This is a genomic window from Shouchella miscanthi, from assembly GCF_007725405.1.
Classification (GTDB): Bacteria; Bacillota; Bacilli; order Bacillales; family Bacillaceae_D; genus Shouchella; species Shouchella hunanensis.
The window spans coordinates 3,853,279-3,968,621 of sequence record NZ_CP042163.1; the positions used below are offsets into that span (position 1 = coordinate 3,853,279).

120 protein-coding genes (2 of these 120 only partly in view) are annotated in these 115,343 nt (G+C 40.7%); 32 read left to right on the forward strand and 88 right to left on the reverse strand.

All coding sequences use genetic code 11. The annotated features are described in order from the left end of the window. From FPV17_RS19675 to FPV17_RS19695, 5 genes are all read right to left on the reverse strand, one after another. On the reverse strand, positions 1-279 hold the 5' end (the start) of the coding sequence (locus FPV17_RS19675; RefSeq protein ID WP_144560176.1) for a tripartite tricarboxylate transporter permease. It extends 1,230 nt beyond the left edge of the window; 279 of the gene's 1,509 nt are visible here — the first part of the coding sequence; the start codon lies at positions 277-279; its stop codon lies beyond the left edge, outside the window. Positions 280-291: 12 nt separating this feature from the next. After that, positions 292-750: a tripartite tricarboxylate transporter TctB family protein gene (locus FPV17_RS19680; RefSeq protein WP_035393687.1), complete on the reverse strand. Its 459-nt coding sequence runs from the start codon at positions 748-750 to the stop codon at positions 292-294. 11 nt (positions 751-761) lie between these two features. Then, positions 762-1,760, reverse strand: coding sequence for a tripartite tricarboxylate transporter substrate binding protein (locus tag FPV17_RS19685; protein WP_144560177.1), 999 nt, complete (start codon positions 1,758-1,760; stop codon positions 762-764). A gap of 104 nt (positions 1,761-1,864) precedes the next feature. Next, entirely contained in the window at positions 1,865-3,496 is a 1,632-nt protein-coding gene (locus FPV17_RS19690) for an AMP-binding protein (protein WP_144560543.1), read from the reverse strand. A gap of 325 nt (positions 3,497-3,821) precedes the next feature. Next, the gene (locus FPV17_RS19695; RefSeq protein WP_144560178.1) at positions 3,822-4,430 is read right to left on the reverse strand and encodes a TetR/AcrR family transcriptional regulator C-terminal domain-containing protein; all 609 of its coding nucleotides are present in this window, start codon (positions 4,428-4,430) and stop codon (positions 3,822-3,824) included. 160 nt (positions 4,431-4,590) lie between these two features. Between FPV17_RS19695 and FPV17_RS19700 the strand changes: the two genes are divergently transcribed. After that, entirely contained in the window at positions 4,591-5,373 is a 783-nt protein-coding gene (locus FPV17_RS19700; RefSeq protein ID WP_035393692.1) for an SDR family oxidoreductase, read from the forward strand. A 129-nt stretch (positions 5,374-5,502) separates the two neighbouring features. Here FPV17_RS19700 and FPV17_RS19705 read toward each other — a convergent pair whose 3' ends face one another. From FPV17_RS19705 to FPV17_RS19750, 10 genes are all read right to left on the reverse strand, one after another. Next, positions 5,503-6,165, reverse strand: a complete 663-nt coding sequence (locus FPV17_RS19705; RefSeq protein ID WP_349775502.1) for a response regulator — start codon at positions 6,163-6,165, stop codon at positions 5,503-5,505. Beyond that, the gene (locus tag FPV17_RS19710) at positions 6,149-7,765 is read right to left on the reverse strand and encodes an ATP-binding protein (protein ID WP_144560180.1); all 1,617 of its coding nucleotides are present in this window, start codon (positions 7,763-7,765) and stop codon (positions 6,149-6,151) included. The genes FPV17_RS19705 and FPV17_RS19710 overlap by 17 nt, the downstream gene beginning before the upstream one ends. A gap of 138 nt (positions 7,766-7,903) precedes the next feature. Further along, complete coding sequence (locus FPV17_RS19715) at positions 7,904-8,740, reverse strand: sugar phosphate isomerase/epimerase family protein (protein ID WP_035393700.1); 837 nt, start codon at positions 8,738-8,740, stop codon at positions 7,904-7,906. After that, on the reverse strand, positions 8,737-9,729 hold the full coding sequence (locus tag FPV17_RS19720) for a Gfo/Idh/MocA family protein (RefSeq protein WP_060704522.1): 993 nt from the start codon (positions 9,727-9,729) through the stop codon (positions 8,737-8,739). Before FPV17_RS19720 ends, FPV17_RS19715 begins: the two co-directional genes overlap by 4 nt. 18 nt (positions 9,730-9,747) lie before the next feature. Next, on the reverse strand, positions 9,748-10,764 hold the full coding sequence (locus FPV17_RS19725) for a Gfo/Idh/MocA family protein (RefSeq protein WP_144560181.1): 1,017 nt from the start codon (positions 10,762-10,764) through the stop codon (positions 9,748-9,750). Between the two features lie 29 nt (positions 10,765-10,793). Next, positions 10,794-11,603 carry a carbohydrate ABC transporter permease gene (locus FPV17_RS19730; RefSeq protein ID WP_144560182.1) on the reverse strand — a complete coding sequence of 270 codons (810 nt, stop codon included), beginning with the start codon at positions 11,601-11,603 and terminating at the stop codon, positions 10,794-10,796. Positions 11,604-11,624: 21 nt separating this feature from the next. Further along, entirely contained in the window at positions 11,625-12,554 is a 930-nt protein-coding gene (locus tag FPV17_RS19735) for a carbohydrate ABC transporter permease (protein WP_144560183.1), read from the reverse strand. An 18-nt stretch (positions 12,555-12,572) separates the two neighbouring features. After that, positions 12,573-13,829, reverse strand: a complete 1,257-nt coding sequence (locus FPV17_RS19740; protein ID WP_246117076.1) for an ABC transporter substrate-binding protein — start codon at positions 13,827-13,829, stop codon at positions 12,573-12,575. Positions 13,830-13,841: 12 nt separating this feature from the next. Next, positions 13,842-15,032 carry an ROK family transcriptional regulator gene (locus FPV17_RS19745; RefSeq protein ID WP_144560184.1) on the reverse strand — a complete coding sequence of 397 codons (1,191 nt, stop codon included), beginning with the start codon at positions 15,030-15,032 and terminating at the stop codon, positions 13,842-13,844. A 295-nt stretch (positions 15,033-15,327) separates the two neighbouring features. Beyond that, positions 15,328-15,873, reverse strand: a complete 546-nt coding sequence (locus FPV17_RS19750) for a phosphatase PAP2 family protein (RefSeq protein ID WP_052007618.1) — start codon at positions 15,871-15,873, stop codon at positions 15,328-15,330. 430 nt (positions 15,874-16,303) lie between these two features. Here FPV17_RS19750 and FPV17_RS19755 point away from each other — a divergent pair, with 430 nt between their 5' ends. Beyond that, positions 16,304-16,930, forward strand: coding sequence for an alpha/beta fold hydrolase (locus FPV17_RS19755; RefSeq protein WP_144560185.1), 627 nt, complete (start codon positions 16,304-16,306; stop codon positions 16,928-16,930). A 121-nt stretch (positions 16,931-17,051) separates the two neighbouring features. Here FPV17_RS19755 and FPV17_RS19760 read toward each other — a convergent pair whose 3' ends face one another. The 3 genes from FPV17_RS19760 to FPV17_RS19770 form a co-directional block, all read right to left on the reverse strand. Beyond that, positions 17,052-17,870, reverse strand: coding sequence for an STAS domain-containing protein (locus FPV17_RS19760; RefSeq protein WP_060704518.1), 819 nt, complete (start codon positions 17,868-17,870; stop codon positions 17,052-17,054). Positions 17,871-17,996: 126 nt separating this feature from the next. Beyond that, complete coding sequence (locus FPV17_RS19765) at positions 17,997-18,464, reverse strand: helix-turn-helix transcriptional regulator (RefSeq protein ID WP_035393716.1); 468 nt, start codon at positions 18,462-18,464, stop codon at positions 17,997-17,999. 292 nt (positions 18,465-18,756) lie between these two features. Beyond that, positions 18,757-19,623, reverse strand: coding sequence for a helix-turn-helix domain-containing protein (locus tag FPV17_RS19770; RefSeq protein ID WP_144560186.1), 867 nt, complete (start codon positions 19,621-19,623; stop codon positions 18,757-18,759). 144 nt (positions 19,624-19,767) lie between these two features. Between FPV17_RS19770 and FPV17_RS19775 the strand changes: the two genes are divergently transcribed. After that, positions 19,768-20,376: a DUF1541 domain-containing protein gene (locus FPV17_RS19775; RefSeq protein ID WP_144560187.1), complete on the forward strand. Its 609-nt coding sequence runs from the start codon at positions 19,768-19,770 to the stop codon at positions 20,374-20,376. 214 nt (positions 20,377-20,590) lie between these two features. Here the strand turns inward: FPV17_RS19775 and FPV17_RS19780 are convergent, their stop codons facing one another. The 8 genes from FPV17_RS19780 to FPV17_RS19810 all read right to left on the reverse strand — a co-directional run bounded on the left by FPV17_RS19780 (position 20,591) and on the right by FPV17_RS19810 (position 25,250). Next, positions 20,591-21,982, reverse strand: a complete 1,392-nt coding sequence (locus tag FPV17_RS19780) for a catalase (protein ID WP_144560188.1) — start codon at positions 21,980-21,982, stop codon at positions 20,591-20,593. Positions 21,983-22,067: 85 nt separating this feature from the next. Continuing rightward, the gene (locus tag FPV17_RS19785; protein WP_144560189.1) at positions 22,068-22,541 is read right to left on the reverse strand and encodes a GNAT family N-acetyltransferase; all 474 of its coding nucleotides are present in this window, start codon (positions 22,539-22,541) and stop codon (positions 22,068-22,070) included. 34 nt (positions 22,542-22,575) lie between these two features. Beyond that, positions 22,576-23,313, reverse strand: coding sequence for a nucleotidyltransferase domain-containing protein (locus tag FPV17_RS19790; protein WP_144560190.1), 738 nt, complete (start codon positions 23,311-23,313; stop codon positions 22,576-22,578). Positions 23,314-23,371: 58 nt separating this feature from the next. Next, the gene (locus tag FPV17_RS22110; protein ID WP_186370671.1) at positions 23,372-23,521 is read right to left on the reverse strand and encodes a hypothetical protein; all 150 of its coding nucleotides are present in this window, start codon (positions 23,519-23,521) and stop codon (positions 23,372-23,374) included. Between the two features lie 194 nt (positions 23,522-23,715). Then, positions 23,716-23,901, reverse strand: a complete 186-nt coding sequence (locus FPV17_RS22455; RefSeq protein WP_144560545.1) for a ZinT/AdcA family metal-binding protein — start codon at positions 23,899-23,901, stop codon at positions 23,716-23,718. Between the two features lie 226 nt (positions 23,902-24,127). Next, positions 24,128-24,703: a zinc metalloprotease gene (locus FPV17_RS19800; protein WP_144560191.1), complete on the reverse strand. Its 576-nt coding sequence runs from the start codon at positions 24,701-24,703 to the stop codon at positions 24,128-24,130. Next, on the reverse strand, positions 24,700-25,011 hold the full coding sequence (locus FPV17_RS19805) for a hypothetical protein (RefSeq protein ID WP_144560192.1): 312 nt from the start codon (positions 25,009-25,011) through the stop codon (positions 24,700-24,702). Before FPV17_RS19805 ends, FPV17_RS19800 begins: the two co-directional genes overlap by 4 nt. Then, the gene (locus FPV17_RS19810) at positions 25,008-25,250 is read right to left on the reverse strand and encodes a hypothetical protein (protein ID WP_144560193.1); all 243 of its coding nucleotides are present in this window, start codon (positions 25,248-25,250) and stop codon (positions 25,008-25,010) included. The genes FPV17_RS19805 and FPV17_RS19810 overlap by 4 nt, the downstream gene beginning before the upstream one ends. Before the next feature lie 540 nt (positions 25,251-25,790). Here FPV17_RS19810 and FPV17_RS19815 point away from each other — a divergent pair. The 4 genes from FPV17_RS19815 (at position 25,791) to FPV17_RS19830 (ending at position 28,959) form a co-directional block, all read left to right on the forward strand. Further along, positions 25,791-26,564, forward strand: a complete 774-nt coding sequence (locus FPV17_RS19815) for a S8 family serine peptidase (protein ID WP_186370672.1) — start codon at positions 25,791-25,793, stop codon at positions 26,562-26,564. A gap of 1 nt (position 26,565) precedes the next feature. Then, positions 26,566-27,189 carry a hypothetical protein gene (locus FPV17_RS19820; protein WP_144560195.1) on the forward strand — a complete coding sequence of 208 codons (624 nt, stop codon included), beginning with the start codon at positions 26,566-26,568 and terminating at the stop codon, positions 27,187-27,189. A gap of 260 nt (positions 27,190-27,449) precedes the next feature. Then, entirely contained in the window at positions 27,450-27,974 is a 525-nt protein-coding gene (locus FPV17_RS19825; protein ID WP_144560196.1) for a hypothetical protein, read from the forward strand. Between the two features lie 346 nt (positions 27,975-28,320). Then, entirely contained in the window at positions 28,321-28,959 is a 639-nt protein-coding gene (locus tag FPV17_RS19830) for an SGNH/GDSL hydrolase family protein (protein WP_144560197.1), read from the forward strand. Positions 28,960-28,982: 23 nt separating this feature from the next. Here the strand turns inward: FPV17_RS19830 and FPV17_RS19835 are convergent, their stop codons facing one another. Next, positions 28,983-30,215 (reverse strand): acyl-CoA thioesterase/bile acid-CoA:amino acid N-acyltransferase family protein, encoded by a 1,233-nt coding sequence (locus FPV17_RS19835; protein WP_144560198.1) that lies wholly within the window; start codon positions 30,213-30,215, stop codon positions 28,983-28,985. Between the two features lie 52 nt (positions 30,216-30,267). Beyond that, entirely contained in the window at positions 30,268-31,452 is a 1,185-nt protein-coding gene (locus tag FPV17_RS19840) for an MFS transporter (RefSeq protein WP_144560199.1), read from the reverse strand. Between the two features lie 277 nt (positions 31,453-31,729). On the opposite strand from FPV17_RS19840, the gene FPV17_RS19845 reads away from it, so the two are divergent. The 4 genes from FPV17_RS19845 to FPV17_RS19860 all read left to right on the forward strand — a co-directional run bounded on the left by FPV17_RS19845 (position 31,730) and on the right by FPV17_RS19860 (position 33,783). Further along, on the forward strand, positions 31,730-31,924 hold the full coding sequence (locus tag FPV17_RS19845) for a hypothetical protein (RefSeq protein ID WP_035393735.1): 195 nt from the start codon (positions 31,730-31,732) through the stop codon (positions 31,922-31,924). Positions 31,925-32,049: 125 nt separating this feature from the next. Beyond that, positions 32,050-32,538: a ferritin gene (locus FPV17_RS19850; protein ID WP_035393737.1), complete on the forward strand. Its 489-nt coding sequence runs from the start codon at positions 32,050-32,052 to the stop codon at positions 32,536-32,538. A gap of 149 nt (positions 32,539-32,687) precedes the next feature. Then, entirely contained in the window at positions 32,688-33,122 is a 435-nt protein-coding gene (locus FPV17_RS19855) for a MarR family winged helix-turn-helix transcriptional regulator (protein WP_035393741.1), read from the forward strand. A gap of 13 nt (positions 33,123-33,135) precedes the next feature. Next, positions 33,136-33,783 (forward strand): YczE/YyaS/YitT family protein, encoded by a 648-nt coding sequence (locus FPV17_RS19860; RefSeq protein ID WP_246117077.1) that lies wholly within the window; start codon positions 33,136-33,138, stop codon positions 33,781-33,783. 90 nt (positions 33,784-33,873) lie between these two features. Here the strand turns inward: FPV17_RS19860 and FPV17_RS19865 are convergent, their stop codons facing one another. Then, entirely contained in the window at positions 33,874-34,455 is a 582-nt protein-coding gene (locus FPV17_RS19865) for a TetR/AcrR family transcriptional regulator (protein WP_035393745.1), read from the reverse strand. 201 nt (positions 34,456-34,656) lie between these two features. Between FPV17_RS19865 and FPV17_RS19870 the strand changes: the two genes are divergently transcribed. The 5 genes from FPV17_RS19870 to FPV17_RS19890 all read left to right on the forward strand — a co-directional run bounded on the left by FPV17_RS19870 (position 34,657) and on the right by FPV17_RS19890 (position 40,238). Further along, complete coding sequence (locus FPV17_RS19870; RefSeq protein ID WP_035393748.1) at positions 34,657-35,862, forward strand: MFS transporter; 1,206 nt, start codon at positions 34,657-34,659, stop codon at positions 35,860-35,862. A gap of 274 nt (positions 35,863-36,136) precedes the next feature. Then, positions 36,137-37,453: a sugar ABC transporter substrate-binding protein gene (locus FPV17_RS19875; RefSeq protein ID WP_186370673.1), complete on the forward strand. Its 1,317-nt coding sequence runs from the start codon at positions 36,137-36,139 to the stop codon at positions 37,451-37,453. A gap of 66 nt (positions 37,454-37,519) precedes the next feature. Then, the gene (locus FPV17_RS19880) at positions 37,520-38,821 is read left to right on the forward strand and encodes a carbohydrate ABC transporter permease (RefSeq protein ID WP_035393750.1); all 1,302 of its coding nucleotides are present in this window, start codon (positions 37,520-37,522) and stop codon (positions 38,819-38,821) included. Then, positions 38,818-39,726 (forward strand): sugar ABC transporter permease, encoded by a 909-nt coding sequence (locus FPV17_RS19885; RefSeq protein ID WP_144560201.1) that lies wholly within the window; start codon positions 38,818-38,820, stop codon positions 39,724-39,726. The genes FPV17_RS19880 and FPV17_RS19885 overlap by 4 nt, the downstream gene beginning before the upstream one ends. Before the next feature lie 71 nt (positions 39,727-39,797). After that, entirely contained in the window at positions 39,798-40,238 is a 441-nt protein-coding gene (locus tag FPV17_RS19890) for a ferritin-like domain-containing protein (protein ID WP_246117078.1), read from the forward strand. Between the two features lie 32 nt (positions 40,239-40,270). On the opposite strand, the gene FPV17_RS19895 is transcribed toward FPV17_RS19890, so the two are convergent. After that, the gene (locus FPV17_RS19895; RefSeq protein ID WP_144560202.1) at positions 40,271-41,824 is read right to left on the reverse strand and encodes an alpha-amylase family glycosyl hydrolase; all 1,554 of its coding nucleotides are present in this window, start codon (positions 41,822-41,824) and stop codon (positions 40,271-40,273) included. A 232-nt stretch (positions 41,825-42,056) separates the two neighbouring features. Here FPV17_RS19895 and FPV17_RS19900 point away from each other — a divergent pair, with 232 nt between their 5' ends. Further along, complete coding sequence (locus FPV17_RS19900) at positions 42,057-43,220, forward strand: MFS transporter (protein WP_060704640.1); 1,164 nt, start codon at positions 42,057-42,059, stop codon at positions 43,218-43,220. 102 nt (positions 43,221-43,322) lie between these two features. Here FPV17_RS19900 and FPV17_RS19905 read toward each other — a convergent pair whose 3' ends face one another. Genes FPV17_RS19905 through FPV17_RS19920 form a run of 4 tightly spaced genes read right to left on the reverse strand, consistent with a single transcriptional unit; the run spans position 43,323 to position 48,158 of the window. Continuing rightward, entirely contained in the window at positions 43,323-45,200 is a 1,878-nt protein-coding gene (locus FPV17_RS19905) for a TRAP transporter permease (protein ID WP_144560203.1), read from the reverse strand. A gap of 34 nt (positions 45,201-45,234) precedes the next feature. Next, positions 45,235-46,188 carry a TAXI family TRAP transporter solute-binding subunit gene (locus FPV17_RS19910; protein WP_186370674.1) on the reverse strand — a complete coding sequence of 318 codons (954 nt, stop codon included), beginning with the start codon at positions 46,186-46,188 and terminating at the stop codon, positions 45,235-45,237. A 25-nt stretch (positions 46,189-46,213) separates the two neighbouring features. Next, positions 46,214-47,212 (reverse strand): LacI family DNA-binding transcriptional regulator, encoded by a 999-nt coding sequence (locus tag FPV17_RS19915; protein ID WP_186370675.1) that lies wholly within the window; start codon positions 47,210-47,212, stop codon positions 46,214-46,216. Positions 47,213-47,231: 19 nt separating this feature from the next. Next, positions 47,232-48,158, reverse strand: a complete 927-nt coding sequence (locus tag FPV17_RS19920) for a dihydrodipicolinate synthase family protein (protein ID WP_144560206.1) — start codon at positions 48,156-48,158, stop codon at positions 47,232-47,234. Between the two features lie 283 nt (positions 48,159-48,441). Between FPV17_RS19920 and FPV17_RS19925 the strand changes: the two genes are divergently transcribed. Continuing rightward, complete coding sequence (locus FPV17_RS19925) at positions 48,442-49,065, forward strand: NDxxF motif lipoprotein (RefSeq protein WP_144560207.1); 624 nt, start codon at positions 48,442-48,444, stop codon at positions 49,063-49,065. 29 nt (positions 49,066-49,094) lie between these two features. Here FPV17_RS19925 and FPV17_RS19930 read toward each other — a convergent pair whose 3' ends face one another. Next, positions 49,095-49,490, reverse strand: coding sequence for an HIT family protein (locus FPV17_RS19930; protein WP_052007631.1), 396 nt, complete (start codon positions 49,488-49,490; stop codon positions 49,095-49,097). Between the two features lie 112 nt (positions 49,491-49,602). Here FPV17_RS19930 and FPV17_RS19935 point away from each other — a divergent pair, with 112 nt between their 5' ends. Further along, entirely contained in the window at positions 49,603-50,091 is a 489-nt protein-coding gene (locus FPV17_RS19935) for an ASCH domain-containing protein (protein ID WP_035393762.1), read from the forward strand. A 3-nt stretch (positions 50,092-50,094) separates the two neighbouring features. Further along, positions 50,095-50,535, forward strand: coding sequence for a GNAT family N-acetyltransferase (locus FPV17_RS19940; RefSeq protein WP_144560208.1), 441 nt, complete (start codon positions 50,095-50,097; stop codon positions 50,533-50,535). Positions 50,536-50,559: 24 nt separating this feature from the next. On the opposite strand, the gene FPV17_RS19945 is transcribed toward FPV17_RS19940, so the two are convergent. The 3 genes from FPV17_RS19945 to FPV17_RS19955 all read right to left on the reverse strand — a co-directional run bounded on the left by FPV17_RS19945 (position 50,560) and on the right by FPV17_RS19955 (position 54,073). Further along, a complete protein-coding gene (locus FPV17_RS19945) occupies positions 50,560-51,708 on the reverse strand; it encodes an oxidoreductase (RefSeq protein ID WP_144560209.1) in 1,149 nt (382 codons plus the stop codon). Positions 51,709-51,777: 69 nt separating this feature from the next. Further along, the gene (locus tag FPV17_RS19950; RefSeq protein ID WP_035393768.1) at positions 51,778-52,239 is read right to left on the reverse strand and encodes a hypothetical protein; all 462 of its coding nucleotides are present in this window, start codon (positions 52,237-52,239) and stop codon (positions 51,778-51,780) included. A gap of 88 nt (positions 52,240-52,327) precedes the next feature. Continuing rightward, positions 52,328-54,073: a glycoside hydrolase family 2 protein gene (locus FPV17_RS19955; protein ID WP_144560210.1), complete on the reverse strand. Its 1,746-nt coding sequence runs from the start codon at positions 54,071-54,073 to the stop codon at positions 52,328-52,330. 141 nt (positions 54,074-54,214) lie between these two features. Between FPV17_RS19955 and FPV17_RS19960 the strand changes: the two genes are divergently transcribed. The 5 genes from FPV17_RS19960 to shc all read left to right on the forward strand — a co-directional run bounded on the left by FPV17_RS19960 (position 54,215) and on the right by shc (position 60,210). After that, positions 54,215-54,739: a tubby C-terminal domain-like protein gene (locus FPV17_RS19960; RefSeq protein WP_144560211.1), complete on the forward strand. Its 525-nt coding sequence runs from the start codon at positions 54,215-54,217 to the stop codon at positions 54,737-54,739. 306 nt (positions 54,740-55,045) lie between these two features. Further along, on the forward strand, positions 55,046-56,374 hold the full coding sequence (locus tag FPV17_RS19965) for an ABC transporter substrate-binding protein (RefSeq protein WP_144560212.1): 1,329 nt from the start codon (positions 55,046-55,048) through the stop codon (positions 56,372-56,374). A 20-nt stretch (positions 56,375-56,394) separates the two neighbouring features. Next, positions 56,395-57,330: a carbohydrate ABC transporter permease gene (locus tag FPV17_RS19970; RefSeq protein WP_052007637.1), complete on the forward strand. Its 936-nt coding sequence runs from the start codon at positions 56,395-56,397 to the stop codon at positions 57,328-57,330. A gap of 17 nt (positions 57,331-57,347) precedes the next feature. Further along, positions 57,348-58,214 carry a carbohydrate ABC transporter permease gene (locus FPV17_RS19975; protein WP_144560213.1) on the forward strand — a complete coding sequence of 289 codons (867 nt, stop codon included), beginning with the start codon at positions 57,348-57,350 and terminating at the stop codon, positions 58,212-58,214. A 112-nt stretch (positions 58,215-58,326) separates the two neighbouring features. Then, positions 58,327-60,210 (forward strand): squalene--hopene cyclase, encoded by a 1,884-nt coding sequence (gene shc / locus FPV17_RS19980; protein WP_144560214.1) that lies wholly within the window; start codon positions 58,327-58,329, stop codon positions 60,208-60,210. A gap of 105 nt (positions 60,211-60,315) precedes the next feature. Here shc and FPV17_RS19985 read toward each other — a convergent pair whose 3' ends face one another. The 10 genes from FPV17_RS19985 to FPV17_RS20030 all read right to left on the reverse strand — a co-directional run bounded on the left by FPV17_RS19985 (position 60,316) and on the right by FPV17_RS20030 (position 70,382). Beyond that, positions 60,316-60,717: a gamma-glutamylcyclotransferase family protein gene (locus FPV17_RS19985; RefSeq protein ID WP_035393773.1), complete on the reverse strand. Its 402-nt coding sequence runs from the start codon at positions 60,715-60,717 to the stop codon at positions 60,316-60,318. 76 nt (positions 60,718-60,793) lie between these two features. Then, on the reverse strand, positions 60,794-62,305 hold the full coding sequence (locus tag FPV17_RS19990; RefSeq protein ID WP_144560215.1) for a tripartite tricarboxylate transporter permease: 1,512 nt from the start codon (positions 62,303-62,305) through the stop codon (positions 60,794-60,796). A 4-nt stretch (positions 62,306-62,309) separates the two neighbouring features. Next, positions 62,310-62,774 carry a tripartite tricarboxylate transporter TctB family protein gene (locus FPV17_RS19995; RefSeq protein WP_186370676.1) on the reverse strand — a complete coding sequence of 155 codons (465 nt, stop codon included), beginning with the start codon at positions 62,772-62,774 and terminating at the stop codon, positions 62,310-62,312. A gap of 16 nt (positions 62,775-62,790) precedes the next feature. Beyond that, positions 62,791-63,759, reverse strand: coding sequence for a tripartite tricarboxylate transporter substrate binding protein (locus FPV17_RS20000; RefSeq protein ID WP_144560217.1), 969 nt, complete (start codon positions 63,757-63,759; stop codon positions 62,791-62,793). 257 nt (positions 63,760-64,016) lie between these two features. Beyond that, positions 64,017-64,709: a response regulator gene (locus FPV17_RS20005; RefSeq protein ID WP_144560218.1), complete on the reverse strand. Its 693-nt coding sequence runs from the start codon at positions 64,707-64,709 to the stop codon at positions 64,017-64,019. Beyond that, entirely contained in the window at positions 64,706-66,256 is a 1,551-nt protein-coding gene (locus tag FPV17_RS20010) for a sensor histidine kinase (RefSeq protein WP_186370677.1), read from the reverse strand. The genes FPV17_RS20005 and FPV17_RS20010 overlap by 4 nt, the downstream gene beginning before the upstream one ends. A gap of 152 nt (positions 66,257-66,408) precedes the next feature. After that, positions 66,409-68,019 (reverse strand): long-chain fatty acid--CoA ligase, encoded by a 1,611-nt coding sequence (locus tag FPV17_RS20015; protein WP_144560220.1) that lies wholly within the window; start codon positions 68,017-68,019, stop codon positions 66,409-66,411. A gap of 154 nt (positions 68,020-68,173) precedes the next feature. Further along, positions 68,174-68,947 carry a tyrosine-protein phosphatase gene (locus FPV17_RS20020; RefSeq protein ID WP_144560221.1) on the reverse strand — a complete coding sequence of 258 codons (774 nt, stop codon included), beginning with the start codon at positions 68,945-68,947 and terminating at the stop codon, positions 68,174-68,176. Positions 68,948-68,967: 20 nt separating this feature from the next. Next, complete coding sequence (locus FPV17_RS20025; RefSeq protein ID WP_144560222.1) at positions 68,968-69,663, reverse strand: CpsD/CapB family tyrosine-protein kinase; 696 nt, start codon at positions 69,661-69,663, stop codon at positions 68,968-68,970. Between the two features lie 20 nt (positions 69,664-69,683). After that, a complete protein-coding gene (locus FPV17_RS20030; protein WP_035394321.1) occupies positions 69,684-70,382 on the reverse strand; it encodes a YveK family protein in 699 nt (232 codons plus the stop codon). A 282-nt stretch (positions 70,383-70,664) separates the two neighbouring features. Between FPV17_RS20030 and FPV17_RS20035 the strand changes: the two genes are divergently transcribed. Continuing rightward, complete coding sequence (locus FPV17_RS20035; protein WP_035394320.1) at positions 70,665-71,585, forward strand: LCP family glycopolymer transferase; 921 nt, start codon at positions 70,665-70,667, stop codon at positions 71,583-71,585. A 42-nt stretch (positions 71,586-71,627) separates the two neighbouring features. Here the strand turns inward: FPV17_RS20035 and FPV17_RS20040 are convergent, their stop codons facing one another. After that, positions 71,628-71,942: a DMT family transporter gene (locus tag FPV17_RS20040; protein ID WP_144560223.1), complete on the reverse strand. Its 315-nt coding sequence runs from the start codon at positions 71,940-71,942 to the stop codon at positions 71,628-71,630. Then, a complete protein-coding gene (locus tag FPV17_RS20045) occupies positions 71,939-72,274 on the reverse strand; it encodes a DMT family transporter (RefSeq protein WP_035394319.1) in 336 nt (111 codons plus the stop codon). Before FPV17_RS20045 ends, FPV17_RS20040 begins: the two co-directional genes overlap by 4 nt. Positions 72,275-72,375: 101 nt before the next feature. Between FPV17_RS20045 and FPV17_RS20050 the strand changes: the two genes are divergently transcribed. Both FPV17_RS20050 and FPV17_RS20055 read left to right on the forward strand, forming a co-directional pair. Next, the gene (locus FPV17_RS20050; protein ID WP_060704478.1) at positions 72,376-72,963 is read left to right on the forward strand and encodes a TetR/AcrR family transcriptional regulator; all 588 of its coding nucleotides are present in this window, start codon (positions 72,376-72,378) and stop codon (positions 72,961-72,963) included. A gap of 75 nt (positions 72,964-73,038) precedes the next feature. Then, a complete protein-coding gene (locus tag FPV17_RS20055) occupies positions 73,039-73,686 on the forward strand; it encodes an SDR family oxidoreductase (RefSeq protein WP_144560224.1) in 648 nt (215 codons plus the stop codon). A gap of 45 nt (positions 73,687-73,731) precedes the next feature. Here the strand turns inward: FPV17_RS20055 and FPV17_RS20060 are convergent, their stop codons facing one another. Next, on the reverse strand, positions 73,732-74,955 hold the full coding sequence (locus tag FPV17_RS20060; RefSeq protein ID WP_144560225.1) for an FtsW/RodA/SpoVE family cell cycle protein: 1,224 nt from the start codon (positions 74,953-74,955) through the stop codon (positions 73,732-73,734). A 144-nt stretch (positions 74,956-75,099) separates the two neighbouring features. Between FPV17_RS20060 and galE the strand changes: the two genes are divergently transcribed. The 3 genes from galE (at position 75,100) to FPV17_RS20075 (ending at position 77,928) form a co-directional block, all read left to right on the forward strand. Further along, positions 75,100-76,113, forward strand: a complete 1,014-nt coding sequence (gene galE / locus FPV17_RS20065; RefSeq protein WP_144560226.1) for a UDP-glucose 4-epimerase GalE — start codon at positions 75,100-75,102, stop codon at positions 76,111-76,113. Between the two features lie 189 nt (positions 76,114-76,302). After that, positions 76,303-76,572, forward strand: coding sequence for a GNAT family N-acetyltransferase (locus tag FPV17_RS20070; RefSeq protein ID WP_144560227.1), 270 nt, complete (start codon positions 76,303-76,305; stop codon positions 76,570-76,572). Between the two features lie 96 nt (positions 76,573-76,668). Continuing rightward, positions 76,669-77,928, forward strand: a complete 1,260-nt coding sequence (locus tag FPV17_RS20075; RefSeq protein ID WP_035394314.1) for a hypothetical protein — start codon at positions 76,669-76,671, stop codon at positions 77,926-77,928. A gap of 14 nt (positions 77,929-77,942) precedes the next feature. On the opposite strand, the gene FPV17_RS20080 is transcribed toward FPV17_RS20075, so the two are convergent. From FPV17_RS20080 to fabZ, 5 genes are all read right to left on the reverse strand, one after another. After that, a complete protein-coding gene (locus tag FPV17_RS20080; protein WP_144560228.1) occupies positions 77,943-79,187 on the reverse strand; it encodes a DNA polymerase IV in 1,245 nt (414 codons plus the stop codon). A 236-nt stretch (positions 79,188-79,423) separates the two neighbouring features. After that, positions 79,424-80,917, reverse strand: coding sequence for a peptidoglycan-binding protein (locus FPV17_RS20085; protein ID WP_144560229.1), 1,494 nt, complete (start codon positions 80,915-80,917; stop codon positions 79,424-79,426). 288 nt (positions 80,918-81,205) lie between these two features. Continuing rightward, positions 81,206-82,156 (reverse strand): agmatinase family protein, encoded by a 951-nt coding sequence (locus tag FPV17_RS20090; RefSeq protein ID WP_144560230.1) that lies wholly within the window; start codon positions 82,154-82,156, stop codon positions 81,206-81,208. Positions 82,157-82,250: 94 nt separating this feature from the next. Further along, a complete protein-coding gene (locus FPV17_RS20095) occupies positions 82,251-84,929 on the reverse strand; it encodes a YhgE/Pip domain-containing protein (protein ID WP_186370678.1) in 2,679 nt (892 codons plus the stop codon). Between the two features lie 259 nt (positions 84,930-85,188). Then, complete coding sequence (fabZ, locus tag FPV17_RS20100; protein WP_035394312.1) at positions 85,189-85,611, reverse strand: 3-hydroxyacyl-ACP dehydratase FabZ; 423 nt, start codon at positions 85,609-85,611, stop codon at positions 85,189-85,191. A gap of 134 nt (positions 85,612-85,745) precedes the next feature. Here fabZ and FPV17_RS20105 point away from each other — a divergent pair, with 134 nt between their 5' ends. Beyond that, entirely contained in the window at positions 85,746-86,510 is a 765-nt protein-coding gene (locus FPV17_RS20105) for an alpha/beta hydrolase (protein WP_035394310.1), read from the forward strand. A gap of 49 nt (positions 86,511-86,559) precedes the next feature. Here the strand turns inward: FPV17_RS20105 and FPV17_RS20110 are convergent, their stop codons facing one another. The 32 genes from FPV17_RS20110 to FPV17_RS20265 all read right to left on the reverse strand — a co-directional run. Next, entirely contained in the window at positions 86,560-87,186 is a 627-nt protein-coding gene (locus FPV17_RS20110; protein ID WP_035394309.1) for an FMN-dependent NADH-azoreductase, read from the reverse strand. A gap of 105 nt (positions 87,187-87,291) precedes the next feature. Continuing rightward, a complete protein-coding gene (locus tag FPV17_RS20115) occupies positions 87,292-88,368 on the reverse strand; it encodes a Ger(x)C family spore germination protein (RefSeq protein WP_144560232.1) in 1,077 nt (358 codons plus the stop codon). Next, positions 88,365-89,462: a GerAB/ArcD/ProY family transporter gene (locus FPV17_RS20120; protein ID WP_035394307.1), complete on the reverse strand. Its 1,098-nt coding sequence runs from the start codon at positions 89,460-89,462 to the stop codon at positions 88,365-88,367. Before FPV17_RS20120 ends, FPV17_RS20115 begins: the two co-directional genes overlap by 4 nt. Before the next feature lie 16 nt (positions 89,463-89,478). Further along, a complete protein-coding gene (locus tag FPV17_RS20125) occupies positions 89,479-90,993 on the reverse strand; it encodes a spore germination protein (RefSeq protein ID WP_052007780.1) in 1,515 nt (504 codons plus the stop codon). Positions 90,994-91,154: 161 nt separating this feature from the next. After that, positions 91,155-91,760 (reverse strand): DNA-directed RNA polymerase subunit beta, encoded by a 606-nt coding sequence (locus FPV17_RS20130; RefSeq protein WP_144560233.1) that lies wholly within the window; start codon positions 91,758-91,760, stop codon positions 91,155-91,157. A 20-nt stretch (positions 91,761-91,780) separates the two neighbouring features. Then, positions 91,781-92,560 carry a flagellar hook-basal body protein gene (locus tag FPV17_RS20135; RefSeq protein WP_035394305.1) on the reverse strand — a complete coding sequence of 260 codons (780 nt, stop codon included), beginning with the start codon at positions 92,558-92,560 and terminating at the stop codon, positions 91,781-91,783. Between the two features lie 14 nt (positions 92,561-92,574). Next, positions 92,575-93,366, reverse strand: coding sequence for a flagellar hook-basal body protein (locus FPV17_RS20140; protein WP_035394304.1), 792 nt, complete (start codon positions 93,364-93,366; stop codon positions 92,575-92,577). Between the two features lie 11 nt (positions 93,367-93,377). Further along, complete coding sequence (locus tag FPV17_RS20145) at positions 93,378-94,382, reverse strand: rod shape-determining protein (protein WP_035394303.1); 1,005 nt, start codon at positions 94,380-94,382, stop codon at positions 93,378-93,380. A 163-nt stretch (positions 94,383-94,545) separates the two neighbouring features. Next, complete coding sequence (spoIIID, locus tag FPV17_RS20150; protein ID WP_035394300.1) at positions 94,546-94,821, reverse strand: sporulation transcriptional regulator SpoIIID; 276 nt, start codon at positions 94,819-94,821, stop codon at positions 94,546-94,548. 188 nt (positions 94,822-95,009) lie between these two features. Beyond that, on the reverse strand, positions 95,010-95,828 hold the full coding sequence (gene spoIIQ / locus FPV17_RS20155; RefSeq protein WP_052007777.1) for a stage II sporulation protein SpoIIQ: 819 nt from the start codon (positions 95,826-95,828) through the stop codon (positions 95,010-95,012). Positions 95,829-96,005: 177 nt separating this feature from the next. Further along, positions 96,006-97,025: a stage II sporulation protein D gene (gene spoIID / locus FPV17_RS20160; protein WP_144560234.1), complete on the reverse strand. Its 1,020-nt coding sequence runs from the start codon at positions 97,023-97,025 to the stop codon at positions 96,006-96,008. Positions 97,026-97,189: 164 nt separating this feature from the next. Next, positions 97,190-98,488 carry a UDP-N-acetylglucosamine 1-carboxyvinyltransferase gene (gene murA, locus FPV17_RS20165; RefSeq protein WP_060704462.1) on the reverse strand — a complete coding sequence of 433 codons (1,299 nt, stop codon included), beginning with the start codon at positions 98,486-98,488 and terminating at the stop codon, positions 97,190-97,192. Positions 98,489-98,529: 41 nt separating this feature from the next. Then, positions 98,530-99,285, reverse strand: coding sequence for a YwmB family TATA-box binding protein (locus tag FPV17_RS20170; RefSeq protein WP_144560235.1), 756 nt, complete (start codon positions 99,283-99,285; stop codon positions 98,530-98,532). A gap of 102 nt (positions 99,286-99,387) precedes the next feature. Continuing rightward, positions 99,388-99,621, reverse strand: a complete 234-nt coding sequence (locus FPV17_RS20175; protein WP_144560236.1) for a DUF1146 family protein — start codon at positions 99,619-99,621, stop codon at positions 99,388-99,390. 381 nt (positions 99,622-100,002) lie between these two features. Next, a complete protein-coding gene (locus FPV17_RS20180) occupies positions 100,003-100,404 on the reverse strand; it encodes a F0F1 ATP synthase subunit epsilon (RefSeq protein ID WP_035394294.1) in 402 nt (133 codons plus the stop codon). A 63-nt stretch (positions 100,405-100,467) separates the two neighbouring features. Further along, complete coding sequence (gene atpD, locus FPV17_RS20185; RefSeq protein WP_060704458.1) at positions 100,468-101,883, reverse strand: F0F1 ATP synthase subunit beta; 1,416 nt, start codon at positions 101,881-101,883, stop codon at positions 100,468-100,470. A gap of 27 nt (positions 101,884-101,910) precedes the next feature. Next, entirely contained in the window at positions 101,911-102,774 is an 864-nt protein-coding gene (atpG, locus tag FPV17_RS20190; RefSeq protein ID WP_060704457.1) for an ATP synthase F1 subunit gamma, read from the reverse strand. Positions 102,775-102,813: 39 nt separating this feature from the next. Beyond that, a complete protein-coding gene (gene atpA, locus FPV17_RS20195; RefSeq protein ID WP_144560237.1) occupies positions 102,814-104,328 on the reverse strand; it encodes a F0F1 ATP synthase subunit alpha in 1,515 nt (504 codons plus the stop codon). A gap of 27 nt (positions 104,329-104,355) precedes the next feature. Beyond that, positions 104,356-104,901 carry a F0F1 ATP synthase subunit delta gene (locus FPV17_RS20200; protein ID WP_144560238.1) on the reverse strand — a complete coding sequence of 182 codons (546 nt, stop codon included), beginning with the start codon at positions 104,899-104,901 and terminating at the stop codon, positions 104,356-104,358. Then, positions 104,898-105,392, reverse strand: coding sequence for a F0F1 ATP synthase subunit B (gene atpF / locus FPV17_RS20205; RefSeq protein ID WP_038484063.1), 495 nt, complete (start codon positions 105,390-105,392; stop codon positions 104,898-104,900). The genes FPV17_RS20200 and atpF overlap by 4 nt, the downstream gene beginning before the upstream one ends. 105 nt (positions 105,393-105,497) lie before the next feature. After that, positions 105,498-105,728: a F0F1 ATP synthase subunit C gene (gene atpE / locus FPV17_RS20210; protein ID WP_274273190.1), complete on the reverse strand. Its 231-nt coding sequence runs from the start codon at positions 105,726-105,728 to the stop codon at positions 105,498-105,500. A gap of 71 nt (positions 105,729-105,799) precedes the next feature. Beyond that, on the reverse strand, positions 105,800-106,546 hold the full coding sequence (gene atpB, locus FPV17_RS20215) for a F0F1 ATP synthase subunit A (protein ID WP_060704455.1): 747 nt from the start codon (positions 106,544-106,546) through the stop codon (positions 105,800-105,802). After that, positions 106,543-106,959, reverse strand: coding sequence for an ATP synthase subunit I (locus FPV17_RS20220; protein WP_051667681.1), 417 nt, complete (start codon positions 106,957-106,959; stop codon positions 106,543-106,545). Before FPV17_RS20220 ends, atpB begins: the two co-directional genes overlap by 4 nt. Beyond that, the gene (locus tag FPV17_RS20225) at positions 106,949-107,185 is read right to left on the reverse strand and encodes an AtpZ/AtpI family protein (protein ID WP_051667682.1); all 237 of its coding nucleotides are present in this window, start codon (positions 107,183-107,185) and stop codon (positions 106,949-106,951) included. Before FPV17_RS20225 ends, FPV17_RS20220 begins: the two co-directional genes overlap by 11 nt. A 443-nt stretch (positions 107,186-107,628) precedes the next feature. Continuing rightward, positions 107,629-109,902, reverse strand: coding sequence for a S8 family serine peptidase (locus FPV17_RS20230; RefSeq protein ID WP_281284315.1), 2,274 nt, complete (start codon positions 109,900-109,902; stop codon positions 107,629-107,631). Between the two features lie 112 nt (positions 109,903-110,014). Continuing rightward, a complete protein-coding gene (gene upp, locus FPV17_RS20235) occupies positions 110,015-110,644 on the reverse strand; it encodes a uracil phosphoribosyltransferase (RefSeq protein ID WP_144560239.1) in 630 nt (209 codons plus the stop codon). 177 nt (positions 110,645-110,821) lie between these two features. Further along, positions 110,822-112,075 carry a serine hydroxymethyltransferase gene (gene glyA / locus FPV17_RS20240; RefSeq protein ID WP_060704449.1) on the reverse strand — a complete coding sequence of 418 codons (1,254 nt, stop codon included), beginning with the start codon at positions 112,073-112,075 and terminating at the stop codon, positions 110,822-110,824. Between the two features lie 107 nt (positions 112,076-112,182). Continuing rightward, positions 112,183-112,725, reverse strand: a complete 543-nt coding sequence (locus tag FPV17_RS20245; protein WP_144560240.1) for a TIGR01440 family protein — start codon at positions 112,723-112,725, stop codon at positions 112,183-112,185. Then, positions 112,725-113,171: a ribose 5-phosphate isomerase B gene (rpiB, locus tag FPV17_RS20250; RefSeq protein WP_035394289.1), complete on the reverse strand. Its 447-nt coding sequence runs from the start codon at positions 113,169-113,171 to the stop codon at positions 112,725-112,727. The genes FPV17_RS20245 and rpiB overlap by 1 nt, the downstream gene beginning before the upstream one ends. 53 nt (positions 113,172-113,224) lie before the next feature. Further along, entirely contained in the window at positions 113,225-114,544 is a 1,320-nt protein-coding gene (locus tag FPV17_RS20255) for a methyl-accepting chemotaxis protein (protein WP_144560241.1), read from the reverse strand. A gap of 21 nt (positions 114,545-114,565) precedes the next feature. Further along, the gene (locus FPV17_RS20260) at positions 114,566-115,000 is read right to left on the reverse strand and encodes a low molecular weight protein arginine phosphatase (RefSeq protein WP_035394288.1); all 435 of its coding nucleotides are present in this window, start codon (positions 114,998-115,000) and stop codon (positions 114,566-114,568) included. A 64-nt stretch (positions 115,001-115,064) separates the two neighbouring features. Then, a protein-coding gene (locus FPV17_RS20265; protein ID WP_144560242.1) for a manganese efflux pump MntP crosses the window boundary here: on the reverse strand, positions 115,065-115,343 show its 3' portion. The gene runs 264 nt beyond the window's last position; only the last 279 of its 543 coding nucleotides appear in the window; its start codon lies off the right edge, out of view — the gene reads right to left on this strand; the stop codon is at positions 115,065-115,067.

Here is a 115,343-nt window from a genome sequence, read left to right on the forward strand (position 1 = left end):
CGCAGCGACTGTCCCCGCTACCCCAGGAGCGTTTAACAAAATGGAAGAAGTCGATCCTCCATACATCGACCCGTAATACACACCTGCCATCATCACAAGCGCTATAGTAGGGTCCATTCCGTACGTGATCGGAATCATAATGGCAATGGCACTAATAGGGCCAAGTCCCGGTATCATTCCGATAATGGTTCCAAGCAACACACCAATAAAAACAAACAAAATGCCTTCCCAACTAAAAGCAGCTGAGAACCCTTGCATTAACCCATCAAATGAACCCATTACACGTCCCCCTTAAAACGGCAGGATTCCAGCCGGTAGGCGGATCGCTAAGCCATAATTAAACAAACTGTAGACACCCACTGAGAAAATGAGTGCGGTTAACATATTCACGATCCATTTTTTGTAGCCGAGGATACGTGAAGAGATAAGAATAAATAAAGCCGTCATGATAACAAATCCAACTACTTCTAAAACGGTAATATAGATAAGGACAAGCCCCATCATTCCAAAAAGCATATACGCCTCTTTTTTTGGGATCGTCCGCTTCTTTTTCTGTTCCTCCGTATCTACGTCTTTTGCAAAGAAGAAACAAATGCCGAGCACCAGTAAACAAGCCCCGAGTAATTTTGGAATTAAGTCCGAATCAACAGGCACAAAAGCATACTCAGGTAGTTGAAAGGCCATGATTAAATACGAAGCCGCAATAAAAATTAATACAAGTGAAATTCCACGGTTTACTGTTAGTTTCATCAGTGATCCTCCTATCCACCAAATCCAAGTTCATCTAATGCTGCTTGCAAGTCAACAGACTGCTCATCTAAAAATTCCGTAAATTCTTCATGCCCCATATACAGTTCATCCCATCCGTATGCTTCTCGAACTTCGGCAAATGAATCCGAAAGAGATGCTTGTTTAAATACATCCTCGTAGTAGGCAAGTTGTTCATCGGTCATGTCGGGCGGACCAAACACACCTCGCCACACAACAAATTCAGCGTCGATCCCTTGCTCGATAGCTGTTGGTAGTGTTGATAGATAGTCACCCTCTAAACGTTCAGGTGCTGTAATGCCTAGTATTTTCATTTTACCTGCTCGCGCTTGTTCAGCAGCCTCTGAGACACCTGTTGACACAATATCAACGCTTCCGTTTAAAACTGACGTCATCGCACCGCCATCTTGATCAGAAACGTAGCGAATTTTTGTAATATCCACACCAGCAGCTTGCGCAAACAATATAAACTGCATGTGATCCATACTGCCTGGAGAAGATACACCAATCGTTGTCACTTGCGATGGGTCTTCTCGCATATCAGCAAACAGTTCGTCTAACGTATCCCATTTTGCGTCGTCTCGAACGGCAAACGCACCGTAGTCCGCTATTAAATTAGCAATTGGTGTAAAATCTTTGTAGCCATATTGTGACTGCCCAGCTAACTCAACAAAGTGAAGTGGAGGCGATCCAATAAAGATATTGTGCGGGTCATTTCGCTTATGAATGTATGCCCAGGCAACAGCCCCTCCACCTCCTGGCTTATTCACCACACCAAAACTTTGATTCGCGAGATTGTTTTCATCAATCGTCTTTGAAAGCATTCGAGCCGTCGTGTCCCATCCGCCTCCTGCTGCAGCCGGAGCAATGAATTCAATGGAACGATCAGGCTTCCAATTCCCACTTGCATCGACTGATCCATGTTGAACAGGCATGGAGCAAGCACCTAGAAGCACCGTACACGCAAGCGGAAGTAGCCATGATTTCTTCATACGAAACACCCTTTCTAGGATATAATAGGTCTATAATAACGATAATAAAAGTAGAACGATTATTGAATGGGTAGCTGCTTTGTCAAAAACAGCTACCTTTATTTTTAAAGCGTTTTCATTTTGTTGATCGCTTGTTCTTTAAGCTTGAATTTTTGAATCTTTCCTGACGCTGTCATCGGAAATTCCTCGCACACCTCGATATAGCGGGGAATTTTATAATGAGCAATCTTGCCTTTACAATAAGCGATTAATTCTGATTTTTCTATTTCCATTCCTTCTTTTACCCGAATCCAAGCCATCACTTCTTCCCCGTATTTCGCATCTGGAACGCCGATAACTTGCACATCTAGAAGAGCAGGATGAGTGTAAAGAAACTCCTCGACTTCACGGGGATAAATATTCTCTCCTCCACGGATAATCATATCTTTTAGGCGTCCTGTAATCGTGCAATTCCCAGCTTCGTCCATAACTGCTAGATCACCTGTATAGAGCCAACCGTCTTCGTCGATTGTGTTATCCGTTGCTTCTTGATTTTTGTAGTAGCCTTTCATGACATTATAGCCACGACAACAAATCTCTCCTTGTACACCTAGTGGTACCTCTTGTCGAGTCGAAGGATCAACAATTTTCACCTCGATATGTGGCATGGCTCGACCAACTGTCTGCACACGTACGTCTAGCGAATCACCTGTACGTGTTTGCGTAATACCAGGAGATGTTTCTGTTTGGCCGTAAACAATCGTTAATTCGTTTGCTCCCATATCGTCTGATACTTTTTTCATCACTTCGATTGGACATGTTGAGCCTGCCATTATCCCTGTTCGTAATGAAGATAAATCGTATGACTTGTAAGCAGGATCATTTAACTCAGCGATGAACATCGTCGGTACTCCGTGAACAGCTGTACAGCGCTCCTTCTCAATCGAGGTGAGGACATCAGCTACATTGAACTCTTGAACGGGCACCATCGTTGCTCCACTTGTGACACAAACCAACGTCCCTAACACACAACCGAAACAGTGAAAGAATGGAACTGGTATACACAAGCGGTCTTTATAGGTGAAATTCATCCCTTCTCCAGCATGCTTTCCTGTATTAATAAGGTTATGGTGCGTAAGCATGACACCTTTCGGAAAACCGGTTGTGCCTGACGTATATTGCATGTTAATGACATCACTAGGATCAAGCTGTTCAAGACGTTCGTCAAGTGCTGCATGCGTCACTTGATCTGCAAAAGCAAGGAAATCTCGCCAATTAAACATACCAGGGTAACGTTCTTCACTTAGCACAATAACATTTTTTAGGTAAGGCAACGTGTTCGATTGAAGCTGTCCTGGAGTCGCTGTTTTTAATTCAGGAAGAATCTCATAGATGATATCTAAGTAGGAGACACCTTTAAACGATTCCATTAAAATAAGCGTTTTTGAATCCGACTGCTTGAGGAGATACTCTAGCTCTCTTGCTTGATAATTCGTATTGACCGTAACAAGTACCGCACCCATTTTCCCCGTCGCAAATTGTGTAGTCACCCATTCCGGCGTATTTGACGCCCAAATAGCTACGTGGTCCCCTTGTTTCATTCCGAGATCTATGAACGCTTTCGCCACATGTCTACACGCTTCATTAAACTGGTTATAAGACAGACGTAACCCGCGATCCACATAGACAAGCGCATCATTGTTTGGCACTTCTCTTGCTTTCGTCTCAAGCAACTTTCCGATGGTCGTATTCATCAATTTGCTCATGCGTTCCATTCCACCTCTTTTTTTGAAAGACTAAAAAAGACAGCTTCTAACTGAAAAGTCCGAAAACAAAAGACCTTACTACATTTAAAGCTGCTCTTTTACCTTTTACAGTTCTCCCCTTACCCTTCAACTCCTTCTAGAAATAAGAAGCAAGGGCATTAAGACGTTGAATTCACTTCAATCGCATCACTGAGTTTTATTTATCTTACACAAACAACGCACAAATGTAACCGTTTTCAATTTATTGTTCATTTTGTTCATAAAGTTTATATAGGTTGTATTTGAAAACGATGTAGAGGCGCAGGAAATACATGCATTAGCCTCTACTCGTTACTTTAAACTCTTTTGCAAATGATTCAAGAATATGTATAAGGCGCTCAGACATATCATTTGGACTAATGGGATACCCTTTTTCAATCCAATCGACTAGTAAGCCTGCTGTACCGTGAGCCATATATAACTTATGTGCATCATAGTTAATATCTCGGTCTTGATTTACAGATACCAGCTGGAAGTGTTCTTTTAACACCTCATAGATCGCTTGCGGTAAGTCACGATGCAGACTCGGAATCGTATCTTCTATGATGTATAAATTAAAAAAAGGCTGGTTGGCATAAATGAAATGGGTCAATTCAAATGATCCAGAATTCATTGTACCCGTTGTAACGCTTTTTCCTTTTTCGTATTTATTCATGCTCGTATCTTTAATCTGTTGATACATCTGTGCTTTCAATTCATCTGAAAGACAATACTTGTCCTGATAATAAAGATAAAAAGTGGTTCGATTATAATCTGCTTTTTTCACAATATCTGTAACAGACACATGGCTAAACCCTTTTGCATGAACGAGGCTAATAAACGCTTGTTTAAAATTGTTTTTTGTTCGTTCACTTTGTTTTGACGAACGTTTTTCACTTGAAGTCATGTATGATTCCTCCAAAATTCAACATAATAACCAAAGGTGTAGATTCTATCGACACATCCGTTCTGATTAACGATTGTTCTACACAATGAATCCGTTTACACTCGAAGTAGAAATTCCTTACCTTGTTTTTATTATAGCATCGCTGGAAGGAGACGTTTTTATGAATCGTTTTGAAGAAAAAGTTATTATTATTACTGGTGGTGGCTCTGGATTAGGAAGAGCAGCTGCAAAGCAAATGGCGTCTGAAGGAGCAACATTAGTCCTTGTTGATTTAAATATGGCAGGTCTTGAGGAAACAAAACAAGTCATTATAGACGAGAATCCAAACGCCACTGTAGAATTAGTGGAAGCGAACGTTGCAAATGAGGAAGACGTCCAGAAATATGTACAGTATACAAAAGACACGTTTGGCAAGATTGATGGGTTCTTTAATAATGCTGGCGTTGAAGGAAAACAAAACCTTACAGAGGACTACGGCATTGAAGAATTTCAAAAGGTTGTCGACATCAACTTAAATGGTGTATTTTACGGAATGAAGCACGTCTTAAAGATTATGAAAGAACAAGGCTTTGGTTCGATTGTGAACACGGCATCTGTTGGAGGCATTCGCGGTGTCGGTAACCAATCCGGATACGCAGCAAGTAAACATGGTGTTGTCGGTTTAACCAAAAACTCAGGCATTGAATATGGCCAGTTCGGTGTCAGCATTAAAGCCATTGCCCCAGGTGCCATTATGACCGCTATGGTAGAAGGCTCTTTACGTCAAATTGGGGGAGATAACTGGGAAGAAGCAGGGAAAGAATTCGTTAAAGCGAACCCGATGCTCCGCTTTGGTAAACCTGAAGAAGTTGGCTACCTCGTTGCTTTCCTATTGTCGCACCAAGCAGACTTTATTAATGCAACCGTTATTCCGATTGATGGTGGTCAGTCCTATAAGTATTAACGATGAGAATTATTAAAAAACGAACCCACACACATGTTCATGGGTTCGTTTTTCTTTTTGTAGCCGGCTCAGTCACTCGCGTTTCATTATTATAAAACACTGATTGCCACGCCTGTGCCATTTATAGCGCTACAGCTTCCAATATTTCCGCTCTGGTCTTCCGACTATGCCGTATTCTAATTCTGCTTTCGCTTCATCTATTGAAATCAAATATTCTAAATAGCGGCGGGAAGTTGTTCGTGATGCACCAAATTGCTTACCAAGAGCCTCTGCTGTTATCCCGTCTTGCTGTTCTTGAAGAAGATGACGAACCTTTTCTAATGTAAGCCGATCAATTCCTTTAGGCAATTCATCTTCTTTATCGCTATTGTCTTTTACACGGAGAAAAAAAGAATCCGCGAGAGCTTGGGTTATACGGGGAGACTGTCTTAATTGGTTACTTTGCGCCTGGGCCTTCTCAATGGCTTCCTTCAATCGTTCAAAGGCAATGGGTTTAATGAGGTAATCGATAACGCCAAGGTGAAGAGCTTCTGTAAATATCTCTTTTTCTGTAGCAGCTGTGATAAGAATAATTTGCACATGAGGGGCGACTTCATATAACTGCTCGACGACATCGACTCCTAATTGATCTGGTAAATAAACATCCAGTAAAACTAAATCCGGTTGATGTTGATCAACGAGCTGAATGGTTTCACTCGCTGTCTGGGCTTTAGCAATGACGTGTATGTCTTGAAGTTGTTTCAAAAATTTCTCATGAATACCAGCTACATGATAATCATCTTCTGCTATCATTACGTTCACTTCGTTCTCCCACCTGTTCTTTTGGAATGTATAAGCTCATAATGGTCCCTGATGGTTGATTGTGTTCGATTTCTAGTGTTCCGTTTAATTCCTTAAGCGCCGCTTTCACTAGTGCTAGACCATACCCTCTTTGTCCACTTTTTGTTGTCGTTCCTTGCTCAAATAATTGCGCTTGTATCGATTCAGCGATCCCTGATCCGTTATCTGCCACTTCAACAATTAGTTCTTTTCCAAGATCGGTTAAAAACACTTCCACTGTCGGTTTGTCACGTCCTATTACCGCATCAAATGCATTGTCTACAACATTTCCAATAATGGTTACGAGAGGGGCAGCTGCTTCTGCTGGCCACTGCCATTCAACCGTGCTCGCTGGATCAAGAGTGAAGCAGATTTTCTTCTCAGAGGCTTTTGAACGCTTACCAATGAGAATGGCTTGAATCGTAGGGTCCTGAATTTGTTCGAAAACAATCCGGTCATCACGAGATTGCGTACCTGTTTCTTCTTCAATAAAATCAATTGCTTCATCATAATAGCCTAACTGAAGATAGCCAGATATGGCGTACAATTTATTTTTATATTCATGAGTCTGCGCACGAAGATCCTTTGAATACTGTTGAATTTCCGATAAAGCGTTCACTAACTCCTGTAATTCTGTCCGATTTTGAAAGCGAGCGACTTTCCCTGCATAGTGCCCATCTTCATTGATTATTTGATAGTAAATAATTAGACGGTCTTCATTAACGATCACTTCATTTTGGCCTGTCGCTTCTTCCGTTTGTAAGACTGCTGCAATCTCTGAATCTGGTAACACCTGATCAATCTTCTGCCCAATGGCCTGCTCATCTATCTGAAGCATCTCTTTGGCAAGTGCATTTAGAAGTGTGACTCTTCCATCCTGATCCGTCGCTAGTAGCCCTTCACTCACTGCTTCAATGACGGCATGTCGCTCTTTATACAATCGTGCAATTTGATACGGTTCCAACCCGAATGTATCGCGGCGAATACTTCGAGCAAGAGCATTACTACCTACCATACCTATCAAGAAGATGACGAGAATGGCGGAGGCAAATACGGTAAAGCCTTTTAAAAACGTTGCGTTTATGTATTCAATCATATACCCAACCGAGACTACACCAATAATCGAGCCGTCTTCCGCACGAATTGGTGTTTTTCCTCGTACAGCTTCACCGAGTGATCCTTGGGCGAGAGACGTATAGCTTCGTCCATAAAGGAGTGCATCATCATTATCACCACCTACCATCTCTTGACCAATTTGTTCACGGTTTGGATGGGTCAAGCGAACACCGTCACCATCACCAATGACAATATATTCTGCGCCTGCATTACGTTGGATTTGATCAATCATCTCTCTTACCTTATCGACATCTCCTGTACCAATCAATGCTTGTTTCACTTCTGGTATTTCTGCAACTGTCAAAGCGGTTGTTAGCGCTTGCTCGCCGATTAAGTTTCGTGCTTGCTCTCGTTCTAAATAGATATAAACGAATGTTATGAGTAGCATAATAAGGGCAATTAGCGCAGTGACGTATCTTCTAAACTTTTTTTCAAGGGTTCTTTTAGTCGTCGTCATACCTTCACCTATTATCTTAAAAGTGATCCTATTCCGTTTAGTTTACTATAGATTGGAACGGAGTGACTCTATTTTAAAACGCTTTTTTTGGAAAAACCAAATAAAAAAACGACCGAAGCGGCCGTTTTTTCTCAACGTCTAGTATGGCGTTAGATGCGGTGCCAATAAAAGGTCCATCTGTCTAGACGTATCATATGCAAGCGCTGCTGGATCATAGGTATACGGTGTTAATTCGGCTGTTAATGCTCCTCTATAGCCAATCTGCTGAAGTTCCTCCATTACAGCTTGCCAGTTTACGTCTCCTGCTAATAAATTCGTAAAACCAGTAATCGTACCGACGCTCGTTTTAAAATCCTTTACATGGACTTTTAAAATGCGCTCTCCTAATATCCGAATCCACTGCTCTGGATAGCCAAATTGAAGAACATTTCCAACATCAAAGTACGCACCTACGTGAGTAGAGTTCACCTCATCAATATAACGAACCATTTCAAGAGGTGATAGCAAAAAGCGGTTCCAGACGTTTTCAATTCCTATTTTAACATTTAACTCTTCCGCTACTGAGGCAAGCTCTTTCACTGCCGCAATGCTGCGCTCATAACATTCATCGTACCGCACATCTTCCGTCACGATTCCTGGAACAACAAGGACCGTACTAACGTCTAATTCATGTGCTAGTTCAAGCATTTTCCTTACAACGTATTTCCCTTGCTCTTGCATTTTTTCTTCAGCAGAAGAAAGGGGTGTTTGCCATAATAATGCGGTTGATAGGCTATCCATTTCAAGCCCGGCCGCTTTTATTTGCGCCTTTATCTTTTTCCCTTCTTCTACCGTTGTATCAAGGGTTAGTCCCACTTCTCCTGGCTTCCCTACATTTAATTCGATTGATGAGAATCCGGCCTGTTTTGTCCATTCTAGCACGCGATCAAGAGGTGTTCCTGCTGGATAGCACCATTGGTTTATCCCTTTTTTCATCGAGGTACCTGCTCTCCCTCACCTAATGCAACAACGTCACCTTTAGCTGCAGAAGCGTAAGCACCAATCGCCACTTCTAACGCTTTCAATCCATCAATACCTGTCACTGACGGATTGCGCTTTTTTCGAACACTTTCAATAAAATCTCGAACAAGGCTATCATCCATGTTGTCGCCCCAGAAATTGTATTGAAGACCACCGCTATGGTAAAGATCCAATTTCTGCGCTTGGGCATCGACTTTCAAAGTTCCTTTTGTACCGATAAATTCTAATGTCACGTCTCCCCAAATAGGGAAGTTCGGATTTCTAGACCAACTACAGTCTAGTGTAGCAAAGACACCGTTTTGAAACGTTAGCGATAAAATCCCCGCATCATCAATGGCTTCAGCCGAAAAATGTTGATCGATTTCAGCGTAAACATCGGCTACGTCTTCTTGTAAAATCCAGCGCATAACATCCACCACATGGACGGTATGGTCAATAACAGCCCCACCACCTGCGAGCTGCTTATCATTAAACCATCCTCCAGGATTCTTGCCTCGGTTCGTCCCTTTCATTGCTAAGATAGCGCCAAATTCACCTGCGTCAATACGGGCCTTTGCCCGTTTAATGGCTTCATTAAAGCGGACTGGAAAAGCGGTTTGCAGGAGAACGCCAGCTTCTTCGCATGCAGCAATGATGGCCTGTGCGTCTTCAACCGTATGGGCAAGCGGTTTTTCACATAATACCGCAGCTCCTGCTTTTGCTGCAGCGACTGCATGCTCTTTATGGCGTGCATTTTCAGATGTCACAACCACTGCATCAAGTCCTTGAGCCAACAATTCATGATACGATCTATAGTAGTCCGTTTTATAGTGTTGAGCCGCTTCTTGGCCACGCTTTTCATTATCATCGGCTATTCCTACTACTGTCACCCCATCAATGGTCACTAAACTAGATGCATAGGCATGGGCATGACCATGGGCAAAACTAATTATTCCTACTTTCATAACGTCTCCTCCTTCAAATTAGTGAGCTACTGTCTGAGAATGAATGGTGATCGGCTTCTTTTCCTTAATTGACTGTAAAGCAGCCATTCCAATCTCCACTGCTTTGAGCGCATCCTCCGCTGTCACGATCGGCTCTTTCCCTGATTGGATACACTGGATAAAATGACTCAATTCCGTATAGTAAGGGGAGTGCTGTAAAGGACTTTCAGGAACCGCTACACCTGGTTTCCCATCCGGGCTTGCTTTTTCCGCTACGAGCGCTTGGTTTTTTTGACTATCGTAGTGGAGGATGCCCTCTTTACCAGCAAGTTCAAATGATGTACGGAAGCCTTCATGCGCCCACGTACCTTCTAGGTGGGCAATGACACCGTTTGCAAAACGAAGGGTCACTAGAGCGTAATCCTTTCGCTCTTCATTTATACCTGCGACGCCTGCCAGATTCCTTGCATATACCCGTTCCACCTCACCAAAGCACCACCGTAAGAAGTCGAAATCATGAACCATTAAGTCGAGAACGAGTCCACCACTCCGATCTGTGTTTGCGTACCAATCTTCCGTCGCAATAGGATAAGAACCTCCTCTTGTTGTTCGAACAACACCAACTTTTCCAACTGCTCCTTCATCAAGTGCTTGCTTTGCTTTTTGATATTCTGGAAAAAAGCGGACAACGTGACCAACGAAAAGGGCAACACCTTGTTTTCGGCAATAAGCAACCATCTCTTCTGCAGCTTCAAGCGAACGAGCTAATGGCTTCTCACAAATAATAGATACCTTTACATCAGCCGCTTTTTTCACTAATGCTGGATGAAGATCAGTAGGAACACAAATTGAAATGACGTCAATTTCCTCTCCTATTTCTCTAATTGCTTCATCAAACGAATAGAAAGACTTGGCGCCTGATTTCTCCCCCCATTCGTTTGCTCGTTCTTCCTTCACATCAACCACTGCTGTTAGCTTCGTATCGTTCATTTTCATAAAGCTAGAGGCGTGCACTGCCCCCATCGTCCCAAGACCAACCACCATGACTCGTAACATTTGTCCCATCTCCTTTTTTTCATCTCTTATTATCTTCGCACTCCACCTAGGGCAATTCCTGCTATTAAATACTTTTGTAAGAAAAGAAACATAAGTAACATTGGTATAGTTGACATGAGTGCAGCTGCCATAAGTAATGGGTATTCTGTTGAATATTGCCCTTCAAAATTTGCAATCCCAACAGAAAGGACGCGCATATCGGCAGAGTTAGTCATGACAAGTGGCCACATAAAATCATTCCATGAAGCTAAGACGGTAAAAATTCCAAGAGCCACAAGTGCTGGCTTTGCATTTGGTAAAATCACACGCCAATAGACACCCCATTTAGAACACCCATCCATTATTGCCGCTTCATCCAGTTCTTTTGGTATCCCCATAAAAAACTGACGTAATAAAAACACCCCAAATGCACTGAATATACCAGGAACAATTAAAGCATAGAACGTATTAATCCAGCCAAACTGTGAGAGCAATGCATAATTCGGGATAAGTATGACTTGGATTGGCACCATTAAAACCGATAAGATCACAAGAAACAATGTATTCTTAAAAGGAAAATCCAATCGGGCGAAGGCATATGCTGCCATCGAGCAAAGAAATAACTGTGAGGCTGTTCGTACAACCGTCACAAAAATAGTGTTGGCGTAATACGTTAGAAAATCTGCACTCTCAAATACCCGCGCATAATTATCAAAGCGAAACTGCTTCGGAAAGACTGTGGGTGGGATTTGCATCGACTCTAAATACGACTTAAATGAGGTCGAAACCATCCAAAAGAAAGGAATAACCATGACAATTGCGCCAACTAGCAACAAGATATGAATCCAGCTTTTTTTCATACAACGCCACCCTTTCTGGCATTACCCATCATAATGCACCCATTTTTTCTGACCAGCGAACTGTAAAATCGTCATCCCAAGAATAAGTAAAAACAACACAAATGCCTGGGCTGAGGCGTAACCCATCTGGGAAAACATAAAGCCTGACTCATAGACACCATATACGATCGTTCTTAACGGTCCTACAAGGGCAGTTGTATCACCAATCATGACAAACAATAAATCAAATACTTGCAGAGAGCTAATCATTGCCGTGACCATAACAAAAAATAATGTAGGCGTAATGAGCGGTAACGTAATGGAAAAAAACTGCCTTATTTTTGAAGCACCATCGATTTCTGCCGCTTCGTAGTACCCTGTATCCACATTCTGAAGCCCGGCTAAAATGAGAATGACATTATTTCCTATTGTCATCCAAACGTAGACAGCAACGACGGATAGAAGTGCAATAGAAGGGTTAAACAACCACTCCGGTTGTGGTAAGCCTACCGCGCCAAGAATATAGTTGAACAGCCCATATTCGGTATTGTATAGCCATTTCCATACCATCCCTACCGCAATTGGCATTGTGACGACAGGGAGAAAATACAGAGCTCGATACACGATCATTCCTTTAATGCGTTGGTTGAGCAAGACAGCAATCAGTGTCGCTATTGCAATTGAAGCAGGGACAGCAACCAGCATAAAGACCAACGTGTTTAAAAGCGACCGCAAAAAGATAGGACTAGTAAAGAGTGCGATAAGATTATCCATTCCAGCAAATGAAGGGGCTGTTAGTCCATCCCAATGTGTAAATGATAAGGCAAAGGAAGCCATCGCAGGTCCAATGTAAAATGTCATTAACCCTAATACCGTCGGTCCAATAAACAAAAGTGCCCACCACGCATCTTTTGACCATTTCTTCTTTTTCGTTGAAGGTGTAGACCTTACCGTTACCGAAGCGCGCGCCATTTACTTTCCCCCTTCTTCTTACTCATCTAATCCTTGATTTAACATTCGCTCCATTTCAAGACCCACTCGTTCGAGCACGTCTTCCATTGGTTCACCTGATAAAAACGCTCCTTGAATTTCAGTTGTCTCCATTCGCTGCCATTCCATTGTGTTTCGTGATAGCGGATAGGGAGAACCCGTTTCCTGAGCGTCAATGAAGACTTGTAAGTTCATGTCCGGTAAAGATTCCAACCATAAATCTGCTGCTGTTCGAGCCGCTGGTGTCGAAAAGCCAGTTTCTGCAATAATGGTGTTCCCTGTCTCACCTGTCAGTTCCTTCATCAGTTCCCACGCAAGCTCTGGGTGTTCTGCTCCTCTATTCATCGCCCAGCTAATGCCATGCAATATCGCTGTATCTTCTTTATAGCTTGGAAGTGGTGCAACATCTACCTTATCTCCAAGTTCTTCTCGATACATCACTGCCATAACGGATATAGCCGGCATCATCGCTAATTGGTTGGACATAAATAACTGATTATTGTCGTTTTGAATTTGTGATTTAATGTCTGGTGAAATTCCTTGATCGATTAACCGCTCTACAAACTGGAACGCTTCTACTGCTGCATCTGATCGAAAGCCTGACTGGGTTTGATCCTCGCTAACAATGGCCCCTCCAGCTTGATGAATATAATTGTAGTAACCCGATTGATTGTGAACGATTGGGGCCAAATAGCCATAGATACCTTCTTCTTTATTCGTCAACTCGGCTCCGACCCGCTCAATGTCTTCCCATGTCCACGATTCATCTGGATAATCCACACCCGCTTGATCAAAAATGTCTTTGTTGTAGTAAAGCCCAACAGCATCCACGAAGTAAGGAGCGCCATAAAGATTGTCGTCGTAACTATATAAATCGATCATACTTTCGTAATAATCACTTTTTTCAAAGTCTGCATCACCCTCTATAAAAGGCTCTAAATTTTGGATTAATCCAGGCTGCGCATATTGATAAAAGTTAACCGCGTTCATCCAAAAGAGATCCGGACCCGCCCCACCTCCAATACTTGTCCTTAAGGTTGTCCAATACTGTGAAAACGGGCTGTACGTAACTGTTACCTCAACACCTGGATGTTTTTCTTTAAATGATGCAATGGCGCCATCTATGGCGTCACTTGCTTTTTCATCCCATAGCGCAATACTAATCGACTGATTTCCAGTATCGTCATTACCATTGCTACACCCGATTAGCCCTAACGCAAGAACAGAAAGACTTAACCATTTCGCCACCCTTTTCACTACTTCTCCTCCTTACCCATTTTGCTGTCGTAAAAATACATTGTATTTTCCAACCTGCATTTCATCTTGAAGCAAAACTGCCAGCGCTCCTAACAAGTTCATATCGTTACCTAACGCCGTTTGCCTCATCTCGAAATCCTTCTGGACGATGTTCATGGCTCTCTTTTCAATTTTCTCTCGCAGTATCGCTAAAAGTGGTTCGTTATTGACCACATGTGCACCATTCAAGATAACCGCCTGAGGATTCATAAAGTGAAGCACATTCGTAATCGCAACAGCAATGTACTCCGCCATCTCTTCAACAATTTTTAATGCAAAAGGATCGCCTTCACATGCTGCCTCCACAAAATGAATAGCCGTTACTTTTTCAGGATTAAAGTCCGCTCTCGCAACAATGGCGCCTCCCTCTTGTTGGGTAAACCATCCTGATAGAATACGTGCATAAATGGCCGGCCAGCTTACATAATTCTCTAAACAGCCCTGATTGCCACACGAACAACCTATTCCTCCTGGAACAACAGACATATGCCCAATTTCCCCTGCACTTCCGCTATAACCTCGAAAGATATGATCATGGACAACAAGTCCTGCACCTACTCCTTCATCAATGGAAAGATACAGCATTTCCTGATACGGCGCATCACCAAACAGTTTCTCCGCAACCACCAGTGCATTTAGATCATTTTCAACGAAGACTTGAAGTCCAAATGCTTCTTCCACACGTTGTTTAAGCTCAATTTGATACAAATCGAGTTTCGCATTATAGAGAATGACGCCATTTTTCGCATCAACAACGCCAGGACAAACGATGGAGATCCCAACGAACTTTGAGTGACTCTCAAGAATAGGATGAACAAACAGAGAAAGGGATTTTAAAAGGTGCTCGACATAGGCATCGCCTTTTACATTTTGAACTTGGTATACCATTTCGTTCTTTCGTTCACCCGATAAATTAAGAACCGCCATTTGAATAGAAGAATTACGTAACGATACCGCAATAATAAATGCCTTATTGGGATTAAACCGATAAAGCACAGGCTTTCTCCCACCAGTCGAGTCACCTGTCCCCTCCTCCATAACATAATCTTCTTTCATCAGTTTCGCTAAAATGGTCGAAACCGTCGTTTGACTCACCTGCACTTTTTCAGCCAGCTCTGCCTTTGACAAAGGACCTTGCGCACGAATAAGATTTAATACATTCACGCGGTTGACTTCATGTAATTTAGTTTTAATGTATCATCCCTCACTTCAAAAAGTATTTTTAAAAAGTTAGACGTTAAAAGCAGTTATTCTAACGCACACTAGCAAAATAATCGACTAATCCTTCGAAGTTCTTCCAATTGCTTTTAAATCTAGTTTACAATAGAAAGAAACAATAAGTAAATGAATTTTCTAATAATTATTTAGCGTCCATGCAAAAAAGCCTGTTGGGTAAGGGTGTCCCAACAAGCCCTTTCATCTAGCTTACCCTAATGATTTACTTAACGTACGTTTACACTTATGAAACCCGTTTGGTTACATGACGACGAGTCCCTCTTTCTAATTTGTTTAAGCTTTTCTTAAGAAGAAATACAACAAGAAGGGCGATGCTAACCCCTGCAAAGACATCCAGCGGATAATGATGACCAAGGTAAACGCGTGAAAGACCGATAAGCCCAGCACACAGAAGAAGTAAGCTACCCACTTTTTTATGAAAGACGGCGATTCCAAGCGCAATCGCAAAAGCAGCAAGCGTATGGTTGGAAGGAAAGCTGGACGCGGTATTATGTAAAACGAGTAGGTTCACATCATGCTCGATAAAAGGTCTCGGTCGATAAAACAGCCCTTTTACCACATACCCTATACCCATTGAAACAACAAGAGCCGCTCCTGTAAACAATGCGGTTTTCATATATATTTTTTTCTTTAAACCAACTATAAAAAAACCAAACAACGCGAATGCCAACAAAATCGTGACATATTCAGAACTCCATAACATGATCCTATCAAGCATCTTGTATTGGCCAGATAAGTCGTTTATTAAACGGAATAGATGATAATCCATGGTGCACTCCTTTACCTAGTAAACTTGCATATTACAAGAGAGTAGCACCTTTCATTTGATAGTGGAAGGGAAAAGATGCGGAAATGGTGTGTAAAAACATTGTTTTCACTAGAAACGTATAATGGAGGATGGCCAAGACACCTTTACCGCCAAATGAATATGTCATGAGTAGCAACCTCTTGTTATACTTATAGAAACATATAAAAAGGTGTGTTCATTATTGGTACCCTCTTTTTACTGACCGCTATAGCCATTAGCGGTATACTTTTTTTAATTTATTCTTTTACATCAAATCCAGATTCAGATCACCAAGTGGAAGTAGCCGAATTGGTGTATTTACTTCCTTTAGTTCCGGTTCTCATTTATCTTGTTTTCATTTATATGAAGTATAACAAAGGAGAGAAATAGCTCTAAAAGGAGAGAAAAGCGAGTGAACATATTTATTCATGGTCTTGGGCAAAAGCCTTCGAGCTGGAATCGCACCATTCAAGGATTATCGGTTGCTGAGACAGTCGAGTGTCCTACTATCGTTTCTTTGCTTAACGGGACAGAAGCTACTTATGAAAACGTCTATCAACGTTTTGTCGAATGGTGCAATCATTCAGATGAACCCCTTCACCTAACAGGTTTATCACTAGGTGGAATCCTTTCCCTTCATTACGCAAAGGATCACCCTGAAAAAGTGGCTTCACTCTGTTTGATTGGCACTCAATGCGTCATGCCCAAACGGTTGTTACAGGTGCAATCTGTTATTTTTCGTCTATTACCAAGTCGTCTCTTTCACCAAGAAGGGCTTCAGAAGCGAGACTTTATTTCGCTAACTCGCTCAATGGAAGATCTGGATTTTCGCGCTTCATTGGCTGGGATTACTTGTCCTACTCTCATTCTCTACGGTGGAAGAGATTATTTAAATAAACGAGCGTCGTTTCAATTGGCCAAGTCTATACCTAACAGTAAGCTCCTTTGCATTCCTGATGCCGGTCATGAAGTGAATGAAGATCAACCATTCCCCCTTGCAAATGCCCTCCAATCTTTTTACAAAAACCTCTCCTCTTAACGAACACAGGCTACTGATCTGTTACAAATTTAGTGGAAGGAAAAAAATAAAAGCAGTGCCATTTGGCACTGCTTTTATCCACTCTTCAAAGAGGGGCGCTTTCCCCTCAGCCTCAAGAACATTATTGGTCAATCGAAATCTTTCCAAATGCTTGCCTTAATGAACTATAAATTTTCAAGTCTACTTTAATACCTAATGAAACCATTGTTTGAGCAATTTCAGGACGAACCCCACTAATCATTGTTTCGATTCCAATCAATTTTAGTGCATCGACAACTTTAAAGATTTGGGCAGCGACCATCGTATCAATGACACTTACACCTGACAAATCAAGAATAATGTATTTTAAACCAAGCTGAGAGCCTTTGTCTAATGCATTCGTCATCAAATATTGCGCTCGCTTTGTATCAATTTCACCGATAATCGGAATAATTCCCACTTCATCGGTTAACTGCACAAGAGGAACAGAGAGTTCGTCAATGGCATATTTCGCCACTTCAATATTGTTTGCATAATCTCTCATATAGGTTTGGCTCACCTTTTGGATCGCCAAGTCTACAATTTGATTAAATTTTGAAATGACGTCATACAAATGATTAAAGGAAAAGCCCCCTTCTTCTGCTTGATCTTTAATAATGACACCAATTCGATCACGGTAATACGTAATTTCTTTTAACGCTACATCCAATTTTAAATCAAGAGATACTAACAAGCCTGCAACAGCTTCTCCCCAGTTATCCATTGCTTCTTCAGATTCTTCTTTATCCTTTAAAAATGAATGTGCATAGACTTCAATAAGCTCGTGTCGCCACGGTTTTAGCCTTGAAACGAGTGTCGCTTCGTCTATATGATCATGCGACGGAGGCATGTTCGCTAATGCCATTTTCTCAGCTAAAATGGTTTCTGTAATGGGCTTTAAATAGTCTTTGGATTTGATCATATCTCTATCTTCTCCTGCATCTACATTCTATTATTCGCTTGATACTTTCTATTCTATAGAGTAACACAAAGTAAGCAGTAATACCTTATACCACCGAATTTCCTATCTATTTCCTTTTTCATTCCCCTATCGCTTTTCATATCGTCCTTTAGCAAGATGTTCCAATGTTTGAAGAGCTGTTTCGTAGCTGAATGTACTTTCTATTCTGTAATCTAAATCATCAATAATCCGATAATGTTGGCTTATAATATTCTGTTGAAGCCTGTAGCTCCCCAATGTTTTAACACTTTTCCACCAAATTTTTCCACCTTTTGTTTTTTGACGCACAATCGTTTCACGATCATCACTCAATAGCTTAATCACTTCTAATGGGTCGCCACCAAATAACCGTTCAAGAATCTCACTTTCTTGAAAAATGGCACAAATGGCACAAACGAGTGTCCACCCTGCCCGGAGGTGACCTGACTCTAACTGAACGATGGTTTTCTTTGTGATACCTAACGCATTTGCCATTTGCGTTTCAGTAAGATGACTTTCTTTTCTTAAAGCACCCACATTTCGAGATACGACAATAATGACATAGTTACGATCCATCTTTGACACTCCACTTTTTTCTCATTATCTTACTCTACTTTCAATTATCTGACTATAGAAGCTTCTGTCCAATAGCCAAACAACGATCTTATCCTATAGTTCTTTTCGAATTTATGCGTCATTTACCATGATGACTGTTTTATGTAACTTCCTTACAAACCCTTCCCTAGACGCACCAAATCTACATACTATTTCCATTTTATCTTTCTTGCGTTCAATATGCGAAAGATTTTCGTCTTATTTTTATGATGTTAACTAAAAAGAAACCCTCCCTATGCAAGGGAAGGTCTCGTTAGTCATCAAAAGTGAGGTTCTGTGGCGCATCATCCATTTCAAATTGCCAATCAACATTTGTTGTAGGAACGGTCTTCTTTACTTCTTGAAAGATTAAACTGTCTAACCATACTTGTCCGGGGCCCGATACATTTAGACCAAAAGCAATTAAGTCACTCTCTTCCGGTATATCTAGAACGATACTATAGATATTCCAATCGGTATCTCCTACAATTTTACGGTTATACATATTATCAAATTGGAGAACATCTTGTTGCTTATTATCCACTCTCATCCATAATCCACAATATTCCTGAATGCCATTCGTTTTCACAAAGCCAGAAAGCTTCATGCGCTTTCCTACGTATTTATCTGCTTTGAATTGTTGCATAAGTGTAACAAATCCGCCAATTGGTTTTTCCATAATTCCCTTTATATAAGCAGACTGCTTTCCTTGATGGACAACTTTAGTATCAAGCCCGACCTCATAATGCTGTGGTTTGTCCCCTGCTAACATCCATCCTTTTATCGGTGTCACATCCATCGTTTGATCCCCTTCCTTTAATTCCTTTAATAGTGAACGATATCTTCCTGGTGGGAGCCCATACTCTTTTTGGAATGCTCGTGTAAACGACTCCTGACTCTCAAAGCCAACACTTAATGCAATTTCAATAATTCGTACTTTTGTATGGATTAATAAAGATGAAGCATACGCCAGTCGTCTTTTTCGTACATACTCAACTAAACTCAACTTAAACTCAGCAATAAATTTACGATGAAAATGAGAGGGTGAATACCCCATCCTTCTCGCAACCGTTTTAAGTTGAATCCGTTCAAATAGTATCTGTTCGATCTCTTGCATACACTTTTGCGAGAATGTAGACATTTAATCACCTCCACTTCTTACGCACAGTATACGCTATACTACATTGACAACATTTGATCTATTTTGCTTTCTTTTTTAAAGTCGAGCATGCTTTTGAGTAGATTGGAGAATCTAATGACACGACCTTAAAAAGGAGTGTCATCGATGCAATTGAACACATTTATTAAGCATACAGGCATATGCTGTACGCTGATTATGCTTGTAACTGGTTGTGGCGTCCACCAAAATGGCGGTCAACCACACCCTTTAAAGGAACACACTGACCATTTTCAAACATTACATGAATCAAAAAATCGTCAGGACATTGGGACAATTCAACAGCACTATTCTGATGAGGTTCCACCTCACCTGGAAGCAGTGGAAAACCCAACGTATCCAGTCGGTTCTAAAGCAATCATTCTGTATGATGCCATTCCTGGAATGGCGTATGCCGTCGCAACGATTAAAGGAGCTTATGAAACAACGGCATACGAAGTTCAGTATGAAGCAGCTAGTCATTCTGAGCCTTTACATTATAAGTGGATCATACACGAAGATATTAACTCTGACGGGGAAACTTCTATCGAAAATGAGGCGTTTGTCCAGCTCAATACATCTATTCCTCCATTAAATGGAGAGAGGGTAAAAATTGTGGATCAACGGGAGACAACCGTTTATATGATTGATTTTATCTCTAATTCCAAAGAAGACGTTCAAAATTTCAAATGGGTAACAGAAGAGGACTTAAAACCAATTAAACAGAAGAGTCGTTAAACTCTTCTGTTTCCTTTTACTTACGATTTAAAAAACGAATGCCGTAACTAGCAGATAGCTAACGAAGCCACCTTTACTGAACAGGATGGCGACATGGCTAATTGAAAAATTGCTGTTCCCCAACTAATTATTTCTAGCGACAAAAGCACCACCCCCATTTATTTACAGTGTAACACCATGTTGCTTGCTAGATGTACATAATCGAGGAAACGCCTTATCTCTCGTTGTTCATATTCTGTTTAATTCTTGTGGAAAGTTCTGGTGATACATTGTTTAACTCAGCTAACACATTTTGTTGTAAATCCTGTTCTACATCCTTTAACTGGCTACCAATGTTTAGAATTAAATCCTCTTGTTCTTTTTCTGGTAACGCTTCAAAGAATAGTCGTGGTTGAGTGTAATCATTTTGTTTCTCAATGTCCGATCGTTGCATAATTCCTTCTATATACCGGCCATCTCCACTCGTCACTAAATCTCCTGGCGTCCAGTTCGATTGCTGATTAACAGGTACTTTCCGAAACTCTGAACCAATTCGATGACGCTGTGAATCCCAATAAATATTGGCACGTCCTTGAAGCATTTTGTCATCTGAAAGCTCTACACCTTCTAACAAATGACTAGGAGAAAAAGCGGCTTTTTCCACTTGCTCTTCAAAATCATCAGGGTTCTTATTAAGGGTCATTTTCCCAATTGGAAGAAACGGGAACTGTTGTTCATCCCAAACTTTCGTATCATCCAGAGGATCATACGGTAAGTCTTTTGCAATCTCCATATCCATTATTTGTGCGTATAAGCCATATTCTACTTTTCCACCAGCTTTAATGGTGTCATACAGATCCTGACCTGCCACATCAGGATTTTCACCCGCTAACCGAACAGCCTCACTGTTTCGAATGTAGCGTTCCCCTGCAAGTGGAAACCACGCCAGCTTCACATAACGGCGCTCTCCGTTCGTATTTTTCCAGACGTAGGTATTCACGCTATGGCCGGGAATATGGCGGAAGCTTTTGACAGTCCCCATATTCGAATATAATCGAAGGACAAAATGCAAGGATTCTGGAGTACGTGCAACAAATCGCCAAAAACGATTCGGGTCAATTAGGTTATTTTCTGGTGATGGTAGAAAGGCTTTAATGGCTTCTGGAAAGCGAATCGTATCACGAACAGAGAATACCGGTATATGGTTACACACTAGATCATAAATTCCGTCTTGCGCGTAGAATTTCGTCGAGAACCCTCGCACATTTCTAGAAGTATCAGGGGTTCCTTTTGTGCTTACAGCAAGGGAAAACCGCACAAAGACCGGAAGCTGTGTCCCAGCTTGTTGCATAAAGGATAATGACGTATACAGAGACATCGAATAATACGTTTCAAAGTATCCGAACGCTCCAAATCCTTTTACATGAACAGGTCGCTCTCTTATCTTTTCGTGAATAAACGTTTGTAACGTTTCATGTTCAATATTATCCTGTTTTATAATCGGTCCACGCTTGCCAATGGTTTGTGAATGAAGTCTTGCTGGTTGGTCTTGATCCCAGTTATGAGAACTTCGATTTCCTGAAAATGGCGGTGGAAACGATTGAGTATAAGAATACGTATCATTCATATGTACACGCTCCTTCATCATACGTTTTCTTCATACCTATGAAGGAGCAAGAGAGATTAGCCTTTCAAATACTCTATTTATTTTTTTACATAGCCTCCCATCTATACGTCAGTAGAACATTCCCCTCCCCATATTGAGGTACGGATTTTTTCTCTATTAGTTTTGCGCCCATTCGCTCATAAAAAGATTTACTTTTATTCGCCTCTAGCACCTCAACAGTTGCCGTTTGATGCCCAAGGCTAGCTAGTTCTTCAAGGATGGTTTGTATGAGCATTTTTCCAATACCTTCACCTTGATAGGCCTCTAAAATGTACAATGTCAAAATGAGGGCAGTTGATTGTCTCGCACTCGTAAAACCAACAATGTGACCATCAATTTCGCATACATAAATAAGCTGATCCTCGTCTTTAACATGATGTAACCAGCTTTTTGCTCGATTTTCAACTGAAACACCAGCAAGAATTTCAGCTTTTATTATGCCTGTATATGTTGTGAGCCACGACTGGACATGTACGGACGCAATACCGTTTACATCTGCTTCACTTGCTTTACGCAGCATTGAAATCCTCCCTTCACTATGTTTATTCGCCTTACTAACTGTCGCCCATCACCTTATTCTTCCCTAAAGAAAACCCATCGAATAACGGGCCTCCTGCTTCATCTAATGCTAGCTGAGTCAACGCTACAACCTTTTCTTTTCGCCCAGTTTGGTAATAGTATTCAAATGCTTGACGAAAAGACTCAGCATAGTCGCAGTCGTAAGCATACAAACATCGATAGAGCCACTTTGATTGACCGGTCCAGTGACCATTCATACGTAAAACGAACTCTCCTAACTGTTCCATTAGATGGTTAACAATGAAAAACGACTCGCCCCGCCTATGTTCACCCTTAAGATCTTCTAACGTGTCTGTAAGAAAGTATCGTTTTTCCTTTTGCATTTGTGAAGACCAAGGATAAGGCCCTTTCCGTAAAACAAATTCCGCTTCGGCTTTTACTTGTTCATAGAAGTCATTCTTATGATTAACTAGTACCACTCCATCAACCATCATTCGTTGCATAGTGGGACTCGCACTTCGTTGATCTGCTTCAAAAATAACCCGATACGATGTGGTAGAATGAACAAACCACTCAACTGGCCAACCATCTTGGTAACGCGACTCTCGAAAAGATGAAGACACTTGATTATCAAATACAATCATATCTAAATCAGACGTTTTCGTGTGTTCATTTCGAGCAACGCTCCCTGCCAATAAGGCTAGCTCGCATGTTGGAAAACGATACGCTACTAGCTCCTTCGCCGTTTTAATCGCTTTCGTGCGGTCAATCATCAGCGAACCCCCTCAACCTAATTGTTAACGCTTCCATTTTTATAGAAAAGAAACACTGTCACTTCGAGTGTTCTTTCTTGTTTAATCCTTTTTCAATGAGCTGATAGACCGCTTTAGAAAAAGTCGATATATTGTGTTCGACTTGATAGTTTTTTACCCTTCGAACAATTTCCTCAGGAAACTTTATTAATTTCGGTATGCGATTCAACACCTGCATCTCCTCTGCATCCTATTCGCTCTAATATAGGAGATCATAGTGGTTTCCAATTTCATTGTCAACACCTGATTTTTCCCTTTGCCTCGGGGCGGTGCTTATAAATATGAAGAAACTTTTTACACTTTTTTCATAACCAAAAAAACTACCGAAATTCCTCTGGCAGTTTTTCTCTATCCATCTATATCTTAATGAAACAACATTTCGTGTACAACATCATCTGTTGTCAGATCACTAGGATAATACGTAGGCCAATTCGTTACTTCGTCTAGGGAACCGTCCAGTAAAAATGGATAAACAGACTGCCAATCTCCCTCCCAGTCAGAGAGTAAACGATCTTTAAATTGACCTTCTTCATAATAACCGGCTTTGATGGTCTGTGTTTCTTAATCTACATCATAACTATGAACATGGTGGTCGCAACCTTCCCCTCTTTAACAGCCGTCCACTTATGACCATTCAACTTTGTAGATGTACATCAGCGATTAGTGAAAGAAAGTCTATGAGGATAGCAAAAAAGACCAAGGCAAAAAAATAAACCACTTGATTCAGTGGTTAGAAAAGATAAAGCTATGACACTATCTGTTTTGTTTAATATGTTTATTTTGTTGCTTCTTTCATCCCTGTTTTATCGGCTGCTTGTGGGGTAGTAACTGTACGTGTATTACCATAGCCATAAAGAATTTTATTTTTATTTGTACTATTGTATAAATCTAACATTCCTACTGTATGTCCAAATTCATGGGTTGCTGTTCCTCTGTTGGCTGCATCAGTTCTGTTGTTCATAGCATAAGTGTTGAAGTTCATTTCCCACTTGGTTATATGACTAAAGCTGTACCATGCTCTCACATAAGCATTATATCCATCATCAGCATTTCTATAGGTTTTAACTTTGTTTGAGGTAAAAGTATTTTTATAAAAACCAATTAAACCAGTTGCATTCCATCTGGCTGCTCCAGTCTCTGCATAACCTAAGTATTTACTGGATAAGCCAGTAGTATCATAGAGAACTACTCCTCTGTCATCACCACCATGTCCATTACATCTAACTTTCCACCCTGCATTTTCAGAACCAGGTTTACAAGCAGAACTACCATGGGCAGAAGCATCTAATGGGAAAGAAAGAGATATAGTGAAAAACAGAGCTACAGCGATAAAAACAAATTTAATTTTCAATTTAGTTCCCCCTCTTTCTCGACAAGGTCTTCAAACAATTTTTTGTCTAACACCTGTTGTTCAATTTCACTATCGCTTTGTATTTGTGCCAGTTCAATATCTTCTAGGGTTTCATCAGGTAATACAATTTTTGTTATTGTATTTTCATCATCTACTCTATATACGCCGCTGATAGCTCCTTTTATAAAGTAGTCAGTATTCGGTGTTTCAGTTGTTTTTTGCAAAAAAAGAATATATCTATCCCCTTTACTAAATTGCGGAAAATCGTTAAATACAATATTTGAAGTACCTGCTTGTAGGAGGTTCATTTCAGAATCTTCATATTCGCCCGATAGAATATATTTAATACATTTGCTTTAAAGATAGATTGTGGTGATGGCTCTTCCATTTCGGTAATTAATTCTTGTATTTCTAATTCTGCTACAAGGTCAGCATCCTTCACGTTATCTTCAAAAGATATTGGGTCAAAATCGGCATGAATATGTTGTACGCTATTATCATGTAAGTGAGTATTTGGAACTACATTCACTGTATCATCGTTTACCAATTGTTGTCTTCTGCACTAGATGAACAGCCTATAAGTGTAGATAATGCTATTAAAGATACGAATTTAGAAACTGATTTCATTGAATAACCCCCTTATAAATTATCACATTCTCAATATTATATTTCTATTTGAAAAAATGTATAACTGAATTTTTCGACAAATCGGGTTGGGTTTCATCTACAAACTATGGTCAAGTGATGATGGGCATTACAATTATTACAGTAATAATTCTTACTACTTCCTAGCTATGCAAAAACATACCATCTTAGGGATGTTAAGAAGTACATTGAAGTAAGTTCAATCATACATTGTTAGAAAGTAACGCTAGATAATCGTTAAATATAGATCTTTTAATTTACAAATACGTATAGTTAATAACATTCATGTTTTGGTTATCTTTCCTCTACACTCATATATAGTCTTTATAAACTTTAGAAAAACTTTAGATATACAATCTGATTATTATAGTATAATACAAATGTCACACGTTTATAGAATATGATGGAATTTCAAATCTATTTAACTATTTACTATGAGGAGGTGAAGTACATAAAAAGATTTTTCAAAGTTTTATTTTTCACATTTTTTATTATCTTCTTTTTTCAAAATGAAGTTGATAACTCTGTAAAAGTGGCTATTATTGATAGTGGCATAAACAGTGATTTAGATTATTTTAAAGACTTTCAAATTAATTATATTGACGATTCAGACGCTGATGACATTAATCACGGGACTATGGTTGCCTCAATAATATTAGGCTTTTCAGAAGATAAAAATCTAGAAGATAATATTAAGGTTGAAAACTACAAAGTTATTGGTAATGACAGTAACGAGAAAGAACTAGACAATTTAATAAACGCTATTAACTTAGCAATTAAAGACAATGTAGACATAATTAACATTAGTTTAGGTGTTGGTTCAAACAATCCACGATTAGAAACAGTAGTTAAAAGAGCATATGAACAAGGTATATTCGTTATTGCTTCCTCTGGAAATAATGCACTCCTTGCTGCCGATTATCCTGCAAGGTATAAGTATAGTTTCTCAGTCTCTGCAATCGACAAACACAATAATTTTTTTAATTATTCAGCAAAAAAAGGTGTTGATATTGTGTCAGAAGGAGTAGATATTGAAGCTTTAGATAATCAAGGTAATAAAGTATTTGTAACGGGGACCTCTTTTGCTACTGCAACAGCTACAAGAGATATCATTGAATTAATTTACAGTAATAAAGTTACGACACCCCCTGATCTAGAAAAATACTTAGTTGAACTTGATAATAGTAATTTCAAGAAAATAAATAAGGAGATTTAAAATGAAAAAAACATTTTATATTACGTTAGTACTCTTACTAATACTGGCTTCATTACCGTTACAAAAGGCTGTTGCACAAGACAACGAACCTGATATACTGGAATCAACTTTAAATGAACTAATATCTAACAGCGAGTATCCAGAAGATTTAAATAGCGAATTAGAAAAAGAGAATTTAGAATTAATTAACTTCGATTTAGTCGAAACACAACTTGAAATAGATTTAATTACAGATGAAGATGAACACGACGCTTCTATTCAATCAAATTTACACCTTGATTTTAATAATGTTCAAGGGGCACTAGAGGTTAATTCGGTTTTAGAAGGAGAAAGCGTGACAAGTAGTTATACATTAGATATCGTTACTGTCACTGAAGATCTCATAGAATTTTCTATGACTGATCAACTCACAGGGGAAGTTTTTAATTATAGTAGCAATGAGCTATACCCTTCTGCTATTGTAGCAGTTCCAATAGGCGCATGGATTACTGCTGCTGCTCTAAAAGCATTGGCTGCCTCTGCAATTCTTATAATTGCTGGTTTAACATACGTGTTAGCAACTCATGCTATTCAAAAATTCAAAACCAAAAAAATAGAAAATATAACCATTATAGAGCAACACTAACTAATAAAAAACTTTATATTGGGGATGGAATTTCTAGAAGTGGCGCCATATCAAGAGGGAAATCTGGTAGAGACGTTTGGTCTGTCTCAAAAAATCAAGCTAAAGAAGTAGCTAAAGGTGTTAACAGAAACGGTCAACCAATACATGAGATTGACAAAGATAGAAAAGGGAAATATTATCATTGGCACCCTTATAAACGTTCACCAAAAATGCACTCATTTTATGGTTATCCTCAATAATATTTTTGAAAGGAAAAACTAATGAATTATCTAGATCTTGATAAAAAATTTAAATCTTCGAATCTGAGTCGCATGAATAACCAACAGATTGAACACATATTAAAAGAAAAATTTAAAGCAATTGAAATTCCCTTAAGTACTATTCCCCAAGACGATTATAGAAACGATGAGGAGATTAATGAAGATTATATTTATAAACTTCTTACAATAACTGATCCAGATGTTATTGTAAAAATAAGAGATGAAGCTGATGTCAAAGCTATTGGTGATGAAATAGGGTACAAAAATAAATTGTCAGACATCTCGCACCTAAATTATGATCTATTAATTAAAGAGCATAATTCCGGAAATAGAGTTTCTGTAGTTTTAGAAAAACCAAATTCGAGCAACATATCAAATTTTAAAGTTTATGGTTTTGGGCAAAATCTTGTGAACTATTTAGTAGCACGTTTAGGTGTTCCTGATATGGAGGTAGGGGATGTTTATGACCGCGCATATCAATTTTATCTTGAATGTTTATTCAAGACCGGCTTAATTAAATTTTAAATTAATTACAAAAACACCCTCCTACATTGAACTGAACTGCCCCCTGTCAAGTAGACAGTCAAAAAAAAACGCACATGAATGGTATAGCGCTTCAAACGCTATGCCATTTTTAGTGTGATTCGTTCCTCATTGGGCGACTTTCACCAACAGACTGTCGCTCTTTATAAACGCTCAAATGTTCAGATGATTATTTGTTATCCATATGTATCACATCATAAATAGTGAAAAAATTAGAACATGATATTTCCACATATAAAGAGCCCTCTTTTCTTTTTCGTACAGACAGTCGCCGTTGCTTCCTCTGTCTTTAAGAGTAAACTGTACAAAGGAGGTGAATCCGACCCTCATGCACACCTATCTCGCAATAGGGGATTCACTCACAGCAGAAGATTCACTTAGCCATCAACAAAATGGACTGATCACTCCTTATTTACAGTATTTAAAAAAAACCCTAAAAGAGCCGGTTTGTTTAAAACGTTTGGGTGAAGGGACTCTTACCGCTCGGAAACTTTACTGGTATGCATCAAACTACCAGCACGAACATCTCATTTACGACGCTTCCATTATAACCATAACGGCTGGTGGAAACGATTTCCTAGATGCTTATGGGATGGCAAAGCTGCTTCAGTCAGATCGCCCATTCTTACAAGCGGAAATGGTAACCTTCCAAGCAATGGAAACACTTCTACGCTATATCTTGTCTATTAAAGAAGGCTCACGTCAGCCCTATTGCATACGAATCGTAAATGTATACAATCCATATCCACAAGAAGAAGAACTTGATCAAGCAATACAAAGCTACAATCATCGGTTAAAAGTGTTAGAAAACCGCGGTGCTGTTCAAATAGTCAATGCGTACCAAGCTCTACAAAAAAACACAAACGAGCTACTCGCTATTGACCATGAACACCCAAATGAAAAAGGTTATCAAAAGTTACTTGCACAATTAATTGCGTCAGGTATTTCCCCTATAAACGAATCGTAAAAACAGAGAATGAGAACTGTTTTTTACGATTCTTTTTGTAGGTGTCTATGGAAGAATTGAATGACTGCTTTCCAAGATTCTATACTTGCCATTGCTGTTTCTCTTTTTCTACCACCTAGAGAAGAAGTAGCAAAAATAGGCAAGTAAGGAATCCCAATCTCATGTCCCGCTTCTGGATACAAGATCGTCTGAACATATTCACATGTCTCTGTTTGCGTTAGCAGCCCTGCCGGAAACATACCATCTTCTTGTCCAGCAATGAGTAATGTCGGTTTACCTGATTGCTCAAGTGGAATTTTTGCCTTAGGAAAATGAGCAATTTGTTCATATAGCGTCTCATACCATATCTTGAATGGATTTTCCCCTTTTAAAAAAAGTTCCTTACATGCCATCGCAATTTTTTTAGGATTAAGAGGGGTCAAATAAGGTAAAGGTGCTCCTTGGTACTTCCATGCAGGTGGTAGCCATTGCTCTTCTGACCAAGGAACAATGCCTGCCATTGAATACCTCATACCATTAAGTGAAACACAGGCGTTAATTTGCGTTACATATATACTTGACCATAGCGCAAGTTCACCACCTCGAGACGTCCCATGTATACCAATCTCACCTGTTGTCTCAGGGCGTTTTTTTAACCAATGTAAGACGGTTTCTATTTGGTCAAGATCAATATGAACTAATTGCGCTGGCCCACCTTGCACATTGAAATAGCCTATTGCAAATGTATGAAACCCTTCATTTGCTAGAGCTGCTGCGTATTCTTCATAAATTCCCCCTTCCGATCCGCCGACAATAAGAACGGTTGGCTTTCTCACTCCTTTTTCGTAGAAGTATGTACCAATGATACCCTCTTCCAACACGGCTTTTCGGGTAATAGAAGAGCAATACCAATAACGACGAATAGAAATCGAATCGAGGGTTTCCTCTTGGTGTCTCAGTGTCAACATATAGTGCCTAGGAGCGACTTTTTGCTCTTTTTCTACAGCTTGTTTCCTATTTACTTTTTCCATCGACCAAAATAGGCCCATTGCGTCCACAGCCGAATAGGATCCACTTAGCGGTGGCGTTTTACTTGGATGAATCTCTCCATTCGCATCAGAACGGAAAACCGCTCTCGATTTTAATTGATAGGTGGGTAATTCCCTTGTTAAGGTAAGTTCATAGATTTGATTAGCCTTTAACCTGTCCACGAACCAATCAACCGCTTTTGTAACAAGTGAATTCTCACCTCTTTCCCTCACCCTAATCATCGGCATGTTCTTCTCCTCTCATCAAACCACTAAAAAAAGAGCGGATCACCCGCCCTTTTTACATTCGCTTCCATGTTTTGAGCCAGATAATAAAACAACCACTCAGCAAGAGTGCTGAACCGATATAGACTACACGTATGTCCATGGCATCCGCCAGAATTCCAACCAGAAAGGCTCCAATTCCGAAAGCGAGAGTCGACACAGCTCCTTGCACCGTATACACATATACTAGTTTTTCTTCTTCAATTTGTTGTTGCAAGATCGTGTGTAAGCCTACACTTCTCATTTGTTCACAAATTCCAACACCAGCAACTAAAAAAAGCGCAAGTAGCGGAATGGCATGCAAGGCAAACACTGTTGTTAAAATTGAGCCCCCGCTGAATCCAATTAAAAGTAGCAGCGGTAACCGTCTCTCAAATACATGAGCCATTTTCACAAGGATCAAGCCAGCAAGGATAAGACCGGCAAAAAAACTGGCGTTCATGAACCCCCACCACGCTTGTGAGACATGAAGGACCTCATCTACGAACACATAAACAATTGCCGCAATCCAAACCACACCGGCAATAGCCTCTAATGCAGTTGTTGCCATGACCCGTCTGAGCCATGGCGTTTCAAGGATTTTTCTCCATCCAATGCCCATACTGACTTTCCATTCAACTGTTTGGGAATGTTGATGGTCGTGCGGCGCTTGTAAACCCACTAGCGAAAAAAACAGTGCTGCAATGATGGAAAAACCAATAACAGCAATGAATACACCCTCTGCATAAAGCAATACTAGTAGGACTCCACCAACTGGCCAGCAGCTCATACTCACTGTTTCAAAGACCACTGACGCAGTGCTATTTGCCTTCATCAAATCTGACTTAGCTACGAGTCGCGGTAGTAACGCTTGACTGGCCGGATCAGATAGGCCGTCCAGGAAGGCAATTGTACTTACAAGTAAAAAAATAGGCATCACTTGCTCAAACGAAATCAAACTAACTAAACAAAGAAACAGAACACTCTTCGTCCATTGGCTACCCGCTAGAATAGTGGGTAGCGTGTAACGTCTTAGCATTAAAGGCGCCACCAAACTAGACACGAAACGAGTACCTGTAATAACCACAGGAACCAAACTCATCATGAAAACAGAGCCAGTATGTTCCCACATAACGTCCATAAGAGCAATGATATACAGCACCATGACAGCACTATTATTGGCTTGCCCGATTAGCAACCAATAAAACCCTTTTGAGCTCATGACAAAAACACTCCTTCTACTTATTCAGTTTTAAAAAGCTGAAAAGAGAAGAAGTGTTTACACGCCCTGATCGCTCCAATCCATATAATTTTCTTATAGAGACAGTGTACCATTTTCCAGTGAGAAAATTGACAAATTTTGTAGTAATTTTTTTTGAAACTTGCGATCAGAATTCTTGAAATTCCCAGGCTTCCTATGTTAGAAATAAAGAAAATCAAGTTTTCACTATCTCACTTTCGGGAAAAAATGAATAAATGAAATCAAAGGAGCGATTGTCATGGCAGAAGAAACAAAAATACAAAACTTACATCGTGTCATTGTCACAAAGGGAGAATTTAAAGACAAAAAAGCGCGTGTTATTAATATTTATGACAATACCATCTCTGTTGAATTTGACGACTATACTGGGCGTAACGACGAACTACAGCGCACAGTTATTAAACACGATGACTACGAGAAAATTGAAGATTAAGTAAAACAAATAGGTTGCCAAACCATTCATATGCTATAGTGAAGAAAGTAGTAACGCTGTTTGGTTGTTGCTACTTTTTTTCAATCTTACCTACTACTCTAATGCGATAAGGAGCGATGCCAATTATGTTATCAGAAAACCTTGCTTCTGCACTAAACAAACAAATGAACATAGAATTCCAAGCGGCGCATGATTATATGGCAATGGCAGCCTACTGCCACTCTATTAGCTATAATGGGTTTGCACAGTTCTTCCTTAATCAAGCGGCTGAAGAACGAGAGCATGGGATGAAAGTGTACACCTATTTAAATGACAAAGGTCACTTAGCCGTATTTAACGCCCTTGATGCACCAAAACGTGATTACGGTGCGTTACTTGACACATTTACCGCAGCACTTGCACAAGAACGAGCCGTAACAAAAAGTTACTATGAAGTTTATGCGATTGCCGAAAAAGAACGAGAATACCAAACCCTTTCGTTTTTAAACTGGTTCCTAGATGAACAAGTGGAAGAAGAAGCAACGTTTGAAACACATATTGATTACTTAACGCGTATAAAAGACGATGCGAACGCTTTGTACAATTACGAACAGACCTTTAGTAGCACTGAATAAGTGAAAGCAGATGAATGGAAATCCATTCATCTGCTTTTTTAATTTCCTAACTAGATACCGATATAGTTGTCGCACGAACTACTTTGACAGCACTTCTTCATCTTGCTATAGTTGTTGCACGAACTTTATGAAGAAGGGGTGTGATCCGCTTGGATTCATTCGACGAATCCATTGGGTTTGCAACGGCTCAAACCCACCGTATGATGTTTCGAGCCTTTACATCTTACTTAAAATCATTCGATATTACACCAGAACAGTGGACAGTTATCAAGCGACTTTACACCTATGGCGACCTCACTCAAAAGCAACTAGTCACTGCTTCTGAAAAAGATAAAGCCACGTTGACGCGGATTATTGACTTGCTTGAAAGAAAGACCTTCATAAAAAAAACGCAAAACGATGAAGATAAACGGTCACACTACATCTGTTTAACGAAACATGGAATTCAGCTGTATAAAACGGTTCAACCTGGTACAGAGCAATTCTATAAAGATTTAGTAGAAGAGATTTCAACGACTGATCTAGCAGTTTACGTTGACACGCTTAAGAAACTTCAACAAGCATGTCGCTATTATATTGATTAAAGAAGGGGTTATTTTGCACGTTTTTCAACGCTATTCTATGTTTGTACTAGGCATCTTTTCTATGGGATTAGGCATTGCTCTTACTACACGATCTAATCTTGGAACCACTCCCATATCAAGCGTTCCTTATGTATTAAGCCTTGCACTTCCTTTGTCCCTTGGTGCGTTTACTTTTTTGACATTACTGCTCTTTGTATTTGTTCAGAAACTCATTCTTAAAAAGGACTTCCCTTTCATTCAATATGCACAGCTTATGATTGCGCCTTTACTCGGTTTAAGTGTGGATCTCGGGATGTATCTTACCTTGTTTATAGAGCCGACGTTCTATGTAGAGAAAATCGGAATTGTAGTCATTGGCAGTTTTTTTCTTGCATTAGGAGTGACATTACAAGTAGAGGCTAAAACCGTCATGAACGCTGGTGAAGCCATTGTTCATGTACTTGCCAACCGCTTGCAAAAGCCTTTTAGCTCGGTAAAAATATGGTTTGACTGGATGCTTGTTTTAAGTGGGCTTCTTCTATCATTAGCGCTTCTTGGAGGGTTTTACGGCATTCGCGAGGGTACGTTAATTGCGGCCTTCCTTGTTGGCTTATTTGTGAAGTGGATTCATCTCTTTCGTACGATGCTCCATCGGCGATTCTTTTTAAAGGGTTCTGATTAAAGGTCACTCTTCACATGATGAAGGGGGGAAGATCATTGAATGATCTTCCCCCCTTCCTGATCCAAGTACTAGGCAGCGAGCGATGTGTCGCTATGCTCTAATTCCCCGCCAATATACGCTCCAAGACTTCTCTGCTTGTTTACTAATTTCTTCTGGTGAATAAAAAACCACTTCTGTCACCAATCCTTCAATTAAAGCAAAGTACGTGTATGCCATTGTTTCCGAATCGAGCTCCATCGTTAAAGCACCTTGTTCTTGACCCTCTTTCATGACGTCTGAAAAAAGTGCACGTACCTTTCGTTCACTCTCACTAAGCATCTCTTTCAATGGTTCTGCTAGTTGTTGAGGTGGATACTGAAGAAAACGGCTGTAAAATTGATTTGCTGGGTTATCTTGGGTCCAGTCATGAACATACGTTATAAATGCTTGATAGAGTTGCTTTTCAATACTTACATTCCCTTGTCCAAGAGAATCTTTAATAAACGTTACGTAATCCAGTGACATGTCCATTACTAAATCCAAGAAGAGTGCCTCTTTGTTTTTATAATGCGCATAGAGGGAGGGCTTCTTAATTCCCACTCGTTCCGCAATATTTGCCATTGATGTACCTTCATAACCGAGAGTTGCAAATAGCTCCGTGCTTTCACGTTTAATTTTTTCTTTCGTGTGCATATCATTCTCCTTTACATCTTTAACTGTCTAGGTTATAATCCTTATTTACCGACCGATCGTTAGGTTATAGGTTCATTGTACTGATTTTTTTTTGTCTTGTAAAGCCAGCTCACCACCTCAACCTACCTAACGTTAGGTTTTATACATGATAAACCTTTGTTCGGTCATACTATTCTTACTGTCTTAAAGGAGATCGACTCTATGGCACAAACACCATTAAGAAAAAATTCAACGTTCGTGCTCCTGCTCATTGCAGGTATCTTTGCCGTTGTAGGCTTTAGTATGTTTTTAACGACGACAACGTGGTATGTTGTAACCATTCTTGGATCAGCAAGCTCGCTAGGTATTGTCCTAATTGCAGCTACCGTCCCTCGTTTGCTTATGATGACTTTTGGCGGCGTTGTAGCAGATAAATATAAAAAAACGACCATTATGTTTGGAACCAATTTGGCACAAGGTCTTTTGCTCCTAACGATTTATGTCCTGGTCGATTTGGATCAGATGACGTTTTTCCTTTTGTTACTAACAGCTGCTGTTTTTGGTACATTAGATGCATTCTTTGGTCCAGCCAGTTCTTCGATGATTCCAAAAATCGTCCCGAAGGAACAGTTACAAAAAGCCAATGCGTACTTCCAAGGGGTTGACCAAGTTTCTTTTATTATTGGTCCAATCCTAGCAGGGTTAATTATGGAAACAGGAACCGTTGCAACGAGTTATCTCGTCGCAACAATTCTAGTATTTCTTTCGGCTATTGTTATTTTTCCACCATTTATTAAAGAAGCACCTGTGGAAAACCACGTAAAACAAAGCCCACTAAAAGACTTACGGGAAGGGTTTCAATATATTAAAAGCTCTAACTTCTTAGTCGTTGGTTTAGCGGTGTTAATTACACTGAATTTCTTTGTTTTCGGGGCGCTACACATCGCCATTCCATTACTAGTCGATCTGCACGGCGGGACCCCCATTAACTTAAGCTACATGGAAGTCAGCTTAGGTGTCGGTATGGTTATTAGCACACTCATTCTAAGTTCAATTCCAATTCGACGAAGAGGCTTTACCTCATTAATGGGGCTGTTCGCTGCCGTAGGAACATTACTGTTATTCAGTATGGCGCCTAACTTGCTTACGCTCACAATCATTGTCTTTTTTATTGGTTTTTCAATGTCGTTCGTTTACATCCCTTTCTTTACAGCGGCACAAGAAAATACGGATGGCCGATTAATGGGTCGTGTGATGAGCATTATTTTTCTTGCTATGAACGGGTTTGACCCGATTGCTTATGGATTAGTCAGCGCATTGGTTGCAGCTGATGTTCGCATCCAGCTCATTTTGTTCGGTCTCGGGATTGCCGGCTTATTCATAGCATGCATAGTAAAATGGAAAGCACCGTACTATGCCAAATCTTAAAATCTGTCTAAACCACCTACCAAGATAATTGGTAGGTGGTTTTGCCTTTTTAGTTATGTCGAAAAATATTTATGTGCATCTTTTCTCTTTACTCGATGCAAGCGTTTGCGCTTACCGTATAAGGATGTACAAGGTGTAACGTCTTTTATTTCTAGATCAACAGTCCTCCTAAGCGTTGATATGACTGATGTTACCCAACATAAACAGCTTAATTCTCACATACACCTTTACTAATGAAAGATGCTTTTCATTACACGTAAGGGGGAGTCAAAAAATGGCGTTTAAAAAAACAATCGGTACACTTATTTCCGGGGCGCTGTTAACGAGCTTTTTAGTTGGCTGTACATCAGGGAATGAAAAAGAGCCTGAGGAAACGGCAAATGAACCAAAAGAGCCACCGACAGAAGAAAGTCTATCACCTGAAGAAGGCGCGCATCTCGTTCTCTGGGACAATGGAGACGAAGAGGCGGAGTGGGCGGCATTTGTAGCCGAAGCATTTGAAGAAACGTATGGTGTTCCAGTCGAGTTACAAGAAGTAGGGCATACGGATGCACCGACTAAACTGGAAACCGATGGACCTGCTGGTCTTGGTGCTGATGTCTTTAATGCCGCTCACGATCACCTGGGAAAAATGGTATCGGCAGGGCTTGTTTATGACAATTATTATGCAAGCGATTACAAAGAGACTTTTATGGATGCATCCGTAAACGGAACCTCCTATCTTGATCAAGATGGGCAATTAACAATGTATGGTTTTCCTCTCGCCATCGAAACGTATGCACTTTATTACAATAAAGACATTGTTGAAGAACCACCGAGCACTTGGGAAGAATTGTTCACTACAGCCAAAGCGTTCCAAGAAGAGTCAACAAATAATGAGCGCAGGTTTGGCTTTATGATGGAGCCTGCAAACTTTTACTATACCCATGCATTTATGGCGGGGTACGGCGGATATGTTTTTGGTGACCAGAACACAAATGCTAAAGACCTTGGCATTGATAATGAAGGAGCCATCCAATCAGGGCATTTCTTAGCGTCTATACATGACGAGCTATTGCCGTTGGCTATTGAAGATATTACAGGTGATGTCATTTCTTCCTTTTTTAACGAGGGCAATCTTGCTTATCGCATTTCAGGTCCTTGGGATGTCCGCAATCACGAAAGCGCAGGGGTGAATTTCGGGGTGGCTCCTCTTCCATTACTCGAAAATGGAGAAGCACCACAATCGTTTTCTGGTATTAAAGCCTATTACGTTAACTCTTATAGCGAGTATCCGAAGGCAGCTACGTTACTAGCACAATTTGCATCAAGTGAAGAGATGTTGTTGAAGCGTTATGAAATGACTGGTCAACTTCCTCCAGTAAAAGCGCTTGTCGAAAATGAACTTATCCAGCAGGATGAGATTTCAACTGCATTCTTAGAGCAAGCATTGCAAGCTGTTCCTATGCCAAATATGCCAGAAATGATTTCTGTCTGGGGTCCTATGCAAGTAGCCTATACGTCTATCTGGAATGATGGTACAGATCCTGAAAAAGCGTTAAAAGCTGCACGTGAACAAATTGAAGATGCGATTGCGACATTAAGTCCGTAAAGCTTCTTTAGCCAGCTTCCTTTCAAGAAGTTGGCTTGCCATTTAAGCTAGAAAGGAGTGAGAACCGTGCGTAGTCATAAGAACCGTGGGACGCTATTGTCGATTATCTTTATGGGGTTCGGTCAACTGTATCACCGTCAATTTGTAAAAGGCGGGCTTTTTATCGCTCTAGAAATTTATTTGCTTTTGTTTTGGACATTACCTTTTCGAAATGCGATGTGGGGCTTATATACATTAGGAGAAACCACACAAACAAGGGTTGGCTTTACCATTGTTCAAGGAGATCACTCGATCTTTCTATTAATTGAAGGGATTATTTTTCTTATTTGCGGCTTGCTCTTTCTTTGGATGTATGTGCTAGCCATACGTGATGCACGTCGAGTCGGATTTCAACGAGATCAAGGAAAAAAAGCTAACACGTTTAAACAGACATGGACCGTATTAGCTGATAAGGGATTCCCCTATTTTCTATTAATGCCTTCTGTCTTATTTACAGCCTTTCTCACTATTCTTCCGCTTATTTTTGGAATCGCCATTGCTTTTACCAACTATTCAGCACCAAATCATATTCCCCCAGCCTCCTTAGTCGATTGGGTTGGCTTCCAGACATTTATCGATTTATTCAACATGAAAACGTGGAATCGTACATTTCTTGGTGTATTCTCTTGGACAATCATCTGGGCAGTGTTAGCAACTGTAACGACTTTTTTTGTTGGTTTATTTTTCGCCGTACTGTTGAATTCAAAAGGCATTCGGTTTCGTAAATTTTGGCGTAGCATTTACATTTTGCCTTGGGCGATTCCTTCATTTGTCTCCATTTTAATTATGCGAAATTTATTTAATGGAGAGTTTGGCCCGATTAATCAATACGTTGAATTTTTAGGTCTTGCTGCCGTCCCTTGGCTTAGTGATCCAAACTGGGCTAAGTTTACCCTCGTTCTCGTAAATATTTGGTTTGGTTTTCCGTTTTGGATGGTATTAATGAGTGGCGTCATGACAAGCATTGATCGTGAATTATATCAAGCTGCTGAAGTAGATGGCGCAAGCGGTCGTCAACGATTCTTAGGCATTACGCTCCCAATTGTTATGTTTTCCACAGCACCACTGCTCATTATGAATTTTGCAGGAAATTTTAATAACTTTAATTTGATTTATCTTCTTACTCAAGGCGGACCTGTTAATATCGATTATTCTTACGCCGGTTCGACCGATATTCTCATCTCATGGATTTACAAACTGACATTAGAACAAAGTCAATTCGCCATTGCTTCTGTTATCTCGATCTTAATCTTTTTCGTACTTGCCGCCGTATCGATTTGGAATTTCAGACGAACCCGGGCATTCAAAGAGGAGGACACGATGCTATGAACCGCAAACAAAAAAATCGTTTCAGCACGTTTTTTAAGCATCTCCTCTTAACGTTCGTTGCCTTATTCACTATTTATCCAGTGATATGGATTGTCATGGGTTCGTTTAATCCTGGAAGCTCCCTTTTTACCGCTCAAGTAATACCAGGGATGAACTGGTCCCTCTTTTGGGAAGGCATGCGCGAGTTTAACTTTCACACTGTTATGGAATCCTTTCGTTCCATTCGTCTTACACTCTCCCACTATAGTCATTTATTCCAAGAAACCAATTACCTACTTTGGTATAAAAACACATTGAAGATTGCTTTTTGGAATATGGTTTTATCTACCTTTCTTGTTGTCACCGCAGCTTATGCATTTAGTCGTTTTCGTTTTCCCGGTCGTAAGCAAGGTTTAATGACTATGCTCGTCTTACAAATGTTCCCAGGGTTCATGGGAATGATTGCGATTTATATTTTGTTGTTGCAACTGAATTTGCTGGATAATCACTGGGGGCTGATTCTTGTGTACGCAGGTGGATCTATACCTTTTAATGCTTGGCTCGTAAAAGGGTATTTTGATACTTTACCAAAAAGCCTTGAAGAAGCCGCAAAAATTGATGGAGCAGGCAACACTACGATCTTTGCACGAGTACTTATGCCTCTCTCTGTACCGATCCTTGTCTTTGTCGCAGTTTCAAACTTTATTGGGCCGTGGATGGATTTCATCTTTGCCCGACTAGTCTTGCGTTCAAATGAAAATAAAACCCTTGCCATTGGCTTGTTTGAAATGGTTACAGGACGAGGAAATACGGAATTTACTCTTTTTGCTGCCGGCGCCGTTCTTGTTGCTGTACCCATTACGATTCTCTTTATGACATTTCAACGGTTTATGGTGGAAGGTCTCAAAGCAGGAGCAAATAAATAAAGGAGAGTGCATAGACTTCATGTAAATTCCATACTACTAACAAAAATGATGGTAGAAGGGGCTAACGCACAATGCACATGGATGCACACGAAGTGAAAACATTGAATCAGTTGTTAGAAGGGCAGTATATGGGGATTCACTCATACGAGCACTTTTTAGAGCACCTTTCAGCAGGATCACCCTTATACGACACGATGACTGCCATTCATCATGACTTGGAAAAACACGCTTCCTTACTCGCCACACGTATTGAAGCCCTTGATGGTGTACCTGTAAAAAGTGAAGGCGCCATTGGAACCATTCAACGCTGGCTAAGTGAACTGTTTGATCGACCCCATGGTGAGGAAGATATTCTTAAACACGCTATTAAGGGAGAGAATTTGTACGGTATCCGGATGTCCGAAAAAATTGCCCGACAAGGCTTGGACGAAGAGAGTTTGCAGCTCGTTCATCGTATCATTGATGAACAACGCGAACACGTCGATCAATTAAAAAAGAAACTCCACCATTAAAAAAACCATCCAGCTATGTAGCTGGATGGTTTTTAATGACTATACACGACGGTTGAATACGGTGCCATCTGAACGCTTTGCCCATTCTGTTCACTATCTCCGTTACGGTAATATAGATCCACCCATTGTTCTGGCAGTTGAACGTCCACGCGGGCTCCTGTCATGTTATGCAAGACAAGAACGCTCTCCTCGTCTAATACACGCTCAAACGCAACAAGTCCTTCTTTTTTCACTTCAGAGACCGTCACCTCACCATCCATTAAAATAGGATGACTTCGCCGTACCGCAATCATCTCTCTATAGTGATGAAGCAAGGAATCTTCATTTTCTAGTTGAGCTTCTACTGCTACTTTTTCTCGATTCGTACTATAGCGACGCTCAATCCATGTCGTCTCTTCAGGACTTTCTTCTTTCGTCCATATCATCGGTTCTCGGATATGCTCATCTGGCTTCATCCCCTCAAGCCCCACTTCTTCTCCATAATAAAGATAGGGGTTTCCTGGTAGTGTGAGTAAGAGAGAAGCGGCCATTTTCGCGTGGTCTTCGTTTCCGTTAAGTTGACTCATCACTCGGTCTATATCATGATTCGTTAAAAAGGTACTATCCACATACCCTTCTGCTACAGATGAAAAATGGTTCCGCACTTTCTCCAAGCCAGACGCAATCCCTGTATCCCTCTCCTGCTGGACAGAGGAGAGAATACGACTAGACAAGTCAAAGTTAAATCCACTATCAATTCCCTGTAAGTACTGCCCTACCACGGATGCACTGTCCCACACTTCACCAACAAGCATGGAATGAGGTTTAATCCCTTTCACGTGAGCATTAAAATCCTTCCACAACGCAACATTTTCTTCATGATGATCATCCAATTGATAAGCGCTATACAAGTATTTGGCTGCGTCTAATCGAAAACCATCAATACCAATTTCCTCTAACCAAAATTGGCTTGCTTCTTTAAATTCAGCCATTACCTGCGAATTAGCGAAATTCATGTCAGGCATACCGTGCCAAAAAACGCCTTCATACTTTGGTTCGCCCTCTCCATGCCACACAGGTTGTTGCCAATCCCCCACTTGATTAAGATTTGTTGAGTCGTCACTCCAAACGTAATAATCACGGTACGTTTCATCCCCTGCTAACGCCTGTTGAAACCATGGGTGTTCAGACGAGCTGTGATTCATAACGAAATCAATAATAACGTCGATTCCACGATTATGTGCTTCCTTTACGAACGTTTTCATGTCTTCTATCGTTCCATAATCAGGATGAACATCTGTATAATCCGTCACGTCATACCCATGATAACTCGGCGATGGGTTAATGGGCATGAGCCAAATACCAGTAACACCAAGATCGTGCAAATAATCAAGCTTACTCGTCGCTCCTTTTAAATCACCGATACCATCTCCATCTCCGTCTGCAAACGCTCGCACAAAAATTTCATAGTAAATTCGGCTTTCCGTATCTTCTACGAACGGTGTATCTTGTGACCACTTCATCGCCTCTTCCTCCCCAGAAAAAACGTTCGTACAGCCGCTCACGAGCAAAATCGGAGCGATCCATGCGATTCTTTTTTTTACCATATATAGCCTCCTATTTCTTGAAACTAAGCCTTTCTTCTGTATATATGAACTGCTTACTTCCTCTATTCCTGTGCAAATGATTTCCCAAATTCTAACTCGAAAGCGATCTCATTTTTCGCTTCTCCAATTTTTCAATCAAAAGGCTAGACAATCGTCTTTTCTTCCTGTATCTTAGGAACTTGTTTGCGAGATCAAAACAGCGAGGGAGGAGTGGAGATTTATGTTACGTTTGATGAATAATCGCCGCATAGTATTAACCATTTTTATGCTAGGTACTTTTGCTATAGGGATGACGGAATATGTCGTCACTGGTTTATTAACCGAATTTGCACGTGATCTCGATGTCGCTGTGTCCACAACTGGATTATTGCTAAGTGTATATGCGATTAGCGTAGCTGTCTTTGGACCTCTCTTGCGCATCATTACAATTAAGTATCCACCAAAACCATTGCTTATAGGGCTGACTGCGCTTTTTGTTATTAGTAATATCATCGCCGCAACAGCGCCTACTTTTGAGATATTGCTACTATCACGGTTACTGTCCGCTACTATGCATGCGCCATTTTTCGGCCTTGCCATGATGATGGCTATTAACATGTCACTACCTGAAAGACGAACACAAGCTATCGCCATTGTACAAGGAGGTTTAACCATTGCGATTATGATCGGTGTTCCCTTTGGCTCCTTTATTGGTGGAATAGTAGACTGGCGCTTAGTGTTTTGGTTTTTAGTATTATTAGGGGCACTCGTTTTAATTGGATTACTTCTATTTGTCCCGAATGAAAAACAAACTGTAGCACCTAATTTAAAATCAGAGTTACAAGCATTAGCGAACAAAAATGTCTTGTGGGTCCTTGCCATCATCGTCTTCGGCTTCTCCGGTGTCTTTACGGCTTATACGTTCAAAGAGCCGATGTTACGGGAATTTGCAGGGTTTGGTGTTCCTGGTGTGACACTTGGACTATTCTTTTTCGGTCTCGGTGCCGTAATCGGTAACTTCACATCTGGTCGTGTGCCTCCACGCTTATTAACAAAAACATTAATGGCTTCTTTAGTGGCACTCGCACTCGTTTTATTTACCTTTACATTCCTTCTGCAAAGTCCCGTGCTTGCAATTGTAAGCTGCTTTTTATTCGGGGCTGGAACGTTTGGAACGACACCATTACTAAACGCAAAAGTGATTTTAGCAGCAAAAGAAGCACCGATGCTTTCAGGAACAATTGCTGCATCTATTTTTAATGTTGCTAATGCTCTTGGTGCTAGCCTTGGTACAATCTTCCTCAATATGGGGTTCAGCTTTACGATGATTACATTTGTGGCAGGAGGGATTATCCTATTTGGACTTGTGTTAACCATCATTACAAGTAAAGTGGAAGATAAAGCATTATACGAATGAATAAAAGGCTTACTGCCTATCAGTAAGCCTTTTTACTAGCAACTCGATATGAATGCACATCATAAATAAAAAGGCATCGTCCCAAAACCGATGCCTGCTCTTTTACACTTCAATAGAGTTTTCTTTCCTATCGTTTTTTTTATCAATAACAAAAGCCAGCCCAATTAACCCTATTGCTAACGCTCCTAAGGTCACCCCACCAAACATAAGCAAGATCGCCGCAAGAAGAAAAATCCCTCTGTTTAACCAAGACCATCTTCTTACTAAATAGCCTTCTATACTAGCAACCCAACAACAGACTCCAATCAGAGAAGTAATCGAACTTACTACAATTTCGCTAGCGGATCCCTGAAGAAGTAGAGCTGGTGAAAAAACAAACATAAATGGGATGATATAGGCTAATAACCCCAGTTTAAAGGCCTCAATAGAGGTTTGATTAGCATCTGCACGTGCTAAGGCGGCTGCTGTAAAAGCTGTAATGGCTACAGGAGGAGTCAAAGCAGCCAAAGTCGAATAATAAAAAATGAACATATGTGCAACTATAGGTGGTATTCCTAATTGAACAAGTGGCGGAATAAGAATAGAGACCAAAACGACATAAACTGCTGTTGGAGGCATACCAAACCCTAAGATAATGGTTATGAGCATAACAATAATCAAAGCAATCCCTACATTGCCTTGCGAAAAGCTAAGTAAGACAGATGAGATCGTAACCCCTAAACCAGTAATTGATATCACACCTACAATAATACCAGCAGCAGCACAAGCAGCAGCAATAGTCATGACATTTTGTGACCCAGCTCTAAGTGAATGTGTTAACACACGGAAGGATGGTCGTGTCTCTTTACTTAATAAAGAGATAAGTACACCAATGACAATAGACCAAAATGCAGAATTAATCGGACTTCTTCCCATTGCAATCATGACCAATAAAAATAAAATAGGAATCGCAAGGTGCCCTCTTTTCAACAATGTTTCTTTAATTGGTGGAAGCTGGTCTTTTGGTAAACCCCACATTTTTCTTTTATACGCAATTGAGTCTATTCTTAACAGCAGTGATACGTAAAATAATACAGCTGGAATAATTGCAGCCAATGCAATTTGTTGATAAGGCATCCCCAAATAGTCTGCCATAATAAAAGCTGCAGCTCCCATTATTGGAGGCGTAATCATCCCCCCCGTTGAGGAAACGGCTTCAATGGCTCCCGCCTGATAACCTTTAAATCCTATTTTTTTCATGAGGGGAATGGTGAAATTTCCAGTTGTAGCCGCATTTGCGACTGGAGATCCAGACAGCATCCCCATCAAAGCACTAGCAAAAATAGCCGTTTTAGCAGGTCCACCTCGAAAGCGTCCCGTCAATGAGAACGACATATCAATAAACCATTTCCCACCACCAAGTTTTTCAAGAAACGATCCAAATAAAACAAAAATGATGATAAATGTAGCTGAAATTCCCATTGGAACTCCAAAGATACCTTCAGACCCTAAATACAAAAAAGTTGACAGTCTTTCTATTGACTGACCTCTGTGATCGAACGGCTCTGGAAAATATGGTCCTAATAGCGCATACGCTAGAAATGCTAGAGTAATAAGCATTAAAACTTTCCCAGCTGACCTTCTCGCAGCTTCCAGCACGACCACTATCATTGTGATTGCCATTAACAAATCAAAGATGGTATTCGTTCCCACAGTCAGAACCCTTTGCTCCCAAACAATGAGTAAATAAACACCACTTATGCTCGCCATCATAATAAATAAAAAAGTCACTGTTTCACTTATGGTTTGTTGCACTTTAGAAAGCTCTTTCTTTGGCTCGTACATAAGAAATAGACTTACAGACATCAAAAGCCAATGTATACCCCTTTGATCCATTGCAGAAAGCATGCCAAAACCAGCAGTATATAAAGCAAACAACCCATTCACAATAAGTATGATTGCACCCAGCCGAAATCGTTGTTTTAAGATTATCTCTGCCACAGCTCATTCTCCTCTCACATTTCGGTTTAAGGATTCAGTTTAGTAATCCAGATTCCTCAAAATATTTTTCTGCTCCTGGATGCAAGGGAATGGGAAGATTATTCGTTGCAGATTCAAGACTTAATTCCCTGGCTGATGGATGAGAATCCTGTATCATTTCTATATTGGAAAAGAAATCTCTCGTCATTTGATATACCGTGTCCTCATCTACTTCTGCATTTACGATAACCATATTGGATATATTCACAGTGGTAATATCATTGTCTGTCCCATAAAGATCCGACGGAATTTTAATTTCTTCCAGATAAGGGAATGTATCAAGAAGCTCGTCCATTTCATTCTCCATAGAAAGAATCCTGAAATTAGAAACTGTCGCAGCTAGTTCAACAATAGCGGAAGCTGGTATAGCAGACTGTACAATCATAGCGTCTGTTGTGTGATCACTTAGCATTCCCACCCCTTCACTGTATGACACGTACGTTCCATTAACATCGTTTAACTGAAGTCCATAGACACTCATAATGTCTGCAACGACATTTGTTGCCCCACCTCCAGCTGGACCTAATACAATATTTTTCCCTTTTAAATCTTCCACACTATAAATATCAGAATTGCCTGACACTACAATGTGAAATACACCTTTAGATAATCCGCCGAACATGCTCCTTATATTCGTATTTTCCCTTTGATAAGGAGCGTCTCCATGATAACCTGCATACACTAAAGCAGTTTGACTTATAGCTATTTCCAACTCTCCTTTGTCAACTAAATCTACATTTTCTAGTGCTCCACCTGTCACCTCGGCAGATGACCTACTATCAGAATTAGATGATATAATGTCGGCCATTGAAATTCCGATGGGATAATAGGCACCCCCGGTAGCTGCTGTTCCAACATTAATATAGGTTTTAGCCTCGCCTTTTGAGCAAGCGCTTACAAAAATAAGAAGGGAAATTGCTACAACAATTCCCCTGAGTTGTCTGTTCATTTTGTTTGACCTCCAGTACATGTCATTACTTGAGCTCTTTAACAGATTGACGTTCAACTAAATCCATTTGGAACAACCGTTTCTTTTTCCTGAGATTACTTCCATTTATTTTTGATATGAGCATCTGTGCAGATGTCGTCCCTAACTTTAATAGGTTCGTGTGCATTGTAGTTAATGTCGGATTTGTGAAGCTTGAGAATGGCACATCACCAAATCCAATGATTGACAGATCTTCCGGAATACGAATACCATGTTCATTCGCTGCTTTCATTACACCGAATGCAAGATAATCTGAAGAGCAAACAATAGCCGTTGGTAGATTACTAGCATCGTTAATCCTCTGAATAAAGTGATTGTAGCTCGCCACTGAATCATATTCAGGAACCTCTATTATTGAATGGGGATCCAGCGAATGAGCTTTCATCGCCTGTTCGTATCCTTCTAAACAAAGACGACTTTTAAAAGCGGTTTTTGGACCATTTACTAATTCAATCTCTTTATGTCGCTTCGATACCAGATACTGAACCGCCGAAGCAATTCCTCCACTGTCATCTGGACAAACGTTAGGAAAATCTTCCTCTTCATAACTCCCAACAATAATAGTGGGAATTCGCGATTCTCGCAATTGCACTAGTAGAGAGTCATCTTCTCTAACCGCGAAAAGTAAGATGCCATCTACCACATGATTTTCAACTAGATATTGCTGATGCTGATAGGTAAATGACGAAATCATATTGTATTGGTTTTTATCCAATACGTTCGAAATCCCCTCAAAAATTCTTGTAAAGAAAGGATTTCCTAGAACCGTGTTTCCTTCTCTCGGAGAAACGATACCAATATTGTGCGTCTGTTGGCTAGCCAACCCCCTCGCACTCATATTTGGCCGATACCCCATCTCAGCAATAATTTTTTTTATTTTCTCAGTTGTTTCCACCCCTACCCCGGGTTTACCAGATATAGCTCTAGAAACCGTGGCAGTTGACACGTTTGCGGCTTTTGCAACATCTTTAATGCGAATTCCCATGGTATAACACTCCATTTGTTTAAACTAAGAGGTTCACCTTATCAAGCCCCTGTTTAATCTCTTCTTTTTCTTTTGTCGATAGTGGTATAACAGGTGGTCTTGCAAGCGCACTCGGTACTAAACCTCTCTGATACATTGCTTCTTTCATTCTAGCATGTGCCGTCGAGGATGGTTCACCCATTTTATAAACAGCCTGTTTTAACTCATAGATTTCATCGTATACCGCTTGAGCCTTAATAAGGTCCTGCTCCTCCACTGCCTTGACTAAAGAAACAATTAGATCAGGAACAAAACATCCAAACCCAACCAGTGCACCATCGATTCCTTGTACGAGAGTTGGAAGTAGATATTCATCGTGACAAGTTAAAATCGAAATGTCTGGCGCATGTTTTTTAAGTGCTCTTACATCTACTTCGTACTGCGCAATATCGCGGGTACCAATTTTCACAGCTTCAACATTTGGAATATTCACCATTTCCAAAAGTTGATCCGTTGTGTACGTTGCTTTCGTCCAATTAGGGTATTGATGAACAACAATTGAGATATCAACAGATGCGGCTACATCTTTGAAGAATTGAACTGTTGATTCTGGCTGCATGCCAAAACGCAACCACGAATGTGGGGGCATTAAAAGGATTCCTTCTCCACCCGCCTCTTCAATTGCTTTTGCATGTTCGACAGCCTCTAACGTTCCCTCTGCAGACAAGCCTGAAATAACAGGAACTTTTCCATTTAACTCTTCAACAGCAATTCTTACAGCCTCTGCCCGTTCATGTGGCAACAACGAGTTAATTTCTCCTGTATGTCCATTTACAACGATACCAGAAATGCCATCATGACTGGCAACCCAGCTGACTAATTTTCTAAATCCTGCCTCATCGATACTGTAATCATCTTTAAAAGGTAACAATACTGCCGGGTAAACTCCATTCCACTTTTTTCCCATTGTTTCACTTCACCTCATCATTAGATTATGATCGTACAAGTTCATGCAGATATTAACGTAAGCGGTTAACGTAAGCGGTTACGTTAAGGCAATCGTAATGCACATTGATCAATTCGTCAATAGAAAGTTTTAAATTGTTAGAAATTTGACTCTCAAAAAAAAATGCAGATACTACCTATCTATTCGCCATTTTCCTAGTAAAAGAGGGGAATCCACCTTATTTATAGAAGGAAGTACGTTGTGAAAAAGAACTTGTCTAGAGCACGACATTGGAGGCATAAAAATGAAGAAAGGTTGCACAATCTGTTTTGTTGGATTAGGTTTATTGTTTAGTGCTTGTTCACAGGATAGCGAAACTCATCTTGCTAACAACGAAATCGAAGAAAGAATTCATTTAGAGGAAATTGTGGTTCCGACTGATATTTTCATTTCAGACACTGTTGCCACGGAACTAACAGAAGATGAACTCAACGCTAGTATCGAATTCTATTTAAATGCTTGCGGTGATTTATATGCAGTGATGGATCAATTCGAGAATGCTACCGATTCAGGCGTCCTTCTTACAGAAGAAGAAACGAAACTACTAGCAGAAACTCTTACATTGTTATACGACAATGACAAAAATTTCTCAGCATACATCGGAGAAAATACTGTACCTGCTAGCTATGAAGAAAATGTAGAGCTCATTCAACAATATGTAACAGGGCTTAACCAATTTCTTTATCATTTTGATGAAAAAATAGGTCGTTTTGAAGATGCTGTTGAGAATTTAATAGGCGGAGTGATTCGACTAGAAGATTTTATGCTCGTAGGCGACCTTCCCAGCAATGTGAACGGAAAAGCACAACAAAAAATTGAGAATTTCCTCAAGGAAAAAGGAATCTCCACTCATTTATTCGATCAATAACGTAGAAGCGTCCGTTCTAATCGGCGCTTCTACTTTAATTTTCTTTGCATCATAGCCAATGCTTCCTCTGTCTCTCGCTTCAATGCTCCGTGCAAATAAGCTTGAGAGGTAAGATCATGATATTCTTCCAACGGTACTAAATGAACGTGAAGATGGTCAATGTCAAATCCAACAATTGCCATACCTACTTTTTTCGGGTTTAATGTGCTTTGAAGATGTCGGCTTCGTTCCCTTACGACTTTCATTAAGTGGATATACGAGTCGGTCTCTAGTTGATGGATATCTGTCACATGTTTCTTCGGGATTACGAGGGTATGGCCTGGACGAATCGGGTATATATCAAGTATCGCCAGGCAATGCTCATCTTCATAAACGATTTTAGCATCCTGACGGCTCTGACTGATTTCACAAAAAAGACAGTTCATTGAATAGGCACCTCTTTCATTTCATCTGTCCTGTTTCTAATCACCTATACGTTCATGGTAAACTAAACCATATATACAATGGTCAAACACAGCTAGAAAGGGAGTTTTTGCGATGACTGAACATCCGTCTATTCAAGAAATGTGGAACGCTTTTACATCTCAACACCCTACGTTCACTCATTCTACTTACACAGCGTGGGCTTTTGGGGATGGTACAAAAGAGATGGCAGATGACTTATGCAAACTTGTATTGGAAGGAAAGAAGCAAGGTACTTCCTCTTATTATGCAGCCTATGAAAAAGAAAATGAACCTTTACCAGTCGAAGGGCAATGGAACATTATTTTAGATGGAGATGGTATTGCTCAAGCCATTATGCAAACCATTAAAGTGGATGTTCTTCCTTATAACGAAATAACGGAGAGACACGCCTATGCGGAAGGCGAAGGCGATCAAACCCTTTCCTACTGGAAACAAGTCCATGAACCATTCTTTTCTCAGTTGGCACCTACGTTAGGGCTAACGTTTCAAGAAAAAGATTTAGTTGTATACGAATGGCTAAAGCTCGTGTATAGAAAGGAAGCAAAGGAGGTTTCCGCTTAAAAAATGTTCATGTTGAGTCAAAGTAGCTACTCAGATAAAGCCTATTTAGCACAGTTAAGAATGAATGTTTTAAAAGCGGATTTTGATCGCCATCAGCTTCCTTACGAACGCGTTTCTAAACGCTTTGAAGAGAATTTCCAGCCTGAACACATTTACTTAATTAATGTGGACGAGGTAGGCACAATCGGATGCATTGGCATCGTTGAGCACAAAGATCTTGTTGAATTGAAGAACTTTTATATTGAACCGTCGTTTCAAGGGAACGGTGTGGGTCGTACTGTTTTTCAGCATGTTGTGGAGCAATACAAAGAAAAACGTGAGATTTCGTTAAAAATTTTTAAAGGCAGTCGAGCTAAAACGTTCTATGAATCGTTTGGCTTCACAGTCAAAGAGCAAAATGAGCGAGTTGAAACGATGTCTTTAAATCAAAGAGTACACACGTAAGAAGAAGGTATGACAACCTTCTTCTTACTTTGTTACTTCTTCATTTTTAATCAAGTCTACCTTCAATTCCTCTTCCGATATAGCAGCAGCTGGCGTTGTATTATCGGTTAACATGTTCTTTACATGACTCACTTCCATCAGAGGTTCTCCTTGGTCAAAGCGATTCGGAAAATCAGGGTGAACAAGAGCTTGTCTACCTAATGCGATAAAATCACACTGTTCAATGGCAACAAGTTTTGCAGCTTCAGCCGGATTTTCAAGACTTCCACACGCAATAATCGGTTTGTTTGAATAACGTTTCGCCGCTTCTGACATAAGCATGGAATCTTGTCCGAATGCCGGAATCTTTGCGTCACTCTCAGATAAATGAATATAATCGACGTCTGTCTCTCCTAAGATTGAGAAGATCGCAGCTGCCTCTGCTTCGCCACCTTCCCATGTATAAGACGGGTCCGTCGCTTTCATTTGTGAAATCCTTACGCCGAGCAGCATCGTAGCCCCAACGGCTTTTCGCACTTCTGCGATCAGTTCGACAATCAGTTTCAGTCGTTTATCAATTGAACCACCGTAAGCATCCTCACGTTGGTTACTTCCTTCTGAAAGAAATTGATCAAGCAAATAACCATTAGCACCGTGTAGCTCTATGCCATCAAACCCTGCCTCTTGCGCTCGTTGCGCTGCTTCGACAAACCCTTTTTTAATTTGTTCTATCTCTTCAATTGAAAGGGGCCGTGCCTCAGGGAAAGGTCCTTGTCCACCATATAAGGCCACTTTATCTCGAGGGGGCGTGAATACGCTTGGAGCCACAGTCTCACTCGTATAAGCATTCCCTTGGGACTGAGCCCCTGCGTGCATGAGTTGAGCAATGAATAAACTTCGATTTTCATGAACCGTCTCGACGATGGGCTTCCAAGCTTCCATTTGTTCATGACTAGCTAAGCCAGGTTGATACTCGTACCCTTGACTATGTTCTCTATCTGGATAGATCCCTTCTGAAATAATGGCAGAGAATCCACCTTTTGCAAAACGTTCGTAATAACGGCGCACCGTCTCGTTCGGCTCTCCATTTTGTGATGAAGACACACGCGTCATTGGTGCCACAATGTACCGATTTTTGAAAATGTGATTCCCAATCGTTCCTTGATTTAGCAAGAGCTCTTTTTCATTTAACATCGACATCGACTCCCTACTTTCTTATAACGTTTGCTAACCTCCCTTTCCTTTTGTCGATTCATGTTAAACCTACTCTGCGTTTCTCTCATTCTTCTCGTCAATAAATTCAGCTAGCCATTTCATATCAATAGGACCATTCATGACTTGATACGTACCGTCATCCACTAAATGAACACCTGCTTCTCCTATAAAAGCAACAGATGGTGTATGAGAATAATGACTAACAAAAATTTGTTGTTGTGTTCCATATAAGAGTTGCCTTTGATAATGGGTTTGGGACACTCGCTTTACTTGATAAGCAGAGAGAAATTCCATTAACTTTTCCATTTGTTCACGGTCTTCCAAGTAAAATTCATAGCCATTTGCTTGTTCAACCTTTGTTATATCTGTGGTTACAGCCATAATCATTACATCATCTTCATTATAGTAAATGAGACTTTCTAACGAACGCTCTTCGTAGTAATAAACCAGTTTGATAGAGAGACATACGATCCCCCCAATAGAAGCAATAAGAAGCAGCCAGCGTTTCATCCGCATCACCCCTTTATAATAAGGTATACGGAACTTATTGTCCTTACGACAAGATTTTGGGGCAAACGTACACCATCATATCTCTCCCTTACGCTTTATCATTAAGTGCTTTTATTTTTTCCACTTTCAGTTTTGGCTTTCGATTTTCATCAAGCAACCCGTTTACTTCTTGCTGAACATCGGTAATTTGGGTGTAACAATAACCACTTACATAAGGTAAGGCTTTAATGGCATCTGTTATACTCTCATAGCGAGCTAAAAAGTCTTTTTCAGACTTCACTTGATTTCCATATCCCCAGCCATCTTCTGTTGTAAAAGCAATGCCACCATATTCACTGATGATGACCGGTTGCCCTTTGTATTGATAGCCTTCTGCAAATGCATACTTATCGTTGTTATGAGGATACGCGTTTCCTAAAACTGCGTTCTGATCTTCATAGCGCTGGACTAAACGATCTGCAAATTCTTCATAGTCGTGAAGCGTAATAATGTCAGATACCGTATGCTCCCAGCCATCATTGACAATGACCGGTCTCGTCGCATCGATTGCTTTTGTTCCATAGTAAATACTTTCAGTGAATGCTTGCTGTTGAGTATTCGTAAAGATTTGCCCTACACCCCATGACTCATTAAACGGAACCCACGTCACAATAGATGGATAATGGGCGAGTTGCTCGACAACATCCAACCATTCTTCAGTAAACGCTTTCACAGCTTTCCTTGAATAAGAATAAGAGGATGGCATTTCTGCCCATACAAGCAACCCTTTCTGGTCGCACAGAGCATAGAATCGTTCATCTTCAATCTTTTGATGTTTACGAATTCCGTTGAATCCTAATGCTTTAATCGCATCAATGTCTTCTTCAAGGGCTTCAAAAGAAGGGGGTGTCAAATGACTATCTTTCCAATAACCTTGATCGAGAATGAGCTTTTGGTAAATGGGACGATTATTTAACAAAACGCGTCCATTTTTAATTGAAATTTTTCGAAGACCAAAATAAGATTGCACTCGGTCAACCTCTTGTCCATCTTTTCGAACGACAAAGGCCACTTCATATAAATTTGGTTGCTCTGGTGACCAGACGGCTACACGCCATTCATGAATCGCTGACGCTAAATCGACTTTAAAGAGAGTCTCTTCTCGTTCGGGTGTCAATGAAAACCGTCTTACTTCATACCCTTTAAACGTAATGATCGTTTCAATTTCAACTCCAGTGACGCCGCCACGAAGGTCGTACGCAAAGCTCACCGTTTGTTCATCTAAATCTGGCTGAATATCCACTTTGTTCAAGTGTTGCTTGCTCACATATTCAACCCATACAGATTGCCAAATGCCTGTTGTTTGGACATACCAACAGCCAAAATTTTCTCCAATCCAGCGCTGCTTCCCTCTTGGTTGGTCCATGCTCATGCTATCTTCTACCCGCACGGTTATCTGTTGTGTTTGTGCTTCTACTAGATACGGAGTCATGTCAAACGAAAACGATGTGTAGCCACCTTCATGTTCTCCAGCAAAGCATCCATTTATCCAAACGGTTGTTTTGTAATCGCTTGCTTGGAAATGAAGAAGAACCTGTTTCTTCTGGTTCTCTTTGGCAATCGTTATATGGCGCTCATACCAAACAACTGGATGAAACTGTTCGTCTTGAATTCCACTTTGTTTTGTTTCATACGTAAAAGGAACAGCAATCGTTTGATTTAGTTTATCTCCTTGAAACCACCGTTGCTTAAGACCTACATTTTCATCGTCAAAGCCAAATGCCCATTGGCCATTCAGCAGCTCCCAGCCTTGCCTAACAAATTTCGGTCGAGGACAATCCACTATCGCTTTCATCTACTCAGCTCCCTTTTGTTGACATACCCTCCATCAATCAGATACGTTTTTCTCATCAAAGATTGTTTTAAAGGAAGTATGAGCAGTTTTTGCGCAATTGTCAAACTATTATTAATGAAAACGAACGGGGGAATGCTTAGAATGAACATTCATTTTGATATACCTACTTATAAAGCGAGTCTAAAAGAAATTCATGTAAAAAGCGACGAAGCAACAATTGGCACATTTCGTCGATTTACAAAAAGCGATTTAAAGAAAACATTCGGACGTCACCTTTCTTCAACATTTGTTTCAAATCTAATGATCCAATCATCTAATTCTCAATTTCAATTTAGACTGAACAACCAAATCCGGGCATTTCTCTCCAATGCATCATGGACGATTAAAGAGCAGGGAATGACAATTGGAGAGATACGTGAACAACCTGTGGGGAGAACGTTAATTGTAACCACTGAACAAGGGAATGTAGAAGTGAAGTCTACGCTTATAGCATTAAGGGAGATTGAAGTGAATCTGCTCTCAGAAAAACCGGTAGCAATCGCTAGAGGAAAAAGAAATGGAAGCATTCAAAACCCAACGTTTGATCTAACGCTACAGCCCCATTCATTGACGTTTCCTCCTGTGTTTTTTGCCGCTCTTTGTTTTTTGCATATTCATCAAGGATAGGTCAAATAAGCCAACGTCTTAGAGACCATGCCTTACGATTACTCTTGTATCCAAATCCCTTCTTCATTCAAGACCTGCTTAAACCTAACCGAGCCTTTAACTAAAAAAGGGTTTCCCGTTAAGATCTCTAGTCCTTCCCTCTCCATGCTCGTCTACCTCTAGACACTTATTCGTTGCATTTCAACGTGATTCCCTGCATATCTACTTCTTTCCATGCATATTGTACAAGAAATGAAGCAGGACTTTCTTTACCGATCAAGAAGAGTTATGTAAGCGCTTACTATATCTTCTCGTGGAGGGATTGGAATGAGGAAAAGGATTCAAGCAGCTTTACTTATCCCTATTGTGACAAGTGTATCTCTGCTAGCGAGTTGTTCAGATGAACAAACGTCTGGAGGAGGAGATGTCGTACTCACTTGGCTTGTCCGTAGTGATCCGAACCTTATTGAATGGGAACATCGAGTGATTGAAGCATTCGAAGACGAAAACCCTGGCATCCGCGTCCAGTTACAGACGATTCCTCAAGGTGAAATTGATCAAAAATTGCAGACGATGATAGCTGGTGGCAACGTCCCAGATGTCTGGTCACCGAACTGGGCAGACTCAGGGTTTGGCAGTTACTATGCAATGGGAGCACTTAAAGACTTAACGCCTTTTTTAGAAAAAGACCCCCATGTCCTAGATGGTATCGATGACACATTAACCGATGTCTATAAAATGGAAGATGGTGTCTACGGCATTCCAATATTATCAATGGGCTCCTTTCTTTATTACAATCGGGATCTTTTTGATGAAGCAGGTGTGGCCTATCCTCCGACCGATTGGAACGACGAAAGTTGGAATTATGAAGCCATGATTGAAGCAGCACAAGCGATTACACAGAATGACCTTCCTCCTACACAGCGAGTCTATGGTGTCTTAGATGAAGATTCGCCTAATAAAAACGCTTGGGCATTTGGCGGTGATTTTTTTGCAGAAGAAGATTATGAAACCGGTTTGTTAACAGAGCCTGTTATTACGGAAAATCCACGGAACCGTGAAGCAATCCAACAGCGTTCTGATCTCATTAACGTCCATGAAGTAATGCCACCACAAAGTAAAATTGCCGCTCTACAACAGCTAAGTGATCCGTTTTTAAGTGGACGCGTTGGCATGGTAATGAAAGGTGGTTGGGGCACACGCCAGTATGCAAATACAGACTTAAACTGGGGGCTAGCCGCTTATCCTTATACAAACGATGAGCGCCAGATTTCCTTGTATGTCGACCCTTGGGCAATGAGTGAAGGTAGTAAGCATCCTGAAGAAGCCTGGGAATTTCTTAAGTTTCTATTAGATCCAGAACAAGCCGCGAAATGGATGGTCGAGATGACATTAGAGAGTCCGGCTCACTCTGATTTAAAAGAATTATGGTTTGAGCTTATCTCGGAAAGAACAGGCATACCGGTTGCTGATTTACGCATTGCAGAAGAAGGCGCATTGCAATATGGGCGACCAACTGATAACCACTTGATTTCAAACTTTGCACCTATTTTAAAACACCAGAACATGACAATCAATGCGATCTACGATCGTCGAAAAAGCGTTGATGAAGGCATAGAAGAACTTCAACAAAATATGACGTCACTCACCTACTAACGGGATGGAGGGGATTACGAATGGAAACGAACACAGCGCCCAATCGGAGTCGAAAACCACTTAAACATACATCTATTGGGGCAAGGAGAGAAGAAAAGTACTTTTGGCTATTTATTTCACCATGGTTAATCGGTTTTACTGTATTTATCGCTGGTCCTATGATCGCTTCGCTTTACTTTAGCTTTACCGATTATGCCATCATGGGTGAAGCTTCGTTTGTAGGCTTACAAAACTTTGTGAATCTCTTTTCTGATCCATTGTTCTATCGCTCCTTATTTGTCACGACAGCTTACGCTGCTCTCGCCGTTCCCTTTTCCATTGTTTTAGCCATCGGGCTTGCTTTGTTACTGAATGCCAAAATTAAAGGGCAGGCCTTTTTTCGAACCTTCTTTTATGCGCCCTCCATCATTTCAGGAGTGTCTGTCGCCTTTCTATGGATGTGGATTCTAAACCCTCAATTCGGAGTCGTCAATTCCTTTCTATATGAAGTTTTTGGCTTGACAGGGCCTGGCTGGTTTACGGACCCTTATACCGTTATTCCTTCCTTTGTCCTTATGCAGTTGACTGCAGTCGGAAGTACGATGATTATTTTCCTCGCTAGTCTGCAACAGCTTCCAAAAGAGCTTTATGAAGCTGCAGCTATAGATGGAGCAAGTGCTTGGAGACGGTTCAGAAACATCACGATCCCATTGATTTCACCGATTATTCTTTTTAATGTCATTATCTCCATCATTGCGTCGTTTCAAATTTTCACTCAAGCGTACGTGATTACAGATGGTGGACCCGATTGGATGAGCTACTTCTACGTTTATTATTTGTTTGAAACAGCCTTTTTCCAAAATCGTATGGGGTACGCATCTGCTCAAGCTTGGATTTTATTTTTAATCATCTTTGTTCTTACATTCCTAGCTCTTTACGTATCTCGGAAAAATGTCCACTACGAATATGACAAATAATCAAGGAGGTCAAGCACATGAAGCACCTATTTAATAAGACTCACTATTCTCCTGGCGAGCTATCTAAAGGTGGGAAAATTCTTACGTATACTGGTTTAATGGCTTGTCTATCTTTGTTTTTGTTTCCAGTAGCTTGGATGTTTTTTACATCGGTTAAAAGTTTGGATGAGATCGTTTCAAATCCACTCTCTTTTTTTCCTACTACCTGGAACTGGTCCAACTATCTGGAAGTCTTCCAGAACCACCCGTTTGCAACCTACCTCTGGAATACGTCTTGGTACACCGTCGTCACTGTAGTCGGTACCGTTTTCTTTTCCGCCATGATCGCATTTGGGTTTGCTCGATTTCGCGCTAGAGGGCAAACGTTCTTGTTCGCTATTGTTTTAAGTACGATGATGCTGCCGCAACAAGTAGTGATGATCCCACAATATTTACTGTTTAATTCGATTGGATGGGTGGATTCTTATTTACCCTTAACCATTCCAGCCATTGCTGGGAGTGCATTCTTAATCTTTTTATTACGACAGTTTTATCTCGGCTTACCAAAAGAACTGGATGAAGCTGTGACCATTGATGGCGGCGGCTACTTAACGATCTTCTTTAAGATTATCCTTCCTCTCTCCTTGCCTGCGATGGCAACAGCTGCCATTATTGAATTTATGTTTCGCTGGAATGATTTAATGGGTCCACTCATTTATTTAAATTCACAAGAGCTTTATCCATTGTCTCTAGGGTTAGCAAATTTCACTGCTGCGTACGCGGCTACACCTTGGCAGCTACTTATGGCCGCTTCCGTTATGGCTGTGCTACCACCTCTCATTCTGTTCTTTTTTGCACAAAAATATTTTATTCAAGGGGTGGTAATTTCGGGTACAAAAGGCTGATAGAGTGGAACAAGACAGCACCTGCCAAGGAGCTGTCTTTTTTCTTTTATCGTCATGACAGCTTTTCCTGCTGAATAGGTTGTAAAAGCGACGGTTCGGTGGGAGGGTTTGTATGAACATTCAAGCAGCTATGGAGGCATTAGTTGCAAAGCTTCGGGAAGACCAACATGAAGATGGCTCATGGCAGTATCCATTTGAAGCGGGAACGTTTACGGATGCTTATGTGATTATTTTATTACGTACGTTGGAGAAGGACGATGAGGCACTTATTGAAGCATTAGCCGAGCGCCTTTTAAGCTTACAGGAGAAAAGCGGTGCTTGGAAACTCGTTAAAGATGAGCACGAAGGGAATCTGACGACAACAGTTGAATGCTATTATGCACTCTTGTATTCTGGCTATCTCTCAAAAAATGATCAGCGCCTGCAAAAAGCAAAGCATTTTATTGTCGCAAATGGTGGTATGGAACAAGCAACGTTATTAACAAAATTTGTCCTTCTGCTAACAGGACAATACAAATGGCCTTCTTTCTTTCCTGTTCCTATCGAACTCATTCTATTACCAGTTGCTTTTCCATTTAATTTATTTAGTATGTCTGTCTATGGGCGGGCTCATATGGTACCTCTCTTGATCGCTGCCGATCATAAATTGCAAGTCACAACATCAAGAAGTCCCGATCTTTCTGACTTGTATAGCCAGTCAAGAAACGACCCTTTTGTAGATTGGGTGAACGGAGAGGCATCTCGTAAACTTCACGGCACCATACACTATTTAGTTAAAAAAGTAATCACCGGTCCAACGAATATCCATCAACTTGCCATTAGTCAGGCAAAGCACTATATGATGAACGGAATTGAAAAAGATGGGACACTCTTTAGTTATTTCACATCAACGATGTTTATGGTATTTGCTCTTCTTGCTTTAGGTCATCCCAAACACGATCCACTAATTGAAAAAGCAATTGAAGGTTTAAAGTCTTTTCAAACTACAGTCAATGGGAGACCCCATATACAATTTACAACGGCAACGATCTGGAATACGTCGCTCATTAGCTATGCCTTACAGGAAGCCAAGGTAAAGCCATCAGACGAAATGATTCAAAAAGCATCAAGCTACTTAGTAAAGAAACAGCACGATACGTACGGAGATTGGGTTGTTCATAATCCAGAAATACTTCCTGGTGGCTGGGGATTCTCTACCATTAATACGTTCCAACCGGATATGGATGATACGACCTCTTCACTTCGTGCGATCACAGTACCAGCCGTGAAGAATCAAGAAATAAAAGAAGCGTGGAAACGAGGTACCCTCTGGGTCACATCTATGCAAAATCGCGACGGCGGTTGGGGTGCATTTGAAAAAAACACCAATAGTCGTCTGCTCGCACTCCTCCCGATCCAAGAAAGCAAAGGCATTCTTACTGACCCAAGCACCCCTGATTTAACCGGTAGAGCCATAGAGTTCCTCGGAAATTTCACCCACATACAAAAAGATGAAAAGGTCCTTAAAAGAGGCATTCGCTGGCTTAAAAAAAATCAACAAAAAGACGGCTCATGGGAGGGACAATGGGGTGTAAATTACATTTATGGTACGTGGGCAGCTTTAACAGCTCTTGGCGCAGCTGGAGTGTCTAAACATGATTCTTGTGTAACGAAAGCGGTGAGCTGGCTTAAAAGCATTCAGCATCTTGATGGTGGTTGGGGAGAATCATGCTTAAGTGATCGAAACAAGGGGTTTACCACCCTCCCTGCAAGCAACATCACCCAAACAGCTTGGGCGATCGATGCACTCATTGCTGTACTGGACTATCCTGAAAAGTCCATTCGAGATGGGATTCGTTATTTGCTTGCCCATTTAGATACTAATTCAGACTGGACAGACGCATACCCAGTCGGGAAAGGATTAGCTGATCGAATCTATTTCCACTATCATAGTTATCGGCATTTCTATCCACTACTTGCTCTTGCTCATTACCATAACAAATTTAATCAAACATAAACTTCATTCACATTGCCCTCTCACCCATCGCATATCATTTAGAATGAAAAGCTCATAAACACGACGAAAACCCTTCTAAACAGGGCTTTCGTCTTTTGCTTTACTTTATACATGCTTATTGGGGCGATAGGCCATCCAGTCGCCATTTGGTATCGGTTCCACAATATGGTTAAAAAAATCCGTCGCTATATAACCAAACGCCTGCACCGTTTTCCCATCTACAATAACGTTGATTTTTACACGTTCGTACTCATTCCCAGTGAGTCGACCTTCTTTATACCCCTCTAATTTATCTACAGCTTCCAATACTTTAGGAGACACGCTGTAGAGTTCACCACGTATAAACTGGCCCTTTTTAAACCGTGCGATTGGATAGCCATATGGAGTCGCATGTAGTTCTCCTTCTACATAACAATCCCTTTTCAAGCAAGTTGCCGATTCTAGATAGTGTGCATTTGTGCCCCCTTTACGCAAGGTCCCATATACGAACAAGTAGATACTTCGCACACTGCTCCACCTTTCTCTACGTTTTTACCCTATGATACTTTTTTCATTGTATGCATACAAGATAACGATTGATAGATTACATGGAAGCGCCTGTTCCAGTTCCTTTTCTCCATTTAAATAGCTTCAAAATAAGAGGATAACTTAAGGAAAGCAACGTTAAGAAGAACAATGTCGTTGCAATTGGCGAGGCAAAGAAAATCGCCTGTGGACTCTCATAAATAATGGAGGCTCTACGCATGTTTTGCTCCATTTCTCCACCAACGATAAGGGCTAAAATCAATGGTGCTACAGGGTAGTCTAATACGCGCATAAGTAAGCCAATTAAGCCTGCAATAATGAGCAAGTAAAAATCGATGGTACTATACCCAAGTGTATATGCACCAATAAACGATAAAACCAACACAATAGGATACAGCACATTGGCAGGTGTACGTAACACCTTAATTAACATGCCTACCATTAAAATATTAATAATGACTAAAATTAAATTTCCTATAAACATACTGTTAATGAGCGTCCATACAAGATCCGGGCTATTTTCAAACAATAAAGGTCCTGGAGTAATACCAATCATGACTAACGCCCCAAGCATAACAGCGGTTGTACCTGATCCTGGAATACCCATTGTTAACATAGGAATGAGTGACCCTACAGCAGCTGAACTGTTGGCTGATTCAGGTGCGACAAGTCCTTCTACTGCCCCTTTACCGAATTCATCCTTTCGCTTCGATAGTTGTTTTTCGGTAGAATACGCAAGTAAAGAGGAAATCGTTCCACCTGATCCTGGTAAAACACCGAGAAAGAAACCAAGTGGTCCACTTCGAAAAATCGGTCCCAGCGATCGTTTCCATTGTTCTTTTGTAAACCATTTGCTACCGATGGCTTGGTCATTTTTTGGTTGCTGTCCTTTTTTCTTTGGAAACATATTGTATAAGACTTCTCCTAGCGCATAAATCCCGATAATAATGACGATGAAGTTAATACCATCTGTAAAATGCGGAACACCAAATGTGAATCGATGCACACCTGATTGGAGATCAATTCCAACCGTGCTTATCGCTAGACCAGCAAACATGGCAACAAACCCTTTGATCATTTTTCCTGTTGAAAGGGCAACAACTGCTGATAATGTGAAAAGAAAAAGCATAAAATACTCGGCTGGACCAAAGTTTAACGCAAATTGAGCAAGGGGAATGGCAAGAAAGATAAAGCCAAAAATCGCCATGATGCCACCAAACAATGACGCCATCGCTGCAATCGACATGGCTTGACCTGCTTGGCCTTTTAATGTCATTGGATAACCGTCGAACGTCGCCGCAATGGACGAACCATCTCCCGGTGTATTAATAAGTATGGAACTCCTCGATCCACCAAAAAGCGCTCCGTAATAAATTGAAGACATTAAGATTAATGCGCTTACTGGATTCATTCCGAACGTTAGTGGAATTAAAACCGCTACTCCAGTTGCTGGACCTAGACCCGGAAGAATTCCAACGATTGTACCTAACAAGGCACCAAAAATGAGCCACACCATATTCATTGGTTCGAGTGCGGTAAAAAGCCCATCGATAATGATTGACCACTCCATGCCTTTACCCTCCAAATCCCGGCAAGCTAATTTCAAGCAAATGACTAAATATAAACCATGTGCTGAACGAGACAATGCCTGTTACAAGTACATTCATACGCCATTTCTTTAAACCGTTTAAATAAAAGAGCAAAACAACTAAGAATACGACGGTAGACAACAAAAAGCCTGCGTAGTCAAATAACAACGTATAAGCGAGACAGAGTAAAATGATGACGCCAATGGTTATCAGCGTTGATTTCTGAACGAGTAATTGTAAATCCTCCGTATCCTTTTCCCCTTTTTCTTTCATAACTTGAATTAAATCAATGATGGCAAACAAAAAAAGTCCGATACAAATAGCGAGTGGAAAATAAATCGGTGCCAACGGGTCCCCCAGTGTAGCTTGTGGTAGCTGCAAGATTAAGAGCGCATAAGCCACGCTCAAAACAATAAAAAAAAGTGGCATTGATAATCGAACGACCTGCATACTGTTAACCTCCTTTTTAAGGTGCAAGACCTGAGTCCACAATAATTTCTTCAAAAAATGTTGCTTGCTCTTCCATAAACGCAATCGTCTCATGACTATTCATATAAAAAGCGTCTAAGTCATTATTTTCAAGGATAGTATTCCACTCCTCTGTTTCAACCATTGAAGAGAGCCATTCATCCCATTGCGCTACCTCTTCTTCAGCCATTTCTGATGGGCCCATAATACCGCGCCAGTGAGGGAAGACCATTTCCGCACCCATTTCTGTCCACGTTGGAACATCTGGAAAAGCATCCAGTCGCTCTTCTGATGTGATGGCTAAGATTGAGACCTCACCGACTTCATACTGTTCGGCAAAACCGGACACAGAATTTGTAGCTATATCAATGTGCCCACCTAATAGGGCATTCATAATATCGCCTCCGCTACTATAAACAAGAAATTGTAGCTCGGTCGGGTCGATACCATACGCAACAGCTGCTTGAACAAATGCCAAATGATTGCCTGAACCAAGTGAAGGACTTACACCAATCGTCAAGGAAGTAGGGTTTTCTTTTAATTGCTGCATCACGTCGGCACCGTTTTCAAATGAAGTATCAGATCTGGATGCAATGGCGAGCCATTCTGTCGATAGCATCGCAAGCGGTGTAAAATCTTCGTAAGATAAATCACTTTGTCCGAGCAGGTTACTCGTAATTAATAGGCTAGAGTTTACCGCTGCATAATGACTGTTTTGTTGGTTAAGGTATTGCCAGCCTACCTCTCCACCGCCACCTGGTTTGTTTAAAACGGTGACACTTTCTTCTAGAAGTCCATCACTGACTAGCGATCGCTGTATCGATCGCGCCGTCATATCCCAGCCCCCTCCTGGCGTTGCTGGAGCAATAATTTCAACTGTCCGATTTGGGAAGTCAGCAGTTGACTCTACATTCGTCGAACATCCAACCAAAACGACTAGAGTACATGCAAGCACCCATTTCTTCATCTAAAAACCCCCTTAAAGTAACCGCTTTCAAAATTACTGTTTATGCACTATAGCATGCAAATGATTCGTAAAACAAGCATACATCTTTAACATTCTTTATATCTTTTTCAGTCATTTCGTCCTTTTTGTCCATTTGGAAGCCAAGCTATGTAGCAGCAAATAAAAAACGCTTGCGACTATGATGAAAAAAATCGACACCATTGACGCAAACGTATTTTTATAGAAGTAAGTAAAACGAACACTTTGTCACAAAGCTCTTAGTGATGCTTTAATTGATATCGCCGCTCAGGTCTACCGATCTCACCATAGCTTAATTGTGTGTAAACTGTGGACTCTCTTACAAGATGCTCTAAGTAGCGCCTTGCTGTTGTCCGCGATACACCGAGTTCTTCACATGTTTTTTCAATCGTTAGTCCTTCTTCAAATTGTTGAAGTAAATCATTCACCCGTTGAAGCGTAATCGCATCAATTCCTGAAGGTAAATCTGTATGTAAAGTTGAAACAGGTTTTAATGATAGACTTCCACCTAACACACGTGCTGCATCTTCATTGTAAAATGTCGCACAAGAACGGTTAAAAAGAGTTTGCTGTGCTGCATAATCGTTTAGGGTTTGCTTGAACAGCGCTGCATCTACTGGCTTTTGTAAAAAAGCAAACACACCACTTCGTTTAGCCTTTTGAAGAATAGCCATGTCGTCTGATGCAGAGATGATGAGTATATCTAAATCCGGGTAGTTTCTACGTACGTCTTGGAGCAGCTTCGCCCTTTCAATATCAGGAAAATACAAATCAAGCAGCAATAAATCGACCTGCTCTTCTTCATCAAGTCGCTTAAACAATTCCTGTCCATTTAGTGCATATCCTAGTAAATGAAAACCGCTACATGCGTGGACATACTCAGAGTGAATCATCACTAGCCGATAATCGTCTTCTGCTATTAATACATTCATCTCTTATCTCCTTCTGTTTTTGGAATATAAATCGAAACAACTGTGCCTTCCTTATCAGAGATTCCATTAACTTCCATTACGCCATTCCACTTCTCCAATACTTGTTGAACATTTGAAAGACCAAACCCTCTTTCTTCTCCTTTTGTCGATCTACCTGGTTGAAGAAGCGGTTTCAGATCTTCATTAAAGCCTTGTCCACTATCATAAACATCAATGACCCACTCATCACCTGCGTCACTTGCAAAAAAAAGCACGTCTTTCTTTTCTGTGTCTGCCACTGCTTCAATCGCATTATCTAACACATTTCCAATGATTGTGGACAAATCGGATATGGGGATTCGCTCAATCGTATGCAATTCACTAGACTCTTCTATCGACAAATGGACATGCTTTTCTGCCGCTTTTGCCATTTTTGCAAGTAAGAGTGCTTGTACCCCGACGTCCGTTATTTTTTGAAAAAGAGGAACGGTCTGGGCGCGTTGTACACTCGTTTCATTTACAATAAACGTCAGCGCTTCTTCTTGCTTTCCAAGCTGTAAAAGCCCCATTAAGACATATAACTTGTTGCGAAATTCATGAGCCTGAGCTCTTAAACCATCAGACTGTGCTTGCATCTGCGCCATCGTTTCTTTTACTTGCTTTATTTCTGTAAAATCCCTAAAACTACAAATAGCGCCGACTCTTTTTTTATTTTCGTAAAGAGGCTGGCAATTCACAACGAGCGATTTTCCAGAAATGTTTCGCATATCATCAAAGAGCGTCTGACCGTTATGTAAAGACTCAAATAAACCTAACTTATGCAAAACGCCTTTATTTGCCTGTTCAGTTCCCAAGATAAAAGCTGCTGCCGGATTAAACAACGTTACGTCACCATGTTCATTCACCGCACAAATTCCTTCATTTAAAGATTGAATCAAGGCTTCTCTCTCTTTGTAAAGCGTTGCAATAAGAGCGGGCTCATGACCGAATGTATCACGCTGTATACTCGATGAAATAATACCTGCACAAAGTAAACTTAATGCTAATCCCGCGAAACCGACAAAAGCATTGCGCCACAATCGTTCGTATAACACCTCGTTTATTCTTTCTAATGGGTAGGACACGCGAACAGCTCCGATCAGTTGTTCTGCATCACCTATTTGGTCATAGATTGGTGCTGTCGTTTGAATCACTTCTTCTCCATGCAACACCGTTCGTTCTGTCCGATAAGAACCAAATACAAGCGTTGCCTGTAAACTATGTCGTGTCTCATCTTCTTTTCCAGACAACATTTCTTTTCCATTATCATCTATGACAGAGACTAGTGGGTTATATGCTTGAAGGCGTACTCGATCAATAATACCTTGAACTTCGCTTACATCGTTTTCATGTAGGGCGTTCGCTAATGCTGGCATGAAGGAGAGGGCATTGGCGGTCTGTCTTGATAATTGTTTATATTCCTGATTTAAGTTAACGCTTTCAAAATAAGCATGAACAAGTGTGAATAATGAGATAAGTATCACGACAAGAATAGAGAACACAAGCAAGACACGTGTTCTTATCGTCATACGTTTCTCTCTCATAGGGTATTGCCGACCTTTGTTTATTACGGATCCTCCTCCCCTCTCCACCATAGTGTACCATGAGATGCAGAAGAAGGTGGGACAGAAGCAAACCTTTCGTGCAATGGAATAAAAAGAAAGCAGTCCTAAGACTGCCTTCACGATTCCTTCTTTGCGCTTACTACTTGTTCCCGCAATGCCCGCTTTAAAAACTTACCTACTGACGTGCGTGGAAGCTGATGCATAAAGAGAACATCATCAGGCAACCACCATTTCGAAAATTGAGTAGCCAAGTAGTCATTTAATTCTTCCTTAGTCACGACACCGCCTTCTTTTAATACAACACACGCTACAGGACGCTCCTGCCATTTCTCGTGAGGAACGGATACTACCGCCGCTTCAAGAACGGCTTCATGTCCCATAATGGCATTTTCTAAATCAACAGAAGAGATCCATTCGCCACCACTTTTAATTAAATCCTTTGTCCGATCAACAATTTTGATAGCGCCCTCTTCATCAATCGTCACAACGTCCCCAGTATGAAGCCAGCCGTTACGAAAAGCTTCTTGACTTCGCTCATCATCGTGGTAATGATCGGCAATCCACGGACCACGAATAAGTAGCTCACCCATCTCCTTCCCGTCCCACGCAATGTCTCCGTTTTCGTTTACGCCCTTTATATCAATAAGGGGAACAGCCATCCCTTGCTTTGCCCTGATATGATATCGCTCCTCCTCTGGCCAGCTATGTTGATAACTTTTTAACCGAGCGTAGGAAACAATTGGGGAGGTTTCAGTCATTCCATATGCGTGGAAAAAAGGAATGTTTAATTTTTTCTCAAAGCTTTCAATCATACTTTTAGGGGCTGCCGAGCCACCGCATATGACCGCTCTAAGACTACTTAAATCATAGTTCCCTTTTTCTATTACTTGCAAGAGACCAAGCCAAATCGTCGGCACACCTCCTGTAAATGTAACATGTTCACTTTCGATTAACTCTGCGAGCAGTTGTGGTGTAAACTGAGGTCCAGGAAGAACTTGAGTCGCCCCATAAAAAGTGGCGCTAAAAGGTAATCCCCATGCGTTAACATGAAACATAGGCACAACGGGCATGCAGACGTCATTTTCCGATATAGCTGTTGTATCAACCATACCTTGAACTAAACTATGAAGCGTAATTCCTCTATGTGTATATAACACACCTTTTGGTTTCCCGGTTGTGGCAGACGTGTAGCACATCGCCGCAGGTTCATTTTCATCAAGATCCTCGAGAAAAGCAAAGTTCGGGTTTCCTTTTTCTAGTAGCGCTTCATATGAATACAAAGGCTCGAGGGTTGATTGAGGCACTTCTTTTTTATCCGTTAAAACAATATAAGTATGAACCGATGTCAGCTGGTCTTTCACTGCTTCTACAATTGGCAAAAGATCTTCATCAATTAGCAGTATGCGATCTTCAGCGTGATTAATCACATAGACAAGGTGATCTGAGGAAAGTCGCATATTAATCATATGCAGCACAGCACCTAAACCTGGGGCAGCAAAATAGGCCTCTAAATGGCGATGATGATTCCATGCAACCGTCCCTACGCGCTCCCCGCGCTTTAGTCCAAACTCGTTAAGTACACTTGCTAAAGCTCTTGTGCGCCTGCCAATCTCTCTGTAAGACAGTCGGTGCATGTTATCCAACGTTCTTGAGATTACTTGCTTAGATGGGAAATAACGCTCCGCGCGTTCTAACATTGGCGGAATGGTTAAAGGTGTGTTCATCATTTGCCAAAAACCCCTCTCTATTTGTTTGCGCTTTCATTTTGATTTAACTATTATTTTAGCAATCCCATTTCGAACAAGCAAATTATTTTTAAAAATTCTAAACTTTATTTATATAAAAAAAGAAACTCTACTACAGAGCTTCTCAAAGCAACCATTAAAATAATCCAAATAGCTTCTTTCTTTTTTTTGTTACTCTTTCAGGAGGCTCAAGGTAAATATGCTTATTTTCAACAATTAATCGAGCATTTTCCTTGTATTCAAACAGTAATTGGGAACCAAATCGATCTTCTACGACTTGATATGCTTCCTGCATACGTAACGTGCGATTCGATGTATTATGAACATCGGATGCGATTACATGAACGAGATTCGCTTCAATCAGTTGCTCGCTTAACGTTTGAATGTCTTTGCCAAAATAACCAGTTAAACTAGATGATGTTAACTGAGCAAGTGCACCGTTTTTAATCAGCTCATACAGTTTGTTTGGTGATTCCATAATCACCTTGTTTCGCTCTGGGTGTGCAATAATTGGAATATACCCTTGAGAACCTAGTTCATAGAATAAACGTGTTGCATAGACAGGTATATCATTTGAAGGAAATTCCACAAGAACATATTTGCTGTTTGCTAAACTTAAGCTTGAACCGGACGCTAGGTCACTTGGTACATCTCCATACAAACGTATTTCCTGACCGACCATAACCGTCAGAGGAATACCTTGTTTGTTGAGCTCCTCATTTAACTCCGCCACCGCATCGTGTAAAAACGATCCATCTAGCAGAGGAAAATTCGGGTGCTGATGATGAGGCGTTGCCACCATCGCTGTAACCCCTTCGCTCACTGCTTGCTCGGCAATTGCGATACTGTCTTCAATCGTTTTTGCCCCATCATCGAGCCCGGGTAAGATATGACTATGAATGTCAATCATCCAGCTCTCCCCTTTTTCCTTTATTGATAATAATAGTACGTATTTTGATCAATTGGCTTATTGTTAAGTACTACACCTAGTATGTTGGCTTTTGCTTTCACTAGATTCCCTTTCGTTTGCTCAAGCTGATCGCGGTCTGTCTTTCCGCTTGACGTTACAATAATAGTGCCATCCACTTTACTAGATAAAATTTGTGCATCCGCTACAGCCATAACTGGTGGCGTATCAATGATGACCATATCAAAGTTCTCACATGCTTCTTTAATCACTATTTCCATCATTTTTGAGTTTAACAACTCAGCTGGGTTTGGCGGGACGGGTCCGCATGTTAGCAAGCTAACGTTTTCAATGGACGTTTCCTGCGCAACATCGACTAGCTTCTGCTGCCTTGTTAATACATTGGTTAAACCGTGTGTGTTCATTAGGCTGAATGTATAATGTGCGGTAGGCTTTCTCATATCAGCATCAATTAATAAAACACGTTGTCCGTTTTGTCCCATTACAACTGCGAGATTAGAAGCCGTCGTTGACTTCCCTTCCCCTGGACCGGCAGACGTAATTAAAAGAGATTGGATGTCTGTATCGATAGCAGAGTATTCAATATTTGTACGGATATTTCGATATTGCTCTGTTATTGGAGAATGTTTATTTACATCTGCAATAAGCTGGCGTTTCTTTTGTCCTTGACCTTTTTTCGTACGAGTTGACCTGGCCATAAGTCACCTACTTTCTTAAGCTATGACGATTTCCTCGCCGGTTCAACAGCATCCATCGTTGAGACTACTCCAAGAACAGGAAGGTTTAAGATCTTCTCAATATCTTTTTCTGATTTCACTGTTGTATCTAAGTATTCAAGTAAAAATGCTAATCCTACTGCTCCCATTAATCCAACAACAAACGCAATCGCCATATTTAAAATTGTATTAGGACTCGATGGTGATGGATTTTCACCAACTACTGCTTCTGATAGGATTGTTACATTATCTGTGCTTAGAATATCGGGAATTTGCGCTTCAAATACAGTTGAAATTTCATTTACAATGGCTGTTGCTTCTTCTGGTTTGTCAGCTTCAACCGTTACAAGTAGCACTTGGGAATTGTTTTGATTTGTCACAGACACCATATTTTGAAGTGTACTAAGACTATAATCTAAGTTCCCATTTTCAATGACATCATTTAAAATACGAGGGCTTTTAATGATCTGCGTATATGTACCGACGAGCTCTAAACTTGTTCGGACATCGTTTTGAGTTACGCCTTCCTCTGTACCTGCTTGATAAATTAATAATTCTGCAGAACGTTCGTATTTTGGAGTAAGGACAAAAACACTTACTAACGTACCAGCTAACATTGCTAACAACGGAATCGCAACGAGCAATTTCCAGCGTTGTTTTAATGTTTGAAAGATTTCTTTCAAACTTATCGTTTCTTCCATCTAATCGCTAACCTCCTAAACGTATACCATAACTCAAATCGAATTATATCATAATTTGACTAACAATATTGATAAATCATCGTCATTTTTATTGCTAATTCTACTGTTTCAAACAGGATTAGACCGCATCTATTGTATTTGTAGACCAGGAAAACGAACTTTTCACTAAAAATTACAACAAAATGTTCTTGTTCTTATGATCAGCTTCTTTTATCCTAGTAAGAGAGAATGAATACATACATCGTTACATTTACCATTTTAATAGTAGAAAGGCGTTTTTAAATGAAGAAAAAAACGGCACTGAAAGTAACCGCATTAATCTTTGGAATCCTTTTTTTAGTCGTAATTGGAGTAGGCCTTTATATCTTTAATGATATACGAAACACTGCTAATCAAATGTATGAGCCACTTGGTGATCGTCAAGGGTCTTCGCCCATTCGTGAAACCGAGATTCAAGAAGGAGAACCTATTTCCATTTTACTAGCTGGTGTTGACCATACACCTGGTCGTGAAGAAGATGTCGTAGGTCGTTCAGACTCCATTATTGTGATGACATTAAATCCGGTAGAACGATCTACGAAGATGCTTTCTATTCCGCGCGATACACGTGTGAACATTGTCGGTAGAGGGACAACAGAAAAAATTAACCACGCCCACGCATACGGCGGGGCAGAAATGTTAATTAATACGATTGAAGAAGCGTTTGATATCCCTATTGATCACTATGCCGGAATTAATATGGAAGGGTTCACTCGCCTTATTGATGCTTTTAATGGCGTCGAAGTCTACAATGACCTTTCCTTTACAATGGATGGCTCTCAATTTCCAGAAGGGACCATTTCTTTGGACGGCGAAGAAGCACTAAAGTATACACGCATGCGCTATGACGATCCTCGCGGCGATGCAGGACGCGCTAATCGACAACGGGATGTAATCGAAGCATTAATGAACGAAGCGGCTTCCCTTAGTTCGATTACAAAAGCAGGAGATATTCTTGATGTATTAGGCTCTACTGTTCGAACGGACTTAGCATTAGGCGATATGTGGTCTTACCAGTCCGATTATATCGATGCACTCGATCAAGTAGATCAAATTGAAGTGAATTATACAGGACAGACGATTGACGGCTTGTGGTATGCGATTGTAAATGATGAAGAAAAAGCGCGTGTACGAGACGAAATGCGTAGCCATCTTGATTTATAAAGCGACACAAAAAAGGAGCGCAAGAGCGCTCCTTTTTTAATTCTAAGATACTAACCGTAAACCAATTACGGCAACAACAACGAGACCGATAAAGAATAGTCTTAACCGATCTTTTGATTCATTGTAGAAGAACATACCAACTAGCGCACTACCGACTGTACCAATTCCAGTCCACACTGCATATGCCACACCGAGGGGGATCGTTTCCATTGCTAATCCTAAAAGGGTGAAGCTTATAATAAAGCCAACAATTAAGATACTAAAACCCTTTTTCTTTTCGCCTGTTGCAATCATCTGAATCCCACTTACGCCTACTACTTCAAAGATACCGGCGATGATTAACATGATCCAACTCATGCTTCATCCACCCCTTCAACCTTTTTATTACCTGTGACAAGTTTTAACCCTAATACCCCTGCGAGTAAGACAACAATAAAAAAGAACATCCATAGATTAAACGATGCACCAAATAGAAAAATATCAACAAATACTGTCCCAACAGTACCAAGTGCTACAAATATTGCGTATACTGTACTCGTCGGTAAAACCGTTGCAGCACGGACAAGTAACGTAAAGCTAACGACGATTCCAATGGTTGTCAGACCCCATTCAAACGGTGTACTGGCATACTTAAGACCAGTTGCCCAGCCGACTTCAAAGATACCTGCTATAATTACGAACATCCACATATAGAGTCACGCACCTTTATTTATTCATCATACTAACTACCGGTAGTTAGTATAACACGCTTTAATAATGTTGACAATCTTTTTTCCGAAAGGATGACACAATGAATACAAAAGCACGAATCATGGACGTCGCACGTCACTCTTTTTCAAAACATGGGTACGAAGGAACCACTTTAGCTCAGATCGCAAAAGAAGTTGGCATTCAAAAACCCTCTATGTACAATCACTTCAAAAGCAAAGCCGAGCTCTATTTACTACTATGCGAACGAATCACAAGCCAGCTTGTTGATACCATTGCATCGACTGCCGCACAGTATGAAACGTCAGAAAGTAAAACAAGGCTTTATCATGTATTGAAAAACAGCTGCGATTTTATTATGTACGAACAAGAAGGTGCTATGTATAAACGATTCATGTTGTTTCCACCAGCTGATCTCAAACAAGACGTTCTTTCCATTGTTCTAAAGGGAGATGAAGCGATTCATCGCACCCTTCACGAGCTTTTTCAACAAGGACAAAAAGAAAAGCGGTTTAAACCTATACCTGAACAAATGTTTCTTTCAGCGTATTTCTGCTTGCTTGATGGGCTTTTTACCGAAAGTTTTATTTATGAAGACGATGACTTTCAACGGCGGTTTAAAGAAGCTTGGACCATTTTTTGGTACGGTATATCCACCGACTCGTTATAAACTTAGAGGTTTTAAATAGGTGCTCCTTGGGAATCCATACACACATCAGTGAATACCTTAGGAGGAATAACATTCATGAACGTACTCGTTATTGGAGCGAATGGACAAGTCGGTAAACACCTTATTCAACAATTGCAGGAAAGCGAACATACATCAATTGCCATGGTTCGAAAAAAGGAACAAGTCGAGACGATGAAGGAGCTAGGAGCAGATGACGTCGTGATTGCCGATTTAGAAGATGATTTCAGTGAAGCATTCACACAAGCGGATGCGGTACTATTCGCAGCTGGTTCTGGTGGTTCAACCGGAGCTGATAAGACGCTAACCGTTGATTTATGGGGTGCCATAAAAGCTTTTCGTTACGCAGAAGACGCATCGATTAAGCAGTTTGTTCAGTTAAGTTCCATCGGGGCAGGCAACCCAGATGCCCAGCCAGACAAAATTAAACACTATATGGTTGCCAAAGCAGTCGCAGATCAAGTACTAATGTCCACATCCTTATCTTATAGCATTGTACGCCCAGGGGTTTTAACGAATGACAAGCCAGCAGGCACTATTCAAGCTAAAGCTGAATTTGAGCAACTCTCGGATAGCTCTATATCAAGAGCCGATGTGGCAGCTGTATTAATTGAATCATTAACAAATGAAGCTACTCACGGCAAAGCCTTTGAAATTATTGGAGGCAGCGAACAACGAACAGACGCATTATCTACACTTAACTAATTGCACAAAAGAAAGCTTGCTATGCCAGGGCATAGCAAGCTTTCTTTATGCGTGTCTTCCTCTTAATTCGTCTAGCCTCGCCGCTTCTTTTGAAGGTTCAAACATATAGCTTTTCTGCCTCATCCCAATATTTAAAACAATCCCAATCGCAATCATATTGGTCATCAATGCACTTCCACCATAGCTTAAAAACGGTAGAGCAATACCTGTGACTGGCATTAAACCAACCGTCATCGCGATGTTTTGAAAAATTTGAAACGTTAGCATCCCAGCAATACCTGCAATCATATAGGTTCCATATAAATCTTTACACGCCATCGCTAACATAATCATGCGATAAATAAGCAGAAAAAACACACAAATAACGAGCGTTGAACCAACGAACCCAAACTCTTCCCCTATCACGGCAAAAATAAAATCTGTATGCATTTCGGGGATCGCAGCATTTGCTGCTTGCACACTGTTTAAGAAACCAACGCCTAATAGTTGACCAGAGCCAATACCAGTCGTTGCCCCTAGCGTTTGCATCGCGTAGCTCGTCGCATATTCTTCTGGATATAACCATCCGTAGATGCGTACAAGTTGATGTGGTTCTAATAGCTCCCATTGAATAAGTAAATCGACATAATTAAAAAATAAATAAAAGATAAGGGCAATAAAAGCTGTTGCCATGCCTGCTAACATAAGAATAATCTTCATCGACATATTGGATACAAGTATGGCTACTGCCACAATTGATACGAGTACAAGGGCTGAACCAAGATCAGGTTGTTTTAATACTAAGAAAATAGGTGGTAGGCTAACGGCTAAAATCAGTCCCAGTTTCATTAAGTCTGTTTTTAGATTTTGCTCTTTATAGCGTTTGTTCAAATACATAACAAGATGCGCTAACGCTAGCACTAATATAATTTTCATAATCTCTGACGGTTGATAGATAGGCGTATTATTAATCCCAATCCATCTCGTTGCTTCGTTCCTTGACACCCCAAAAAATTCAACAATTAACAGTAATATCATTCCAAATGTATAAGCCGGTATCGTTAAATATTTAAAATATTCGTAATCTAAAAACATGATAATGACAATTAGCACTACACCAATAAGCATCCAACGCGCTTGTGATAACATATACACATGCCGATAAGCCTCGTCCACATATTGACTAGTCGTTCCTGCATAGATAGCCATTGCACTTATACATAAAAGCAAAAAAACGAGAAATAGTAATGTGTAATCAATCCGGTCATGCCACTGTTTCTCTCTCTCCATGACGGTCCCCCTTTAATTCCACTTCTTTCAATCTATCATACCATGTTTTTTCCTAACCGCGTATGAAATAGCCAGCTATTTTGTTGTTTCCTTTTCTTTGCTATACTGAACATAATCTCATCTATAAAGAAGGAGTTTTTGTCCATGTCGATTCTTGTCACAGGAGGCGCCGGTTATATAGGTAGTCATACATGTGTAGAGCTCTTACAAGCTGGCTATGACGTCATTGTCGTTGATAACCTTGCGAATAGTCGTGAAGAAACGTTAAGGGAAATTGAAGCGATCTCAGGTAAATCACTTACGTACTATTCAACAAATTTGTTAGACACAAACGGTTTGGATCAAGTCTTTGAAAATCATACGATTGACGCAGTTATTCATTTCGCTGGATTAAAAGCTGTTGGAGAATCCGTTGAAAAACCACTACACTATTACGAAACAAATTTACTAAGTACGATTCAACTATGTAAAGCAATGGAACGTCATGGCGTACATAAATTGGTTTTTAGTTCATCTGCCACAGTATACGGCATTCCTGAACAAGTGCCTGTTCATGAGGATGCACCCATTCAAGCACTCAATCCATATGGTCGTACGAAAATTATGATTGAAGAGATCTTGCGCGATCTTGCTGCTACGGATGAAAAATGGAGCATTTCGTTGTTGCGGTATTTTAATCCGATCGGTGCGCATAAGAGCGGCAGAATTGGCGAAGAACCGAGTGGTATTCCAAATAACTTAATGCCTTATATTACGCAAGTTGCCGTTGGTATAAGAGAAGAGCTTTCCGTTTTTGGTGATGATTACCCAACAGAAGATGGTACGTGTATCCGCGATTATATTCACGTGGTTGATTTAGCATTAGGCCATTTAAAAGCACTTGAAAAACTTGAAGAGACAAGCGGTGCTCAAGCTTATAACCTTGGTACAGGGAATGGGTACAGTGTATTAGAAGTTGTTGCCGCTTTTGAAGAAGCATCAGGCAAAACGATAGCTAAAAAGGTCGTCGAACGACGCCCAGGCGATGCACCTGTTACGTATGCAGACGCCTCGAAAGCAGAGCGCGAGCTAGGGTGGAAAGCAGAGCGTGGGTTAGGAGAAATGTGCGAGGACTCGTGGAGATGGCAGTCTCATCGGGCAAAACAACTAGCAGAATAACGGTTAAAAGCTTTGGGGCCTACTCCAAAGCTTTTTTGATTTTTCATGTATAGGCTTCATTTTTATCGTTGACACTATTCTAGTACGATTAAATGATAGCGTGACGGGTATAAGAGATAAATAAACACGATAGCGAAACTGGCTATTCCATTCGTATTGAAAATCTAACAACAGAAAGAGTGACACGTCATGGAGATACAAAAGTCGCCTCAATGCTACTGGATTGAAAAAACGGCTTCACAACCAATTGCAGAGCTCACTTTTACAAAAGAAGAAGAAGTCCTTACTATTACTCATACATTTGTCGATCCAGCGTACCGAGCACAAGGATTAGGAGCAGAGCTAGTTTCATCTCTCGTTGATGATGCTCGCACACACAAGCAAAGGATTAACCCTGTATGTCCTTATGCAAAAAAACAGTTTGAGCAACACCCTGAATACAAGGATGTGCTTTTGTAGCACGTACAAAATCTTTCATACTTTCGCATCCGTTTTCATGGTAAGATAGGAAAAGATTTTTAATACTAAAATTTGACTTAGACGGAGGAACTTTCGATGAAAACACCCTTCACTGTTCGCGCGCAATTGCGACTTGTGAGTGTTCTTTTTGGTGTGATGATGCTTGCTGCATGCACAACACCCGAAAGTAGTCCTGCTCCAGCAAATCCCGATGATTCATCTAATACCTCTCCCATTGACGAGGGTAACCCTCAAGCACCTGTTGAAGAGGAAGATGTTCCCTATGACGAAATGGAAAATGAGCTTTCGTTCTCGGCTGGAAATGAAACAAAAATACTCTCTGCACAAGCCGTAACGGCACCTTTTGATGCGACTTATATCGTACCTGAAGGAATGGATGTATTAGCTAATGATGATTCCTTAACGTTTACGGATACACCAGACCTCCCGTATCATTTACAGGTCTCTGTTCGTACTGAATCACTTCCATCTGATTTTGATCTCGCTCGACAACGGGACTACACATCGCTATCCTTGCGTTCAAATGTAAATGAACCGAGTGACATTGATCTTGAACGCTTTCCGGAGCTACTATTTGACTACTATTACACCATCGAAACAACGAATGAAACCATTCATCGTCTCGTTCACTTTGATGAACAAGCCGACCATATGTATATCGCAACATTGAACACACCTGAATCGAGGCAAGAAGATCCAAATTCCTACGCAGAGGTTGTCAGCCTGTTTCATGCTATTCTATCTTCTGCTAATGATGAAGAAATAGAAGTTGAAGCTGATACTGATTCTCTTCTTGATAAATTACAAGATCGATCTTCTTATTATGATGAAGAAAATCAGGCTCATGAAAAAGAACGATCCGTCTTCACCGCGCTTTACGAAGATGACGAATACGCATTCTCTGTTGAACATTTCACCCTTTTTCATACCTTTAGCATTTATTTACCTGAAGGCTATCAAAAGCGTTCTTTAGGAGAGCACTCTTATAGTTTTACGAATCGCGAAGATGAAGATTTTCAACCAATTACGTTAATTATTGGACTTACGCATCCTGATATTCCACTGGATTTGCATATTAGCGCTTTACGTTCTGCCAATGAAGAATTGTCTGCTGAAGAGTATCCTATGTTCGATTTCTTTGACTATGTATTTGTCGAAATGAATGACGACGACACATTTAAAAGTGCGACGCTCATTAAAGAACGTGAAGATCAACGCATTTTTGAAGCGTCTATTCGTACAAGCCAAGAATACCTTGATGAGTTAACCTTTATTAAACTTATGACTGCCCTTTTAGAAGTGGACGATCTTGTAGAAGAAGTGCCCGTTAAATAAAACAGGCACTTTTTTTATTTGTAATGACCACCAATTTTTTTGCTTCGGTCTAGTAGTTGAGAAGCCTGTTTTAAAGATGAGGCTCGCTGAATTGCCACTTTACCATATTTATCACGAATATGATCCATAACATAGCCAATTTGCGACAGCCGATCACGGTTTTGATTATCGTCCAATAAGCTCATCTGCCAATTCTGGTCGCTTTGGAGATTTGTCATACCTACACTGACTCTCCTAACCGGAAACCCATCCCAGTATCGTTCGAGAAGTTGATTGACACCGTTAAAAACTTCCATCGTAATATTTGTTTCAGTTGGAAGCGTTAATTGACGATGAAAACTACGCTTCTCCACGTGATCTGCACCATTTAATCCTAAACTTATTGTTGCGCCCATTTTACCTGCGTGTCGTGCCCTTGAACAAACCTCTTCACATAGCTCTAATAAAACTACGTGTAAATCTTCTTTCGTCGTATAGTCACGTGGCAACGTCATGCCATTGCCAAACCCTTTTCTACCAGCATGCGCTGCGCGAGTGACAGGAGAATAATCAATACCGTTTGCTGACATCCACAACACTTGGCCATGTAAACCGAACTTTTCTTTTATGCGAGATCCTTCTGTTTGTGCTAAATGACCGATTGTCCGAATGCCCATGCTTTTAAAGTGAATATCCATTCGTTTTCCTACACCAAATAAATCACTAATAGGACGTGGCCAAATCGCTAACTCCATCATGTCTTCTGTTAACGTATAAATACCATTTTTATTTTTTTTTGCAAATAAGTCACAGGCAAGCTTAGCAAGTACTTTATTTTCGCCAATTCCTACTCGAGCTCTTAAACCCATTTCTTCTTTAATACGGGCTTGAATTTCTGATGCAATCTCTTGAGGCGTTCCAAACAAACGTTGACTCCCGGTGACATCCATAAATTGTTCATCAATGGAGTAGGGTTCAATTAAGTCTGTATACTCCCCTAACAGCTTAGAAATACGTAAAGACACATCGACATATTTCTGCATTCGGGGCTTCACAACAACTACATCAGAACATTTCTGTTGCGCTTCATAGAGACGCTCTGCGTTCTGAATCCCTTTTTCTTTCGCAAGCGGGCAGGCAGCCAAGATAACACCACTTCGTCGATTCGGGTCACCTGATACAACAAGCGGCTTGCCTGCATACTGAGGGTTTTCCGCGTGTTCGATCGAAGCATAAAAAGACTCCATATCCAGTAATAAAATTGCCTTTTCGTTTGTCATCTGCCTACCTCCTTCCTCACATTATACCCGAATGCACGTTCTGTAACCAGATAAAACGCGTGTGTATGTTCGGTTTTTTTCTGGTATACACTCCGAGGATTTCCAGTGGTAGCGATTTCTTCCTAATTTAAAAAGGAAAGCAGAAGATCCCTACTAAAAATAAACAGATGATGCATGCTTATTAAAAAAAGCGGGTATAGATGAGGAATCATCTATACCCGCTTATCTCAGTAATCTTAGTGTAAACGTTTAGCGCCTAAATATCTTGGAGCCCAATAGGAGTTGTTTAAGTCAGAGACTTCTACACCGCGAGAAGAACCAGTGTGAATAAACTTGTTATCGCCAATATAAATCCCATTATGAGTTGGACCAGCTGCGTATGTCTCAAAGAAGACGATATCGCCAATGCTTGGTGAACTTACTGATGTACCAGCGTTCCACTGAGCTGCTGCTGTACGAGGAAGTTCGATTCCATTTTGACGGAAGATATACTGAATCATTCCACTACAGTCAAATCCTGCAGGAGATGTTCCTCCCCATAAGTAAGGTACGCCAATAACAGATTGAGCTGAAGAAATTAAACCTGATACAACGTTACTTGAACTTGAAGTAGACGTATTGCTTGTGTTTGTATTCGTTACAGGTGCTGCGTTATTTGTATTTGTATTTGTGTTCGTACTTGGAGCCGGTGCTGCCGCTGTATTATTTGAACTTGTACTTTCAGAAGCAGTTGAATCATTTGAAGATGAGTTCGACTCAGTGCTCGTGCTCTCGCTTGAAGATGAGCTTGATCCAGTGCTTGTGCTCTCGCTTGAAGATGAGCTTGATCCAGTGCTCGCTGCAGCCGGGCTACCGCTAAGCGTACGTACTGTAGCTGGTCCAGCAATTCCATCTGCGGAAATGCCATTTGTACGTTGGAATTCCATTACGGCTTTTTTCGTAATTTCGCCATAATAACCAGTCGGCTCTGCATTAAAGTACCCTAATGAACGAAGCTGTTGCTGTAAATCCGTTACATTCTCGCCACGAACGCCTACACGCATAGAAGAAGATGCCGGTGTTTCTGCCGGTGCTTGTTCTTTTTCTACTGTTTGCGTAGCTTCTTGTTTTGGTTCTTCCTTAGCTGGCGTACTTGTTTCTGTTGATACCGTTTCAGAAGCTGCTGGCTTCGCGTCAGCTGTACCTAGGGCACCGCGTGTTTCTGGACCAACAATTCCATCTACTAAACGTAAGTTTTGCGCTTTTTGGAATGCAACAACAGCATCACGGGTAATGGAACCATAATAACCAGTAGAAGATTGGTTAAAGTAACCTAAAGAACGTAATTCGTCTTGTAGATTTGTAACATCATTTCCTCTGCTACCAATTCTAAGTAAATTCGATTGAGTAGTTGTCGTTTCTTTTTTCTCTACTTTAGTAGTAGATTCTTTTCCTAAAAGTGAACCGAACGTTTCTGGTCCAGCAATTCCGTCAACGCGAAGGTTGTTTTCTTTTTGATAATCCAATACAGCGTCACGTGTATATGTACCAAAATAACCTGTTGCTTTATGGTATGTAAAAAAGCCTTTTTCTTTAAGTATGTTTTGCAGTTCTGTTACGTCCTGATGAGACATACCTTGTTTTAACGTTTGGTCACCTACTGCTGCTTCCGACACTTGTGGAGCAACTGCTACAACTCCAGCAACAACAGCTGAAGAGAATAAAAATTTGTTTAGATTCGATTTGCTCAAGAGAATGCCTCCTCAAAATTTTAAAATAGATCTAGTTTGTTATGACATGAATGATTATGATTAACTACTACATGATCTTCTTCGACAAGATTGACTAAATTTTACACGATATTTCGCTCTTAATCTATCAATGTAACCAAAATGTAATATTACATTTGTAATAATACAGACAAAAAACGCATAATAGCACGTATTTATGCGTCAAAAAAAATTTCCAATTACTAGTTTACTAGGACAAAAAAAGTTAGCTTACATGCTCCTCTTAAGAGAACATGTAAGCTAACTCACTTACGTACGATTTCCTTTTGTTTGAATATGACCTGCTAAAGCGTATAACACAAGGGTTGAAGCAAAATGTGAAGAAACATCGTTCGCATCTTGCTGCGGGTAAACCTCAACAAAATCCATTCCAATGACTCCCCTAGACGTAAATTCATGTACGAGAGTCAGTAGTTCGTATGATGTAAGACCATTCGTATCAACTGGTCCTCCCGGATTAAACGCTACGTCTAATACATCACTACAAACCGAAAGGTAAATCATATCAACCTCTTTTGCAGCTTCTTCATAAAGGCTAGCTGCATAAGCGCGTAAGTTCGTCGCTTCTTTTATATCTGTACTGGTAATGGTCTTTGCCCCTGCTTCATGTGCATATCGACCTGTTTCTGGTTTATTTCGCGGCCCGTGTATACCGATGTGCAGTAAGCTCTCATTTCGTACTTGATCAAGCTCATACAAACGAGCAAAAGGGGTTGACCGTGCATACTTTTCCCCTTCGTGATGCGGCATATTATCATAATGCGCATCTAAATGTAGAATGCCAATCTTTTTATCCGGAAACTGTTCAGCTAAACCAGCAAGAATTGGATACGTAATCCCATGATCCCCACCTAAAGCAATGGGAAAAGCCCCTGTTTGCCAGACATTTCGTGAAAAGGTTTGAATTCGCTTCATCGTTTCATCTACATCTGCCGGAACAACATCAATATCACCTAAATCCGCTAATTGTAAGTGCTCAAAGACATCGATATGGTCTAACTCTGGCAAATACCCAGAATATCGTGCTGAAGACAGTCGCATTACTTTTGGACCCAACTCGCACCCTGTATAATCACCCCATGTGACTGCCCCTTCCCATGGAACCCCATACACAAGTACATCTGCGTCATTTATATTCTCAACTGTTCCATTCTTAGCACCTAAAAAAGGCGGTGTGTTTCCATAAATAGGCTCTGTCATTTGTTCATCTCTCCTTTACACATCTCTTCTTTCTCATTCCTGTTTTCCTGAAAAGAAAACCTTTTTATAAGGAGAGATAAACGAAAGGCTTTGTTTAATCAATCATTCGACTTGATTTTGATTTAGCAGTAGTCTCTTGCATTCGCTTTGCTAGTGGTTTTTTCAGTAATAAACCAAACGACAGAGCCAGAACGAAGACAAGAAGTAGCACGCCAATCATAGTAGCTGCAGTTGACCAAACAATACCTCCAACAGCTTCCCTCAGCAAATTAATAGCATAGGTAAACGGTAAGAATGGATTAATTGCCTGAAAGAACGGTGGTGCCACTTGAATTGGAAATGTTCCTCCTGCACCTGACAGCTGTAAAACCATTAGAACGATTGCTAGCGCCTTCCCAATATTTCCGAATACGGAAGCCAGAGTGTACACGATTGTCATAAACACAAATCCAGTTAATAGCGTAAATAGAAAGAAGTAAACTGGATGAGCAGCATACGTCCCTAATAAAAATAGGTTTCCGAGGCTGACGATCGTTCCTTGTAAAAAACTAACGATTAAAAAGAGTACTAAACGGCCTAAATAAATGTGATGGGCCTTATACTCTTCACGCATATCTTCTGGATGAACATCTGTTTTCAATAAGTTGACGAGAAGGAGAGAACCTACCCAAAGCGACAGAGCTGTATAAAAAGGCGCATTAGCAGAACCATAATTCGGTACTGCATAAAGCTGTTCTTCAACCAGCTTGACGGGCTCTCTAAAAAAAGCACTTTCCTCTTCAATGTCATTTCGAAGTAGCGCGACCATATCATTCAGATTATGATTTTCATCAAAGTCACGAATACGATCGGCTGCGTTCCCAACCGTTTCTTCTAAATCCGGCAGTTGTTCATCTGCAAATGCAGCGACTTCCCCTAACGTTTCTTCAAATTGAGGAAGGTTCGTTTGAATAAGCTGTATGACGTTTGACAATTCATCTTCTATCATCGGCAAATCAGTACGAACAAAATCAGCTGCGCCGTGGATGTTCTCTTCAATACCTGGAAAATCAGTAGCAAAGAACGTATTCACATTGTGAATGAGTCTCTGAAGCTTCGGTAGCTCCTCTTCAATAAACTGTACGCCTTCTTGCAGCTGTGCTCGAACAGTTGGCAATTCACCAAGTAGGTAACGAATTTGCTCTTCTCCAGCCACACGAACCTGATCTGCTTGATTAATGAGTTGTTCAAGTTCTGGTAGACGATCCCGTTGCTGTTGAATGGTTCCTTCAACAGTTATTACATCTTCTTTTAACTGCCCAATCCCCTCTTTCATCGTTGCTGCTGCATCATTGGAAAATAGACCTTGGGCACGACTCGCACTTCCTTGTATGGCCGCAACACGATCGCGTAATGATTGAAGCTGGTTCTCTCCAATCGATCCAGATGATTTTAGAACATCAAGCCCGTCATCAACTTGCTGTTGTAACGCATTTAATTGTTGATTAAGGGATGCTAATGAATCAATTAGTGCCTCTGTGTCTGTATTTGGCGATAACTCATTTACTTGTTCAAGAAACGATATGGCATGCCCAATGGCCTCTTGATTGGATTCGAGCAAACGACTTGCTTGCTCTAATTGTGGGATAACGTGCTCAATGCTTTCACCTGATTCCACTTGTTCTAATGCAGCTAAAATAGAACTTGACGTTTGTTCGATGAGTGTGGCTTGATTGGACATGAACTGAACAATTGGATCAACGGAGCGTTCCAACTCATCTAGAACGTCCACCATTTGTTCCGCATACTGCTCCATATCCCCACTTATTTCGGTTGCTTTTGGAAGTGCATCTTTGGCTTTCGTGAGCGCTTCTTCCGCAATAGTGAGCAACTCTAATGTTTGCGTCAGCTGACTTTCTATTTCATCTAATCGCCCGTTTACTTCTTCCGCTTGAACAACAATATCATCTACCTCCGGCAATACTTGCTCGACCTCTATTAATCGGTCTGCTATTTGGTGGACCATTGGCAAGTAACCTTCGACTTGGATAACAACATCTGCACCTTCATTAATTGCATCGAACTCTTCTTCCACCGCCAAAAAACGATCCAGCTTTTCTCTTAATTCTGGCCAGTCGTTTTGAAGTTCAATAACCGTTTCACCTAACTCATTAATCTCTGGAAAACGATCCTCTAAATCAAAAATTAAGTTTTCAATACGACGAATAGTTGGCAACTCATTTTCAAGCTCTATGCCAATATCGTTCAATTGTGTAAACAAAGATCTAGAAGCTTCTTCAAGAAATTGCTGACTAATCTCATCCACAACAGCCGATGCACCAGCAGAGGTCATTTTAGGGGCAATCGCATTCATTTTTTCGTTGACTTCATAACGAACTTCTGGTGCATGTGGGTCACCGTTAATGACGCTCGTTAGTTGCTCAGAAAATCCTGCATCAAGATACACACTTGCATAGTACTCACCATCTCGTACCCCTTTTTCCGCTTGTTCTCGATCAACAAAAATCCACCCCATCTTATCGTTATCGGCCAAATTTTGAACAAGTTCGTTTCCGACATTAATGGGCTCCCCTTCTACAGTGGTTCCTTGATCTTCATTAACAATCGCCACTTTAATGCCCTCTGTATTACTGTAAGGATCCCAAGAAGCAGCAATATTAAACCAAGCATAAAGAGCTGGTAGAAAAGCGAGGCCCACTAATAATAGCGCAACGAGTGGTACTCGCTTTAAATTTCTAAAATCCTGTTTTATAATATCGCGTATTTGTTTCATAGCGTATCTGTCTCCCTTAAGGTTACTGATACATATCATACAAGAGAGTTTTATAATAGACAATGAATATCCACAAAGAGAACAATCTTACATATTTGCATATGTATCAAGGGGTTTGTCTTTAACGACTGGGCTTTTTCATTCATAAAAAAATATGTGAAATTCCTCTAAAATGTACGGATAACATAAAAAAGAACGAGGGGTTAACCCACGCTCTATTCTATCCGTTCTATTAAGAGAAAAGTTGAAGAACCTGCTCTTACTTAAATGCAAATGTCATGTCAGCTTGAGCAGCAATTTCACCATCAACGTAAGCAACACCAGTCGCTTTTGCAACAGGTCCTTTCATACGTGTAATCTCAATTTCTAACCGAAGCTGGTCGCCTGGGCGAACAGGACGTTTAAATTTACACTGGTCAATTGCTGCAAACAAACCAATTTTTGTTGTGTCTTCTTGCGCTTTCGCTACTGCAATACCAGAAACTTGAGCTAAAGCCTCAACAATTAACACACCCGGCATAACAGGATATTCAGGAAAATGCCCATTGAAGAACTCTTCATTGACCGTAACATTTTTAATCCCTACTGCTCGCTTTCCGGCTTCTAATTCAAGAACCTTGTCAACTAACAAGAATGGGTAACGATGGGGAATTAACGCTTTAATTTCTTCTATTGATAACACGAACGCCGCCTCCTCTTTCTTTCTATTCGACTTATTTTATCATATTTTTCGCCTCAAACTAAGCAAGAGAAGGATTTATAGAATGACTAGCGAATAAGGATAAGTGAAAGACCATTGTAAAAGGAGCGAATATCGTGGCACTAATTCATATGACAATGCATGCGACTACTATAGGAAAACAAATAGGAATTCAACTCATCTTACCTGATAACGCTACACCTCCATATAGAACACTTTATCTTTTTCATGGCTGGAGCGATAATGAGACCGCTTGGTTACGTAATACAAACGTTGAGCATCTAGCAAATGAGTATAACCTTGTCATCTGCATGCCTGATGTTGGACTGAGTTATTATAATGACATGTCCTATGGCGGGAACTATTATTCGTTCATTCAAGACGAGTTGCCAACGACGATGGAGAAACATTTTACTCTTTCTAAAAAAAGTGAACATCGCTACGTTGCGGGCTTATCAATGGGTGGATTTGGTGCATTCAAGTTAGCGTTAAACGAACCAGAGCGGTTTCGAGCAGCGGCAAGTTTCTCAGGCGCTCTGCTTATTGAAGACTTAGTTGCTCTTCAAGAGAAGAACCAAGATACAGAGAGAAAACCTTACATGCAAGCCATTTTTGGGCTTGAGAGGAACATTGCACAAACGAAGAATGATCTTTTATATAAGCTAGACCAAGTTGACAAACAGTCTATTCCATTACCATTGTTTCAATACTGTGGGACAGAAGACTTCCTCTATCCGATCAACCAAACATTTCGTAAGCATGCCGAGAGGACTTCTCTTCCTTATCAATACATCGAGGGACCAGGGGATCATACATGGGACTATTGGAATGCTTGTTTAACTAATTGGCTAAAGCGGCTAAACGATTTGCAGCTTTTATAATAAAAAAACGCATGAAAGGATTGTTCTCCTTTCATGCGTACCTACTTTATTAGAAACGTCCAGCTGCTGTTGCAACGTTTGTTAGTCCTTCTTCAAGAATGCGCTCTTTTTGATCTGGAGCCGCATTATGCCCTTCAATAACAATCTCTTCCGGGTTCACGATACCCCATAAAGAAATAGTCTGGCGGACAAGTTTCATTGCCATTTCTGCACTTTCCATCGGTGTGCCTTCTGAATAAATGCCACCACGAGCACTTAGAAGAACGACTTCCTTATCTCCAGCTAACCCTATTGGGCCATTTTCAGTGTACTGGAATGTAAAACCAGCTTGAGCTAAATACGAAAGATACGTAATAAGGGGAGCCGGTACTGTAAAATTCCAAAGAGGAAAAGCAATCATTAGTTTATCTGCTTTTGAAAACTGATCACGGTAATAGCTAATCGTATTAACCAATTCCTCTTCTTCAGCCGTCAAATCAACTTGTTGCGCTTTCTTTGTTAGTGCTGCAATAGCCTTTTCACCGTAGTAAGGCAGATTTGCTTCGAAAAGGTTCACCTCTTCAACTGTATCTTGCTCATGAGTTTCCTTATATGATTGAACAAATTGATTATACATTTTTACGCTGACGCCATGCTCATGACGATCACTAGCATTAATCATTAGTACATTAGCCATTATATTTTTCCTCCTACTAAAAAAAATGAACGTCTTCCATTTTACCGCTACACGGTCATTTGTAAAGTAGGTACTTTAAGGATATATAGTATAAAAAAGATACTGTTATTGGCTAACGCCTGATTCAACAATCTTCACATCTACTTTAACGTGTACATCCATTTGTTGGAACGCGTTATACCACTCTTCCTCACTTATCTTCTCTTTCTCTAATTGCCTAGCTCCTAACCCTATTGGATCGACCTGGTTTTCTTGCATTAATGAAACAATATCACGAATTCCAGAAGCAATATTGGCTTTAGCCGCTTCTACAATGTCCTTTACTTTTTCTTCAGTAATAAGCCCTCCTGAATATTCACTAATACGACTTTTCACTTTTACATCAATGTGAATCACGTTTTGATCCATATCTGTTTTTAAATCTAAGTTAGATCGTATTTCTCGGAGCACCGCAACTCCTTCCCCTTGATCCATCGCAACTTCAATTAATCCTCCATGCTGATAACCATCTTGAATTAATTTCAAATAAAAGGAGTCGTTTAAATCAACTTCTGCCACAAAGCGATCGTCTTTAAAAAGAGCCATCCCCTCTACTCGTAGTGCATTTTCTGTATAAGATAATATCGGCATAATAGGGTCTTTGCCCTTTTCATAGTAAGCTCTCATAAATAAGTGCATATTCGTTAGCGGTAAGTTTCCATAGTCTACATTGTGGGAAAGCATATCACTTAAGTAAGTACCTATTTCTGTTTGCAGAGGAAATTCACGGTTTAACATCGTCTCTGCCTTCCCTCTCGTCACACAGAGATACGACTTTAGTGCAATCGTTGGATCTCGATAATACGTATCCAAAAGAGAGAAAATACCGGACTTTGCGAGCTCATCTTGAACAACAATGGCAGAAATTTTCCCACCGTGGATAGGTCTTGAAGACATGGCATTCAGCTTTAAACGAAGCTCTCTCGTTGATGTTGACACAGCAGAAAGCGTTACGTTATTCAGTTCCTCTTCCATTGAATAAGCGGATAATGTTACCGTACCACGAAACTGATCGTCTTCTGCCCGATCAAAACCGACTATTGTCACGAGTTGAAGTTCATCAATAATATTCGTACGCACCCCAGAAAAGAAAAGGATCACAACCATTATCGTCACAAAAAAAATAAAAATCTTCTTTTTCATGCCGAATGCCCTCCTTTCTTTCTTCGTATATAACTAACGATTAAAAGTAATGGAATGAAACCGAAAATAAATACTGGTCCAATATAGTTAATGCTTTCATTGAGCATATTAATCTCATCACGAGTCGTAAATTGAATGGTCGTTATAAACACTAATATAAGTACGAAGAAAACCGTCTTTCTGTGTGTTATACGAAACTGAAGCTTGAGAAGACGACTGGACGCCCAGATCGTTAAGATGATATTTGGAAAAATAACAAGTAGCCACATCGCGATTCCGATATATTCAACCCGCTCAATAAAAACGAAGGAAGCAATTTTCCATGCGCTTAAAGTCGGCCAAATAGTCAGCTTCAACTGCTCGGCGCTATAGTAGATAAAGGTTAAGAACGTAATCACTAAATAAGCGATGGTTGTAGCGAAACTACCTAAATGAGCGTACTGCTGCGCTTTATCCTTGTCTTGCAAAAATGGATAATAAACAAAAATTAGCTCCGCACCTGCAAAACTTAATGTTAATATGAAACTTGCTTTAAGAATATCAAGAAACGTCGACGACATCACTGGATACAAATGAAACCATTCGGCATATTCAAGAACTGGAGCAATAGTTGGTGTTAACAAAAAAGGAAGAAACGAAAATAAAAACGTCAAGCCAGCTATTACTCGAAACCCCTTTACAATGGCATAATAGGCAACTAATAAGAAGGCAAGGGCAATCGACCACGTCGCTAGCTCTATGTAAATCCACACTTGGACGATCTCAATATAGGTGCGTAAAACGACAACCGCTAGAATGGCAAAATAAAGGCTAAAAAGAATCGTCATGATACTACCTAGCCATTTTCCATATAAAGTCTTGTTGACCATATAAAGATCAGGCTGTTGCGTTCGTTTGATTGTCTTAAACATCATCCAAATAATAAGTTGGTTGGCTGCACCTGCAATCACTACTGCAAGCCATGATTGGTAACCTGCTATTTCAGCAATATAGCGTGAAAAGCCTAATACTCCCACTCCAAATTGTGCGCCATGCACAAGGAAAAAAGCCATATAAGCAGGGACTTGTAGATGATTAGGGGGCGTTTGTGCCATTACAATGCTCCTTCTTCTAATAACCGTCGTCAATATCTTTAGTCGGCTTAGAATGTCTGTTAAATGGTCGCTTCTTTCTCTTCGTTTGCAGAAATCGCGGTCGCGTCCCTTGCATTGATTGCGGCAACCGTAATAGAGAATCTTTCATATCTGTGAAGGAAAAGGGGTAAATAGGAGCCATATATGGTCTACCTAATGAAGTCAGCGATAATAAATGGCTCATACAAATAACCGAAACAAGTGCTATTGCAATTAACCCCCATGCTTGAGCAGCAATGATAAATGGGAACCGCACAAAACGAATCGTTGTCCCCATGCGATAAACAGGGATTGTAAACGATGCTAAAGCAGCCAATGACACAATAATGAGCAGGACATTACTTGTTAAACCTGCTTCAACAGCAGCTGTTCCAATGACGATCCCTCCAACAATCCCGATAGTTTGACCAACCTTTGTTGGAAGACGAGCTCCAGCTTCTCGAAGTAACTCAATTGTTATTTCCAAAAAAAGCGCCTCCATAATTGGTGGAAACGGAACCGCTGTTCTTGAAACAACTAGACTGGAAAATAAGTCTTGCGGAATGATTTCTGGATGATACGTTAAAATTGCTACATAAAGGGGCGTTGCGAAAATAGAAAAAAACACCGCCATAATACGTACCAACCGTAAAGCAGAAGCTGTTTGCCAAGAGAGAAGATAATCCTCGAAAGCGGAAATAAATTGAAATGCAGTCACAGGTGTAATGAGTGCTTGCGGTGAACCGTTTGTTAAGATGATGATCTTCCCTTCTAACAACGCTCCTGCCGATCGATCAGGTCGCTCCGTATCAATGATCTGTGGAAAGATTGATCGTGTATCTTCAAGCACTTGTAGGAGCATGGAAGCATCTTGAATTTGATCAACGTCCAACTCACTCATGCGTTTTTGTACAGTTGCCACATTTTCCTCATTCGCAATCGATTTGCAGTAAACGACGTATACATCTGTTTTTGAATGACTGCCTACGGTATATTTTTTCATGTATAAATCTGACGAAGGAATACGTCGTCTTAATAAATTGATATTTACTTCAACCGTTTCAATAAACGATTCTTTCGAGCCAAAAACACTGAACTCAATTTCCGGTACAGTTACTTCACGATCTTCTTGATAAGACAAATCCACTAACAGATAATTCTTTTTTCTGCTTTCTTCAACGAGCAACAAGATCGACCCTTTTAAAAGCCCCTCATCCGCTTCTAAAGCCGTGTGACAAAGCTTCATTTCAGTTGTATACAATCGTTCTTTAAGTTGTTCAAATGTATAGTGAGATAGCTTACCCATAGGGTGCAGAACATGAGAAGGCAACTTTTGCATGTCGATCATGGATTCAAAATAAAACATCGTCACTTTTTGTTTTGCGCCTTGCCAATCTTCCCTCTTTACGAAATCATCAGATTGACTTGCATGTACGATGACCTCTTCAATGGTTTGATAGGAAGCAATATGCTTTTTGGGTTGGTTCGGCGATTTTTTATTGGAAAAGACCATTGATTCCTATCCCTCCACATTTTTCTCTAGTATGTGAGACAGATTTAAAATCATACATGTTTCTTCTATTGCAAGAAGAGATCTAGCTAAAAGCTTGTTAATAGAAACGAACGAACCTAAAAAGGCACGGAAGGATTTTGTTCATCCTTACCGTGCCTTTATCATTGACCTCTTATGGTATCAATAATGTTGTACCACAACTCTGGTCTTAATACTTCAAATGTATTCTCTTCGCCACCGATAACCGAAAAACCAATTACTAATCCGATTATGAGCGCAGCGCCTGCTAATACAGCTACAACGATAATTCTTAACCAAATGGGAATGAGTCTTATACGACCTCGTTTAAATGGCTCATTCTCACGATGGGTATTTTCTTCCTCATGTTGTTTTCGCTTTCGTTCTTCTCTCGTCAGCGGCTCTTGCGTGTGAAGAGGGGCAGCACCAACAGATTCTTCATCGATCAACGCTTCTGTCGATTCAACAACTTCCTCTTCACTTTCCTCAAGCAAAAGCATCTGTTCCGAGTTTTCCGCATTAGTATGATCACCTTCTTCTTGAACGTGATCGTTATGATCTTGCACTGGTTCTTGGACATTTTCTTTCTCAAACGTCTCCGGATTGGCAAGTTGCTCTTGGTCACTCTTCTCGAGCATTGAGTCTGAAGAAGATTCATTATTAGGTTTTGCTTTAGACTCATTTATTTGTTCCTGCATCGAGGACTCTTCTATCTCTTTATCAGAAGTGTCGTTGCTTCGATCACTCAAGTCCGCACCTCCCCCTCGCTTTAACGTCTAATATTGTTTACGAGGCCAGCCATGTCATCGGAAAATGTAAACGCTCTTGCTTGTAGCTGAATTTGCCTTTGTGTTGAAATAAGTTGAGTCATCTCTTGACTTAAATCCACATTCGATTGCTCAAGCGCTCTTTGTTTTAGTTGATTTGCTTGCGCTTGTCCAAAGATAGCATCTTCTTGAAGGTAGACATATTGATTTTCTCCAACTGCTTCTAAAGCCTGAGGCCGGTCAATCTGTGTTAACCCGAATGTAGGAATAACTTGTTCTTGTCCGTCAGCAAGTTCTGCAGTCAATCCACCCTGCTCAAGTCTTAGTGAAATAGTGGATGCAGGTAAAAGAATAGGCGTTCCATTTTCATTAAGCAGTGGTTCTCCACTTTTCGTTACGAGCGAAAGTTCTCCTCCTGCTGTTTCAGAGAAATAAAACGTTCCGTCTCTCGTTAAACGCTGACCATCGTTTGTTGCTATTGTAAAGAAAAGTGAAGGCTCCGTCAAAGCAAAATCGAGAGCTCGATCGGTTTCTTTCACATCCCCTTGCGTTGCAGATAGAGAAGTTAGTGATGCTCTCGCTCCAGTTCCCACTCTTAAGCCATGTGGTGTTGAGCGATTTTCATTAGGTTGATTCGTATATTCTGATGAGAGTACATCCGAAAAAGAAACTGAGCGACTTTTAAACCCAACGGTATTAGCATTTGCAATATTGTTTGACAGCGTCTCCAGCTTTCTTTGTAGCTGCTGAAGCGTTGCCGCGGAACTATATCCGGATATCAACGGTGTACCCCTCCTTAACTAATTCGCCCAACTTCATTCACTGTTTTTTCTAAGCTTTGATCATACGCTTGAATAACCTTTTGATTTGCTTCAAACAACCGATAGGCTTGTAACATCTCATTCATCGTGCTCGTCACATCAACATTGCTGTTTTCTAGTGCATATTGTTGCACTGAAAACGTTACGGTATCTACATTATAAGCGGATTGCATATCCGTTTGATCATTACGTACGTATCCGTTCCCCTCTTTTATGAGGCCATTGACATCATCAGCGACAACAACTTCAAGAGAGCCAACTTCTTCTCCACCTACTACGACAACACCAGAAGACTGAATCGTAAAGGATTCGTTTCCTACTTGCAGCGGATTACCGTCGGTGCCTAGTACCCGTCCACCGCTAGCCGTAACAAGATTGCCATTCAAGTCAACTTGAAAATTTCCGTTTCGTGTATAACGAATACCATTTTCTGTTTCAACCGCAAAAAAAACCGCTTCTCCATCGGTAGCTCCACCCTGAACCAACGCTAGATCAGTGGCTTGTCCAGTCTGTTGAATATCGCCTTGTTGAGCGTTCATCATATGTTCCTGCAAGTAAACTGCAGTAGGCAATTCACCGACAACTTGTCTATTAGGTGATTGATAAGCATTGTTCGCCTGCATTAGCATTGTTGGAAACGACCGTGTTACCGACTGATCCGCTTTATACCCAGGTGTATTGGAGTTAGCCAAATTATTCGTTAACTGGTCTTGGCGATATTGCATCGAAAGCATGCCACTTGTTGCAGTATAAAAACCTTTTAACATACGCTACCTCCTTAAATATGAACTTTCTTATTTGACATGCGATCAAGATTTTCAAGTAAAATACCAGTACCTGTAGCCACACAGTGCATCGGTTCTTCTGCAATCAAGACAGGGATTTTTAGCTCCTCTGCTAGTAACGTATCAATTCCATGTAAATAAGCTCCTCCACCAGTAAGCATGACACCGCGATCAATAATATCAGCTGACAGCTCAGGAGGCGTTTGTTCTAATACGTGTTTAGCAGCTTGTACAATGTAGTCGACTGATTCTACAAGCGCTTTTTCAATTTCTTCTGAACGAATCGTAATATTGCGTGGCAAACCTGACACCATATCGCGACCGCGAATGTCCATTTGCTCATTTCTCGCTCCTGGAAATACCGTTGCAACTTGTTTCTTAATTTCTTCAGCAGTCCGTTCACCTATAAGAAGCTTGTACTCTTTTTTTATGTAAGATAGGATATCAGAATCGAATCGGTCACCTGCTACTTTAATGGAAGAGGCTGTAACAACATCACCCATAGATAGAACAGCGATGTCCGTCGTACCACCGCCAATGTCAACGACCATATTTCCACTAGGTTGAAAAATGTCCATTCCTGCTCCAATGGCTGCGACTTTCGGCTCTTCTTCCAAATAGATATTTTTGCTACCTGTCTTCTCTACAGCTTCGCGTATCGCTTTCTGCTCTACCGATGTAATATTTGTTGGGCAGCAAACTAAAATCCGAGGTTTAGAGAATAAACCTTTCACATTGATCTTGTTTAAGAAATGTTTTAACATCGACTCTGTCATCTCAAAGTTTGCAATGACACCGTCCTTCATTGGACGAATAGCTACGATATTTCCAGGTGTACGTCCAACCATGCGAAAGGCTTCTTCTCCTACAGCCAACACTCGTTTTGTCGTCGTATCAAGGGCTACAACTGATGGTTCATCTAATACAATCCCTCGACCTTTAACATAAATTAATACATTCGCTGTTCCTAAATCAATTCCAATATCACGACCTAGCATGACTTTGTTCCCCCTTCTTTCTCGTTACAATTTATATGGTGATGTGCGCAAAACATCCGATTCTTATGTAATGTGTACCTGATTCTCTATTTAAAGACGCACTTTTTACCTATTATAAATAGTAACACAAATTGGGGAGAAACGACTCATCTTGTCGAAAAATTTATCTCTGAGTCTTGACAGCTGGTTGTTCGACTTTACGATACTTTACTTTTGTCGCTTCACCACCTCTTAAATGGCGAATCGACTTGTGATACTCAAGAATCTCTTTCACGTCGTTAGCAAGCTCTGGATTAATCTCAGGTAAACGTTCTGTGAGATCCTTGTGTACAGTACTCTTTGAGACTCCAAATTCTTTCGCAATCGTACGAACAGTCTTTTTCGTCTCAATGATGTACTTCCCTATCTTGATGGTTCGCTCTTTGATGTAATCGTGCACACGACTCGCCTCCCTATTTCTGTTAAGGTGATTGATAAAGTGTATTAGCAAGTCGCGCATGATATACCACATTTTCACAGAGTTTATCTGTTTTTCAAAAAAATCTAATTGACTATACAAATAATTCAGACCCTATAAATGAGTAAAAGCATAGCCCATTTAGCACGAGCTATGCTTTCCATCAATCTTTATTCCGTTTCGCCTTCAAGTTCTTCACCAACAGATGGCTTGTTTTCTTCCGGCTTTTCATTTTCATCAGGCTTTTCGTTTTCATCTGGCTTTTCATTTTCTTCTTTTTCGTTCTCTTTTTCTTTTTCTTTCTTCTCACCTTGTGGAGCAAAGGCAGCAATGTCTTCAACTGATTTTTCCATTGCGTCAGTCGGATTAACTGCTACACCATCATGGCGCACTTCAAAGTGAACATGAATTCCTGCTTCTTGGTTGTATGAATTGGCACCTGCTTCACCAATGACATCGCCTTGAGAAACCTCTTTGCCTTCCTTCACTTCTAGAGTTGAAAGACTAGAGTAATGTGTCACAACACCATCACCATGATCGACTTCTACGACAAAACCTAGTAACGAATCTTTCATCGCTTTTGTGACAACACCGCTCATCGAAGCCATTACAGGAAACGCTTCTCCGTTCTTACTTGCAAAATCAACGCCTTTGTTTTCTACATACATGTTGTTAAAATAGACAATAGCTTGCTCTTGCTCTTCCACTTCTGCTTGTGCATCATAGAAGATTCCTACTCTATCAAAATCTGTTTCATTTTCAACAGGTAGGTGGAAGGATTCATTTGCAACGTTTACAGGAGCTGTTGGCTCTTCTGTTTGTTCAGGTCCTTCACTAATCTCTAATTCTCTTTCTGTATCTTCTCCACTTTGAAGAAATAAAACCGTACTCAAAAGACCAGCAGCAGCAGCAAGATAAACACTCGGTAACACCCAACGCTTACGCATCAAATCTTGAATTTTGTTTGAAGAATTTTTTTCTTCTTTCATTTTCTCATCACCTCTGCCAATCATTCTGAGCAAATTAATAGAAATATATACATGCCAGCGAAAAAAAGATTTAATTATTTTTCAGTAGCCGTAACTTCGTTCATAGCAAGGGTTTATTGAAACCAGACAAACAAAAAAAGACTGGCTCTTTCATGAAGATGCGCAGTCTTTTCAAATCTATCCTTCTATTTGTTCCATCGTTTCAATGGATACACCTGAATAATAGTGTAAAACAATCTCTTTATAGGTTTTTCCTTCTTTTGCCATTCCGTTTGCACCAAATTGACTCATTCCTACCCCATGGCCCCAACCTTTTGTTTGAATGACAACAGTATTTCCATTTATATACCAAGAAAAATCAGACGAATCTAAGTTCAATGCTTCTCGAATATCCCGCCCACTAAACCGCTTATCAGCGATTTGAACACGCTCCACTCGACCACCTTCTGTTCTCGATTGGATTTCACCAATAGAGCCGTCGCCCCTTAACGTTACGCCTAATTTTTCTTCAAATTCTTCTATTGTCAACGTCACCTCTTCATCAAACCGAGGAGAATTCTGATCCCACGGACTTTCTACACTTTTTAAATAAGGAATTTCTTGTGCCCAATAATCCTCTGAATTCTCGGTATACCCATTACTAGTCGAAAAAAATGCTGCCGTAATAGGTTGCTCGTTATAAACGATTACTTCTCCTGCTGTCGCAAGAACCGCTTTTTCTACCTTTGCCCAGTTTTCATCAAACTTGTCTCCCCACTTTTCCTTTAGTTCTTCTTTATTTTGATACACTTGATGCGTTACGGTGTCTGTTACAAGTGCATCTCCAGGAACATTGCGGCTGTCATCAGCTATATTCTTCTGCGACATGAGATAAGTCTGAGCTGCTAAAGATTGAGCTTTTAAAGCCTCAAGCTCATATTCTACAGGCATCTCCGAGGCAACAACACCTATTACATAATCCGTTAAGGCGACGGCTTCTACTTCTTCCTTTTGTGAGCGGTACACGTCAATTGTCGGTTCTGGCTTAATAACTTCTGATTGTACAATTGGCTCACTCGCTTGGCTTGTCTTCTCTAAAGGCGCTAGTTTAAATGGTTCATGAGCGGTTTGATTGCTCTCATTTATACTTACCATTGCTGCGGGAATGAGAAGGATGACAACAATTAGAAGTACAGCTGGAATCAAAATCTGTTTCATGGCATTCCTCCTACATTAGACAATTACCTACTTTAGAGACTATGTCCATGAACGGAAAAAAAGACGTTTTTTTCACAGCAAAAAAAGCACACCGCCTGGTATGCTTTTTCGACTAAAATCCCAGCAAATCGACAAGATTTCACTATTTCCCCGGAAATACAACCTTATAGCAATTCTGCTGTTTTTTCAAATTCATTTTCTAACTGCTCTTCCACTCGTTCAATATCAGCACCTAATGCTTTAAGCTTTTCCGTTAAACCCACGTAACCGCGGTCTAGGTGCTTTAATTCTGTAACACGAGTATATCCATCTGCTACTAATCCTGCGATGACCAATGCGGCACCCGCACGTAAGTCTGTTGCACCTACCTCTGCACCTTGTAATGACGTAGGACCGGATACAATCGCAGAACGGCCTTCGATTTTAATGTTTCCGTTCATTCTACGGAACTCTTCAACGTGCATAAAACGATTCTCAAAAACCGTTTCTGTTACAACACTTGTACCCTCAGCTCGAATAAGCAATGCCATCATTTGTGCTTGCATATCCGTTGGGAAGCCTGGATGAGGCATTGTTTTAATATCTACGGCTTTAAGCACTTCTGGACCAATAACACGAAGTCCTGTTTCACCTTCTTGAATCTCTACACCCATTTCGCGCATTTTTGCTACAAGAGGACGCATATGCTCAGCAATTGCACCTTCAACGAACACATCTCCACCTGTAATGGCAGCAGCAACCATAAATGTTCCTGCTTCAATGCGATCAGGAATAACCGAGTGAACCGCACCATGAAGCGCAGCTACACCTTCAATTCTAATAACACCTGTGCCAGCGCCTCTTACCTTTGCGCCCATTGCGTTTAAATAATTTGCTAAATCAACAATTTCAGGCTCTTCAGCGACATTTTCAATGATTGTTGTTCCTTCAGCCAGAACAGCCGCCATCATAATGTTTTCCGTTGCTCCAACACTTGGAAAATCAAGATAAATCTTCGTTCCTTGAAGCTTTCCATCGATGCGAGCTTCAATAAAGCCATTTCCAATTTCTACTGTTGCACCCATCGCTTCAAACCCTTTTAGGTGTTGCTCAATCGGGCGTGAACCAATGGCACATCCACCTGGCAATGCAATTCTTGCGCGACCAACACGTGCAAGTAAAGGACCCATTACTAGGAAAGATGCACGCATTTTACGAACGTATTCAAACGGTGCTTCCGTCTTAAGCGCACGATTAGCATGAACAACGAAACGTCCATCTTCATAATCAACTGCTACGTTCAAATTTGTCAAAACTTCCTTCATTGTATAAACATCTGTAAGAGATGGTACTTCCTCGATAACACTATTTCCGTTTTCCGCTAAAATTGATGCTGCTATTACAGGTAGGACGGCGTTCTTTGCACCCTCTACCTTCACGGAGCCGTGCAGCTTGTTGCCGCCACGGACAATGATTTTTTCCAACGTATTCCCCTCCGCGTCTGATATTTGTCTCTTCTATATTATCAATATTCAGTCGTAATTATAGGCGTTCCAAAAGTTACTGTTGTTCTAGAGCCCAACTCTTGATTTTCGCGTAATGCGATTTGAACGTTCATCTCTTTATCATCATTTGTCGCAATACCATTGGTCCATCCTTTATGATATGCAGAGATAGATACAAACGTTTTTTCTTCTAGGCCCTCTAATGTGGTCGCGCCCAATTGACTTACTAAATCCTCGGCCTCAATCATTAAATCTTGAGGCGTATCGTCCATTTCTGCCGTTAGTTCATAAAACGACATAGACGATTTTAAATCAAAACCTAATGTACGTAATCGATCTTTAAACAATTGTTGATTCTTGAGTTCACCATTTCCATTTGAAAGGAGCTCATACGTTTTTTCTACTTTGTAACCTTTTGTTGTTGAGGTCGCTATCCATTTAACTTTTTCCAGTAACTTTCCCTCATAATCGCCATTTATAAACGTGACATGCACATAATTATTGTCTTCTTCCAAAGAAGCACGTTCAAATTCAGGATATTCCTGTTCGAACTGGTCTAGCTGTGTATAAAAATCATCTACATGTTCGCTTTGATTTTTTATGCGGACTTGCCAATCTGTCATTGTCATTTTATTTTTCTCAACAAGGTCATTAAAGGCATTCATTTGATGATAGAATGTATCTTCTTTTCCTAAGGTATCTTTCTCAAAAGCAAAAAGAACGCTACAGAAAACAACGATAAGCAATAGAAAACAGACAGAATACATTTTATTCATATCAACATTCCCCTCCAGGACCAAAAGGTTTTCTTACTACCATTTTTACCTGAAGCAGAAAAAGCATACATAAAAAACAAAGGTTCTTATGACATTTTTTTACTAGAAAAGATAAGGTAGGTACCGAACAGCTTGGGCATACTCAATAAAAAAACGAGCAAGTAAATGTCCCAATGTAATTGCCACTAACACTTTTAAAACAGTGGCTTGGGTACTTTTTGGATTTTTCACGAACAAATCAAAGCGGAACGATTGTAACGCCCACCATGCTATGACTAAACCGAGAAGATTTAATAGAATATGTATAAACGCTTCCAAAGCTAAATCGCTTGTCAACCTTATGACCCCATTTCCTATTCAATCCCGGCAAACAAAAAGTCAAGCTAAAAGTTCGCAATCCATTTTCAATGATAACGGATTTACGCATAAAAAGCTACCGCTTTCGTTAAGGAATTCATTCCACTTTCATAACAAAAAATGAAGATTTGGTTACAGTTTAGAATGATCTTTATCTAAAGCGCATTCATATGCACTTTACCCTTATTTGCCATTTTTCTAACATGATTTTTTTGTTAAAGGCATTCTCTCACACAACACTGTAAATATCCTTCTTCTGGAGTATATGCTTACTGTCGTTATTTGTACAATATGGTGCCTACACGTGCACCTAAAAAAAATCACCATCTGTTGATAAACAACAGTCTGGTGATTTTTGGTTTAGTTTGCTTTAGCAACACTAAGACGAGTAACAGCTCTCATTAAAGCCGCTTCTGCACGTGCTTTATCAATATGGGCACTGTCATCATTTAAGCGTTTTTCTGCACGGTTCTTCGCTTTTTCAGCGCGTTCCGTATCAATTTGCTCTGGTGTTTCTGCAGTCTCGGCTAGTATGGTCACTTGGTCTGGACGAACTTCAATAAATCCACCGCTGACTGATACTTGGTCTTCTTTGCCGTCTTTCAAAAAACGAGCCCTTCCAACCGTAAGCGGAGAAACGAGGGGAATGTGCTTTGCTTTAATTCCAAGCTCCCCTTCTGTTGTCTTCACAACAACCAGCTCAGCATCACTTGAGTATACTGCACCGTCTGGAGTTACGACACTTACTTGCACGGTATTCATAGAACCCCTCCTCGTCGGCTAGCTTAGAAAAGGAAACGGCTTAACCGCTCCCTTTCTTTTTTATTACTGGGCCATTTCTTTCGCTTTTTCTACAACTTCTTCAATGCGTCCAACTAAACGGAATGCATCTTCTGGAAGATCATCGTATTTACCTGCAAGGATGTCTTTAAATCCTGAAATGGTTTCTTTAACTGGTACATACGAACCAGGTTGACCAGTAAACTGCTCTGCTACGTGGAAGTTTTGTGATAAGAAGAACTGAATGCGGCGCGCACGCGCAACGATTAACTTGTCTTCCTCTGATAATTCTTCCATACCGAGGATGGCAATAATATCTTGTAACTCACGATATTTTTGTAATGTTTGTTGAACCCCACGTGCTACACTGTAGTGCTCTTCTCCAACAACTTCTGGGGAAAGGGCGCGTGATGTGGACGCTAATGGATCAACTGCAGGGTAAATCCCCTGCTCCGTTAATTTACGCTCAAGGTTTGTTGTTGCATCTAAGTGAGCAAATGCTGTTGCCGGAGCCGGATCCGTATAGTCATCCGCCGGTACGTAAATTGCTTGAATGGATGTAACAGAACCTTTTTTCGTTGAAGTGATACGCTCTTGTAATTGTCCCATTTCCGTAGCAAGTGTTGGCTGATAACCTACCGCTGATGGCATACGACCAAGTAGCGCCGATACCTCAGAACCTGCTTGTGTAAAACGGAAGATGTTGTCAACAAACAAAAGTACGTCTGCACCTTGTTCATCACGGAAATATTCTGCCATTGTTAAACCAGACAGGGCTACACGCATACGTGCACCTGGTGGTTCGTTCATTTGACCGAATACCATCGCGGTTTTCTTAATAACGCCTGCATCCGTCATCTCATGATAAAGGTCATTTCCTTCACGAGTACGCTCTCCAACACCGGCAAATACAGAAATACCACCGTGCTCTTGGGCAACGTTGTTAATTAATTCTTGAATCAGTACCGTTTTCCCTACTCCGGCACCACCGAATAGACCAACTTTACCTCCTTTTGTATAAGGAGCAAGTAAATCAACAACTTTAATTCCTGTTTCAAGGATTTCTGTCGTTGTTGTTAATTCTTCAAAGCTTGGCGCATCGCGGTGAATAGGGTCACGGCGTGTTCCTGCTGGTACTGGTTCTTTTAAGTCAATCTCTTCACCAAGTACATTAAATACTCGACCAAGTGTCTCTTCACCAACTGGTACAGAGATTGGCGCTCCAGTATCTACTGCTTCTGTTCCACGCATTAAACCATCAGTTGAACCCATGGCTACCGTGCGAACTGTATCATTTCCTAAGTGTAAAGCTACCTCTAACGTTACTGTTACATGAACAGCATTCTGTGTATCACCTGATTGGTTTACTCGAAGTGCACTATTGATTTGAGGTAGTTGACCACTTGGAAATTTAACGTCCACGACCGGTCCTGTAATTTGAATAATACGGCCTGTTGACATCGTTTTCCCTCCTAATTCACATACGTTCTATTCTAAAGCGGCTGCACCGCCAACAATTTCAGTGATTTCTTGCGTAATTGCAGCTTGTCTTGCTCGGTTATAAGAAAGCGTCAAATCATCAATAAGTGAAGAAGCGTTGTCGGATGCAGCACTCATTGCTGTCATACGTGCACCGAACTCACTTGCCTTTGCATCAAGCAAAGCCCCATAAATCAAGCTCTCTGCATAACGAGGAAGAACAGCTTCAAGTATTTCTTTCTCAGATGGCTCATATTCGTAAAGGCCGACGCTGGATGACTGTTGCTCTCCTGTAGATCCAAGAGGAAGAAGCTTTTGTTCTGTAACGGTTTGCGTCATTGCAGATACGAAGTGGTTATACCAAACATATAGTTCGTCAAACACGCCATCAGCAAACATCTCAACAGATGTTTTGGCTAGTCCCTTAATATCCGAAAAACCAGGCTGATCAGGAATTTCAATCATTTCTTGGATAATCGGTTGATTTCGTGTACGTAACAGATCCCGTCCGATTTTACCCAAGACAATAATTGCATACTCGTCTGTTGATGAGTGTCTAGATTGAATGGTTTTCATCATATCTCTTAAAAGACTTGAGTTGTAACCGCCAGCTAAACCAGTATCCGATGAAATAAAGATGTACCCTGTCTTTTTCACTGGACGTTCTTCAAGCATCGGATGACTGACGTCACTTCCGGCCGCAGCCATGTTGTTTACAACCTCACGCATTTTACTTGCGTATACTTCATAGCTTTGTGCTTTTTCTTGCGCACGATTTAATTTCGCAGCCGACACCATTTGCATCGCTTTTGTAATTTGACGTGTTTTCTTTGTTGAGTTAATACGATTTTTTATATCGCGCAAAGAAGCCATTTGTTCACCGCCTTTCTAAGCAAAACTTAAGAAAATAAACTATTCATTCGATGGAACGAAACCTTTTTTGAAAGCTTCAATCGCTGCTTTGAAATCACTTTCTTCTGGAAGATTTCCTGTTGTGCGAATGTGCTCTAGCAATTCATTGTTATTGCTTTCAAGGTACGTAAACAATTCTGCTTCAAAGCGTAGGCAGTCACTTACTGGGATATCGTCTAAGTAACCTTTTGTTAATGCATAGATGATTGCCACTTGCTTCTCAACCGGAAGTGGTTGGTTCAAGTCTTGCTTTAATAACTCAACTGTTCGCTGTCCACGATTTAAACGAGCTTGTGTTGCAGCATCTAGATCTGAACCAAATTGAGAGAATGCTTCTAGCTCACGATATGCTGCTAAGTCTAAACGAAGCGTACCAGCTACTTTTTTCATTGCTTTGATTTGTGCAGATCCACCAACACGAGATACTGAGATACCAGGGTTAACGGCTGGACGTACACCAGAGTGGAATAAGTCAGACTGTAAGAATACTTGGCCATCTGTAATCGAAATAACGTTTGTTGGAATGTACGCTGATACATCCCCTGCTTGTGTTTCAATAAATGGAAGAGCTGTAATGGATCCGCCACCTAAATCGTCATTTAATTTCGCAGCACGCTCAAGTAAACGAGAGTGTAAGTAGAATACATCTCCTGGGAATGCTTCACGACCTGGAGGACGACGAAGAAGAAGGGACATCTCACGGTATGCTGCTGCTTGTTTTGATAAATCATCATAAATAACAAGAACGTGCTTACCATCGTACATAAATTCTTCTGCCATTGAAACGCCTGTATATGGTGCTAAGTAAAGCATTGGAGCTGGATCAGATGCACCCGCAGATACAACAATCGTGTAATCAAGTGCGCCACGTTGACGAAGTGTTTCAACTACGCCTGACACCGTTGATTCTTTTTGTCCAATGGCCACATACACACAGATCATATCTTGATCTTTTTGATTAAGAATCGTATCAATTGCAATCGACGTCTTTCCTGTTTGACGGTCACCGATAATAAGTTCACGCTGTCCACGTCCGATTGGAATCATTGAATCAATTGATTTAATTCCTGTTTGAAGAGGCTCATGTACCGATTTACGTGCCATAACGCCTGGCGCTCCACCTTCAACTGGGCGTGTCTTTGTTGTGTGAATCGGACCTAAGCCATCGATTGGTTGACCAAGTGAATTCACAACGCGTCCAAGAAGTTCAGTTCCAACTGGAACTTCCATAATACGTCCTGTCCGTTTCACTTCGTCTCCTTCACGAATGTTGTCATATGGTCCTAAAATGATAATACCAATACTATCTTCCTCTAGGTTCTGAGCCATACCCATTACGCCAGTAGAAAACTCTAAAAGCTCTCCTGCCATAACATTATCTAAACCGTAAGCGAAGGCAATTCCGTCCCCAACGCGAATAACGGTACCAACGTCTTGTACATCTACACTGGTTTCAAATTGTTCAATTTGCTGCTTAATAAGCGAGCTAATCTCAGTTGCTTTAATGCTTGCCATTCGTTTTCACCCCTAACTGACAAATTGTTACTTCCCTGCAAGAATTCCTTTTTCAAGGCGATCAAGCTGTCCTTTTACACTGCCATCGTATACGCGATCGCCAATACGGACTTTTATTCCACCAACGAGTTGTTCTTGTACAACATTTGTGACCTCTAAAGAGCGTTTGCCTACTTTAGGTGCAAAAACAACTGCAACTTGTTCTTTTTCTGAATCACTGATTGGTTTCGCTGAGTATACAGTTGCTTCAGCGATTCCTTTCAGTTCGTTATTTAATCTCTTATACTCTGAAAGTAGTTCTGGCATCGTTGTATAACGATTCTTTTCGACTAACGTCAGTAATAACGCTAACGTTGTTTCTTGTACATTTCCTTGAAACGACTGCTTGATGACCTGAGCCTTTCTCTCTTGAGAAAGTCCTGGTGTTTCAAGTACCTTTAGCAATTCCGGTGTTTGATTAAACACGTCCCTTACTAAGGCTAAATCCTGTTCGAATTCATTCGCTTGACCTTTGGATACACCTAACTCAAAAAGAGCAACAGCGTAACGATTGGCTACCGCTTTGTTGCTCATAGCTCTTCGCCCGCTTGTTTAAGGTAGTCTTGAACAAGCTTATCTTGTTCACTTGCATCCAGTTCTTTTTCAATCACTTTCTGCGCAATTAAGACAGATAAAGAAGCGACTTGTTCACGTAATTCCGTAACAGCTTGTTCTTTTTCATTACGAATTTCAGCAAGTGCTTGATGCTGAATTCGTTCTGCTTCAGCTTTTGCTTCGCGGACAAGGTCTTTGCCTTGCTGCTCGCCAACTTTTTTGGCGTTTTCAATCAATTCACGTGCTTCTACACGTGCTTGTTTTAATTCCTCTTTTTGTTCCTCGATCATTTTCTCTGACTCTTTACGGTTGCGTTCAGCAGAATCAATTTGATCGTTAATCATGTCTTGACGCTTTTGCATAACACCAAGAAGCGGTCTTAATGCAAACTTCGACAGTAGCCATAAGAGTAGACCAAATCCAATAAGTTGGAAAAGGACCGTACCCCAACCAAAATCACCTAAGTTCATTTTTACACCCCTTATTCTCAAAAATCAGCCTTACATAAGGAAAGGCGAGAGGTTCTAGAAAAGAACGCTATCGCCTCTCAATGTTGAACGATTATTGACTTTTTGTTAACTAAAGATGAGGATTAATGACACAACGATTGCGATGATCGGCACAGCCTCCGCTAGTGGAACACCGATAAACATTAATGTTTGAAGAGTTCCGCGTTGTTCTGGTTGACGAGCAACTCCCTCAAGTACTGCTTTAACAATTAACGCAACGCCAATCGCGCCGCCAATTGCTGCTAATCCAGCTGCAAGTCCAGCTGCAAGATGAGTGTAACCAATTGGATCCATCATTCTAAAATTCCTCCTGTTTTGTGTTGTAGTTTTTATTTATAAATCGCCTCGGGAATAAGCCAAGGCAGGTATTAATGTGCTTCAACTTTATGAGCCATGTAAACCATTGCTAACATCGCGAAAATGTATGCTTGAATGGACCCAATAAAGATACCAAACGCTTGCCATGCCATTGTTGGCACCATCGTAACAGCTGCTAAAATAACGCCTTGTCCAAATCCATAATCAAATCCCATAACCCCTAATCCAACAAGTAGAATCATAAGGATTTCTTTTGCATAGACGTTTCCGAAAAGTCGCATTCCAAGTGTAAGGAAATTGGCTACTTCTTCAATTAGTTTGAACGGTAGCAAGAACCACTTTGGACTTACAAATGACTTTAAGTACGCTCCAGGACCAGCAATCATGACACCATAGATGTGAGTCAGCACAATCACAAGACCAGCCATCGTTAGCGTCAGTAACGGATCTGATGTTGGAGATCGCCACAATACGTAGTGATTTGAATCATTTGTTGCAAGCTCAAATGGAATTCCCATCATATTTGCAACAAACACATAAAATAGTAAGGCGTAAGCTAACACGATAAACCGTCCGCCAACCTTCCAATCCATGTTCGCTTTAACAATCCCTCTACAGAAATCAAGAACCCATTCAATAAAGTTCTGCATTCCTGTTGGTCTCATCGCAAGCTTACGGGCGCCAATTACCGTCACAAGAAAAACAATAATAAATGCCACTGTTGACGTGAAAATAGTTGTCAGGTTAAATGTTAAACCAATCCAAGGATCTTCCCATATAATATTTTTGTTATTCATTCTTTCACCTCTTTCGCCTTCATACTTTTCATTATCAAATCTACTAACATAACGAGATACATCAAGCTAAGACCAACAATCACAGCAAGAAGATGGAAGTGATCTGGAAATTGTAAGGAAAACCACACTGCGGCGAGGGCAAGAATAATTCTGAAAACGAATCCTAAACTTGCTAATAGCATCGAGGGCCATTTAGATGGCGAGTGGTTCCCGCCAATAATGCGTGCATTACGATAAGTTGTCCACAAATTCAAAAAACTAGCCGAAAACCCCAAAATTAAGCCTAAAAAAACGGAGTGGTAAGGTGTCACGCTATAGCCTACAATTAAAATCCCAAGTATGACTAGTGCATACACAAGATATCCATTCATTCGTGCACGTATCAAGTGTGTACGCTCTTCCTTATTTGGCATCTTCGTTATCGTCTCCTAAAAATGGCTGAACAACTTTGGAAATGCTGTATATACTCGTTAACATTCCAACTAATAGGCATATGATTAAGAAGACTGGGCTTGCGTTCAATAGCTTATCCAGCCATATCCCTAAAAATAAGCCTCCGACCGTACCTCCAATCACGCATGATAAAATGGTTGAAACTAGCATGAACGCTCGCATTGGATTCTTACTTTGTTTCGACAATGAAATAGCCCCTCTCAATTAGAGTGAAAGCCACTACAATCGCATATGTAACCCTTATCATGGTAACCCTTAGTAATCGTACAATAGCTACTTTCCTCTGTCAACGAATTTTGAAAGAATCTCAAAAGAGTTTAAAAAAGGGGATTGATTGTTCACATAACTGTCAAAAAAAACCGCGGACTGGATGAGAGTCGTTTAAGTACAGTACTTTGAGTATCAATTATTTCTATATGCCTTTACAAAACCTTTACTTATTCTTAACATTCAAACCACTCCCACTAAGTAAATGCATTGACTTTCTCTTCCAGTTATGTCCTTCTTTTCGTCTTTACGAATGGCCACAACATAAAACGTTCACCACTATTAGCTAAACAATGTGCTCACTATCAAAAATAAACTAAAGACTCAAGGCCATTGCCTTGAGTCTTTACATGTACCTCTTATTACGGACCAATCCACTCCTCTCCAATGTCAATCATGGCTTCAAGAGTATCTGTTTTCCCTTCATTTTTAGCATAAATAAGCGCTTTATAACGACCAGGCGCAATCTGTAAATTGGTAATCTCGCCGTTTACCATACCTCTACTTTGATCTTTATTTTCAATAATTGTCGCTACAAATTCTAACGTATCTGGGTCAAATAAATGCACACTCGACTCTTCCGCTCCGCTTGGTAAATAGTATTCATAATAGTATCCGTTCGCTTTATCGCTGTGAGCCATTTGAAAGGCCATCACTCGAGGGTAATTTGGTTCCTCTATGAAAAGCATATACGGAAGGTCAATTTCCTCCTCATGATTACGAACGGTAATGTAGCCAGTATGAAGCCCTTTTTGAATTGCTTGTTGATCAATGGTCGCTGTGAGTGTAAATGCCTTTTTTGACTGACCATTAACTGTTACTTTTTCTTCAAATTCCCACGAAATACCGTCTACCTCACCAATTGGCGGATCAATGGTGTAGTCTTTTTGAGATTTGCTGATGTTTTCGATAGAAATGGTCACCTCTTTTTCCACCACATGCTCTCCTTTTTCAAGTTCTCCAAATGAGAGGGTTGCTGGTGAGATAAGGGTGCTTGTTTGGATTGCTTTATCTACTTGCAAACGACCTGCCCCTTGTTCAAACGGCAGATACTCTTTTCCTTGTTCATCTTGTAAACGCTTTGTAGAGTTCAGTAGTGCCGATTTCACTTGTTCTGGTTTCCAATCTGGATGTTGTTCAATTAGTAAGGCCGCAGCCCCTGCCACGTGTGGACTTGCCATGCTTGTTCCGTTTAAATCTAAATAGCCTTTCGGTACGGTGCTTTGAATCGCTACACCTGGCGCAACGAGGTCAGGCTTTATTTCCCACGTTTCTGTAACCGGCCCTCTAGAGCTAAAAGGTGCCATTAAGTCTTGTTTGACGCTATAGTGTGTGTCCACTTTCACTTTATGCTTCCGTTGATTTAATAGTGATAGAAGTGCTTCACCCTCGGTTTTAGAAAGAGTTGCTCCTATAATAGGAATCGGTTCTGTTACAGCTCCTGCAAAAGCACCCTCTAAATTGTTGTAAATAAGGACCCCTTTCGCTCCGGCTTTAGAGGCAAACGCTAATTTTTCCGCGAAATTCGAGCGGCCTCTTTTAATGAGAACAAGCTTGTCTTTAACATCCTTCCCTTTATAGTCTGTCAATAGTCCGTGACCAACGTCCACCAGTTCTAAACTTGCCTTTAGTTGCCAACTTTTCGCACCTAGAATAGGGGTTAACGTTAATTCATCCTTTAACCCACTTACGTTGATGGCTGGCACTTCAACAGGCGGCAAAGAAGCGCCCACGGAAATGGCTTTTGTTGAAGTTCCAGGTGAACCAACAGACCACATATTCGGTCCGCTATTTCCATTTGACGTTACCGCAACAATGCCTTTCTCTACGACTCGATCAAGAGCTAAACTCGTTGGCCAGTCAGGTCCGTTAACCGTATTCCCTAATGACAAATTAATCACATCGACATCGTCTTCAAACGCTCGTTCAATCGCTTCTAATATATGTTCTGTTGTCCCTTGTCCACCAGGTCCAAGAGCCCGGTATGCGTAAATTTCAGCTTCCGGAGCAACCCCTTTAATCCGTCCATTAGCAGCAATAATCCCTGCCACATGTGTGCCATGTAACGTAGGTTCTCCTTGTGATTTTTTTGTTTCCATCGGATCATCATCCTGATCGACTATATCGTAGCCACCACGATAGTTCGCCTCTAAATCAGGGTGCTTGTAATCCACACCTGTATCAATTACACCAACTTTGACACCTTTACCAGTTAAGAGGCGCTCTTTCCCATCTTGTTTATCCATTAAACGGTCCCCTGCACCGATAAAAGGGATGCTTCCTTCAAGACTTGGCTGGTAATGAGCCACATCATCTACACGGGCAATGACACTCAACTGCCTTAACCGCTCAATATCTTTTTCAGCAATCTCCAATGAGAACCCACCGTAAACATTCGCATAAATATTTCTAATTGTTGCTGAGGAAATGCGGTTTTCTACAACGCCAACAGCTCGATTTACATCTCCGGACGCCGACACAATCACAACTCTTTTACTACTATCTAGTGTCTGTTGTTGCTTTTCAGCCGCCAAGGCTACTCCGTTTACTCCCGTTGCCATACTCATACCTTGCAAGAGCATTAGAACACTAAGTATTCCTACTACTAACCGATGCACTCTACCTCGTTTCGTCATACGTTACGTCTCCCCTACTGCTTGTCGTATCGGTTAGTATGCGAATGGAGCTGATTTTTTATACAAAAAAGAAGAGAGGACTAGCCCCTCTTCTTTTCACGGTTTTTCTGTTTTATTTCGTACCAAATAGTCGGTCGCCTGCATCGCCAAGCCCTGGTACAATATAACCTTTTTCATTTAATTTTTCATCAAGAGCCGCCAGATAAATATCAACATCTGGGTGTTCTTCTTGTACATACTGAACGCCTTCAGGTGCCGCTACTAAACAGATCAAACGCATATTTTTTGCGCCGCGCTTTTTTAAACTGTTAATGGCTTCAACGACAGAGCCACCTGTTGCAAGCATTGGATCAATTACAAGAAGTTCTCTCTCTTCAATATCTTTTGGAAGCTTCACATAGTACTCAATTGGTTTAAATGTCTCTGGATCGCGATAAAGTCCAACGTGGCCAACTCGAGCTGCTGGAATCATATTTAAAATTCCATCTGACATCCCTATGCCTGCACGCAAAATTGGAATAAGACCAAGTTTTTTTCCAGCTAGTTTTTTAACACGTGCTGGCCCTACAGGTGTTTCAATGTCTGCATCCTCTAACGGCAAATCTCTCGTTACTTCAAATGCCATTAACGCCGCTACTTCATCCACGAGCTCGCGAAACTCTTTTGTACCTGTTGTCTTATCTCGTATATACGATAACTTATGCTGAATTAGTGGATGATCAAGTACATGAACCTTACCCATTTTCGTCACTTCCTTTTTAAAAATCGTCATTTCTCGACACACTCTGAACGATTTTACCTGAAAAGCACCTCTTCATACAAGTGTTCAAAGAAAGAAACCTGTGTTAAATGTTCCCTTAACGAAATAAATCATGTAAAAAACAGCAACGACATGTATGTCGCTACTGCTCTTTCTGCCTTATAGATTCGGGTACATAGGGAATTTAGCTGTTAAAGCTGCTACACGCTCACGGACTTGATTTAATACTTCTTCATTTTCAACATTTTTCAATGTTAAAGCAATCAACTTCGCAATTTCATCCATATCGTCCACACCAAGTCCACGAGACGTTACTGCAGCTGTTCCAATTCGAATACCACTTGTAACAAACGGCTTTTCTGGATCATATGGAATGGTATTTTTATTTGTCGTAATACCGACTGAATCAAGGGCTTTTTCAGCAACTTTACCAGTCAACTGTAACGAACGCAGATCAAGCAACACAAGATGATTATCTGTTCCGCCTGATACAATGTTGACACCTTCTTCTTGCAACGTTTGCCCTAGACGCTGTGCATTCTCAATAATCGCCTTACCGTATGCTTTAAAATCATTAGCTAATGCTTCGCCAAAAGAAACCGCTTTGGCTGCAATGACATGCATCAGTGGACCACCTTGGATACCTGGGAAGATTGATTTGTCAAGCTTTTTACCAAATTCTTCACCTGTCTCTTCATTACAAAGAATCATTCCGCCACGTGGTCCACGTAATGTTTTATGTGTCGTTGTTGTTACGAAATGTGCATAAGGAACAGGGTTTTGGTGAAGACCAGCCGCTACCAATCCAGCAATATGTGCCATATCAACCATCAGGTAGGCGCCAACTTCATCTGCAATCTCGCGGAATTTCTTAAAATCAATTGCACGTGGATAAGCACTAGCTCCTGCAACAATTAATTTCGGCTTGTGCTCAATCGCAATTTGACGAACAACATCATAATCAATGCGCTGATCCTCTTCACGCACGCCGTACTCAACGAAATTGTATTGCACCCCACTAAAGTTTACTGGGCTACCATGAGTGAGATGTCCACCGTGAGACAAATTCATGCCAAGGACCGTGTCTCCATGCTCTAAAATGGTGAAATACACACCCATATTTGCTTGCGCACCTGAATGGGGCTGAACATTCACATAATGTGCATCAAATAATTTCTTTGCACGATCACGGGCGATATTTTCAGCAATATCCACATATTCACAACCCCCGTAATAACGTCGGCCAGGGTAGCCCTCAGCATATTTATTTGTTAAAACAGAGCCCTGGGCTTCCATTACAGCTTCACTAACAAAGTTCTCTGAAGCAATTAACTCAATTTTATCTCGTTGGCGACCAAGTTCTAATTCAATTGCTTCAAAAAGCGTTGGATCTTGTGTTTTTAAATTTGTCATCTCTTCTCCCGCCTTTGTTCGTAAATAATTTAATTTATTTATGATTTTAGCTCATTCTAAGTAAGAATAACAGCTTTTTCCGTAAATTAAGCAACTTTTTAAATAAATCATTCACCAATTTTATACTGTGCACGTTCTCCGCCAATTAATTTCGGTCGCGAAGTCGCTACCGTTACATGAGCGGAACCAATGGTCGTAAAGCCAATTCTAATTGGTACGAGAACTGGTTTAATGTGCATTCCAATAAACGTATCGCCTATATCTATCCCTGCATCGGCTTGAACCGATTCTACTAAAACAGGTTCTTGTAGTTGTCGATAGGCATAAGTGGCCATTGCTCCACCAGCATGACGAACAGGTACTGCACTCACTTCGGTTAAGCCTTTTTGCTCTGCTACACTTCGCTCCATTACTAACGCACGATTTAAGTGCTCGCAACATTGAAAAACAAGGTGAACACCTGTAATTTTTTGGAATTTACTAAACCCGCGGTACAACTCTTCTGCAATGTTCATTGAACCTTCTTTTCCAATTGGCTTGCCAGCTATTTCACTTGTGGATACACCAATAACAAATAACTTGTTTTGCAAAGCAGGAACACGGTTCTGAAACGCCTGTAAGCCGTCGAATAAACGCTCTTCAATAGTCATTAGCGATGTGTGTCTTCATAGCTTGTAATTTTGCCAATTCGATTCGCATGCCGTCCGCCTTCAAACGCTTCCCCTAGCCATGTCCGCACAATTTCTCCAGCCAGTCCTGGACCAATAACGCGTTCACCCATTGAAATCATATTCGTATCATTATGCTGTCTTGTTGCTTTTGCACTGAACACATCGTGTACAAGGGCACAGCGGATGCCTTTCACCTTGTTTGCCGCTATCGACATACCAATTCCTGTACCGCATACGAGAATTCCGCGATCAAATTCACCTGCTGCTACTTTTTCAGCAACAGGAAGAGCATAATCAGGATAATCAACGGACCCTTCACAATTACAACCAAAATCTTCATAAGCAAACCCTAAGTCTTTTATTACGGCAATGAGTTCGTCTTTTAAACGAGTTCCACCATGATCGGAAGCAATAGCTATTTTCATCTCGTACACTCCTTCGTTTTTACCACTACAAAAAGCGCCTGTTTAGGACGCTTCTATTGGTTTGATTCTATTGTAAACTTTTCGATCGTTGTCTTCAATTCCTTGGCTTGATTTGATAAGTCTTTTGATAACGTTTCAATCTCACTTAACGCGACCGTCTGTTCTTCTGTCATCGCCGTGACTTCTTGTGCACCAGCAGAGGTTTGCTCTGCAATCGCAGCTACTTCCTCTGTTTTCACCGAGCTCGCTTCAATGGATTGCTTCTGCTTGTCCGACAAAGTAGAAATAATTTCAATTATATCTGTAACAATTTTGGCAGATGATTCCATCTCCAAAAGTGCCGTTGTCGTTTTTTCACCTTGCTCCGTCTGAATTCTTGCAACATCTACTTGTTCTTCAATGTTCTTAACAACTTGTTTCACTTCTTCTTGAATAGTCGTAATTAATTGATTGATGGATTCAACCGCTTGTGTGCTTTCGTCAGCCAGCTTCCGAACTTCACTCGCTACCACCGCGAACCCGCGCCCATGCTCCCCAGCACGAGAAGCTTCAATAGAGGCATTTAAAGCAAGTAAGTTTGTTTGCTTAGCGATGGCACCAACAACTGCCGTAATCCCTTCTACCTCTTGCGCTTGTTCTTCAAGACGGTGAACCGAATCAAGTGAATGCTCTTGCTTCGTTGTTAGGTCGCCTATTCCTTTTACAAGATTCGTCGTCATGACCCTACTTGTTTCAAGAAGCTGCCCCATTTCTGACGCTTGCTTTGATGACAAGGAGGCTTTTTCTTGCATCTCGTTTGCCATTTCAGTAGTCGTTTCGAGAGAGAAGACGGTTTCTTGAATGGCTTGTGCAGCATTTTCTGCTCCACTAGCAATTTCGCCCATTGTAAAGCCGATTTGCTCCGCTTGAGAGGAGGAAGTAGCTGTAGCTATACCTAATTGCTGAACTCGCTCATCTGTTTCAACGAAGTTCCGATCGATTTCACGAACCATTCCATTCAAATTTGTGAGCATTTTATTATATGCGACACCTAATGCACGCAGTTCGTCATCTGACTTTGATAATTCGACTGTTTGATCTATGACACCAGCTGCCGCCTCTGTAACCGCTTGTTCTAACTGGGCCAAAGGTTTCGTTATAATATTCGATAGAAAATAACCGAGTATGCCACTCCAGACTACACCCGCTAGCAGAACAAGTAATGTGAGCCAAGCTGGATCTATGTTAAGGAACGAAGCAAAAAAATCTGCTAAAAAGTACAGGATGATGGCACTGCTAGCAAACGTTATGACCGCAACAGTACTAACCCCTAATACAATTTTCTTCCGAATACTGAATCTGTACCTTTTAGAGACACTTGTTTCTGCTTCCATTCCCATTCATCCTTTTCTATTTTAAGATTGCCGCAGAAAGTCTTTAACGGCTTTTTTAATCATTTTCGCAGTTTGTTCATAATCCTCATCCGTACCACCGAAGGGATCCTGTATATCATAGCCTTCTCTTCCAGCCGCCTCTTGTAGCGTAGATACATTCTGATAAGGATAACGTTCTTCTACGATTCGTTTATGGGCAGAAGACATCGTTAGTACTTTGTCCGCCCATTGAATGAGTTCATCCGATAAAGGTTGCGACGCGTGATCTAGTTCAATTCCTTCTTTTTCTAAAACCCTTTTAGAACCGCTAGAAATTGCATGTCCATACGCAGCACTTACGCCTGCAGATTTAACATTTACGTGCTCACTTCCATATTTCTTTAAATAAGCTTCAGCTAATGGTGAGCGACACGTATTTCCTGTACAAACAACTAAAACATTTTTCTTCTTTTTCATGGTTCCACTCCTTCACTTTACATCAATGTTTCACTAGTTTAGCACATGTGTACCAGTTGATTCATCAAAGTGGGAGCATGATTTTCAAACCAAATCCAATTAAAATAACCCCGCCTAATAGTTCTCCATAAGAACCAATGAGTTTATGAAATTTAGAGCCAATTAACAAACCCAACCAAGCTAATACCATACTGACAGCTCCAATACTTACTACTGTCAACATGACTTTCGTTCCTAAAATACCAAACGACAAGCCAGCGGAAAAACTGTCTAAACTTACACCCAAGGCAAACAATAATAACCCAATACCTACTGGCCTTAATTTTGAGTTTTCTTCTTCCGA

Bases quoted from the DNA above. Each gene is read 5' to 3' on its own strand.
- FPV17_RS20220 (WP_051667681.1), bottom strand. From the start codon at position 106,959: ATGCCAAATAAGGAAGAGCGTACACACTTGATACGTGCACGAATGAAT.
- FPV17_RS19685 (WP_144560177.1), bottom strand. From the start codon at position 1,760: ATGAAGAAATCATGGCTACTTCCGCTTGCGTGTACGGTGCTTCTAGGT.
- FPV17_RS19970 (WP_052007637.1), top strand. From the start codon at position 56,395: ATGGAAACGAACACAGCGCCCAATCGGAGTCGAAAACCACTTAAACAT.
- glyA (WP_060704449.1), bottom strand. From the start codon at position 112,075: ATGACAAATTTAAAAACACAAGATCCAACGCTTTTTGAAGCAATTGAA.
- FPV17_RS20035 (WP_035394320.1), top strand. From the start codon at position 70,665: ATGAAGAAAAAAACGGCACTGAAAGTAACCGCATTAATCTTTGGAATC.
- FPV17_RS19920 (WP_144560206.1), bottom strand. From the start codon at position 48,158: ATGGGAAAAAAGTGGAATGGAGTTTACCCGGCAGTATTGTTACCTTTT.
- FPV17_RS19885 (WP_144560201.1), top strand. From the start codon at position 38,818: ATGAACCGCAAACAAAAAAATCGTTTCAGCACGTTTTTTAAGCATCTC.
- FPV17_RS19775 (WP_144560187.1), top strand. From the start codon at position 19,768: ATGCAATTGAACACATTTATTAAGCATACAGGCATATGCTGTACGCTG.
- FPV17_RS19770 (WP_144560186.1), bottom strand. From the start codon at position 19,623: ATGTCTACATTCTCGCAAAAGTGTATGCAAGAGATCGAACAGATACTA.
- FPV17_RS19710 (WP_144560180.1), bottom strand. From the start codon at position 7,765: ATGACGACGACTAAAAGAACCCTTGAAAAAAAGTTTAGAAGATACGTC.
- FPV17_RS19995 (WP_186370676.1), bottom strand. From the start codon at position 62,774: ATGCAGGTCGTTCGATTATCAATGCCACTTTTTTTTATTGTTTTGAGC.
- FPV17_RS20010 (WP_186370677.1), bottom strand. From the start codon at position 66,256: ATGACGATAAGAACACGTGTCTTGCTTGTGTTCTCTATTCTTGTCGTG.
- shc (WP_144560214.1), top strand. From the start codon at position 58,327: ATGAACATTCAAGCAGCTATGGAGGCATTAGTTGCAAAGCTTCGGGAA.
- FPV17_RS19735 (WP_144560183.1), bottom strand. From the start codon at position 12,554: ATGGCGCGCGCTTCGGTAACGGTAAGGTCTACACCTTCAACGAAAAAG.
- FPV17_RS19940 (WP_144560208.1), top strand. From the start codon at position 50,095: ATGTTCATGTTGAGTCAAAGTAGCTACTCAGATAAAGCCTATTTAGCA.
- FPV17_RS20050 (WP_060704478.1), top strand. From the start codon at position 72,376: ATGAATACAAAAGCACGAATCATGGACGTCGCACGTCACTCTTTTTCA.
- spoIID (WP_144560234.1), bottom strand. From the start codon at position 97,025: ATGAAACAGATTTTGATTCCAGCTGTACTTCTAATTGTTGTCATCCTT.
- FPV17_RS20125 (WP_052007780.1), bottom strand. From the start codon at position 90,993: ATGGTCTTTTCCAATAAAAAATCGCCGAACCAACCCAAAAAGCATATT.
- FPV17_RS19865 (WP_035393745.1), bottom strand. From the start codon at position 34,455: ATGCACACGAAAGAAAAAATTAAACGTGAAAGCACGGAGCTATTTGCA.
- FPV17_RS19900 (WP_060704640.1), top strand. From the start codon at position 42,057: ATGAATAATCGCCGCATAGTATTAACCATTTTTATGCTAGGTACTTTT.
- upp (WP_144560239.1), bottom strand. From the start codon at position 110,644: ATGGGTAAGGTTCATGTACTTGATCATCCACTAATTCAGCATAAGTTA.
- FPV17_RS19715 (WP_035393700.1), bottom strand. From the start codon at position 8,740: ATGAAAAAAGGGATAAACCAATGGTGCTATCCAGCAGGAACACCTCTT.
- FPV17_RS20070 (WP_144560227.1), top strand. From the start codon at position 76,303: ATGGAGATACAAAAGTCGCCTCAATGCTACTGGATTGAAAAAACGGCT.
- FPV17_RS19895 (WP_144560202.1), bottom strand. From the start codon at position 41,824: ATGGTAAAAAAAAGAATCGCATGGATCGCTCCGATTTTGCTCGTGAGC.
- FPV17_RS19730 (WP_144560182.1), bottom strand. From the start codon at position 11,603: ATGAAAAAAAGCTGGATTCATATCTTGTTGCTAGTTGGCGCAATTGTC.
- FPV17_RS20110 (WP_035394309.1), bottom strand. From the start codon at position 87,186: ATGGCTAATGTACTAATGATTAATGCTAGTGATCGTCATGAGCATGGC.
- FPV17_RS20140 (WP_035394304.1), bottom strand. From the start codon at position 93,366: ATGTTAAAAGGTTTTTATACTGCAACAAGTGGCATGCTTTCGATGCAA.
- FPV17_RS19760 (WP_060704518.1), bottom strand. From the start codon at position 17,870: ATGATCAAATCCAAAGACTATTTAAAGCCCATTACAGAAACCATTTTA.
- FPV17_RS19845 (WP_035393735.1), top strand. From the start codon at position 31,730: ATGGCAGAAGAAACAAAAATACAAAACTTACATCGTGTCATTGTCACA.
- FPV17_RS19925 (WP_144560207.1), top strand. From the start codon at position 48,442: ATGAAGAAAGGTTGCACAATCTGTTTTGTTGGATTAGGTTTATTGTTT.
- atpE (WP_274273190.1), bottom strand. From the start codon at position 105,728: ATGATGGATCCAATTGGTTACACTCATCTTGCAGCTGGACTTGCAGCT.
- FPV17_RS19975 (WP_144560213.1), top strand. From the start codon at position 57,348: ATGAAGCACCTATTTAATAAGACTCACTATTCTCCTGGCGAGCTATCT.
- FPV17_RS19750 (WP_052007618.1), bottom strand. From the start codon at position 15,873: ATGGATTATCATCTATTCCGTTTAATAAACGACTTATCTGGCCAATAC.
- FPV17_RS20055 (WP_144560224.1), top strand. From the start codon at position 73,039: ATGAACGTACTCGTTATTGGAGCGAATGGACAAGTCGGTAAACACCTT.
- FPV17_RS20200 (WP_144560238.1), bottom strand. From the start codon at position 104,901: ATGAGCAACAAAGCGGTAGCCAATCGTTACGCTGTTGCTCTTTTTGAG.
- FPV17_RS19790 (WP_144560190.1), bottom strand. From the start codon at position 23,313: ATGATTGACCGCACGAAAGCGATTAAAACGGCGAAGGAGCTAGTAGCG.
- FPV17_RS19785 (WP_144560189.1), bottom strand. From the start codon at position 22,541: ATGCTGCGTAAAGCAAGTGAAGCAGATGTAAACGGTATTGCGTCCGTA.
- atpA (WP_144560237.1), bottom strand. From the start codon at position 104,328: ATGGCAAGCATTAAAGCAACTGAGATTAGCTCGCTTATTAAGCAGCAA.
- FPV17_RS20095 (WP_186370678.1), bottom strand. From the start codon at position 84,929: ATGAAACAAATACGCGATATTATAAAACAGGATTTTAGAAATTTAAAG.
- FPV17_RS19825 (WP_144560196.1), top strand. From the start codon at position 27,450: ATGAATTATCTAGATCTTGATAAAAAATTTAAATCTTCGAATCTGAGT.
- FPV17_RS19950 (WP_035393768.1), bottom strand. From the start codon at position 52,239: ATGAAACGCTGGCTGCTTCTTATTGCTTCTATTGGGGGGATCGTATGT.
- atpG (WP_060704457.1), bottom strand. From the start codon at position 102,774: ATGGCTTCTTTGCGCGATATAAAAAATCGTATTAACTCAACAAAGAAA.
- FPV17_RS19725 (WP_144560181.1), bottom strand. From the start codon at position 10,764: ATGTTACGAGTCATGGTGGTTGGTCTTGGGACGATGGGGGCAGTGCAC.
- FPV17_RS19890 (WP_246117078.1), top strand. From the start codon at position 39,798: ATGCACATGGATGCACACGAAGTGAAAACATTGAATCAGTTGTTAGAA.
- FPV17_RS20015 (WP_144560220.1), bottom strand. From the start codon at position 68,019: ATGATGAACACACCTTTAACCATTCCGCCAATGTTAGAACGCGCGGAG.
- FPV17_RS19765 (WP_035393716.1), bottom strand. From the start codon at position 18,464: ATGGATCGTAACTATGTCATTATTGTCGTATCTCGAAATGTGGGTGCT.
- FPV17_RS20020 (WP_144560221.1), bottom strand. From the start codon at position 68,947: ATGATTGACATTCATAGTCATATCTTACCCGGGCTCGATGATGGGGCA.
- FPV17_RS20060 (WP_144560225.1), bottom strand. From the start codon at position 74,955: ATGGAGAGAGAGAAACAGTGGCATGACCGGATTGATTACACATTACTA.
- FPV17_RS19960 (WP_144560211.1), top strand. From the start codon at position 54,215: ATGAACATTCATTTTGATATACCTACTTATAAAGCGAGTCTAAAAGAA.
- FPV17_RS19700 (WP_035393692.1), top strand. From the start codon at position 4,591: ATGAATCGTTTTGAAGAAAAAGTTATTATTATTACTGGTGGTGGCTCT.
- FPV17_RS19780 (WP_144560188.1), bottom strand. From the start codon at position 21,982: ATGAATGATACGTATTCTTATACTCAATCGTTTCCACCGCCATTTTCA.
- FPV17_RS19915 (WP_186370675.1), bottom strand. From the start codon at position 47,212: ATGGGAATTCGCATTAAAGATGTTGCAAAAGCCGCAAACGTGTCAACT.
- FPV17_RS19930 (WP_052007631.1), bottom strand. From the start codon at position 49,490: ATGAACTGTCTTTTTTGTGAAATCAGTCAGAGCCGTCAGGATGCTAAA.
- FPV17_RS19680 (WP_035393687.1), bottom strand. From the start codon at position 750: ATGAAACTAACAGTAAACCGTGGAATTTCACTTGTATTAATTTTTATT.
- FPV17_RS20000 (WP_144560217.1), bottom strand. From the start codon at position 63,759: ATGAAGAAATGGGTGCTTGCATGTACTCTAGTCGTTTTGGTTGGATGT.
- FPV17_RS19835 (WP_144560198.1), bottom strand. From the start codon at position 30,215: ATGCCGATGATTAGGGTGAGGGAAAGAGGTGAGAATTCACTTGTTACA.
- FPV17_RS20245 (WP_144560240.1), bottom strand. From the start codon at position 112,725: ATGACTATTGAAGAGCGTTTATTCGACGGCTTACAGGCGTTTCAGAAC.
- FPV17_RS19830 (WP_144560197.1), top strand. From the start codon at position 28,321: ATGCACACCTATCTCGCAATAGGGGATTCACTCACAGCAGAAGATTCA.
- spoIIQ (WP_052007777.1), bottom strand. From the start codon at position 95,828: ATGAAAGAAGAAAAAAATTCTTCAAACAAAATTCAAGATTTGATGCGT.
- FPV17_RS19955 (WP_144560210.1), bottom strand. From the start codon at position 54,073: ATGAAAGCGATAGTGGATTGTCCTCGACCGAAATTTGTTAGGCAAGGC.
- atpD (WP_060704458.1), bottom strand. From the start codon at position 101,883: ATGTCAACAGGCCGTATTATTCAAATTACAGGACCGGTCGTGGACGTT.
- FPV17_RS20145 (WP_035394303.1), bottom strand. From the start codon at position 94,382: ATGCTAGGTCGTGATATTGGAATTGATTTAGGAACAGCGAATGTATTA.
- FPV17_RS19695 (WP_144560178.1), bottom strand. From the start codon at position 4,430: ATGACTTCAAGTGAAAAACGTTCGTCAAAACAAAGTGAACGAACAAAA.
- FPV17_RS20030 (WP_035394321.1), bottom strand. From the start codon at position 70,382: ATGGAAGAAACGATAAGTTTGAAAGAAATCTTTCAAACATTAAAACAA.
- atpB (WP_060704455.1), bottom strand. From the start codon at position 106,546: ATGAATAACAAAAATATTATATGGGAAGATCCTTGGATTGGTTTAACA.
- atpF (WP_038484063.1), bottom strand. From the start codon at position 105,392: ATGAACTTAGGTGATTTTGGTTGGGGTACGGTCCTTTTCCAACTTATT.
- FPV17_RS20040 (WP_144560223.1), bottom strand. From the start codon at position 71,942: ATGAGTTGGATCATGTTAATCATCGCCGGTATCTTTGAAGTAGTAGGC.
- FPV17_RS20180 (WP_035394294.1), bottom strand. From the start codon at position 100,404: ATGAATACCGTGCAAGTAAGTGTCGTAACTCCAGACGGTGCAGTATAC.
- FPV17_RS20260 (WP_035394288.1), bottom strand. From the start codon at position 115,000: ATGAAAAAGAAGAAAAATGTTTTAGTTGTTTGTACAGGAAATACGTGT.
- FPV17_RS20075 (WP_035394314.1), top strand. From the start codon at position 76,669: ATGAAAACACCCTTCACTGTTCGCGCGCAATTGCGACTTGTGAGTGTT.
- FPV17_RS19840 (WP_144560199.1), bottom strand. From the start codon at position 31,452: ATGAGCTCAAAAGGGTTTTATTGGTTGCTAATCGGGCAAGCCAATAAT.
- FPV17_RS19870 (WP_035393748.1), top strand. From the start codon at position 34,657: ATGGCACAAACACCATTAAGAAAAAATTCAACGTTCGTGCTCCTGCTC.
- FPV17_RS19910 (WP_186370674.1), bottom strand. From the start codon at position 46,188: ATGAACAGACAACTCAGGGGAATTGTTGTAGCAATTTCCCTTCTTATT.
- FPV17_RS19850 (WP_035393737.1), top strand. From the start codon at position 32,050: ATGTTATCAGAAAACCTTGCTTCTGCACTAAACAAACAAATGAACATA.
- FPV17_RS20230 (WP_281284315.1), bottom strand. From the start codon at position 109,902: ATGACGAAACGAGGTAGAGTGCATCGGTTAGTAGTAGGAATACTTAGT.
- FPV17_RS20080 (WP_144560228.1), bottom strand. From the start codon at position 79,187: ATGACAAACGAAAAGGCAATTTTATTACTGGATATGGAGTCTTTTTAT.
- FPV17_RS19720 (WP_060704522.1), bottom strand. From the start codon at position 9,729: ATGAAAGTAGGAATAATTAGTTTTGCCCATGGTCATGCCCATGCCTAT.
- FPV17_RS19820 (WP_144560195.1), top strand. From the start codon at position 26,566: ATGAAAAAAACATTTTATATTACGTTAGTACTCTTACTAATACTGGCT.
- galE (WP_144560226.1), top strand. From the start codon at position 75,100: ATGTCGATTCTTGTCACAGGAGGCGCCGGTTATATAGGTAGTCATACA.
- FPV17_RS20120 (WP_035394307.1), bottom strand. From the start codon at position 89,462: ATGGCACAAACGCCCCCTAATCATCTACAAGTCCCTGCTTATATGGCT.
- FPV17_RS19875 (WP_186370673.1), top strand. From the start codon at position 36,137: ATGGCGTTTAAAAAAACAATCGGTACACTTATTTCCGGGGCGCTGTTA.
- FPV17_RS20115 (WP_144560232.1), bottom strand. From the start codon at position 88,368: ATGAAAAAGAAGATTTTTATTTTTTTTGTGACGATAATGGTTGTGATC.
- FPV17_RS20045 (WP_035394319.1), bottom strand. From the start codon at position 72,274: ATGTGGATGTTCGTAATTATAGCAGGTATCTTTGAAGTCGGCTGGGCA.
- FPV17_RS19935 (WP_035393762.1), top strand. From the start codon at position 49,603: ATGACTGAACATCCGTCTATTCAAGAAATGTGGAACGCTTTTACATCT.
- FPV17_RS20090 (WP_144560230.1), bottom strand. From the start codon at position 82,156: ATGACAGAGCCTATTTATGGAAACACACCGCCTTTTTTAGGTGCTAAG.
- FPV17_RS20005 (WP_144560218.1), bottom strand. From the start codon at position 64,709: ATGAATGTATTAATAGCAGAAGACGATTATCGGCTAGTGATGATTCAC.
- FPV17_RS19945 (WP_144560209.1), bottom strand. From the start codon at position 51,708: ATGTTAAATGAAAAAGAGCTCTTGCTAAATCAAGGAACGATTGGGAAT.
- FPV17_RS19965 (WP_144560212.1), top strand. From the start codon at position 55,046: ATGAGGAAAAGGATTCAAGCAGCTTTACTTATCCCTATTGTGACAAGT.
- FPV17_RS19705 (WP_349775502.1), bottom strand. From the start codon at position 6,165: ATGATAGCAGAAGATGATTATCATGTAGCTGGTATTCATGAGAAATTT.
- FPV17_RS20255 (WP_144560241.1), bottom strand. From the start codon at position 114,544: ATGGAAGCAGAAACAAGTGTCTCTAAAAGGTACAGATTCAGTATTCGG.
- FPV17_RS19990 (WP_144560215.1), bottom strand. From the start codon at position 62,305: ATGGAGTGGTCAATCATTATCGATGGGCTTTTTACCGCACTCGAACCA.
- FPV17_RS20170 (WP_144560235.1), bottom strand. From the start codon at position 99,285: ATGAATAAAATGTATTCTGTCTGTTTTCTATTGCTTATCGTTGTTTTC.
- FPV17_RS20025 (WP_144560222.1), bottom strand. From the start codon at position 69,663: ATGGCCAGGTCAACTCGTACGAAAAAAGGTCAAGGACAAAAGAAACGC.
- rpiB (WP_035394289.1), bottom strand. From the start codon at position 113,171: ATGAAAATAGCTATTGCTTCCGATCATGGTGGAACTCGTTTAAAAGAC.
- FPV17_RS19805 (WP_144560192.1), bottom strand. From the start codon at position 25,011: ATGAACCTCCTACAAGCAGGTACTTCAAATATTGTATTTAACGATTTT.